The sequence below is a fragment of the Klebsiella sp. GL120222-02 genome (assembly GCF_003097195.1).
GTDB classification, from domain to species: Bacteria; Pseudomonadota; Gammaproteobacteria; order Enterobacterales; family Enterobacteriaceae; genus Klebsiella; species Klebsiella variicola.
This window is the reverse complement of record NZ_QEQO01000002.1, coordinates 49,778-165,120: the sequence shown is the minus strand read 5'-3', so window position 1 is coordinate 165,120 and position 115,343 is coordinate 49,778. Positions and strand designations below refer to the sequence as shown.

Annotated in this window: 103 protein-coding genes, 7 tRNA genes and 1 pseudogene (1 of these 111 cut by a window edge); 82 read left to right on the top strand and 29 right to left on the bottom strand. The window is 58.6% G+C overall.

The features are described from left to right. Window positions 1–999, top strand: partial view of an MFS transporter gene (locus tag N438_RS06025; RefSeq protein WP_116696180.1) — the 3' portion only. The gene continues 480 nt to the left of window position 1, outside the view; 999 of the gene's 1,479 nt are visible here — the last part of the coding sequence; its start codon lies off the left edge, out of view; its stop codon occupies window positions 997–999. Here the strand turns inward: N438_RS06025 and phrB are convergent. Further along, a complete protein-coding gene (gene phrB / locus N438_RS06020) occupies window positions 971–2,413 on the bottom strand; it encodes a deoxyribodipyrimidine photo-lyase (RefSeq protein ID WP_012968688.1) in 1,443 nt (480 codons plus the stop codon). The two genes, N438_RS06025 and phrB, sit on opposite strands and share 29 nt — an antisense overlap. Before the next feature lie 184 nt (window positions 2,414–2,597). Then, on the bottom strand, window positions 2,598–2,807 hold the full coding sequence (locus tag N438_RS06015; protein WP_004142243.1) for a DUF2517 family protein: 210 nt from the start codon (window positions 2,805–2,807) through the stop codon (window positions 2,598–2,600). A 307-nt stretch (window positions 2,808–3,114) separates the two neighbouring features. Here N438_RS06015 and kdpF point away from each other — a divergent pair, with 307 nt between their 5' ends. Genes kdpF through kdpE form a run of 6 tightly spaced genes read left to right on the top strand, consistent with a single transcriptional unit; the run spans window position 3,115 to window position 10,900 of the window. Further along, window positions 3,115–3,204, top strand: a complete 90-nt coding sequence (kdpF, locus tag N438_RS06010) for a K(+)-transporting ATPase subunit F (RefSeq protein ID WP_020323459.1) — start codon at window positions 3,115–3,117, stop codon at window positions 3,202–3,204. Then, the gene (gene kdpA, locus N438_RS06005; RefSeq protein ID WP_023322238.1) at window positions 3,204–4,883 is read left to right on the top strand and encodes a potassium-transporting ATPase subunit KdpA; all 1,680 of its coding nucleotides are present in this window, start codon (window positions 3,204–3,206) and stop codon (window positions 4,881–4,883) included. The genes kdpF and kdpA overlap by 1 nt, the downstream gene beginning before the upstream one ends. Before the next feature lie 20 nt (window positions 4,884–4,903). Then, on the top strand, window positions 4,904–6,952 hold the full coding sequence (kdpB, locus tag N438_RS06000; RefSeq protein WP_008805672.1) for a potassium-transporting ATPase subunit KdpB: 2,049 nt from the start codon (window positions 4,904–4,906) through the stop codon (window positions 6,950–6,952). Window positions 6,953–6,962: 10 nt separating this feature from the next. Continuing rightward, on the top strand, window positions 6,963–7,538 hold the full coding sequence (kdpC, locus tag N438_RS05995) for a potassium-transporting ATPase subunit KdpC (protein ID WP_116696179.1): 576 nt from the start codon (window positions 6,963–6,965) through the stop codon (window positions 7,536–7,538). Next, window positions 7,539–10,226, top strand: a complete 2,688-nt coding sequence (kdpD, locus tag N438_RS05990) for a two-component system sensor histidine kinase KdpD (RefSeq protein ID WP_023297232.1) — start codon at window positions 7,539–7,541, stop codon at window positions 10,224–10,226. It begins immediately after the preceding gene. After that, window positions 10,223–10,900 carry a two-component system response regulator KdpE gene (gene kdpE / locus N438_RS05985; protein WP_002894776.1) on the top strand — a complete coding sequence of 226 codons (678 nt, stop codon included), beginning with the start codon at window positions 10,223–10,225 and terminating at the stop codon, window positions 10,898–10,900. Before kdpD ends, kdpE begins: the two co-directional genes overlap by 4 nt. Here kdpE and N438_RS05980 read toward each other — a convergent pair. The 3 genes from N438_RS05980 to seqA are packed head-to-tail and all read right to left on the bottom strand — an operon-like array spanning window position 10,882 to window position 13,595. Then, on the bottom strand, window positions 10,882–11,319 hold the full coding sequence (locus N438_RS05980) for an arginine:ornithine antiporter (RefSeq protein WP_116696178.1): 438 nt from the start codon (window positions 11,317–11,319) through the stop codon (window positions 10,882–10,884). The genes kdpE and N438_RS05980 overlap by 19 nt on opposite strands. A 54-nt stretch (window positions 11,320–11,373) precedes the next feature. Beyond that, window positions 11,374–13,014, bottom strand: a complete 1,641-nt coding sequence (gene pgm / locus N438_RS05975; protein WP_002894773.1) for a phosphoglucomutase (alpha-D-glucose-1,6-bisphosphate-dependent) — start codon at window positions 13,012–13,014, stop codon at window positions 11,374–11,376. A 32-nt stretch (window positions 13,015–13,046) separates the two neighbouring features. Next, window positions 13,047–13,595: a replication initiation negative regulator SeqA gene (gene seqA / locus N438_RS05970; RefSeq protein ID WP_012542439.1), complete on the bottom strand. Its 549-nt coding sequence runs from the start codon at window positions 13,593–13,595 to the stop codon at window positions 13,047–13,049. Window positions 13,596–13,778: 183 nt separating this feature from the next. Between seqA and ybfF the strand changes: the two genes are divergently transcribed. The 8 genes from ybfF (at window position 13,779) to N438_RS05930 (ending at window position 21,437) form a co-directional block, all read left to right on the top strand. Beyond that, entirely contained in the window at window positions 13,779–14,552 is a 774-nt protein-coding gene (gene ybfF / locus N438_RS05965) for an esterase (protein ID WP_023297230.1), read from the top strand. Between the two features lie 133 nt (window positions 14,553–14,685). Further along, entirely contained in the window at window positions 14,686–14,979 is a 294-nt protein-coding gene (gene ybfE / locus N438_RS05960; RefSeq protein ID WP_012542441.1) for a LexA regulated protein, read from the top strand. Between the two features lie 151 nt (window positions 14,980–15,130). After that, window positions 15,131–15,661, top strand: a complete 531-nt coding sequence (gene fldA / locus N438_RS05955) for a flavodoxin FldA (RefSeq protein ID WP_002894765.1) — start codon at window positions 15,131–15,133, stop codon at window positions 15,659–15,661. 291 nt (window positions 15,662–15,952) lie between these two features. Further along, window positions 15,953–16,405 (top strand): ferric iron uptake transcriptional regulator, encoded by a 453-nt coding sequence (gene fur / locus N438_RS05950; RefSeq protein ID WP_002894761.1) that lies wholly within the window; start codon window positions 15,953–15,955, stop codon window positions 16,403–16,405. Between the two features lie 127 nt (window positions 16,406–16,532). Next, window positions 16,533–17,459 (top strand): tricarballylate utilization LysR family transcriptional regulator TcuR, encoded by a 927-nt coding sequence (gene tcuR / locus N438_RS05945; RefSeq protein WP_008805663.1) that lies wholly within the window; start codon window positions 16,533–16,535, stop codon window positions 17,457–17,459. Window positions 17,460–17,556: 97 nt separating this feature from the next. Then, entirely contained in the window at window positions 17,557–18,960 is a 1,404-nt protein-coding gene (gene tcuA, locus N438_RS05940; RefSeq protein ID WP_008805662.1) for an FAD-dependent tricarballylate dehydrogenase TcuA, read from the top strand. Then, on the top strand, window positions 18,947–20,086 hold the full coding sequence (tcuB, locus tag N438_RS05935) for a tricarballylate utilization 4Fe-4S protein TcuB (RefSeq protein ID WP_023322236.1): 1,140 nt from the start codon (window positions 18,947–18,949) through the stop codon (window positions 20,084–20,086). The genes tcuA and tcuB overlap by 14 nt, the downstream gene beginning before the upstream one ends. A gap of 55 nt (window positions 20,087–20,141) precedes the next feature. Continuing rightward, window positions 20,142–21,437, top strand: coding sequence for an MFS transporter (locus N438_RS05930; protein ID WP_023339796.1), 1,296 nt, complete (start codon window positions 20,142–20,144; stop codon window positions 21,435–21,437). Window positions 21,438–21,488: 51 nt separating this feature from the next. On the opposite strand, the gene chiQ is transcribed toward N438_RS05930, so the two are convergent. Together chiQ and chiP are read right to left on the bottom strand one after the other, a co-directional pair. After that, window positions 21,489–21,821 (bottom strand): ChiQ/YbfN family lipoprotein, encoded by a 333-nt coding sequence (gene chiQ / locus N438_RS05925; protein ID WP_008805659.1) that lies wholly within the window; start codon window positions 21,819–21,821, stop codon window positions 21,489–21,491. 47 nt (window positions 21,822–21,868) lie between these two features. Next, a complete protein-coding gene (gene chiP / locus N438_RS05920) occupies window positions 21,869–23,272 on the bottom strand; it encodes a chitoporin (RefSeq protein ID WP_008805658.1) in 1,404 nt (467 codons plus the stop codon). Window positions 23,273–23,346: 74 nt separating this feature from the next. Between chiP and N438_RS05915 the strand changes: the two are divergent. Next, window positions 23,347–23,655, top strand: a pseudogene (locus N438_RS05915) (methionine synthase). Window positions 23,656–23,708: 53 nt separating this feature from the next. On the opposite strand, the gene glnS reads toward N438_RS05915, so the two are convergent. Continuing rightward, complete coding sequence (gene glnS / locus N438_RS05910; protein WP_012542445.1) at window positions 23,709–25,376, bottom strand: glutamine--tRNA ligase; 1,668 nt, start codon at window positions 25,374–25,376, stop codon at window positions 23,709–23,711. Window positions 25,377–25,554: 178 nt separating this feature from the next. Next, window positions 25,555–27,510, bottom strand: a complete 1,956-nt coding sequence (gene nagE / locus N438_RS05905; RefSeq protein ID WP_004147599.1) for a PTS N-acetyl glucosamine transporter subunit IIABC — start codon at window positions 27,508–27,510, stop codon at window positions 25,555–25,557. 315 nt (window positions 27,511–27,825) lie between these two features. Here nagE and nagB point away from each other — a divergent pair, with 315 nt between their 5' ends. The 12 genes from nagB to N438_RS05835 all read left to right on the top strand — a co-directional run bounded on the left by nagB (window position 27,826) and on the right by N438_RS05835 (window position 34,928). Next, complete coding sequence (gene nagB / locus N438_RS05895; RefSeq protein ID WP_012542446.1) at window positions 27,826–28,626, top strand: glucosamine-6-phosphate deaminase; 801 nt, start codon at window positions 27,826–27,828, stop codon at window positions 28,624–28,626. A 113-nt stretch (window positions 28,627–28,739) separates the two neighbouring features. Then, the gene (nagA, locus tag N438_RS05890; protein ID WP_012542447.1) at window positions 28,740–29,888 is read left to right on the top strand and encodes an N-acetylglucosamine-6-phosphate deacetylase; all 1,149 of its coding nucleotides are present in this window, start codon (window positions 28,740–28,742) and stop codon (window positions 29,886–29,888) included. 8 nt (window positions 29,889–29,896) lie between these two features. Further along, the gene (locus N438_RS05885) at window positions 29,897–31,117 is read left to right on the top strand and encodes an N-acetylglucosamine repressor (RefSeq protein WP_008805654.1); all 1,221 of its coding nucleotides are present in this window, start codon (window positions 29,897–29,899) and stop codon (window positions 31,115–31,117) included. A gap of 128 nt (window positions 31,118–31,245) precedes the next feature. Further along, window positions 31,246–31,998, top strand: a complete 753-nt coding sequence (locus N438_RS05880) for an HAD-IIA family hydrolase (RefSeq protein ID WP_022065694.1) — start codon at window positions 31,246–31,248, stop codon at window positions 31,996–31,998. 278 nt (window positions 31,999–32,276) lie between these two features. Beyond that, a complete protein-coding gene (gene asnB / locus N438_RS05875) occupies window positions 32,277–33,941 on the top strand; it encodes an asparagine synthase B (protein WP_008805652.1) in 1,665 nt (554 codons plus the stop codon). A gap of 237 nt (window positions 33,942–34,178) precedes the next feature. Beyond that, window positions 34,179–34,255 (top strand) — tRNA-Met (locus N438_RS05865). 8 nt (window positions 34,256–34,263) lie between these two features. Then, a tRNA-Leu gene (locus N438_RS05860) sits at window positions 34,264–34,348 on the top strand. Window positions 34,349–34,371: 23 nt separating this feature from the next. Continuing rightward, window positions 34,372–34,446: transfer RNA gene (locus tag N438_RS05855), tRNA-Gln, on the top strand. Between the two features lie 36 nt (window positions 34,447–34,482). Continuing rightward, window positions 34,483–34,557: transfer RNA gene (locus N438_RS05850), tRNA-Gln, on the top strand. A gap of 23 nt (window positions 34,558–34,580) precedes the next feature. Continuing rightward, window positions 34,581–34,657, top strand: a tRNA-Met gene (locus tag N438_RS05845). Window positions 34,658–34,703: 46 nt separating this feature from the next. Further along, window positions 34,704–34,778: transfer RNA gene (locus N438_RS05840), tRNA-Gln, on the top strand. A 75-nt stretch (window positions 34,779–34,853) separates the two neighbouring features. Then, window positions 34,854–34,928: transfer RNA gene (locus N438_RS05835), tRNA-Gln, on the top strand. A gap of 119 nt (window positions 34,929–35,047) precedes the next feature. On the opposite strand, the gene ubiF is transcribed toward N438_RS05835, so the two are convergent. Continuing rightward, a complete protein-coding gene (gene ubiF, locus N438_RS05830; protein WP_116696176.1) occupies window positions 35,048–36,223 on the bottom strand; it encodes a 3-demethoxyubiquinol 3-hydroxylase in 1,176 nt (391 codons plus the stop codon). Window positions 36,224–36,402: 179 nt separating this feature from the next. Here ubiF and miaB point away from each other — a divergent pair, with 179 nt between their 5' ends. The 11 genes from miaB (at window position 36,403) to N438_RS05775 (ending at window position 49,662) form a co-directional block, all read left to right on the top strand. Continuing rightward, window positions 36,403–37,827 carry a tRNA (N6-isopentenyl adenosine(37)-C2)-methylthiotransferase MiaB gene (gene miaB, locus N438_RS05825; RefSeq protein WP_012542448.1) on the top strand — a complete coding sequence of 475 codons (1,425 nt, stop codon included), beginning with the start codon at window positions 36,403–36,405 and terminating at the stop codon, window positions 37,825–37,827. A 153-nt stretch (window positions 37,828–37,980) separates the two neighbouring features. Next, a complete protein-coding gene (locus tag N438_RS05820; RefSeq protein ID WP_008805649.1) occupies window positions 37,981–39,027 on the top strand; it encodes a PhoH family protein in 1,047 nt (348 codons plus the stop codon). Beyond that, window positions 39,024–39,497, top strand: coding sequence for an rRNA maturation RNase YbeY (ybeY, locus tag N438_RS05815; protein ID WP_116696175.1), 474 nt, complete (start codon window positions 39,024–39,026; stop codon window positions 39,495–39,497). Before N438_RS05820 ends, ybeY begins: the two co-directional genes overlap by 4 nt. Before the next feature lie 147 nt (window positions 39,498–39,644). Then, entirely contained in the window at window positions 39,645–40,523 is an 879-nt protein-coding gene (gene corC, locus N438_RS05810) for a CNNM family magnesium/cobalt transport protein CorC (RefSeq protein WP_004197606.1), read from the top strand. Between the two features lie 128 nt (window positions 40,524–40,651). Continuing rightward, window positions 40,652–42,190: an apolipoprotein N-acyltransferase gene (gene lnt / locus N438_RS05805; RefSeq protein ID WP_022065697.1), complete on the top strand. Its 1,539-nt coding sequence runs from the start codon at window positions 40,652–40,654 to the stop codon at window positions 42,188–42,190. Between the two features lie 355 nt (window positions 42,191–42,545). Beyond that, window positions 42,546–43,457 (top strand): amino acid ABC transporter substrate-binding protein, encoded by a 912-nt coding sequence (locus N438_RS05800; RefSeq protein ID WP_012542450.1) that lies wholly within the window; start codon window positions 42,546–42,548, stop codon window positions 43,455–43,457. Between the two features lie 164 nt (window positions 43,458–43,621). After that, on the top strand, window positions 43,622–44,362 hold the full coding sequence (locus tag N438_RS05795) for an amino acid ABC transporter permease (RefSeq protein WP_002894709.1): 741 nt from the start codon (window positions 43,622–43,624) through the stop codon (window positions 44,360–44,362). Then, complete coding sequence (gltK, locus tag N438_RS05790; RefSeq protein ID WP_012542451.1) at window positions 44,362–45,036, top strand: glutamate/aspartate ABC transporter permease GltK; 675 nt, start codon at window positions 44,362–44,364, stop codon at window positions 45,034–45,036. The genes N438_RS05795 and gltK overlap by 1 nt, the downstream gene beginning before the upstream one ends. Beyond that, window positions 45,036–45,761, top strand: a complete 726-nt coding sequence (locus N438_RS05785; RefSeq protein ID WP_008805645.1) for an amino acid ABC transporter ATP-binding protein — start codon at window positions 45,036–45,038, stop codon at window positions 45,759–45,761. Before gltK ends, N438_RS05785 begins: the two co-directional genes overlap by 1 nt. A 372-nt stretch (window positions 45,762–46,133) precedes the next feature. After that, window positions 46,134–47,804, top strand: a complete 1,671-nt coding sequence (locus tag N438_RS05780) for a ShlB/FhaC/HecB family hemolysin secretion/activation protein (RefSeq protein WP_110193294.1) — start codon at window positions 46,134–46,136, stop codon at window positions 47,802–47,804. A 64-nt stretch (window positions 47,805–47,868) separates the two neighbouring features. Then, window positions 47,869–49,662 carry a filamentous hemagglutinin N-terminal domain-containing protein gene (locus N438_RS05775; RefSeq protein ID WP_110196026.1) on the top strand — a complete coding sequence of 598 codons (1,794 nt, stop codon included), beginning with the start codon at window positions 47,869–47,871 and terminating at the stop codon, window positions 49,660–49,662. A 46-nt stretch (window positions 49,663–49,708) separates the two neighbouring features. Here N438_RS05775 and N438_RS05770 read toward each other — a convergent pair whose 3' ends face one another. Beyond that, the gene (locus N438_RS05770; RefSeq protein ID WP_032691348.1) at window positions 49,709–50,191 is read right to left on the bottom strand and encodes a zinc ribbon-containing protein; all 483 of its coding nucleotides are present in this window, start codon (window positions 50,189–50,191) and stop codon (window positions 49,709–49,711) included. 226 nt (window positions 50,192–50,417) lie between these two features. On the opposite strand from N438_RS05770, the gene leuS reads away from it, so the two are divergent. The 15 genes from leuS (at window position 50,418) to lipA (ending at window position 65,901) form a co-directional block, all read left to right on the top strand. Further along, complete coding sequence (gene leuS / locus N438_RS05765; RefSeq protein WP_012542455.1) at window positions 50,418–53,000, top strand: leucine--tRNA ligase; 2,583 nt, start codon at window positions 50,418–50,420, stop codon at window positions 52,998–53,000. Between the two features lie 14 nt (window positions 53,001–53,014). Continuing rightward, window positions 53,015–53,605: an LPS assembly lipoprotein LptE gene (gene lptE, locus N438_RS05760; RefSeq protein WP_008805640.1), complete on the top strand. Its 591-nt coding sequence runs from the start codon at window positions 53,015–53,017 to the stop codon at window positions 53,603–53,605. Next, complete coding sequence (gene holA / locus N438_RS05755; RefSeq protein ID WP_110200124.1) at window positions 53,605–54,636, top strand: DNA polymerase III subunit delta; 1,032 nt, start codon at window positions 53,605–53,607, stop codon at window positions 54,634–54,636. Before lptE ends, holA begins: the two co-directional genes overlap by 1 nt. Next, window positions 54,629–55,279 carry a nicotinate-nucleotide adenylyltransferase gene (nadD, locus tag N438_RS05750; protein WP_008805638.1) on the top strand — a complete coding sequence of 217 codons (651 nt, stop codon included), beginning with the start codon at window positions 54,629–54,631 and terminating at the stop codon, window positions 55,277–55,279. Before holA ends, nadD begins: the two co-directional genes overlap by 8 nt. 72 nt (window positions 55,280–55,351) lie before the next feature. Next, entirely contained in the window at window positions 55,352–55,981 is a 630-nt protein-coding gene (locus tag N438_RS05745; RefSeq protein ID WP_110200122.1) for an adenosylcobalamin/alpha-ribazole phosphatase, read from the top strand. Window positions 55,982–56,203: 222 nt separating this feature from the next. After that, entirely contained in the window at window positions 56,204–56,521 is a 318-nt protein-coding gene (gene rsfS, locus N438_RS05735) for a ribosome silencing factor (protein ID WP_002894623.1), read from the top strand. A gap of 3 nt (window positions 56,522–56,524) precedes the next feature. Then, a complete protein-coding gene (gene rlmH / locus N438_RS05730; protein WP_002894620.1) occupies window positions 56,525–56,992 on the top strand; it encodes a 23S rRNA (pseudouridine(1915)-N(3))-methyltransferase RlmH in 468 nt (155 codons plus the stop codon). 27 nt (window positions 56,993–57,019) lie between these two features. Continuing rightward, on the top strand, window positions 57,020–58,921 hold the full coding sequence (gene mrdA, locus N438_RS05725) for a peptidoglycan DD-transpeptidase MrdA (protein ID WP_008805636.1): 1,902 nt from the start codon (window positions 57,020–57,022) through the stop codon (window positions 58,919–58,921). Next, window positions 58,921–60,033 carry a peptidoglycan glycosyltransferase MrdB gene (mrdB, locus tag N438_RS05720; RefSeq protein WP_008805635.1) on the top strand — a complete coding sequence of 371 codons (1,113 nt, stop codon included), beginning with the start codon at window positions 58,921–58,923 and terminating at the stop codon, window positions 60,031–60,033. Before mrdA ends, mrdB begins: the two co-directional genes overlap by 1 nt. Before the next feature lie 11 nt (window positions 60,034–60,044). Beyond that, the gene (gene rlpA / locus N438_RS05715) at window positions 60,045–61,202 is read left to right on the top strand and encodes an endolytic peptidoglycan transglycosylase RlpA (RefSeq protein WP_063106222.1); all 1,158 of its coding nucleotides are present in this window, start codon (window positions 60,045–60,047) and stop codon (window positions 61,200–61,202) included. A 139-nt stretch (window positions 61,203–61,341) separates the two neighbouring features. Continuing rightward, window positions 61,342–62,541, top strand: coding sequence for a D-alanyl-D-alanine carboxypeptidase DacA (dacA, locus tag N438_RS05710; protein WP_008805633.1), 1,200 nt, complete (start codon window positions 61,342–61,344; stop codon window positions 62,539–62,541). 112 nt (window positions 62,542–62,653) lie between these two features. Further along, the gene (ybeD, locus tag N438_RS05705; protein ID WP_002894474.1) at window positions 62,654–62,917 is read left to right on the top strand and encodes a DUF493 family protein YbeD; all 264 of its coding nucleotides are present in this window, start codon (window positions 62,654–62,656) and stop codon (window positions 62,915–62,917) included. 104 nt (window positions 62,918–63,021) lie between these two features. Beyond that, entirely contained in the window at window positions 63,022–63,666 is a 645-nt protein-coding gene (gene lipB / locus N438_RS05700) for a lipoyl(octanoyl) transferase LipB (RefSeq protein ID WP_012542459.1), read from the top strand. Between the two features lie 129 nt (window positions 63,667–63,795). After that, a complete protein-coding gene (locus tag N438_RS05695) occupies window positions 63,796–64,755 on the top strand; it encodes a YbeF family transcriptional regulator (protein WP_012968702.1) in 960 nt (319 codons plus the stop codon). A 180-nt stretch (window positions 64,756–64,935) separates the two neighbouring features. Continuing rightward, a complete protein-coding gene (gene lipA, locus N438_RS05690; RefSeq protein WP_002894467.1) occupies window positions 64,936–65,901 on the top strand; it encodes a lipoyl synthase in 966 nt (321 codons plus the stop codon). A 200-nt stretch (window positions 65,902–66,101) separates the two neighbouring features. Here the strand turns inward: lipA and tatE are convergent, their stop codons facing one another. Then, entirely contained in the window at window positions 66,102–66,308 is a 207-nt protein-coding gene (gene tatE / locus N438_RS05685; RefSeq protein WP_008805630.1) for a twin-arginine translocase subunit TatE, read from the bottom strand. A 244-nt stretch (window positions 66,309–66,552) separates the two neighbouring features. Continuing rightward, a complete protein-coding gene (locus N438_RS05680) occupies window positions 66,553–67,341 on the bottom strand; it encodes a deaminated glutathione amidase (RefSeq protein ID WP_008805629.1) in 789 nt (262 codons plus the stop codon). Between the two features lie 89 nt (window positions 67,342–67,430). On the opposite strand from N438_RS05680, the gene crcB reads away from it, so the two are divergent. Further along, entirely contained in the window at window positions 67,431–67,814 is a 384-nt protein-coding gene (gene crcB / locus N438_RS05675; protein ID WP_008805628.1) for a fluoride efflux transporter CrcB, read from the top strand. Window positions 67,815–67,880: 66 nt separating this feature from the next. Here crcB and cspE read toward each other — a convergent pair whose 3' ends face one another. Both cspE and pagP read right to left on the bottom strand, forming a co-directional pair. Next, window positions 67,881–68,090 carry a transcription antiterminator/RNA stability regulator CspE gene (gene cspE / locus N438_RS05670; protein WP_012542460.1) on the bottom strand — a complete coding sequence of 70 codons (210 nt, stop codon included), beginning with the start codon at window positions 68,088–68,090 and terminating at the stop codon, window positions 67,881–67,883. Window positions 68,091–68,284: 194 nt separating this feature from the next. Beyond that, window positions 68,285–68,806, bottom strand: a complete 522-nt coding sequence (gene pagP, locus N438_RS05665) for a lipid IV(A) palmitoyltransferase PagP (protein WP_306047527.1) — start codon at window positions 68,804–68,806, stop codon at window positions 68,285–68,287. 335 nt (window positions 68,807–69,141) lie between these two features. On the opposite strand from pagP, the gene dcuC reads away from it, so the two are divergent. The 4 genes from dcuC (at window position 69,142) to uspG (ending at window position 72,610) form a co-directional block, all read left to right on the top strand. Then, the gene (dcuC, locus tag N438_RS05655; protein ID WP_008805625.1) at window positions 69,142–70,515 is read left to right on the top strand and encodes an anaerobic C4-dicarboxylate transporter DcuC; all 1,374 of its coding nucleotides are present in this window, start codon (window positions 69,142–69,144) and stop codon (window positions 70,513–70,515) included. A gap of 92 nt (window positions 70,516–70,607) precedes the next feature. After that, a complete protein-coding gene (gene rna / locus N438_RS05650) occupies window positions 70,608–71,405 on the top strand; it encodes a ribonuclease I (RefSeq protein WP_008805624.1) in 798 nt (265 codons plus the stop codon). 178 nt (window positions 71,406–71,583) lie between these two features. Beyond that, on the top strand, window positions 71,584–71,994 hold the full coding sequence (rnk, locus tag N438_RS05645) for a nucleoside diphosphate kinase regulator (protein WP_008805623.1): 411 nt from the start codon (window positions 71,584–71,586) through the stop codon (window positions 71,992–71,994). A gap of 187 nt (window positions 71,995–72,181) precedes the next feature. Continuing rightward, complete coding sequence (gene uspG / locus N438_RS05640; RefSeq protein WP_002894401.1) at window positions 72,182–72,610, top strand: universal stress protein UspG; 429 nt, start codon at window positions 72,182–72,184, stop codon at window positions 72,608–72,610. Between the two features lie 72 nt (window positions 72,611–72,682). Here the strand turns inward: uspG and ahpF are convergent, their stop codons facing one another. Continuing rightward, window positions 72,683–74,248 carry an alkyl hydroperoxide reductase subunit F gene (gene ahpF, locus N438_RS05635; protein WP_008805622.1) on the bottom strand — a complete coding sequence of 522 codons (1,566 nt, stop codon included), beginning with the start codon at window positions 74,246–74,248 and terminating at the stop codon, window positions 72,683–72,685. Between the two features lie 188 nt (window positions 74,249–74,436). After that, on the bottom strand, window positions 74,437–75,000 hold the full coding sequence (gene ahpC / locus N438_RS05630; protein WP_002894394.1) for an alkyl hydroperoxide reductase subunit C: 564 nt from the start codon (window positions 74,998–75,000) through the stop codon (window positions 74,437–74,439). 411 nt (window positions 75,001–75,411) lie between these two features. Here ahpC and dsbG point away from each other — a divergent pair, with 411 nt between their 5' ends. The 4 genes from dsbG to N438_RS05610 all read left to right on the top strand — a co-directional run bounded on the left by dsbG (window position 75,412) and on the right by N438_RS05610 (window position 79,220). Next, window positions 75,412–76,161: a thiol:disulfide interchange protein DsbG gene (gene dsbG / locus N438_RS05625; protein WP_008805621.1), complete on the top strand. Its 750-nt coding sequence runs from the start codon at window positions 75,412–75,414 to the stop codon at window positions 76,159–76,161. A 180-nt stretch (window positions 76,162–76,341) separates the two neighbouring features. Continuing rightward, the gene (locus N438_RS05620) at window positions 76,342–77,274 is read left to right on the top strand and encodes a LysR family transcriptional regulator (RefSeq protein WP_008805620.1); all 933 of its coding nucleotides are present in this window, start codon (window positions 76,342–76,344) and stop codon (window positions 77,272–77,274) included. Window positions 77,275–77,385: 111 nt separating this feature from the next. Continuing rightward, window positions 77,386–78,609, top strand: coding sequence for a DUF3440 domain-containing protein (locus N438_RS05615; protein ID WP_012542463.1), 1,224 nt, complete (start codon window positions 77,386–77,388; stop codon window positions 78,607–78,609). After that, window positions 78,594–79,220: a ParB/RepB/Spo0J family partition protein gene (locus tag N438_RS05610; protein WP_012542464.1), complete on the top strand. Its 627-nt coding sequence runs from the start codon at window positions 78,594–78,596 to the stop codon at window positions 79,218–79,220. Before N438_RS05615 ends, N438_RS05610 begins: the two co-directional genes overlap by 16 nt. Here the strand turns inward: N438_RS05610 and N438_RS05605 are convergent, their stop codons facing one another. Next, a complete protein-coding gene (locus N438_RS05605) occupies window positions 79,221–80,366 on the bottom strand; it encodes a pyridoxal phosphate-dependent aminotransferase (RefSeq protein WP_165818795.1) in 1,146 nt (381 codons plus the stop codon). Window positions 80,367–80,506: 140 nt separating this feature from the next. Between N438_RS05605 and mtnC the strand changes: the two genes are divergently transcribed. Together mtnC and N438_RS05595 are read left to right on the top strand one after the other, a co-directional pair. Further along, the gene (gene mtnC / locus N438_RS05600) at window positions 80,507–81,196 is read left to right on the top strand and encodes an acireductone synthase (RefSeq protein WP_008805616.1); all 690 of its coding nucleotides are present in this window, start codon (window positions 80,507–80,509) and stop codon (window positions 81,194–81,196) included. Beyond that, on the top strand, window positions 81,193–81,735 hold the full coding sequence (locus N438_RS05595) for an acireductone dioxygenase (protein WP_008805615.1): 543 nt from the start codon (window positions 81,193–81,195) through the stop codon (window positions 81,733–81,735). The genes mtnC and N438_RS05595 overlap by 4 nt, the downstream gene beginning before the upstream one ends. A 107-nt stretch (window positions 81,736–81,842) precedes the next feature. Here N438_RS05595 and N438_RS05590 read toward each other — a convergent pair whose 3' ends face one another. Next, complete coding sequence (locus N438_RS05590) at window positions 81,843–84,152, bottom strand: molybdopterin-dependent oxidoreductase (RefSeq protein WP_008805614.1); 2,310 nt, start codon at window positions 84,150–84,152, stop codon at window positions 81,843–81,845. Between the two features lie 411 nt (window positions 84,153–84,563). Between N438_RS05590 and N438_RS05585 the strand changes: the two genes are divergently transcribed. The 5 genes from N438_RS05585 to N438_RS05565 are packed head-to-tail and all read left to right on the top strand — an operon-like array spanning window position 84,564 to window position 90,031. After that, on the top strand, window positions 84,564–85,544 hold the full coding sequence (locus N438_RS05585) for a sugar ABC transporter substrate-binding protein (protein WP_116696173.1): 981 nt from the start codon (window positions 84,564–84,566) through the stop codon (window positions 85,542–85,544). A 44-nt stretch (window positions 85,545–85,588) separates the two neighbouring features. Continuing rightward, window positions 85,589–87,091: a sugar ABC transporter ATP-binding protein gene (locus tag N438_RS05580; RefSeq protein ID WP_073984431.1), complete on the top strand. Its 1,503-nt coding sequence runs from the start codon at window positions 85,589–85,591 to the stop codon at window positions 87,089–87,091. Then, a complete protein-coding gene (locus tag N438_RS05575) occupies window positions 87,088–88,077 on the top strand; it encodes an ABC transporter permease (RefSeq protein ID WP_008805611.1) in 990 nt (329 codons plus the stop codon). The genes N438_RS05580 and N438_RS05575 overlap by 4 nt, the downstream gene beginning before the upstream one ends. Then, complete coding sequence (locus tag N438_RS05570; RefSeq protein ID WP_022065711.1) at window positions 88,074–89,078, top strand: ABC transporter permease; 1,005 nt, start codon at window positions 88,074–88,076, stop codon at window positions 89,076–89,078. Before N438_RS05575 ends, N438_RS05570 begins: the two co-directional genes overlap by 4 nt. A gap of 11 nt (window positions 89,079–89,089) precedes the next feature. Further along, the gene (locus N438_RS05565) at window positions 89,090–90,031 is read left to right on the top strand and encodes a sugar kinase (protein ID WP_008805609.1); all 942 of its coding nucleotides are present in this window, start codon (window positions 89,090–89,092) and stop codon (window positions 90,029–90,031) included. A 35-nt stretch (window positions 90,032–90,066) separates the two neighbouring features. Here N438_RS05565 and N438_RS05560 read toward each other — a convergent pair whose 3' ends face one another. Genes N438_RS05560 through N438_RS05550 form a run of 3 tightly spaced genes read right to left on the bottom strand, consistent with a single transcriptional unit; the run spans window position 90,067 to window position 93,209 of the window. Beyond that, complete coding sequence (locus tag N438_RS05560) at window positions 90,067–91,095, bottom strand: 2-hydroxyacid dehydrogenase (protein WP_002894255.1); 1,029 nt, start codon at window positions 91,093–91,095, stop codon at window positions 90,067–90,069. Continuing rightward, a complete protein-coding gene (locus N438_RS05555) occupies window positions 91,092–92,588 on the bottom strand; it encodes an FGGY-family carbohydrate kinase (protein WP_087848245.1) in 1,497 nt (498 codons plus the stop codon). The genes N438_RS05560 and N438_RS05555 overlap by 4 nt, the downstream gene beginning before the upstream one ends. 12 nt (window positions 92,589–92,600) lie before the next feature. Beyond that, window positions 92,601–93,209, bottom strand: coding sequence for a methylthioribulose 1-phosphate dehydratase (locus tag N438_RS05550; RefSeq protein ID WP_008805607.1), 609 nt, complete (start codon window positions 93,207–93,209; stop codon window positions 92,601–92,603). A gap of 451 nt (window positions 93,210–93,660) precedes the next feature. Between N438_RS05550 and codB the strand changes: the two genes are divergently transcribed. The 7 genes from codB (at window position 93,661) to N438_RS05515 (ending at window position 102,181) form a co-directional block, all read left to right on the top strand. After that, window positions 93,661–94,923: a cytosine permease gene (gene codB, locus N438_RS05545; RefSeq protein ID WP_046882350.1), complete on the top strand. Its 1,263-nt coding sequence runs from the start codon at window positions 93,661–93,663 to the stop codon at window positions 94,921–94,923. Continuing rightward, window positions 94,920–96,155, top strand: a complete 1,236-nt coding sequence (locus N438_RS05540; RefSeq protein ID WP_012542475.1) for a PucR family transcriptional regulator ligand-binding domain-containing protein — start codon at window positions 94,920–94,922, stop codon at window positions 96,153–96,155. The genes codB and N438_RS05540 overlap by 4 nt, the downstream gene beginning before the upstream one ends. Beyond that, a complete protein-coding gene (gene codA / locus N438_RS05535) occupies window positions 96,152–97,390 on the top strand; it encodes a cytosine deaminase (RefSeq protein WP_012968712.1) in 1,239 nt (412 codons plus the stop codon). Before N438_RS05540 ends, codA begins: the two co-directional genes overlap by 4 nt. Before the next feature lie 145 nt (window positions 97,391–97,535). Then, window positions 97,536–98,486, top strand: coding sequence for a LacI family DNA-binding transcriptional regulator (locus N438_RS05530; protein WP_162494476.1), 951 nt, complete (start codon window positions 97,536–97,538; stop codon window positions 98,484–98,486). A gap of 121 nt (window positions 98,487–98,607) precedes the next feature. Next, window positions 98,608–99,417, top strand: coding sequence for an inositol monophosphatase (locus N438_RS05525; RefSeq protein WP_012968714.1), 810 nt, complete (start codon window positions 98,608–98,610; stop codon window positions 99,415–99,417). 110 nt (window positions 99,418–99,527) lie between these two features. Then, window positions 99,528–100,886 carry an MFS transporter gene (locus tag N438_RS05520; RefSeq protein ID WP_008805601.1) on the top strand — a complete coding sequence of 453 codons (1,359 nt, stop codon included), beginning with the start codon at window positions 99,528–99,530 and terminating at the stop codon, window positions 100,884–100,886. A gap of 26 nt (window positions 100,887–100,912) precedes the next feature. Continuing rightward, window positions 100,913–102,181, top strand: a complete 1,269-nt coding sequence (locus N438_RS05515; protein WP_008805600.1) for a histidine phosphatase family protein — start codon at window positions 100,913–100,915, stop codon at window positions 102,179–102,181. 60 nt (window positions 102,182–102,241) lie between these two features. On the opposite strand, the gene mtnA is transcribed toward N438_RS05515, so the two are convergent. Further along, window positions 102,242–103,270 carry an S-methyl-5-thioribose-1-phosphate isomerase gene (gene mtnA / locus N438_RS05510; RefSeq protein ID WP_116696172.1) on the bottom strand — a complete coding sequence of 343 codons (1,029 nt, stop codon included), beginning with the start codon at window positions 103,268–103,270 and terminating at the stop codon, window positions 102,242–102,244. A 101-nt stretch (window positions 103,271–103,371) separates the two neighbouring features. Here mtnA and mtnK point away from each other — a divergent pair, with 101 nt between their 5' ends. Further along, the gene (mtnK, locus tag N438_RS05505) at window positions 103,372–104,571 is read left to right on the top strand and encodes an S-methyl-5-thioribose kinase (RefSeq protein ID WP_016160472.1); all 1,200 of its coding nucleotides are present in this window, start codon (window positions 103,372–103,374) and stop codon (window positions 104,569–104,571) included. Window positions 104,572–104,868: 297 nt separating this feature from the next. Here mtnK and N438_RS05500 read toward each other — a convergent pair whose 3' ends face one another. From N438_RS05500 to N438_RS05485, 4 genes are all read right to left on the bottom strand, one after another. Next, window positions 104,869–106,110: an LVIVD repeat-containing protein gene (locus N438_RS05500; RefSeq protein WP_022065143.1), complete on the bottom strand. Its 1,242-nt coding sequence runs from the start codon at window positions 106,108–106,110 to the stop codon at window positions 104,869–104,871. 102 nt (window positions 106,111–106,212) lie between these two features. Next, window positions 106,213–107,277 (bottom strand): sugar ABC transporter substrate-binding protein, encoded by a 1,065-nt coding sequence (locus N438_RS05495; protein WP_008805596.1) that lies wholly within the window; start codon window positions 107,275–107,277, stop codon window positions 106,213–106,215. A gap of 20 nt (window positions 107,278–107,297) precedes the next feature. Further along, complete coding sequence (locus N438_RS05490) at window positions 107,298–108,296, bottom strand: ABC transporter permease (protein ID WP_002894035.1); 999 nt, start codon at window positions 108,294–108,296, stop codon at window positions 107,298–107,300. Continuing rightward, window positions 108,293–109,795: a sugar ABC transporter ATP-binding protein gene (locus tag N438_RS05485; protein ID WP_023339773.1), complete on the bottom strand. Its 1,503-nt coding sequence runs from the start codon at window positions 109,793–109,795 to the stop codon at window positions 108,293–108,295. Before N438_RS05485 ends, N438_RS05490 begins: the two co-directional genes overlap by 4 nt. Before the next feature lie 163 nt (window positions 109,796–109,958). On the opposite strand from N438_RS05485, the gene N438_RS05480 reads away from it, so the two are divergent. From N438_RS05480 to N438_RS05465, 4 genes are all read left to right on the top strand, one after another. Beyond that, window positions 109,959–111,047, top strand: coding sequence for an oxidoreductase (locus N438_RS05480; RefSeq protein WP_008805594.1), 1,089 nt, complete (start codon window positions 109,959–109,961; stop codon window positions 111,045–111,047). Window positions 111,048–111,104: 57 nt separating this feature from the next. Further along, window positions 111,105–111,848, top strand: a complete 744-nt coding sequence (locus tag N438_RS05475) for a 3-oxoacyl-ACP reductase family protein (RefSeq protein ID WP_116696171.1) — start codon at window positions 111,105–111,107, stop codon at window positions 111,846–111,848. Window positions 111,849–112,031: 183 nt separating this feature from the next. Further along, the gene (locus N438_RS05470; protein ID WP_012068431.1) at window positions 112,032–112,334 is read left to right on the top strand and encodes a type II toxin-antitoxin system RelE/ParE family toxin; all 303 of its coding nucleotides are present in this window, start codon (window positions 112,032–112,034) and stop codon (window positions 112,332–112,334) included. Further along, window positions 112,309–112,713 carry a helix-turn-helix transcriptional regulator gene (locus tag N438_RS05465; protein WP_008805591.1) on the top strand — a complete coding sequence of 135 codons (405 nt, stop codon included), beginning with the start codon at window positions 112,309–112,311 and terminating at the stop codon, window positions 112,711–112,713. Before N438_RS05470 ends, N438_RS05465 begins: the two co-directional genes overlap by 26 nt. On the opposite strand, the gene N438_RS05460 is transcribed toward N438_RS05465, so the two are convergent. Continuing rightward, the gene (locus tag N438_RS05460) at window positions 112,710–112,907 is read right to left on the bottom strand and encodes a YbdD/YjiX family protein (RefSeq protein WP_002893903.1); all 198 of its coding nucleotides are present in this window, start codon (window positions 112,905–112,907) and stop codon (window positions 112,710–112,712) included. The two genes, N438_RS05465 and N438_RS05460, sit on opposite strands and share 4 nt — an antisense overlap. Before the next feature lie 92 nt (window positions 112,908–112,999). Further along, entirely contained in the window at window positions 113,000–115,105 is a 2,106-nt protein-coding gene (gene cstA, locus N438_RS05455; RefSeq protein WP_116696170.1) for a pyruvate/proton symporter CstA, read from the bottom strand. Window positions 115,106–115,343 lie beyond the last annotated feature (238 nt).

Sequence of the window (115,343 nt, the reverse complement as noted above, 5' to 3'; positions counted from 1 at the left end):
GTACAGGAGGAGTATAGCTGGGCGATGGGCTTTGCCCTGGCGGCCATCGGCATGGTGGCGGGACTGGTGATTTTTCTCTGCGGCAACCGTCACTTCCAGCATACTGCCGACGTCAACCGCCAGGCGCTGTGCGCGCGCCGCTTCCTGCTGCCGAACTGGGGCTGGCTGCTGGTGCTGCTGGTTACCGCCCCGCTGCTGATCGCCGTGCTGTTCTGGCAGGAGTGGTCGGTGTATGCCCTGATCGTGGCCACCGTTATCGGCCTGGCGGTGCTGGCGCGGATCTACCTGCGCGCTGAAACCGATAAACAGCGTAAGGATCTGCGCCTGATCGTCGTCCTCACCGCGTTTAGCCTGCTGTTCTGGGCCTTCGCCCAGCAGGGCGGGAGCTCCATCAGCCTGTATATTGACCGCTTCGTTAATCGCCATATCATGAGCTACGAAGTCCCTACCGCCATGTTCCAGTCGGTCAACGCCTTCGCGGTGATGCTCTGCGGGATGGTGCTGGCGTGGCTGGTGAAAGAGAGCGTCGGTGGCAATCGCACCGTGCGCATCTGGGGGAAATTTGCCCTCGGTCTGGGCCTGATGAGCGCCGGGTTCTGCATCCTGACCCTCAGCGCCCGCTGGTCCGCGGCCTATGGCCAGTCGTCCATGCCGCTGATGGTGCTGGGGCTGGCGGTGATGGGTTTTGCCGAACTGTTTATCGACCCGGTCGCCATGTCGCAAATCACCCGCATTGAGATCCCGGGGGTCACCGGGGTGCTGACCGGTATCTATATGCTGCTCTCCGGGGCCATCGCCAACTATCTGGCCGGCGTCATCGCCGACCAGACCTCGCAGGCGTCCTTCGACGCCGCCGGGGCAGTGAACTACTCCATTGACGCCTACATCAAGGTCTTCAGCCAGATCACCTGGGGCGCGCTGGCCTGTGTCGGCGTGGTGCTGGTCATCTGGCTGTATCACTCGCTGAAGGTCAGGACCCGCCGTCTGGCGGTGGAGTAATTCCTTTTCTGGCGGCCTCCCAGGCCGCCAGCGTCTCCTGCCGCGCCTGTTTGTGATCGACTATCGGGCGCGGATAATCCAGTTTGATCCCCTGTTTATCCGCCCACGCCCACGGCTGATGCAGCGCCTTCTCCGGCACCTTTGCCAGCTCAGGCAGCCAGCGACGCATAAACACCCCCTGCTTATCAAACTTCTCGCCCTGGGTGGTGGGGTTAAATATGCGGAAATAGGGCGCGGCGTCGGTGCCTGTCGAGGCCGCCCACTGCCAGCCGCCGTTGTTCGCCGCCAGGTCGCCATCAATCAGTTGACTCATGAAGTAGCGCTCCCCTGCCCGCCAGTCGAGGCGCAAATCTTTCGTCAGGAAGCTGGCGACAATCATGCGCAACCGGTTATGCATCCAGCCGGTGGCGTTAAGCTGGCGCATCGCGGCATCGACTATCGGAAAGCCGGTCTCCCCGCGCTGCCAGGCCTGCAGGGCGGCGTCATCTTCACGCCAGGCGACCTTATCAGTCCATGCGATAAACGGGCGTCCTTTACAGAGTTTCGGATAGTAGACCATCAGATGGCGGTAAAACTCGCGCCAGATCAGCTCATTAAGCCAGGTGGCACCTGCCCCACCGTCCAGCGCGGCGGGGTGTTCCGTCAGCAGACGATGCAGGCACTGGCGCGGTGACAACACCCCGGTGGCCAGGCAGGGCGACAGGCGACTGGTCCCTTCCACGGCGGGGAAGTCACGCTGCCCCTCATACTCCGCCGCCGGTTGCTGACAAAACGCGCGCAGCCGCGCCAGCGCCGTTTTTTCATCCGCGGCAAACAGCAGCCCATCGAACGGCGTTTGCGGGTAGTTGAGCTCAGGCAGCGGCGGCGCCTGGCGGGCAGGCGCCTGGCGCGGCTTCGGCGCCGCCACGCACGCCGGGAGCCCGTCCCGCAGACGGCGAATAAACGCATTCTTAAACGGCGTGAAAACTTTATACATTTCGCCGCTGCCGGTCATGACGCTGCCGGGCGGTAACAGGACGCTGTCGTCAAAGCCCTGGCAAATGACATCGCGCAAGGTGTTCTCAACGGCGGCATCGCGCTGACGTTCATTGAATTCGTACTGATAGTTGTAGAACAGGTGACTGACCTGGTGCTGCTGGCAGAAATGGGCCAGCCGTTCGACGCTGGCGGTAAAATCACCCGCCTCTTCGACCCACAGCGGTATGCCCCGTTCCGCCAGGGCGGTGTGCAGACTGTGCAAATGGCTGACGATAAACGCGGCCTGCCGCGGCGCCAGGTGATGCTCACGCCACTGCCCCGGGGTGGCGATATACAGCGCCAGCACCTGCGCCTGCGGATCCCGGCAGGCGGCGGCCAGCGCCAGGTTATCGTGAATGCGTAAATCCGTGCGTAACCAGACCAGATGGGTGGCCATATAACTCCTCGATATCCGTCAGCAAAACTCATCTCATGATATAAGCCGGAAAAAATAGCGCGCTCCGGCAAAATAAGCACCTGCCAATTCCACTGCGGTGCATGAAAACGAGTGTAGACAAGCGACGAAAAAAAACCGCCGGGGGCAACCGGCGGTTTTCTTGTCTTCGTCGCAGCAGGACGGATTAATAGAAATCGTGAGCGGCTTTTTCCGCCTGCGCCATCCACACCGGCTGCTCGCTGGTTTTCGACCACACCCGGTGCAGCCAGCTGTAATAGCGGGCGCGATCTTTCCAGAACAGCATCACCGGCAGCGCCGCGACGCCAGCCACGACGGCGAAAGCACGACGCAGTAAAATAATATGAGCAGGATAAGCTTTGTACAACGCCATCATTTCTCTCCCCTTTGTCAGGCCGGCAAGCAGCGCCGGTAAAATTAATCATGTTTGTCTGAGCAAAATAATACCGCTCTGGTTGTAATTTTACTACTCATCCGACCACTAAAAAGCACGTATTTATACTTAATTTACATTCACCACGTAAATTAGTTACAAAAAAGTTAAATTAATACTAACCATCAGTTAAATTGTGCCTTTGTCATTTTTATACTTTTTTTACACCGCGCCCGCCGATTTTTGCGAAATCTTTGCGCCGTAATTTCTATTCTCCCGGTAAATCAAAAAAGACACCCGGAGGTGGATTGTGACTGCAGGCGTACTCACTGGCGTTGGGCTGGTGTTCCTGTTACTGGCTTATCTGGTTTATGCCTTGATACACGCGGAGGCATTCTGATGGCTGCCCAGGGATTTTTATTATTAGCCAGCTACCTGCTGGTGCTGCTGGTGCTGGCGCGCCCGCTGGGGACGTGTCTGGCGAGGATGGTGAACGATATCCCGCTTCCCGGCCTGGCCGGCGTCGAGCGCGTCCTGTGGCGCGTGGCCGGGATCCGCGCCGAGGAGATGGGCTGGCTGCAGTATTTGCTGGCGATCCTGCTGTTTAACGCCCTCGGCGGCCTGGCCCTGTTTGCCCTGCTGATGCTCCAGGGCGTGTTGCCGTTTAACCCGCAGCATCTACCGGGATTGTCATGGGATCTGGCGCTCAATACCGCGGTCAGCTTTGTCAGCAATACCAACTGGCAGGCTTACGCCGGCGAAAGCACCATGAGCTATCTCAGCCAGATGGTCGGCCTGACGGTGCAGAATTTTCTCTCTGCCGCCACCGGGATCGCCGTGGTATTCGCCCTGACCCGCGCCTTCGCCCGGCAGAAAATGTCCACCCTTGGCAATGCCTGGGTCGACCTGACGCGCATTACCCTGTGGCTGCTGCTGCCGCTCTCCCTGCTGGTGGCCCTGTTCTTTATTCAGCAGGGTGTGCCGCAGAATCTGCTGGCCTACCAGCCCTTTACCACCCTCGAAGGGGCGCACCAGCTGTTGCCGATGGGGCCTGTCGCCTCGCAGGAAGCGATTAAGCTGCTGGGCACCAACGGCGGCGGTTTCTTTAACGCCAACTCCGCTCACCCGTTTGAAAACCCGACCGCGCTGACCAATCTCGTGCAGATGCTGGCAATCTTCCTGATCCCGGCGGCACTGTGCTTCGCCTTCGGCGAGGTGGTGAGCGATCGACGTCAGGGACGCGCCATCCTGTGGGCAATGACGTTGATCTTTATCCTCTGCGTCGCCGTGGTGATGTGGGCGGAAACTCGCGGCAACCCCCACCTGCTGACGCTGGGCGCTGACAGTAGCCTGAATATGGAAGGTAAAGAGAGTCGCTTCGGTATTCTCGCCAGCAGTCTGTTCGCGGTGATCACCACTGCCGCCTCCTGCGGCGCGGTCAATGCCATGCATGACTCCTTCACCGCGCTGGGCGGCATGGTGCCGATGTGGCTGATGCAGATTGGCGAAGTGGTGTTCGGCGGCGTCGGTTCGGGCCTGTACGGCATGCTGCTGTTCGTTATGCTGGCGGTATTTATCGCCGGGCTGATGGTCGGCCGCACTCCGGAGTATCTCGGGAAGAAAATCGATGTCCGGGAAATGAAAATGATCGCCCTCGCCATTCTGGTCACCCCGACGCTGGTGCTGCTTGGCACGGCGCTGGCGATGATGACCGACGCCGGCCGCGCCGGGATGTTCAACCCTGGACCGCACGGCTTTAGCGAAGTGCTGTACGCCGTCACCTCGGCGGCTAATAACAACGGCAGCGCCTTCGCTGGCCTGGGTGCGGCGACGCCGTTCTGGAACCTGCTGCTGGCGTTCTGCATGCTGGTCGGCCGCTTCGCCGTCATCATTCCGGTGATGGCCATCGCCGGCTCGCTGGTGGCGAAGAAAATTCAACCGGCCAGCCCCGGTACCCTCGCCACCCACGACGCCCTGTTTATCGGTTTACTGATCGGCACCGTGCTGCTGGTGGGCGCCCTGACCTTTATTCCTGCGCTGGCGCTTGGCCCGCTGGCTGAACACTTTTCCTTACTTTGAGCGATGCGGAGCACCCTGTTATGAGTCGCAAACAATTAGCCCTGCTGGAGCCGACGCTGGTGCGCCAGGCGCTGCTGGATGCCGTGAAAAAACTCAGCCCGATGGTGCAATGGCGCAATCCGGTGATGTTTATCGTCTGGGTGGGCAGCCTGTTAACTACCCTGCTGGCGATCGCCATGGCTGGCGGCGCCCTGACCGGTAGCGCCACCTTTACCGCCGCCGTCAGCATCTGGCTGTGGTTTACCGTGCTGTTCGCTAACTTTGCCGAAGCGATGGCGGAAGGCCGCAGCAAAGCCCAGGCCAACAGCCTGAAAGGGGTGAAAAAAACGGCCTTCGCCCGCAAACTGCGCGCCCCGCAGCATGACGCGACGGTCGACCACGTGCCAGCGGAAGACCTGCGCAAAGGCGACGTGGTGCTGGTGGAAGCCGGGGATATTATCCCCTGCGATGGCGAAGTCATCGAAGGCGGCGCCTCGGTGGACGAAAGCGCCATTACCGGCGAGTCTGCCCCGGTGATCCGTGAATCCGGTGGCGATTTTGCCTCGGTGACCGGCGGGACACGCATTCTCTCCGACTGGCTGGTGATCCGCTGCAGCGTGAACCCGGGAGAAACCTTCCTCGACCGGATGATCGCCATGGTGGAAGGCGCCCAGCGCCGTAAAACGCCGAACGAGATCGCCCTGACGATCCTGCTGATCGCCCTGACGCTGGTGTTCCTGCTGGCCACCGCCACCATCTGGCCCTTCTCGGCGTGGAGCGGCAATGCGGTCAGCGTTACCGTGCTGGTCGCCCTGCTGGTGTGCCTGATCCCGACCACCATCGGCGGGCTGCTGTCGGCCATCGGCGTCGCCGGGATGAGTCGTATGCTCGGCGCCAACGTCATCGCCACCAGTGGCCGCGCGGTGGAGGCCGCTGGCGACGTCGATGTCCTGCTGCTGGATAAAACCGGGACCATTACCCTCGGCAACCGTCAGGCTTCCGCCTTCCTGCCGGCGCGCGGCGTGGAAGAGCGAACCCTCGCCGACGCCGCCCAGCTCTCCTCGCTGGCGGATGAAACCCCTGAGGGGCGCAGCATCGTGGTGCTGGCGAAACAGCGCTTTAACCTGCGCGAACGCGATCTGCAGTCGCTGCACGCCACCTTTGTCCCTTTTACCGCGCAAACGCGGATGAGCGGCATCAATATCGATCAACGCATGATCCGCAAAGGGTCGGTGGACGCCATTCGCCGCCACGTGGAGGCCAATGGAGGCCACTTCCCTGCCGATGTCGATAAGCAGGTCGAAGAGGTCGCCCGCCAGGGGGCCACACCGCTGGTGGTCGCCGAAGGGGAAAAGGTGCTGGGAATTATTTCGCTCAAAGATATCGTTAAAGGCGGTATCAAAGAACGTTTCGCCCAGCTGCGCAAAATGGGCATTAAAACGGTGATGATCACCGGCGATAACCGCCTGACCGCCGCGGCGATCGCCGCCGAGGCCGGGGTCGATGATTTCCTCGCCGAAGCGACGCCGGAAGCCAAGCTGGCCTTGATCCGCCAGTATCAGTCGGAAGGTCGGCTGGTGGCGATGACCGGCGACGGCACCAACGACGCGCCCGCGCTGGCTCAGGCCGACGTGGCGGTGGCCATGAACTCCGGCACCCAGGCGGCGAAGGAAGCGGGCAACATGGTCGACCTGGATTCCAACCCCACCAAGCTGATTGAGGTGGTCCATATCGGCAAACAGATGTTAATGACGCGCGGCTCGCTGACCACCTTCAGTATTGCCAACGACGTGGCGAAATATTTCGCCATTATTCCGGCAGCGTTTGCCGCGGTCTATCCCCAGCTGGCCATGCTGAACGTGATGGGCCTGCATTCACCGTCGTCAGCGATCCTCAGCGCCGTTATCTTTAACGCGCTGATCATCGTCTTCCTGATCCCGCTGGCCCTGAAAGGCGTGAGCTATCGCCCACTCTCCGCCTCGGCGATGCTGCGCCGCAACCTGTGGATCTACGGCCTCGGCGGTCTGCTGGTGCCCTTTATCGGTATTAAAGCCATCGACCTGCTGCTGACCCTGAGCGGTCTGGTGTGAGGAAAAAACTATGTCATTGATTCGTCCAGCACTTGTGCTATTTATTCTGTTAACGCTGCTCACCGGCGGCGTCTATCCTCTGCTGACCACCAGCCTGGGACAATGGTGGTTTAACTCACAGGCCAACGGCTCGCTGATCCGCCTGAACGGTGAGGTGCGCGGCTCCGGACTGATTGGCCAGAACTATACTGCCGCAGGCTATTTCCAGGGCCGCCCGTCGGCCACCGCTGAGACGGCGGATAATCCCATGGCGTCAGGCGGCAGCAACCTTGCCGCCAGCAACCCGGCGCTGGATAAAGCGGTGAGCGAGCGCGTACAGGCCCTGCGCGCCGCGAACCCGGACGCCGAGCCGCGGGTACCGGTCGAGCTGGTCACCACCTCGGCGAGCGGTCTCGATAACAACCTGACCCCGGCCGCCGCGCTGTGGCAGGTCCCCCGGGTGGCTAAAGCGCGCCAGCTGAGCGTTGAGCAGGTAAGCCAGCTGGTGAACCAGGCCACACAAACCCCGCTGCTGAGCTTCCTTGGTCAGCCGGTGGTCAATATACTGCAACTCAATATGGCGCTGGATGCCCTGAAGGATAAGTAAATGAGTGACGAGCCGCTGCGCCCGGACCCTGACCGCCTGCTGCAGCACACCGCCGCCCCGCATCGCGGCAAACTGAAAGTGTTCTTCGGCGCCTGCGCCGGGGTGGGGAAAACCTGGGCGATGCTGGCGGAAGCGCAGCGGCTGCGCGCCCAGGGGCTGGATATTCTGATTGGCGTGGCGGAGACCCACGGCCGAAAAGAGACCGCTGCGATGCTGGAGGGCCTGAGCACCCTGCCGCCGCGGCGGCTCGCTCATCGCGGGCGGTACGTGTATGAGTTCGATCTCGACGCCGCCCTCGCCCGCCGTCCGGCGCTGATTCTGGTGGATGAGCTGGCGCACAGCAATGCGCCCGGCTCCCGCCATCCGAAGCGCTGGCAGGATGTGGATGAACTGCTGGAGGCCGGAATTGATGTCTTTACCACCGTCAACGTCCAGCATCTGGAAAGCCTGAACGACGTCGTCAGCGGGATCACCGGCGTGCAGGTGCGGGAGACCGTTCCCGACCCCTTCTTTGACGCCGCGGACGACGTGGTGCTGGTGGACCTCCCCCCTGACGATCTGCGCCAGCGGCTCAATGAGGGCAAAGTCTATATCGGCGGCCAGGCCGAGCGCGCCATCGAAAACTTTTTCCGCAAGGGAAACCTGATTGCGCTGCGCGAGCTGGCTCTGCGCCGCACCGCCGACCGCGTCGATGAACAGATGCGTGCCTGGCGCGACCGCCAGGGCCAGGAGAAAGTCTGGCACACCCGCGATGCGATCCTGCTCTGTATCGGGCACAACACCGGCAGCGAAAAGCTGGTGCGCGCCGCCGCCCGGCTCGCCGCCCGCCTGGGCAGCGTCTGGCATGCAGTGTATGTCGAGACCCCTTCCCTGCACCGGCTGCCGGAAGCCCGGCGGCGGGCTATTCTCGCCGCGCTGCGTCTGGCCCAGGAGCTGGGCGCCGAAACCGCGACCCTCTCCGACCCGTCGGAAGAGAAAGCGGTCCTCCATTACGCCCGCGAACATAACCTCGGCAAAATCGTCATCGGCCGCCAGCGCAAACGCCGCTGGTGGGATCGCAGCGGCTTCGCCGACCGTCTGGCTCGCCATGCGCCGGACCTCGATCTGGTGGTGATCGCCCTCGATGAAAAACCGTCCCCTCTCCCTGCGCGGGCCAACGACAGCCGTACGGCGCTGGAAAAGTGGCGTCTGCAGCTGCAGGGCTGCGCGGTGGCGGTAGCGCTGTGCGCCATCATCACCCTGGTGGCCATGCAGTGGTTGATGGCTTTCGAAGCCGCCAACCTGGTGATGCTTTATCTGCTGGGGGTGGTGATCATCGCCCTGGTCTATGGCCGCTGGCCGTCGGTGCTGGCGACGGTGATCAACGTTATCAGCTTCGATCTCTTTTTTGTCGCCCCGCGCGGGACGCTGGCGGTGTCGGATGTCCAGTATCTGCTCACCTTCGGCGTGATGCTCACCGTGGGTCTGCTTATCGGTAACCTCACCGCCGGCGTGCGCTACCAGGCGCGGGTGGCGCGCTACCGTGAACGCCGTACCCGCCACCTGTATGAGATGTCTAAAGCGCTGGCGGTGGGTCGTAGCCAGCAGGATATCGCCATCACCAGCGAGCGCTTCATCGCCTCCACCTTTCAGGCCCGCAGCCAGTTGCTGCTGCCGGACGCCCAGGGAAAACTGCTGCCCTTAACCCACCAGTCAGGGCTGACCCCATGGGATGACGCCATCGCCCGCTGGAGCTTTGATAAGGGGCAGCCTGCCGGCGCCGGCACCGATACCCTGCCCGGCGTGCCGTACCAAATTTTACCGCTGAAGAGCGCCGCCCGCACCTGGGGGCTATTGGTGGTGGAGCCGGAGAATCTGCGCCAGCTGATGATCCCGGAGCAGCAGCGGCTGCTGGAGACCTTTACCCTGCTGGTGGCCAGCGCCCTGGAGCGTCTCGCCCTGACCGCCAGCGAAGAGCAGGCCCGGCTGACCAGCGAGCGGGAAAGCCTGCGTAACTCGCTGCTCGCCGCCCTGTCGCACGATCTGCGTACTCCGCTGACCGTGCTGTTTGGCCAGGCGGAAATTCTGACCCTCGATCTGGCCAGCGAAGGTTCAAAGCATGCTCCGCAGGCCAATGAAATTCGCCAGCATGTGCTCAACACCACCCGTCTGGTGAACAATCTGCTGGATATGGCGCGGATCCAGTCCGGCGGCTTTAATCTGCATAAGGAGTGGCTGACGCTGGAGGAAGTGGTCGGCAGCGCGCTGCGCATGCTCGAACCGAGCCTCGGCGGCCAGCACATTCAGTTGGATCTCCCCGATCCCCTCCAGCTGGTGCATGTCGACGGGCCGCTGTTCGAGCGGGTGCTGATCAACCTGCTGGAAAATGCCCATAAGTATGCCGGCGCCCGGGCGAACATCGGCATCCGCGCCGAGGCGGACGCCCGGCAGCTGTCGCTGGAGGTATGGGATAACGGTCCGGGGATCCCGGCGGGCCAGGAACAGGCTATCTTTGATAAATTCGCCCGCGGCAACAAAGAGTCGGCGATCCCTGGCGTCGGGCTGGGCCTTGCCATCTGTCAGGCCATCGTCGACGTTCACGGCGGGACCATCTCCGCCAGCAACCGGCCCGAGGGCGGTGCCTCATTCCGTGTTACACTGCCGGGAGAAACGCCCCCTGAACTGGAAGAGCTACCTGAGGAATTGTGATTAACGTTCTGATTATCGAAGACGAACACGCTATCCGACGCTTTCTGCGCACCGCGCTGGAAGCCGACGGCATGCGCGTATTTGAAGCGGAAACCCTGCAGCGTGGGCTGATTGAAGCCGCCACCCGCAAGCCCGACCTCGCGATCCTCGATCTGGGCCTGCCGGATGGTGACGGCATTGATTTTATTCGCGACCTGCGTCAGTGGAGCCAGATGCCGATTATCGTCCTGTCAGCGCGCAGCGAAGAGCATGACAAAATTGCCGCCCTGGATGCCGGCGCCGATGACTACTTAAGTAAACCCTTTGGCATCGGCGAGCTACAGGCCCGCCTGCGCGTCGCGCTGCGTCGCCACGGCGCGGCGCAGGCCGATGAGCCAGTGGTGCGCTTCGCTGACCTGGAGGTCAATATCCCCGCCCGCCGCATCCTGCGCGGCAGCGAAGAGATCCACCTGACGCCTATCGAGTTTCGCCTGCTGGCGGCGCTGTTGAATAATCCCGGCAAAGTGCTTACCCAGCGCCAGTTGCTGAATCAGGTGTGGGGGCCTAACGCCGTAGAGCACAGCCACTATCTGCGGATCTATATGGGTCATCTGCGACAAAAGCTGGAGGCCGATCCGGCACGGCCGCAGCATTTGCTGACTGAAACCGGCATTGGCTATCGCTTTATGCCCTGAGCCCCGCCTCTGCAGTACCAGAGGCTGGCGATTTTCAGCCCTTCAGAGAGCAGCAGAAAACCGGCCAGGATCGCTACATGCCTGATGCCGGCAGCCTGAATCAGCCACAGACCCAGCGACAGCGAAGGCTGCATAAACACCAGCCTGAGCGGCGTCTGCCCCCAGGCCAGCCACAGCGCATAGCGGCTCTGACGGAAAAAGAGGATCATCGATAGCGGGATGCTGATAATCAGCAGAACATTCAGCGGATACAGCCAGACCGCCCCAGCGCCGTAAGTATGCAGCAGCTGGAGATAAGCCAGCAGGTCGTCGTAAAAAGGGAGGCGGCGGTGGGCAATATTCCACCATAAGAATTGCAGGACGAAAAAGAGATCCATCCACGCCCAGAATAAAAACAGGGACTTCCGTTGTATTTTCATCGCTATCCTTGCGAAAAAAATCAGGCCCACAAGGGGCCTGATGTTTGGCTGCGGTTACGCGTTCTTCAGCACTTCGCTGACAATCTCTACCGCTTCTTTTTCAATCAGCTTGCGATGCTCTTCGCCGAGGAAGCTTTCGCAGTAGATCTTGTAGGCGTCTTCGGTGCCTGACGGACGCGCCGCGAACCAGCCGTTGTCGGTCATCACCTTCAGGCCGCCAATCGCCGCCCCGTTGCCCGGCGCCGCGGTCAGACGGGCAGTGATCGGATCGCCCGCCAGGGTGTCAGCGCTGACCATTTCCGGAGAGAGCTTGGACAGCGCCGCTTTCTGCGCGGAAGTTGCGGAAGCCTGCAGACGGTTGTAGCTCGGCGCACCGAAGCGTTCGGCCAGTTCGTTATAATGCTCCTGTGGGTTTTTCCCGGTCACCGCGGTGATTTCCGCCGCCAGCAGGCACATGATGATGCCGTCTTTATCGGTGGACCATGGCGTGCCGTCAAAGCGCAGGAAGGAGGCCCCGGCGCTCTCTTCGCCGCCGAAACCGAAGCTGCCGTCGAACAGGCCGTCGACAAACCATTTAAAGCCCACCGGCACTTCCACCAGCTTGCGGCCCAGATCGTTCACCACCCGGTCAATCATCGCGGAGGAGACCAGCGTTTTCCCCACCGCCACCTCTTTGCCCCACTGCGGACGATGCTGGAACAGGTAGTTGATCGCTACCGCCAGGTAGTGGTTCGGGTTCATCAGCCCGGCTGGGGTGACAATCCCGTGGCGGTCGTAATCCGGATCGTTAGCAAACGCCAGATCGAACTTATCGCGCAGCGCCAGCAGGCCCGCCATCGCACACTCTGAGGAGCAGTCCATACGGATGGCGCCGTCTTTATCGAGGTGCATAAAGCGGAAAGTCTGGTCAACCTGATCGTTCACAATGGTCAGATTGAGCTTGTAGTGTTCGCCAATGCGTTTCCAGTATTCGATACCGGACCCGCCCAGCGGATCGACGCCCAGCGTCAGGCCCGCTTTCTGGATCGCCGCCATGTCGACGATGTCCGCCAGCCCTTCAATGAACGGCTGCACCAGATCCTGTTCTTTAACGTGACCAGAAGCCAGCGCCGCGTCCAGAGAAATGCGTTTCACGCCCTGCAGGCCGGCGGCCAGCAGTTCGTTGGCGCGGTTCTCCACCACTTTGGTGACGTTGGTATCAGCCGGGCCGCCGTTTGGCGGGTTGTACTTGATACCACCATCTTCCGGCGGGTTGTGTGACGGGGTGATCACAATGCCGTCTGCCAGCGGACCGCCTTTTTTGTTATGCACCAGAATCGCATTGGAGACCGCCGGCGTCGGAGTGAAGCCGTTGTTTTCCTGCACGATCACGTCAACGCCGTTGGCGGTTAACACTTCCAGCACCGAAATAAACGCCGGCTCGGAGAGAGCGTGGGTATCTTTGCCGACATAGCACGGACCGGTGATCCCGTTCTTCGCACGATCTTCCGCAATGGCCTGGGCGATGGCCAGGATATGCGGTTCGTTGAAGTTGTGGCGCGCCGCGCTACCGCGATGGCCAGAGGTGCCGAATTTTACCGCATGCTCCGCATTACCGACTTCAGGCTTCAGCACGTAGTACTGAGCAGTCAGTTGGGCGACGTTAATCAAATCACTCTGTTGCGCAGGCTGCCCCGCACGTTTATCGATTGCCATTGCCTGATCCTTCTGGTGCAAATGTTAAAAAGCTAGATCGTGCCGCAAACCTTTTCAATCAGCTCCGCAGGGAACTGCATCGACTGCATGATGTGCTCAATCATGCTGCATTTACGGCCGGTATTGGTATTAGTGATAACCCACCACGGTGTACCAGGAACCTGTTTTGGTTTGGTCTGATTACCGCTTTTCAGCAGCGTACGCGCATCTTCTGCAAAGTAGACGCGCGTGCGGCCATGCAGAGACTCAGTCGCCTCGGCAAATGCTTTATTGTCCAGAGAATAGAGGGTCGTCAACACCAGCATGAAACGGTTCACCGCGCGCTTCTGCTCGGCGTATTCATCAGATAACAACAGCTCGCGCATGGCGCGGACTTTATCTTTCGCCGGGTTAGCGGGTTTCACCTCCACGGCAGGCGCTGGCGCCAGTGCCGGCGCGGCTTTGCTGACCGGTGTAGCCGGTTGGGAAACGGCGGAAAATTTCAGCATGCGCCGTAAAATGTCGGATGCGCTCTCGCCGATATGCAGAGTGTGGCTGGCAATATAGCGATAGAGTTCATCATCAACTTCAATTGTTTTCATCTTAATCCAGTGCGATATCTTTTCTGAATACAAATCGTTGGGATTATAAGTACAAATCCCAACCGCGGATAGCGTCAAACCAGGATGGCGGTAAAACTCAGAAAACTTCTGGGTCTTGCAGCCGGATGGCAGAATGTCCAACATAATACCCTAACCCGACGGAGCGAAAAAAAGAACTTTGCCATGAAATTAAATAGCCGAGCGCAATCTGCACAGAATCCGCACAACCACTCCCCGATCGTGCTGGTCCACGGTCTGTTTGGCAGCCTGGACAACCTGGGCATCCTCGCCCGCGACCTGATCGCCGACCACGATATTGTGCAGGTCGATATGCGCAACCACGGTTTGTCGCCGCGATCGCCAGAGATGACCTACCCCGCCATGGCGCAGGATCTGCTTGATACGCTCGACGCGCACCAGATCGAGCGCGCCACCTTTATCGGCCATTCGATGGGCGGGAAAGCGGTGATGGCGTTGACCGCCCTGGCGCCGCAACGCATCAGCGGACTGGTGGCGATCGATATCGCGCCGGTGGATTATCATGTGCGCCGCCATGATGAGATCTTCGCCGCTATCCGCGCCGTCAGCGAATCCTCCGCCAGCAGCCGCCAGCAGGCGGCGCAGGTGATGCGTGAGCATCTGCGGGAAGAGGGCGTGATTCAGTTCCTGCTGAAATCTTTTGTCGACGGCGAATGGCGCTTTAACGTGCCGGTGCTGTGGGACCAGTACCCGCATATCGTCGGCTGGGAAACCATTCCGGCCTGGCCGCACCCGACGCAGTTTATTCCCGGCGGCAACTCGCCCTATGTGACCGACGCCTACCGCGACGCGCTGCTGGCGCAGTTCCCGCAGGCCCGGGCGCACGTCATCGCTGGCGCCGGACACTGGGTGCATGCCGAGAAACCCGAGGCGGTGTTACGCGCCATCCGCCGCTATCTGACGAGCATCGCCGCCTGATTGGCTAAAATATGCCCGACCGCGCCGCAGAATGCCCGCGGTCGTTGGCGCAGCCGTTCGCCTGATGTATGATGGCGCGCTATCTGCGCCGGCTAGAGCCCGGCAGCTTGTTTCCCCGAAGTCACTCAGAATCATGGCAAAAGAACAAACGGACCGTACGACATTAGATTTGTTCGCAAACGAGCGTCGCCCGGGAAGACCGAAAACCAATCCGCTGTCGCGCGATGAACAACTGCGCATCAACAAACGTAACCAGCTGAAACGCGATAAGGTTCGCGGGCTGAAGCGCGTCGAGTTAAAACTCAACGCCGACGCGGTCGATGCGCTCAATGAACTGGCGGAAGCGCGTAATATGAGCCGCAGCGATCTCATTGAAGAGATGCTGATGACACAATTGCGCGCCCTGCACAGCCAGGGAAAAGTCTAACTTTCCGCGAAAAATCCGCATTCGTGTAGCAGAGTGTGCAGTCGGGCGTGATTGCTGTTTCCGCGCCCTTGCCTGTTCTGCTATGATTGCCGTTATCTATGGGCATCGCGTCCCTACCACATCATTTAAGTTTCAAGAGGTTATTTTACTCATGGCAATCATCGGCATCTTTTTTGGCAGCGACACCGGCAACACCGAAAATATTGCAAAAATGATTCAAAAGCAGCTTGGTAAAGATGTTGCTGATGTTCACGACATTGCCAAAAGCAGCAAAGAAGACCTGGAAGCCCACGACATTCTGCTGCTCGGTATCCCGACCTGGTACTACGGCGAAGCGCAGTGTGACTGGGACGACTTCTTCCCGACGCTGGAAGAGATCGACTTCAATGGTAAACTGGTGGCGCTGTTCGGCTGTGGCGACCAGGAAGACTACGCAGAATACTTCTGCGACGCGCTGGGCACCATCCGCGACATCATTGAGCCGCGCGGCGCGACCATCGTCGGTCACTGGCCGACAGCCGGGTATCATTTTGAGGCCTCCAAAGGCCTGGCGGATGACGACCACTTCGTCGGCCTCGCCATTGATGAAGACCGCCAGCCGGAGCTGACCAACGAGCGCGTTGAGAAATGGGTGAAGCAGGTTGCCGAAGAGCTGCACCTCGAAGAAATCAAAAACGCCTGATGATTAAGCGGCGCAATCATTGAGTTGCGTCGCATTAATAGACAAAAGCAATCAAACTAATAGCTACAAGTTTTTAACTTTTAATCACATATCTGTACAATGTCCTCTGATTCTACGAGGCACGTGACGCAGTTTGTAGCTGGTGCCTCGTTTTTGACAGCAAACCAGGCCTGATGCTTGCAGTTTTCATTTACCAGTGGCAGTTCTATAATGAGACGCATTACGTCGGGTTAATTTCTGTATGACTTCCGTTGAAGGAAGTAGATCGTTTAGCAACAGGACAGATTCCGCATGACTGACAACAATACCGCATTAAAGAAGGCTGGCCTGAAAGTCACACTTCCTCGACTGAAAATCCTTGAAGTGCTGCAGGAACCGGATAACCATCATGTCAGTGCGGAAGACTTATATAAACGCCTGATCGACATGGGCGAAGAGATCGGTCTGGCGACCGTTTACCGCGTACTCAACCAGTTTGATGATGCCGGTATCGTGACTCGTCATAATTTTGAAGGCGGTAAATCCGTTTTCGAACTGACCCAGCAGCATCACCACGATCACCTGATTTGCCTCGACTGCGGCAAAGTGATCGAATTCAGCGATGACTCGATCGAATTACGCCAGCGTGAAATTGCCTCCCGCCACGGCATCCGCCTGACCAACCACAGTCTGTATCTGTACGGTCATTGTGCGGAAGGTGATTGCCGCGAGGACGAACACGCCCACGACGCGGTGGAAAAATAATTCCCCGCTTCGCTGAGACTGAAAAGCCAACCTGCCGGTTGGCTTTTTTATGGGCGCCTCTGCTGCCCTTACCGCTCTCGTCCCACAGGTGACCTTCCCGCGTCCCCGTTTTGTCCGGAGAGTTGATATGGAACTTCGCCAGCTACGCTATTTTGTGCGCATTGTTGAAACCGGCAGCATGGGGCGCGCCGCGCTTGATCTTAATATCGGCGTCTCGGCGCTCAGCCAGCAGATCGCACGCCTGGAAAACGAACTGGCCATTCGCCTGCTGCAGCGGACCTCCCGCGGGGTCACGCCCACCAGCGCGGGTCTCGCTTTCTACTCGCAGGCACAGCTGGCGCTGCGCCATGCCGATGATGCCATCCTCGCCGCCCGCGAGGCGCGCCTGTCAGGCCACGTTAGCGTCGGCATGGCCCCCAGCACCGCCTCCGTTCTCGGCGTCCCGTTCATCAATGCGATGCGCGAAAGCTATCCCGACGTGCGCCTGCATTTGGTGGAAAGCCTCTCCGGTAATCTGGAGCGGATGATCAACACCCGCCAGCTCGATTTAGCTATCGTTTTCCAGCAGGAAAAGATCCTGCGCTGGAGCGCCAGACCGGTGCTGGAAGAACGCCTGTTCCTGATTGGCACCCATGCGCTGTTGGCCCCCCTGCAGGAGGACCACATCTCCCCTGACCAGCTCACCTCCCTGCCGTTGATTATGCCAAGCCAGGGCCATGGCCTGCGCGGCAGGCTGGAGGCAGTTTGCCAGCAGCATCATCTCAGCGTTGAGGTGGTGGCGGACATTGACGGTCTGGCCCTGCTGATGCAGGCCGTGCGCAGCGGACTGGGGGCCACCCTGCAGCCCGGGGCCGCCATCTCCCACCTCGACCATCAGGCGCTGAGGGTGATCGACGTCGTCAACCCGATACTCAGTCGCCCCAACTTTCTGGTCAGTCTGTCTGATGATGAACTCACTCCGGCAGGCCTTGCGGCTCGAGTGATACTCAGCAAAGTCATGCGCCAGCTGGTGGAGTCTGACCGCTGGCCGGGTGCTACCCTTTACGCTCACTAAACCCCTCTTTAGCATTACACCATAGCGCCTCACCGCTGTTACCACCTACATTCCCATTACAAATTTAACAATTAATTAAATTGTAAGGGAGCCGATAATGGTGGATGTACTGGTGATTGGCGGCGGCAATGCCGCGCTATGCGCCGCCTTAACCGCCCGGGAAGCTGGCGCCTCGGTGCTGCTGCTGGAGGCGGCGCCGCGGGAGTGGCGCGGCGGCAACTCGCAGCACACGCGTAACCTGCGCTGTATGCACGATGCGCCGCAGGACGTGCTGGTCGACAGCTACCCGGAAGAAGAGTACTGGCAGGATCTGCTGCGCGTCACCGAGGGGAATACCAACGAAGCGCTGGCCCGACTGGTGATCCGCACCTCGTCACAATGCCGGGACTGGATGCGCCAGCACGGAGTTAACTTTCAGCCGCCGCTCTCCGGCGCCCTGCACGTAGCCCGCACCAACGCCTTTTTTATGGGCGGCGGCAAAGCGCTGGTCAATGCCTATTACCGCAGCGCGGAGCAGATGGGGGTGCAGATCCGCTACAACACGCCGGTGCAGGCTCTCGAGCTGCGCAACGGCGAATTTGTCGCCGCGCTGGCGGGCGAGGAACGGATTGTTGCGAAAAGCTGCGTCCTCGCCGCCGGCGGATTTGAATCCAACCGCGAATGGCTGCGCGAGGCCTGGGGGCAAAATGACCGCGGTGAATGGCCCGCCGATAACTTTCTCATCCGCGGCACCCGCTTCAACCAGGGAGTGCTGCTCAAGTTTATGATCGACGCCGGGGCCGATATTATCGGCGATCCCTCGCAGTCCCACTGCGTCGCCATTGACGCCCGGGCGCCGCTCTACGATGGCGGGATCTGTACCCGCGTCGACTGCGTGTCGCTGGGGGTAGTGGTCAACCGCGATGCCGACCGTTTTTACGATGAAGGAGAAGATTTCTGGCCCAAACGCTATGCCATCTGGGGCCGGCTGGTCGCCCACCAGCCCGGGCAAATCGGCTACTCGATCATCGACAGCAAAGCCATCGGCCACTTTATGCCGCCCGTCTTTCCCGGCGCTCAGGCCAACACCCTTCCCGAGCTGGCCCGCCAGCTCGGCCTGGACAGCGAACGCTTTACGCAAACCATCGCCGACTATAATGCCGCCTGCGCGCCAGGCCAGTTCGATCATACCCGCCTGGATAACTGCGCCACCGCCGGCCTGACGCCGCCAAAGACCCACTGGGCGCGGCCTATCGATACGCCGCCTTACTACGGCTATGCCTTACGTCCGGGGATCACCTTCACCTACCTCGGGCTCTACGTCGACGACACCGCCGCCGTCCACTTCGCCGGTAAACCCAGCCGCAACCTGTTTGTCGCCGGGGAAATGATGGCTGGCAACGTGCTGGGCAAAGGCTATACCGCCGGCGTCGGGATGTCGATCGGCACCACCTTCGGCCGCATTGCCGGCCAGCAAGCCGCCCGGGCGGCACAGCAGGAGAAACACCATGAAGTCGCTTGAGAAGCTGATCATTGAGGCGCAGATCATCACCGAGCCGGAGGCGGAAGTGGAAAGGGTGATGCAGGTATGTAACGCCTGCCGCTACTGCGAAGGGTTTTGCGCCGTATTCCCGGCGATGACCCAGCGCCTGGCCTTTGGCAAAGCAGATATTAACTATCTGGCTAACCTGTGTCATAACTGCGGCGCCTGCCTGCACGCCTGTCAGTACGCGCCGCCGCACGAATTCGCGATTAACGTGCCGAAGGCGATGGCCGAAGTTCGGCTGGAAACTTATCAGCATTACGCCCAGCCCGCCGCCTTTGGCAGCCTGTACCGCCGGGCTGGTGTGACCACCGTACTGGCGCTGGTCGGCGGACTGATTTTCTTTCTGCTGCTGGCGATGGGGCTCAAAGGCTCGCTGCTTCATCCGCCGCTGGCGGGCGATTTCTATCAGATATTCCCGCATAACCTGCTGGCGTGGATGTTTGGCTCGGTCTTCGTGCTGGCCTTTGGCTTGCTGATGACCGGGGTGATCCGCTTCTGGCGCGAGATCTCCCCGGGCCAGCCGCACGCGGTTGATATCGCAAAGGCCTCACAGGATGCGTTGACGCTGAAATATCTCGATGGCGGGCATGGCAAAGGCTGCAACGAAGCCGATGACGCCTTCACGCTGATGCGCCGCCGTTTCCACCACTTCACCTTCTACGGCTTTATGCTCTGCTTCGCCGCCACCGTGGTGGCCACGGGCTATCACTATTTCGCCGACCGGGAAGCTCCCTACCCGTTCTTCAGCGTCCCGGTGCTGCTGGGGACCCTTGGCGGCATCGGCCTGCTGGTGGGGCCGGCTGGCCTGCTGTGGCTAAACCTGCGCCGGTCGCCGTTGCACGGCGATGCACGACAAAAACCGATGGACCGCGGCTTTATCCTGCTACTGCTGCTGACCAGCTTCACCGGCCTGGCGCTGCTGGCGGGACGGGATACCTCATGGATGGGTATTTTGCTCGCTGTTCACCTCGGGGTGGTAATGGCCCTGTTCTTAACCCTTCCCTACGGAAAATTTGCCCACGGATTTTATCGCTGTGCGGCGCTACTCAAGTGGGCAATTGAGAAGCGGCGCGGAAAACAGGCGGCAGTCGCAGGCGACTAATCCGCTCCCTCTTACCTCTATAAAAACAAGATAAAGACAATGGAGAGCACACCCTATGACGCAACAATCCACGCGCGCCGGCACCGTCGGCGCTATCCTCCGCGTGACCAGCGGTAATTTTCTCGAACAGTTCGACTTTTTCCTGTTTGGCTTTTATGCCACCTATATCGCCCGCACCTTCTTTCCGGCGGAGAGCGAGTTCGCAGCGCTGATGCTGACCTTTGCGGTGTTTGGTTCGGGCTTCCTGATGCGCCCCATCGGCGCGGTGGTCCTCGGCGCCTATATCGACAGAATCGGGCGCCGCAAAGGGCTGATGGTCACCCTGGCGATCATGGGCTGCGGGACGCTACTCATCGCCCTGGTACCTGGCTATCAGACCATCGGCGTGCTGGCGCCGATCCTCGTGTTAGTGGGCCGCTTGCTGCAGGGGTTTTCCGCGGGCGTCGAGCTTGGCGGGGTGTCGGTCTATCTGTCGGAAATCGCCACGCCGGGCAATAAAGGCTTCTATACCAGCTGGCAGTCCGCCAGCCAGCAGGTGGCTATCGTCATGGCGGCGTTGATTGGCTATGCGCTGAACGCCACGCTTGAGCATGAGGAGATCGCCGACTGGGGCTGGCGCATCCCTTTCTTCATTGGCTGCCTGATTATTCCGCTGATTTTCGTGCTGCGCCGCTCGCTGCAGGAAACAGAGGAATTCCTGCAGCGTAAACACCGCCCGGATACCAAGGAGATCCTGACCACCATCGTCAGGAACTGGCGCATTATTAGCGCGGGGACATTACTGGTGGCGATGACCACCACCACCTTTTATTTTATCACCGTCTATACGCCGACCTACGGCAGAGCGGTGCTGCACCTCAGCGCTCGCGACAGCCTGCTGGTGACCATGCTGGTGGGCATCTCCAACTTTATCTGGTTACCGATTGGCGGGGCGATCTCTGATCGGATCGGTCGTCGTCCGGTGCTGATGGGCATTACCCTGCTGGCGCTGCTCACCACCTGGCCGGTGATGCACTGGCTCACCGCCGCGCCCGATTTCACCCGTATGACACTGGTCCTGCTGTGGTTCTCGTTCTTCTTTGGCATGTATAACGGCGCGATGGTGGCGGCGCTCACCGAAGTGATGCCGGTGTACGTCCGCACTGTGGGATTCTCTCTGGCCTTTAGTCTCGCTACTGCCATTTTCGGCGGCCTGACGCCGGCTATCTCTACCGCCCTGGTCGAGCTCACCGGCGATAAAAGCGCGCCGGGCTGGTGGCTAATGTGCGCCGCGCTGTGCGGGTTCATTGCCACCGCGCTGCTGTTCGTGCGGTTGAGCCGAGGCTATCAGCCGGCGGAGAGTCAGCGCTAAAAAAACAAACGGGCGGAGGTATGCTCCGCCCGTTTGCCGCTAACGTCTGATTTAATGGGTCGTATTATTGCTGCGGATCTCCTTCCAGATCTGGTCGCAGCGCGCTTTCACCGCCTGATCGTTGCCGGTGCGGGTGGCCTGAATACACTGTTGGTAATCCAGGACGCGAACGCTCTCCTGATTGGCAAATTGCTGGTGCTGTTTATCCTCTTTCAGTACATTCAGTACGCTCTGACAGGCTTCAATCTTGTCCGGATTCCCCTCCGCCGTATTAATACAGGCGCTATAGGCATCTTTGAGTTTAGTGTCTTCTTTCGGTGCCGGCGACGTGGCGCAGGCCACCAGACCCGAGGCCATCATGGCAATAAGCAGCATTTTTTTCATTGTCGTTCTCCCAGAGGTGCGGCAGGCTCACGCCCGCCGCGCAGGCATCAGAAAATAGTGAATGGGGCGATAACCATGAACTTCACGTCGCGCTCATCCTGGAAGATGTTGCCGTAGCCGCCGCTCCAGCTCGGAATATCGGAATGGTTGTCGTACTGGGTAAAGTGCAGTTTGAACAGGGTGCCCTTCGCCCGACCTTCCTGCACGGTATACAACGCATCCAGGCTGTAAGCCGATTCTTTCAGGCGATAGTCAGGGTCATAGTACGCATCCGGAGAGGACATTCTTCCCGGCTTCGCATCCCAGGCGTAGACATAAGACGCGCCAAACGCCCAGCCAGGCATATCCCAGTTTTTCATGTCATACATCGCGCCGAAGAAGACCGCTTTTTCGCCGTTGGCGTTAAAGTCGGAGCGGTTATCCCACCAGATATCGAGCCGACCGTTGGAAGAGGCATAGGTCGGCGTCATACGCTGCAGGAAGTAGCCCTGCTGGCCATCGGCCTTCACCCAGGTGCCTTCCAGACGCAGATCCAGCACATCCGCCACTTTATAGCCGAAGGTTAACGCCTGCAGCCATGCGGTGCCGTCATAGATGTCATTGACCCCGCCGTTGCTGACCTTATCGCGGGTGCCGTAGAACTGGTAGCTGGTGCTCAGCGGCGCGCCGGCGACGTCAAACTTGTAGCTGGCTTTAGCAAAGTACTGATCGATATAGCCCTGAGCCTGACCAAATGCCGCCTCCAGCACCAGGTCGTTTTTGAAATCATATTTGGCGCCGACGGAGTGGAGATAATCAACTTTGGTTTTCTTGTCGTTCTGATAGAAATCGTCCATCTCGATATGCCATGGCGCTTTATACTCGTTCGTCCACATATAGGAAAAACTTAACGCGCCCGCCGTGCCATAGTCGAAGTTAGCCCCGGCCTCCGCCCCCTGATAGGTACCTGGCATAAAGCTCCAGTGCGGGGCCAGCAGAGTCTGGCCGGTTGGCTGGATATAGCCCGCGCGCGCCCACGCCGGACCGTATTTGAATTTCGCGGCGGCTTTATACAGGCTGATACCGCTCTTATCGCCGGAGTAGTCTTCGTCATAGGCTTTGTTGCGCGATGAGAAGGCAATTTCGTTCGGGTGGCCGCTATCGCCGTTCTCGGCCATTTCAATCGCGGTAAATGCAGCAATATCAAGGCCAAACATATCGGCAGCATAGCCGGACTGGAAGTCCAGGTTAGCGTTCCAGGTGGAGTGGGAAAGGTTGGTTTTATATTTGTCGCCGTCGGTGACATCTTTACGGTCACGCTCACGCTGCCAGTAATAGATACCGCCGGTTAAGGTTGAATCATCGATAAAGCCTGCTGCGCTGGCCTGCGGAACCACAACCCAGCCCGACATCGCGGTGACGGCGGCAATAGCCAGCGCCAGCGTACTACGTTTGCCACTAAACGTACGCATGTGCATATCCTCTTTGACGTTTTAAAAGGCGAAGACCAACGGTCATTCGCTAAAAAAATAAATAAAACTGCAAAATGTGGGGCGGTGAAAAAGGCCGCGAAACCACTGTAGATAGACTATTTTTCGTGACGCGAATTATCAATGTTTTTCGTGAGGCAAAGCTTAAGATTATGACAAAGCGCACATAATTTATGTCTTTTTGTTACAGTCTTATCCCTGATAATTTTGTCATGGAAGTCATTGCAAAATCAGGGAAAAATAGAAGAACTGAAAGCGATTACATTGGTTTTTTGTATATGACAGGAAACATCAGAAGCGCTATTTATTACCGCGCAGTAACAGGATTAATTCGCATCGCGAAAATGAAAAGTTTAATTGGCTGATTCTGAAACAAAAAAAAGCGCCGCAAGGTGCGACGCTTTTACGGGAGGGAAATTTATTCGCCGACTTTCGCCCAGGTATCACGCAGCCCGACGGTGCGGTTGAACACCAGACTGGAGGCGTTTGCATAGCGACTGTCGAGGCAGAAGTAACCTTCACGCTCAAACTGGTAAGCTTTGCCTGCTTCGGCCTGCGCCAGGCTCGGCTCCGCATATCCCTGCTTAATCACCAGCGAATCCGGGTTGATTACCGCGAGGAAATCTTCCTCCGCCCCCGGGTTTGGTACGCTGAACAGGCGATCGTAGAGACGGATCTCCACCGGCAGCGCATGCGCCGCACTCACCCAGTGGATCACGCCTTTGACCTTGCGACCGTCGGCCGGATCTTTACTCAGGGTATCGGCATCGTAGGTGCAGAAAATAGTGGTGATATTGCCTTCGGCATCTTTCTCCACGCGTTCCGCTTTGATCACGTAGGCGTTGCGCAGACGCACTTCTTTACCCAGCACCAGACGCTTGTACTGTTTGTTGGCTTCTTCACGGAAGTCCGCGCGATCGATCCAGATTTCGGCGCTGAACGGCACTTCACGACTGCCCATTTCCGGCTTGTTCGGATGGTTCGGCATCGCCACCATTTCGCTTTCGCCCTGCGGATAGTTCTCGATAACCAGTTTCACCGGATCGATCACCGCCATCGCGCGCGGGGCGTTTTCATTCAGATCTTCACGAATGCAGGACTCCAGCGATGCCATCTCGATGGTGTTGTCCTGCTTGGTCACGCCGATGCGCTTGCAGAACTCGCGGATGGATTCAGCGGTGTAGCCACGGCGACGCAGACCAGAGATGGTCGGCATACGCGGATCGTCCCAGCCTTCCACGTGCTTCTCGGTCACCAGTTGGTTCAGCTTACGCTTGGACATCACGGTGTATTCGAGATTCAGGCGCGAGAATTCGTACTGACGTGGATGCACCGGAATGCTGATGTTGTCCAGCACCCAGTCGTACAGGCGGCGGTTGTCCTGGAACTCCAGGGTACACAGCGAGTGGGTGATGCCTTCCAGCGCATCGCTGATGCAGTGGGTGAAGTCATACATCGGGTAGATGCACCACTTGTTGCCGGTCTGATGATGCTCAGCGAACTTAATGCGGTACAGCACCGGATCGCGCATCACGATGAACGGCGATGCCATATCGATCTTCGCGCGCAGGCAGGCTTTACCCTCTTCGAAGCCGCCGCTGCGCATTTTTTCAAACAGCGCCAGGTTTTCTTCCACGCTGCGGTCGCGATACGGGCTGTTTTTACCCGGCGCTTTCAGGGTGCCGCGGTATTCGCGAATTTCATCTGGAGAGAGTTCATCAACATAGGCCAGACCTTTGTTGATCAGCTCAACCGCATACTGATGCAGCTGATCAAAGTAATCAGACGAGTAGCAAACGTCCCCGGACCAGTGGAAACCTAACCACTGCACGTCGTTTTTAATCGACTCCACGTATTCGATATCTTCTTTCACCGGGTTGGTGTCATCGAAACGCAGGTTGCATTGACCCTGATAATCCTGCGCGATGCCGAAGTTCAGGCAGATGGATTTCGCATGGCCAATGTGCAGATAACCGTTCGGCTCCGGCGGGAAGCGTGTGTGAACGGTGGTATGTTTACCGGTAGCCAGATCTTCATCAATGATCTGACGGATAAAGTTAGTCGGGCGGGCTTCTGCCTCACTCATCACGGGTTCCTCAAAGCGTAAACAACGTATAACGGCACATGATCTTACAAGCAGGACGTAGTGACAACTATTAGTTACGTAAAATAGGTATCAGAAGAGGATTATGGGGCCGATTGCTGGAAAAAAAAGCGGCGAAGGTTTCCCTTCGCCGCTGAGGCATAAACTCGACTCAGGAGCCTTACTTGCCTTTAATCTCATACAGCGGCGTCTGGCCGGCAACGACCTTACCGCTCGCCAGTATCACCAGCGCGCTGTAGTCATCGCTATTGCTGCAGACGACCGGGCTAATCATTGAGCGCGCGTTGGCGTTGAGGAAGTCCAGATCCATTTCCAGGATCGGCTCACCGGCCTTCACGTCCGTGCCCTCTTCAACCAAACGTTTGAAGCCCTTGCCTTCCAGCGCCACGGTGTCGATCCCCATGTGGACGACGATTTCCGCGCCGTTGTTGGTTTCGAGGCAGAACGCGTGGTTAGTGTTGAAAATTTTCACCACAGTACCCGCCGCTGGCGCGACAACGATGTTGCTGGTCGGTTTCACCGCGATACCGTCGCCGACGGCTTTGCTGGCGAAGGCTTCGTCCGGCACCTGTTCGAGCGCCACCACGTCACCGGTAATCGGCGAAACCAGCGACTCAACGGTCTTCGCATTCGCTACCGCCTGCGGTTTAGCCGCTGGCGCTGCGGTGGCGACATTGCCAGCCGGTGCAGCTGCTGCTGCCGCTACCGGGCCGCGGGTAACCACTTTTTTCATCTCATCGCCGATAGATTCTGCTTTCGCACCGACGATAACCTGGATGGTTTGCTTATTCAGTTTCACCACCCCGGACGCGCCGAGACGTTTACAGGCCGCGTCGTTCACTTTCGCCGAATCGCCCACGGTCAGACGCAGACGGGTGATACAGGCGTCAATGGCTTTCAGGTTGTCGGTTCCGCCCACCGCGGCGATATAGCTGGTCGCCAGCTGGGTCAGGCCCTCTTCAGTGTTGCTGTTGGCTTCTTCCGTTACCACGTCAGCGGCTTTGTCTTCACGACCCGGCGTTTTCAGGTTGAACATGCGGATCACCGCGCTGAACAGCAGGAAGTAGACGAAGAAGAACACCACGCCCATCACCAGCAGCATCCAGACGTTTTTGCTGGCCGCAGGCAGGCTGTACATCAGCACATAGTCAATTGCACCTGCGGAGAAGGAGAAGCCCGCATGGATACCCAGCGCCGTTGCGATGAACAGGCTGATACCGGTCAGCACTGCATGCAGGAGGTACAGCAGCGGAGCCAGGAACATGAACAGGAATTCCAGCGGCTCGGTTACCCCTGTCAGGAACGCGGTGATGGCTACGGACAGCAGCATACCGCCGACCATCGGACGACGCGCTTTCGGCGCCGCCAGATACATCGCCAGCGCCGCACCCGGCAGACCAAACATCATGATCGGGAAGAAGCCGGACATGAACATCCCCGCGGTGCCGTCGCCGGCGTAGAAGCGGTTGATGTCGCCGTGGAACACAGCGCCAGCAGCGTTAGTGAACTCACCAATCTGGAACCAGGCGATGGTGTTCAGCACCTGATGCAGACCGGTTGGGATCAGCAGACGGTTGATGAAACCAAAGATACCGGAACCGAGCGCCCCTGCGGAGACGATCCATTCGCCACCAGAGTGGATAGCGTGCTGCACCGGCGGCCAGACGTAGCCGAAGATCGCGGCGAGGATCAGACAGAAGAAGCCGGTGGCGATCGGCACGAAGCGTTTGCCGCCGAAGAAACTCAGGAAGTCCGGCAGCTTGATGCCGGCCCAGCGGTTGTACACCGCCCCTGCCACCAGACCGGTAATGATACCGGCCAGCACGCCCATGTTAATTTCCGGGTTGATGGTGACCATCGCTTTGGTCATCACGAAATACCCTACTGCGCCGGCCAGCGCCGCAGAACCCGCGTTATCCTTGGACCAGCTTGATGCCACACCAATTGCGAAGATCAGCGCCAGATTATCGAAGATCGCCCCACCCGCTTGCGCGATGAAGGGTACATTCAACAGGTCTGGTTGCCCGAAACGCAGCAGCAATGCCGCGACCGGCAGCACTGCGATAGGGAGCTGCAACGCCCTACCCAGTCGCTGAAAGAAACCTAAAATATTCATCTTATTCCCCCTATGAGACCCCGATGAGGCTCATTTTCAAAGCCACTTTTTTATTGTGTAACAAGGTCGGTTTTATCACTTACCGGCAAAGTGTGTGAAAAATTAATTCGTATCGCAAATTAAACGGGTATTTTTTGTGATAATTATCACCAAATATCGTATTCCCTCCTCCCTTTCACTGGCTAACATCGAAAACTTATTTTATCATTCAAAAAATCAACACGGATTGACCCCGGTCGGCGCAGTTGCTGCAATACTCTCCTCAGAGTGCTGGCGCCAATCCGCCAGAATCTACTTTAACTATAGAGGTGAAGAATGAGACTGATCCCCCTGGTAACCGCTGAGCAGGTCGGTAAATGGGCTGCCCGCCACATCGTTAACCGTATTAATGCATTCAAACCGACCGCGGACCGCCCGTTCGTGCTGGGTCTGCCTACCGGTGGCACTCCGCTGACCGCCTACAAAGCGCTGGTTGAAATGCATAAAGCAGGCCAGGTTAGCTTCAAACACGTCGTCACCTTTAATATGGATGAATATGTCGGCCTGCCAAAAGAGCATCCGGAAAGCTATCATAGCTTCATGCACCGTAATTTCTTTGACCACGTTGATATTCCGGCAGAAAATATCAACCTGCTGAATGGTAACGCGCCGGACATCGATGCGGAATGCCGTCGCTATGAAGAAAAAATTCGTTCCTACGGTAAAATCCACCTGTTCATGGGCGGTGTAGGCAACGATGGTCACATCGCGTTCAACGAACCGGCCTCTTCTCTGGCGTCCCGCACCCGTATTAAGACCCTGACCCATGACACCCGTGTGGCGAACTCCCGCTTCTTCGATGGTGATGTGGATCTGGTGCCGAAATACGCGTTGACCGTGGGCGTAGGCACCCTGCTGGATGCAGAAGAAGTGATGATTCTGGTGCTGGGTCATCAGAAAGCGCTGGCGCTGCAGGCGGCGGTAGAAGGTAACGTCAACCATATGTGGACCATTACCTGCCTGCAGCTGCATCCGAAGGCGGTGATTGTCTGCGACGAGCCGTCCACCATGGAGCTGAAAGTGAAAACCCTGAAATATTTCAACGAATTAGAAGCTGAAAATATTAAAGGTCTGTAATGTAGTCGTGTCCCGCCACTTGCGCGGGACCCTCTTTTTCTTTGTATGCATCATCATGCCGGCGGCAAACGAACGATCGCTGACCTGATGGGGCGTATATACCGGGGGTCGTAATGTATGCATTAACCCAGGGCCGGGTTTATACCGGTCATGAAATTCTCGATGACCATGCGGTTGTTATCGCCGATGGCCTAATCGAACGTCTCTGTCCGCTGGCGGATTTGCCGTCTGACATGGAGCAGCGCTCGGTCAACGGCGCAATAATTGCCCCCGGTTTTATCGACGTTCAGCTCAATGGCTGCGGCGGCGTGCAGTTTAACGACAGCCCAGAGGCGGTCACCGTTGAAACGCTGGAGATCATGCAGAAGGCGAACGAACGTTCAGGCTGCACCAGCTTCCTGCCGACGCTGATTACCTCCAGTGACGATCTGATGAAGCAAGGTATCCGCGTCATGCGCGAATACCTGCAAAAACACCCGAATCAGGCGCTGGGTCTGCATCTTGAAGGGCCGTGGCTGAATATCGTCAAGAAAGGCACCCACAACCCGGACTACGTGCGTAAACCGGACGCCGCGCTGGTCGATTTCCTCTGCGATAACGCCGATGTGATCACCAAGGTGACCCTCGCCCCTGAGCGCGTTGAGCCGGAAGTGATCCGCAAGCTGGTTGCCGCCGGGATCGTCGTCTCCGCCGGCCACTCCAACGCCACGCTGAAAGAGGCGAAAGTCGGCTTCCGCGCCGGCATTACCTTCGCCACTCACCTGTATAACGCGATGCCGTATATTACCGGACGCGAACCGGGTCTGGCCGGGGCGATTTTTGACGAGCCGGATGTCTACTGCGGTATTATTGTCGACGGGATGCATGTCGATTATGCCAACGTACGTAACGCCAAGCGCCTGAAAGGCGACAAACTGTGCCTGGTCACCGACGCCACCGCGCCGGCGGGGGCGAATATTGACCAGTTCATTTTTGCCGGGAAAACAATATACTACCGCAATGGACTGTGCGTAGATGAAAACGGCACGCTCAGCGGCTCCTCCCTGACCATGATTGAAGGGGTGCGTAATCTGGTGGAGCATTGCGGCGTGGCACTGGACGAAGTATTGCGGATGGCGACGCTCTATCCCGCGCGCGCTATCGGTGTGGACAAGCAGCTCGGCAGCATTGCGCCGGGCATGGTCGCTAACCTGACCGCCTTTACACGCGATTATAAAATCACCAAGACCATCGTTAATGGTAACGAGGTCGTCACTGAGTAAGTAAAAGTATGACAGCAGGCGGACAAGCTCAAATTGGTAACGTTGACCTCGTAAAACAACTGAACAGCGCGGCCGTGTACCGCCTGATTGACCAGCATGGGCCTATCTCGCGCATTCAGATAGCCGAACAAAGCCAGCTTGCCCCTGCCAGCGTGACCAAAATCACGCGTCAGCTTATTGAGCGCGGCCTGATCAAAGAAGTCGATCAGCAGGCCTCCACCGGAGGCCGCCGCGCTATCTCTATCATCGCAGAAACCCGCAACTTCAACGCCATCGGCGTGCGGCTTGGCCGCTATGACGCCACTCTGACCCTGTATGATTTAAGCAGCAAGACCCTGGAAGAGGAACATTTTCCCCTGCCCGAGCGCACCCAGGAAACGCTGGAACACGCCCTGCTGAATATCATCGCCACCTTTATCGAAAACTGTCAGCGCAAAATTCGCGAGCTGATCGCCATCTCGGTGATCCTGCCAGGCCTCGTCGACCCGGAAAGCGGCGTGATCCGCTATATGCCGCATATTGCGGTGGAAAACTGGGGCCTGGTCGGGGCGCTGGAAAAACGCTTCAACGTCACCTGCTATGTCGGGCACGACATCCGCAGCCTGGCGCTGGCCGAGCACTATTTCGGTGCAAGTCAGGACTGCGAAGACTCCATCCTGGTGCGCGTGCACCGCGGTACCGGCGCGGGCATCATCTCTAACGGGCGCATTTTTATTGGCCGGAACGGCAACGTCGGCGAAATTGGCCACATTCAGGTCGATCCGCTGGGCGAGCGCTGCCACTGCGGCAACTTCGGCTGTCTGGAGACCGTCGCGGCCAATGCCGCCATCGAACAGCGGGTTCGCCACCTGCTTGAGCAGGGCTACCAGAGCCGTCTGACGCCGGATGACTGCACGATCAAAACTATCTGCAAAGCGGCCAACAAGGGCGATGCCCTGGCCTGCGAGGTGATTGAGTACGTGGGGCGTCACCTCGGGAAAACGATCGCCATCGCGATTAACCTGTTCAACCCACAAAAAATCGTTGTCGCCGGCGAAATAGTGGAAGCTGAAAAGGTCCTTCTTCCGGCCATCGAAGGCTGCATTAACGCCCAGGCGCTGAAAGCGTTTCGCAAGAACCTGCCGGTGGTGCGTTCTACCCTCGACCATCGCTCAGCGATTGGCGCCTTCGCGCTGGTCAAACGCGCTATGCTCAATGGCACGCTGCTGCAGCGCTTGCTTGAGAGCTAATCGCCCCTTTATTGATAGCGCGAAACGATCCGCATCACCCTGTCGCTGGTGGGTATGGTCCACCAGCGATGTGAAACCTCATCGATGACGAGTATAGTTTCGTCTTTGTTAATGATTCTGGACCCACCATGACCATTCAAAACATAATTTGTGATATTGACGGCGTGCTGATGCACGATAACGTCGCCGTTCCCGGCGCTGCCGAGTTTATCAAACGCATCCTCGATAAAGGCATGCCGCTGGTAATGCTGACCAACTACCCGTCGCAAACCGGCCAGGATTTGGCCAACCGTTTCGCCACCGCCGGCATCGACGTGCCAGATACCGCGTTTTACACCTCGGCGATGGCCACCGCCGATTTCCTGCGCCGCCAGGAAGGCAAGAAAGCCTATGTGGTGGGTGAAGGGGCGCTGATCCACGAACTATACAAAGCCGGCTTTACCATCACCGATGTGAACCCGGATTTTGTCATCGTCGGGGAAACCCGTTCATTCAACTGGGAGATGATGCATAAGGCCGCCTTCTTCGTTGCCAACGGCGCCCGCTTCATTGCTACCAACCCGGATACGCACGGTCGCGGCTTCTACCCGGCCTGTGGCGCGCTGTGCGCCGGGATCGAGAAGATCTCCGGCCGTAAGCCGTTTTACGTCGGTAAACCCAGCCCGTGGATCATCCGTTCAGCGCTGAACAAAATGCAGGCTCACTCCGAGCAGACAGTGATCGTCGGCGATAACCTGCGCACTGACATTCTGGCTGGCTTCCAGGCGGGGCTGGAGACTATTCTGGTGCTCTCCGGCGTCTCCACCCTCGATGACATCGACAGCATGCCGTTTCGCCCGTCGTGGATTTACCCTTCCGTCGCGGAAATCGATATTTTCTGATGCCAACCACGTCGCAGGACGTGGTTTTTCATTTATAGCGCCTGCCAAAAGTCATCCATCTAATAAAAACGGCCTATAAATGCGTATTCCTCAATAAAGTCGCTCAAAAGATACTCTTTTTTTACTGTTCAACAATCACAGTTGCGTTTTTTCTTTTTCAGGCCGCAAAACCCTTGCGCCAGCGCCCCCTTTACGGCATTTTCTTAAGCACGCACTCAGGCTTCGCCACGAGACGAAGCCAGCACAACATCAAACACGACAGGGTAATGGAGAAGGCTATGTGTTCTATTTTTGGCGTACTGGATATTAAAACTGACGCAGGCGAGCTGCGTAAAAAGGCGCTGGAGCTTTCCCGCCTGATGCGCCATCGCGGTCCGGACTGGTCTGGCGTGTATGCCAGCGACAAAGCGATTCTGGCGCACGAGCGCCTGTCTATTGTCGACGTCAACGCCGGTGCCCAGCCGCTGTACAACGCCGAAAAAACCCATGCGCTGGCCGTTAACGGCGAGATCTACAACCATCAGGCGCTGCGCGCGGAGTATGGCGATCGCTATCAGTTCCAGACCGGCTCTGACTGCGAAGTGATCCTCGCGCTGTATCAGGAAAAAGGCCCTGAGTTCCTCGACGACCTGCAGGGGATGTTCGCCTTCGCCCTGTACGACAGCGAGAAAGACGCGTACTTAATTGGTCGCGACCATATCGGTATTATTCCGCTGTATATGGGCCATGACGAACACGGCAACTTCTATGTCGCCTCCGAAATGAAAGCGCTGGTGCCGGTATGCCGCACCATTAAAGAGTTCCCGGCGGGCAGCTACCTGTGGAGCAAAGACGGCGAAATTCGCCAGTACTATCAGCGTGACTGGTTCGATTACGACGCGGTGAAAGACAACGTTACCGATAAGAACGAGCTGCGCCAGGCGCTGGAAGAGTCGGTGAAAAGCCACCTGATGTCCGACGTGCCTTACGGCGTGCTGCTCTCCGGCGGTCTTGATTCATCGGTCATCTCGGCTATCACCAAGAAATTCGCCGCCCGTCGCGTCGAAGATCAGGAGCGTAGCGAAGCCTGGTGGCCGCAGTTGCACTCTTTCGCGGTCGGTCTGGAAGGCTCTCCTGACCTGAAAGCGGCGCAGGAAGTGGCCAACCACCTCGGCACCGTACACCACGAAATTCACTTTACGGTCCAGGAAGGGCTGGATGCGATCCGCGACGTTATCTATCACATCGAAACGTATGACGTGACCACCATTCGCGCCTCGACGCCGATGTACCTGATGTCGCGTAAAATTAAAGCCATGGGCATCAAAATGGTGCTTTCCGGCGAAGGTTCGGACGAAGTGTTCGGCGGCTACCTCTATTTCCATAAGGCGCCGAACGCCAAAGAACTGCACGAAGAGACGGTGCGCAAGCTGCAGGCGCTGCATATGTTTGACTGCGCCCGCGCCAACAAAGCGATGTCCGCCTGGGGCGTGGAAGCCCGCGTGCCGTTCCTCGACAAGAAGTTCCTCGACGTGGCGATGCGCATCAACCCGCAGGATAAGATGTGCGGCAACGGCAAAATGGAAAAACACGTGCTGCGTGAATGCTTTGAATCCTACCTGCCGGCCAGCGTTGCCTGGCGGCAGAAAGAGCAGTTCTCTGACGGTGTCGGCTACAGCTGGATCGATACGCTGAAAGAAGTGGCCGCGAAGCAGATCAGCGATCAGCAGCTGGAAACGGCGAGCTTCCGTTTCCCGTACAACACGCCGACCTCCAAAGAAGGCTATCTGTACCGCGAGATCTTCGAAGAGCTGTTCCCGCTGCCGAGCGCGGCGGAGTGTGTCCCTGGCGGTCCGTCGGTGGCCTGCTCTTCAGCGAAAGCCATTGAGTGGGATGAAGCGTTCAAGACCATGAACGATCCATCAGGCCGTGCGGTGGGCGTCCACCAGTCTGCCTACAAATAAGCCCTGACGGGCGGTGAAACGCGAAACGGACCCTCCGGGGTCCGTTTTCTTTTTGCAGGATTTATGCCGCTGAAAAACGATAAATAACCAATAATTGCCGAATATTGCAGCGAGCTGTTCGCAACCTAACCAAACAGTCACATTACAACGATTTTCCTTGAAAAAGAGGTTGACGCTCGCAGGCCCAATACGCATAATGCGCCCCGCAACGCCGATAAGGTTACGCGAAAAAAAGATGGCTACGTAGCTCAGCTGGTTAGAGCACATCACTCATAATGATGGGGTCACAGGTTCGAATCCCGTCGTAGCCACCATCTTTTTTGCGGGAGTGGCGAAATTGGTAGACGCACCAGATTTAGGTTCTGGCGCCGCAAGGTGTGCGAGTTCAAGTCTCGCCTCCCGCACCATTCACCAGTTAGCGTTGTACGGATGGGGTATCGCCAAGCGGTAAGGCACCGGTTTTTGATACCGGCATTCCCTGGTTCGAATCCAGGTACCCCAGCCATATTTCTTCGATATTTGCGGTTCACCGCGACGGTATTGGGGTATCGCCAAGCGGTAAGGCACCGGTTTTTGATACCGGCATTCCCTGGTTCGAATCCAGGTACCCCAGCCATCGAAGAAACAGTAAGACAATTTGGCTACGTAGCTCAGCTGGTTAGAGCACATCACTCATAATGATGGGGTCACAGGTTCGAATCCCGTCGTAGCCACCATATTCAGGACGTATCGATACGCATCGATAATTCCGAAACAATTTGTTGGGGTATCGCCAAGCGGTAAGGCACCGGATTCTGATTCCGGCATTCCGAGGTTCGAATCCTCGTACCCCAGCCAAATTAAAAAGTCGTTCAGCAGTGAACGCACTGTTGCCCTCAACCGGGGTAGTTACGGTAAAGCGCAACAGACAATTGGGGTATCGCCAAGCGGTAAGGCACCGGATTCTGATTCCGGCATTCCGAGGTTCGAATCCTCGTACCCCAGCCACTTAAATGCAAAAAAGCTCACTTCGGTGAGCTTTTTTGCTATTGGCGTCCTGACACGCTTACGCAGTACTGACTGCCGGGCAGGCGCTCTCCACTACGCCCCTGCCCGGGAAGCCGGTTTTACAAGCCTAAGGCATACTTCAGCGCCTGACGCTTCAACACCCCGGCGCGTTCAGCCGCCATCAGGCCAATATTACGCAGCATCCGCACCGGCGCCAGGTCATTGCTGAAACCGGCATAAAACAGATCCATCCCCGACTGCATGATAAAATTATCCGCTCGCCGCCGCGCCTGGTAGCGCTTCAGCACCGGCAGGCTGGCCCAGTCTTCGCCCCGGCCGCGCGCTTGCGCCAGGATCTCCAGCAGGGCATCCACATCGCGGTAGCCAAGGTTAACCCCCTGCCCCGCCAGCGGATGAATGGTATGCGCCGCATCGCCCACCAGCGCCAGGCCGGGCTGGACATACTGCAGTGCATGACGCCGGGTGAGCGGAAAAGCGCCGGCCGCCTGCGGCGTCACACGACCCAGCCGCGCCGGAAAGTGACTGGCGATCTCCTGCTGGAGTTGCGCCATAGTCATGCCCTGCAGCTGACGGATCCGCGCCGGCGTGTCGTACCAGACCAGCGAGGCCCAGTGGTCGAACAGCGGCAGGAAGGCGCGCGGCCCGCTGGGGGTAAACTGCTGCCAGGTGCTGTCGCCGGGATCGTCGGCGCATTCGACGCTGATCAGCATACAAGACTGATGATACTGCCAGGCGTGTACGCCGATGCCGGCCATCTCCCGCACCTGAGAATTGGCGCCGTCGGCGCCGATCACCAGCCGGGCGTGGATCGCCTCTCCCTCGCGTAAATGCAGCACGGTATGCGCCTCGCCGCGCTGCATCGCCTCCAGTTCGCTACCAACGCGCAGGGTGACCCCTTCATGCGCCGCCAGCGCTTGCCAGAGGCCCCATTGCAGGACCTTGTTCTCGACCATGTAGCCCAGCTCCGGCAGTTTGAGCTCAGCGGCGTCAAAGGCGACGTGCGCGCTCTCCCACTCCCAGGTCTCCAGACGACGATAAGCGTGGACGCGCATCGCCCGTACGGCATCCCAGACGCCGAGGCTCTTCAGCAGGCCGACCGAAGCTGCGCTGATAGCCGAGATCCGCACATCCGGGGCGGATGCCGGATCGAAAGCCGGAGGCGCCGTTTTCTCAAGCACCGTCACGGTAAATCCCTGTTGCGCCAGCCCCAACGCCAGGGCGCCGCCGACCATGCCGCCGCCCACGATGGCGACATCTGTTGCGTGAATTGTCATGGCTATTATCCTTAAAGCAGAATCCGTTAAGTTTACCGGATTTTTTGTTCCCTTGCGGTGATAACGCTCGCACTGGTCAGGGGGCGACCAAAGCATTACAATACGCGCCCTGGAAAGCGAAATTCACCCTGTATATATCCCCGCGTTTTGGATATCTATTACTGAGCATGAGCAAGTCAATGACAAAAAAACTCCATATTAAAACCTGGGGCTGTCAGATGAACGAGTATGATTCATCAAAGATGGCCGATCTGCTGGATGCGACACATGGGTATCAACTGACCGAAGTGGCGGAAGAAGCAGATGTGCTGTTGCTCAATACCTGCTCAATTCGTGAGAAGGCCCAGGAAAAAGTTTTCCATCAGCTCGGACGCTGGAAGCTGCTGAAAGAGAAAAACCCGGACCTGATTATTGGCGTTGGCGGCTGCGTGGCCTCCCAGGAAGGCGACCATATTCGTCAGCGCGCACACTATGTCGATATTATTTTCGGGCCGCAAACCCTGCACCGCCTGCCGGAGATGATTAACGCCGTGCGCGGCAACCGCAGCCCGGTGGTGGATATCAGCTTCCCGGAAATTGAAAAATTCGATCGCCTGCCAGAGCCGCGCGCCGACGGCCCGACCGCCTTTGTTTCGATTATGGAAGGCTGCAACAAATACTGTACCTACTGCGTGGTGCCGTACACCCGCGGAGAAGAGGTCAGCCGTCCGTGCGACGATATCCTGTTTGAAATCGCCCAGCTGGCGGCGCAGGGCGTGCGTGAGGTCAATCTGCTGGGCCAGAACGTTAACGCCTGGCGCGGTGAGAATTACGACGGCACCACCGGTAGCTTTGCCGATCTGCTGCGTCTGGTCGCCGCCATCGACGGCATCGATCGTATTCGCTTCACCACCAGCCACCCGATCGAATTTACCGACGATATCATCGAGGTCTATCGCGATACGCCGGAACTGGTGAGCTTCCTGCACCTGCCGGTGCAGAGCGGTTCTGACCGGGTTCTGAATCTGATGGGACGCACCCATACCGCGCTGGAGTACAAAGCGATTATTCGCAAGCTGCGTGAGGCGCGCCCGGATATTCAGATAAGCTCTGACTTTATTGTCGGCTTCCCCGGCGAAACCACAGACGATTTCGAAAAGACGATGAAGCTTATCGCCGACGTCAATTTCGATATGAGCTACAGCTTTATCTTCTCCGCTCGTCCGGGCACCCCGGCGGCCGATATGGTCGATGACGTGCCGGAGGAGGATAAAAAGCAGCGTCTGTATATTCTGCAGGAGCGAATCAACCAGCAGGCGATGGCCTGGAGTCGTCGCATGCTCGGCACGGTACAGCGCATTCTGGTGGAAGGCACGTCGCGTAAGAGCCTGATGGAGCTTTCCGGGCGCACCGAGAACAACCGCGTGGTCAACTTCGAAGGTACGCCGGATATGGTCGGTAAATTCGTCGATGTTGAAATCGTCGATGTTTACACCAACTCGCTGCGCGGCAAAATCGTGCGTACCGAGGCGGAGATGGGTCTGCGTATCGCTGAATCACCTGAATCAGTGATTGCCCGCACCCGTAAAGAGAACGATCTTGGCGTGGGTATCTATCAGCCGTGATCCCTTCAGGCCTGTCGGTTCCGGCAGGCCTTGTAATTCCTCTCTCCGTCCCTATATCTACAGCAATGCTTGCGCCATTTTCCTGTGACGTAAATAATTTCCTGATTAGCCGGCCACGCGCCGCGTCCGGCCACCTGCGTAAAGAGGAACAGTTTGAACATAGACACTCGTGAAATTACCCTGGAGCCAGCGGATAACGCACGCCTGTTAGCCTTGTGCGGCCCGTTTGACGACAATATCAAACAGCTGGAGCGTCGGTTAGGCATTGAGATCAACCGCCGTGACAATCACTTTAAACTGACCGGACGCGCTATTTGCGTACACGCCGCCGCCGATATTCTGCGCAGCCTGTATGTCGATACGGCGCCGATGCGCGGTCAGATTCAGGATATTGAGCCGGAGCAGATCCATCTGGCGATCAAAGAGGCGCGCGTGCTGGAGCAGAGCGCCGAGAGCGTGCCGGAGTACGGGAAAGCCGTCAATATCAAGACCAAGCGCGGGGTGATCAAACCGCGTACGCCGAACCAGGCGCAGTACATCGCCAATATCCTCGATCATGACATCACTTTCGGCGTGGGTCCGGCGGGGACGGGTAAAACCTATCTGGCGGTGGCGGCGGCGGTCGATGCGCTGGAGCGTCAGGAGATCCGCCGTATTCTGCTGACCCGTCCGGCAGTCGAGGCTGGCGAAAAGCTCGGCTTCCTGCCCGGCGATCTGAGCCAGAAAGTCGACCCATATCTGCGCCCGCTGTATGACGCGCTGTTTGAGATGCTCGGCTTTGAGAAAGTGGAGAAGCTGATTGAGCGTAACGTCATCGAAGTGGCCCCGCTGGCCTATATGCGCGGACGAACGCTGAATGACGCCTTTATCATTCTTGATGAAAGCCAGAACACCACCATCGAACAGATGAAGATGTTCCTGACCCGCATCGGCTTTAACTCCAAGGCGGTGATCACCGGCGACATCACGCAGATTGACCTGCCGCGCAGCACCAAATCCGGTCTGCGCCACGCCATCGAAGTGCTGGCCGAAGTCGATGAGATCAGCTTTAACTTCTTCCATAGCGAAGACGTGGTGCGCCATCCGGTGGTTGCCCGCATCGTTAACGCCTATGAGGCGTGGGAAGCCGCAGACCAGAAACGTAAAGCAGAACTGGCCGCCGAGCGCAAACGCGAAGCCCAGGAACAGGAGCAAAAATGAGTCAGGTGATCCTCGATTTACAGCTGGCCTGCGAAGAGACCAGCGGCCTGCCGGACGAAGCCCTTTTTCAGCGCTGGGTCGATGCCGTCATTCCGCCATTTCAGGAGGAGTCAGAGTTAACGATTCGTCTGGTCGATGTTGCAGAAAGCCACGAGCTGAACCTGACCTACCGCGGCAAGGATAAGCCGACCAACGTCCTCTCCTTCCCGTTTGAAGCGCCGCCGGGGATTGAAATGCCGCTGCTCGGCGATCTGATCATCTGCCATCAGGTGGTGGAGCAGGAAGCCAGCGAGCAAGGTAAACCGCTGGAGGCGCACTGGGCGCATATGGTGGTGCACGGCAGCCTGCATCTGCTGGGCTACGATCATATCGAAGACGACGAAGCGGAAGAGATGGAAGGCCTTGAAACAGAGATAATGCTTGCTCTGGGCTATGAGGACCCGTACATTTCCGAGAAGATTGCTGAATAGCCCCCTGCCGGATGGCGGCGCTTGCGCCGCATCCGGCCGCTGTTCCTGCATTTTGCCAGCCTGAACGTCAGGCACCCCATGCCGTCCGGCGCTGAGTTTACGCGCGACGAGCGACAGTTAAATCAACATGAGAACCCAAACGACGCCATGAGCGACGACAATTCACACAGTAGTGACACAGTAAACAGCAAAAAGGGATTTTTCTCCCTGTTACTCAGCCAGCTTTTTCACGGGGAACCGAAAAACCGTGATGAACTGCTGGCGCTGATCCGTGATTCCGGGCAGAACGATCTTATCGATGAAGATACGCGTGACATGCTCGAAGGGGTAATGGATATCGCCGACCAGCGGGTCCGCGACATTATGATCCCCCGTTCACAAATGATAACCCTGAAACGTAACCAGACGCTGGACGAGTGCCTGGATGTCATTATCGAATCCGCCCACTCGCGTTTCCCGGTCATCAGTGAAGATAAAGATCACATCGAAGGGATTCTGATGGCCAAGGATCTGCTGCCGTTTATGCGCAGCGACGCCGAAGCCTTCAGCATGGAAAAAGTGTTACGGCCGGCGGTTGTCGTCCCGGAAAGCAAGCGGGTCGACCGCATGCTGAAAGAGTTTCGCTCACAGCGCTACCATATGGCGATCGTTATTGACGAATTCGGCGGCGTCTCCGGCCTGGTGACCATCGAGGATATCCTTGAGCTCATCGTCGGGGAAATTGAAGACGAATACGACGAAGAAGAAGATATCGATTTCCGCCAGCTGAGCCGCCACACCTGGACGGTGCGCGCTCTGGCCTCCATCGAAGACTTCAACGACGCCTTCGACACGCACTTTAGCGATGAAGAAGTGGATACCATTGGCGGGCTGGTGATGCAGGCCTTCGGCCATCTGCCGGCCCGCGGCGAATCTATCGACATTGATGGTTACCAATTCAAGGTGGCAATGGCAGATAGCCGTCGTATCATTCAGGTGCATGTAAAGCTGCCCGATGACGCTCCCCAGCCGAAGCTGGAAGAGTAAGCCGCGGCGCTGAAGGTCACGGCCAGCCGGGAGACAGACCGTGGGCGATCCCCGGCTGTCCCCTCCCCCTGCTGGCAAACAGCATAGCCTGTGGCAACAGGCGTTAATTTACGGGACGATTAGCCTAAATGGTATTTGCCTCTCTTCTTGAACGCCAGCGCGTACGTCTGCTGCTGGCGCTGCTATTCGGAGCCAGCGGAACGCTGGCTTTTTCACCTTATGACTTCTGGCCGGCAGCTATCGTTTCGCTGATCGGTCTGCAGGCGTTGACCCTCAACCGACGCCCGCTGCAAAGCGCCGGGATCGGCTATTTCTGGGGATTCGGGCTGTTTGGCACCGGTATCAACTGGGTCTATGTCAGCATCGCGCAATTCGGCGGTATGCCAGGTCCGGTTAACGTCTTCCTCGTCGTTCTGCTGGCGGCCTATCTCTCGCTCTATACCGGCCTGTTTGCCGGCCTGCTCTCCCGGCTGTGGCCCAAAACCAGCTGGCTGCGGGTGGCTATCGCCGCCCCCGTCGTCTGGCAAATCACCGAGTTCCTGCGCGGCTGGGTGCTGACCGGCTTCCCGTGGCTGCAGTTCGGCTACAGCCAGATCGACGGCCCGCTGAAAGGTCTCGCGCCGGTGATGGGCGTCGAGGCGATCAACTTCCTGCTGATGATGGTTAGCGGCCTGCTGGCCCTGGCCCTCGTCCAGCGCAACTGGAAGCCGCTGGCTATTGCCGCGCTGCTGTTCGCCCTGCCGTTCCCGCTGCGCTATATCCAGTGGTATCAGCTGCTGCCGGAGCGCGCGACCCAGGTCTCGCTGGTGCAAGGCGATATCCCACAGGCCATGAAGTGGGACGAGAAGCAGCTGGTCAACACCCTGAAAACCTACCTGGCGCTGACCCAGCCGCATATCGGCCACTCGCAGCTGATTATCTGGCCCGAGTCGGCGATCCCGGATCTGGAGATCAACCAGCAGCAGTTCCTCAGCATGATGGACGATCTGCTGCGCGCAAAAGACAGTTCGCTGATCACCGGCATTGTCGATGCGCGTCTCAATAAGCAGAACCGCTACGATACCTACAACACCATCATTACCCTCGGTAAAGATAACCCGTACCGCTACGACTCGACCAACCGTTACAACAAGAACCATCTGGTGCCGTTCGGTGAGTTTGTGCCGCTGGAATCGATTCTGCGTCCGCTGGCGCCGTTCTTTGACCTGCCGATGTCCTCCTTCAGCCGCGGCCCCTACGTGCAGCCGCAGCTGATGGCGCATAACCTGAAGCTGACCGCCGCCATCTGCTACGAGATCATCCTCGGGGAACAGGTACGCGATAACTTCCGGCCGGATACCGACTTCCTGCTGACCATCTCCAACGACGCCTGGTTCGGTAAGTCCATCGGTCCGTGGCAACACTTCCAGATGGCGCGGATGCGCGCCCTGGAGCTGGCCCGCCCACTCCTGCGCAGCACCAACAACGGCATTACTGCGGTGATCGGCCCGCGCGGCGAGATCCAGAAGATGATCCCGCAGTTTACCCGCGAGGTGTTGACCACCACCGTGACGCCCACCAGCGGCTTAACCCCTTACGCCCGCACCGGCAACTGGCCGCTATGGGCGCTGACGGCGCTGTTAGGCTTCGCTGCGCTACTGATGAGCCTGCGTCAGCGTCGCCGATAAGTTTCTCCGCCGGCGACGCCCGTCGCCGGCATTTTTTCTCCCCGCGCCAGCCATCCTGGCACAGTCATTGCTTTATTCTCCCTGGTAGCGCCATCGTCCGACCCAGTGCAACCGGGTTGCACCATAAACGTTCGGCGGTCGCGCTATTTTGGTGCAATGAAAGATCTTTGCCTCCCATTGGTGCGGAGCACTTCGCAAAAATAAACAATAAAACAGCAAAATCTTTACATTAAGCCAAACTAAATGCTAACAAACACATACAAATGCGGCACGTGGACGCGTGCCTCGAATAACAACACACACAATCACAATGGGTATCAATAGCGCCGCTGACGCTACGGATAAGGAGTTGGATATGCAATTACGTAAACTGGCCGCCGCAATGCTGGTCATGGGTGTGACCGCCGGTCTGGCACACGCAGAAGATGCCGCCCCGGCGGCAGGCCAGAGCACCCTGGATAAGATCGCCAAAAATGGGGTTATCGTTGTCGGCCATCGTGAATCTTCAGTCCCGTTCTCTTACTACGATAACCAGCAGAAGGTTGTGGGCTACTCTCAGGACTACTCCAACGCCATCGTTGATGCCATCAAGAAAAAGCTGAACAAGCCGGACCTGCAGGTCAAACTGATCCCGGTCACCTCGCAGAACCGTATCCCGCTGCTGCAGAATGGCACCTTTGATTTCGAGTGCGGCTCAACCACCAACAACCTTGAGCGCCAGAAACAGGCGGCCTTCTCCGATACCATCTTCGTGGTCGGCACCCGTCTGCTGGTGAAGAAAGGCGGTCCGATCAAAGATTTCCCGGACCTGAAGGATAAAGCGGTCGTTGTCACCTCCGGAACCACCTCAGAGATCCTGCTGCATAAGCTGAACGATGAGAAAAAAATGAATATGCGCATCATCAGCGCTAAAGATCATGGCGACTCTTTCCGCACCCTGGAAAGCGGACGCGCGGTGGCCTTTATGATGGATGACGCTCTGCTGGCCGGCGAACGCGCCAAGGCGAAGAAACCGGATAACTGGGAAATCGTCGGCACCGCGCAGTCGAAAGAAGCCTATGGCTGCATGCTGCGTAAAGACGATCCGTCATTCAAAGCGCTGGTCGATGAAACCGTTGCCCAGGCCCAGACCTCTGGCGAAGCGGCGAAATGGTTTGATAAATGGTTCAAAAATCCAATTCCGCCGAAAAACCTTAACCTGAACTTCGAACTGTCTGACGACATGAAAGCGCTGTTCAAATCACCTAATGACAAAGCACTGAACTAATTATAACAACCAGGGGCGGGATATCCTGCCCTCCCGATGATTGTCACAGCACGGACAGACTATACGGTGGCTGGTCGTTCCCCAGCCGCCGCGAATACCGAAACAAGCTGGACAACCGTCTTCGAGGGTAGCAATGGCTACCCTTTTTTTTCCAGGAGTCATGTATGTCAATAGACTGGAACTGGGGGATATTCCTGCAACAGGCCCCCTTCGGCAACACTACCTACCTGGGCTGGCTGTGGAGCGGTTTTCAGATAACCGTCGCCCTCTCCATCTCGGCCTGGATCATCGCTTTTCTCGTCGGCTCACTGTTCGGCATTTTACGCACGGTCCCCAATCGCTTCCTCTCGGGCATTGGCACCTGCTATGTCGAACTGTTTCGCAACGTGCCGCTGATCGTGCAGTTCTTTACCTGGTACCTGGTGGTGCCGGAATTCCTGCCGGAAAATATCGGCATGTGGTTTAAATCGGAGCTGGACCCAAACATTCAGTTCTTTGTCTCCTCCATGCTGTGCCTGGGGCTGTTTACCGCCGCCCGCGTCTGCGAGCAGGTACGCGCCGCCATTCAGTCGCTGCCGCGCGGGCAGAAGAACGCCGGTCTGGCGATGGGCCTGACCCTGCCGCAAACCTACCGCTACGTGCTGCTGCCGAACGCCTACCGCGTTATCGTACCGCCGATGACCTCAGAAATGATGAACCTGGTGAAAAACTCGGCCATCGCCTCCACCATCGGTCTTGCCGATATGGCTGCGCAGGCGGGCAAGCTGCTGGACTACTCCGCTCATGCCTGGGAGTCTTTTACGGCCATCACCCTGGCCTACGTCTTCATCAACGCGGTGATTATGCTGATTATGTATGTGGTCGAGCGTAAGGTTCGCCTGCCTGGCAATATGGGAGGCAAATAATGTACGATTTTGACTGGAGTTCGATCGTTCCGTCTATGCCCTATCTGCTGGCAGGGCTGGTGATCACCCTGAAGATTACGGTGATTGCCATCGTGGTCGGTATCGTCTGGGGCACCCTGCTGGCGGTGATGCGCCTGTCCAGCTTTCTGCCGCTGGCCTGGTTTGCTAAAACCTACGTTAACGTATTCCGTTCTATCCCGCTGGTGATGGTCCTGCTGTGGTTCTATCTGATTGTCCCGGGCTTCCTGCAGAACGTGCTGGGGCTGTCGCCGAAAACGGATATTCGCCTGATCTCGGCGATGGTGGCCTTTTCGATGTTCGAAGCCGCCTACTACTCAGAGATTATCCGCGCCGGCATCCAGAGCATCTCCCGCGGCCAGTCCGGCGCCGCGTTGGCGCTGGGGATGACCCACTGGCAGTCAATGCGGCTGGTGATCCTGCCGCAGGCCTTCCGCGCCATGGTGCCGCTGCTGCTTACCCAGGGGATCGTCCTGTTCCAGGATACCTCGCTGGTGTATGTATTGAGCCTCGCCGACTTCTTCCGTACCGCCTCCACCATTGGTGAGCGCGACGGAACCCAGGTCGAAATGATCCTGTTCGCGGGCGGCGTCTATTTTGTGATTAGCCTCAGCGCCTCGCTGTTGGTCAGCTGGTTGAAGAAAAGGACTGTGTAATGATTACCCTGAAAAACGTTTCAAAATGGTATGGTCACTTTCAGGTGCTGACCGATTGCTCCACGGAAGTGAAAAAAGGTGAAGTCGTGGTGGTCTGCGGGCCGTCAGGCTCCGGTAAATCCACGCTGATTAAAACCGTAAACGGCCTTGAGCCTGTGCAACAGGGGCAGATTATCGTCGACGGCACCGTGGTTAACGATAAAAAGACCAACCTGGCTAAACTGCGCTCGCACGTCGGAATGGTCTTTCAGCATTTTGAACTGTTCCCTCATCTGTCGATTATCGACAACCTGACGCTGGCGCAGGTCAAAGTGCTTAACCGCGATAAAGCATCAGCGCGCAAGAAAGGCCTCAAATTGCTGGAGCGCGTTGGCCTGGCGGCGCATGCGGAAAAATATCCGGCGCAGCTCTCCGGTGGTCAGCAGCAGCGCGTGGCCATTGCCCGTGCCCTGTGTATGGACCCGATCGCTATGCTGTTTGATGAGCCCACCTCAGCGCTTGACCCGGAGATGATTAACGAGGTGCTGGACGTCATGGTCGAACTGGCCAACGAGGGGATGACCATGATGGTCGTGACCCATGAAATGGGTTTTGCCCGCAAGGTGGCGAACCGGGTGATCTTTATGGATGAAGGAAAGATTGTCGAAGATGCCGATAAAGAAGCCTTCTTTGCCAATCCGCAATCCGATCGCGCCAAAGATTTCCTCGCCAAAATTCTGCATTAATCGTTATTCGCTGCGCATACCGCCCGGTATGCGCAGCTTATCTTTCCCGCCATATTATTCTTCAATATTATTTATGCGGCCGGTTATCGCTACTATCATTTACGTACCAAATAAACCTCAGTGATAAAAGCTGAACTTATTTATTAAATTGATCAATTCATAAAGAATTCACTAATGAATTCGTGGATCTGCTTCACTACCGCCGCTAGCATATAACGCCTCGTAACAGGTTCGTCGCACGATTATTTTATTAATTGAATATAATATTCATGCCTGACCTCGCCTGCGCGAAATAAAGGCCATCAATGTTCTCTGCCGCACGCAGAATAACGGATGCACCACCGAACCAATGAAACAAATGGATATTGCTTCATGTTAATTCGATCTCGCACGCTCACCGGGCTGCTGTTTATCACGCTGGCGGGCACCTCAGCCGCCGGGGCCGCACAGTTGACCACCTCGGCTCACCAGACGGAACAGGATAAAGCCCGCCAGGAGGCGCTGGCTCCGCAGCAACAGGACTTTCAGTCTTCACAACAGCACGTGGCGCCGCAGGGTATCCCTTTCCCTGAGGAAACGCATTGTAAATTGATCAACCGGGTCGATATCGACTCCGATAACCAGGCGCTCACCCGGAAATTACTGGCGAAAACCGCGCAGCAGGCGCAGGGCCGCTGCCTCGGCAGCGAAGGTATTCGCCTGCTGGCCTATACCTTGCAAAACGAGCTGATTGCGCAAGGCTACATCACCTCCCTGATTGATGTGCCCTCCCAGTCGCTGGAGCAGGGCATGCTCAGGTTGACGCTGCACTATGGCAAAGTGGGCGCTATCGGCTATGCCGACGGCTCGGACACCACCCGCCTGTGGAATTCACTGCCAACCTCTTCCGGCACAATCCTGCGCTTAAGCGATCTTGAGCAGGGGATGGCCAATCTGCAGCGTCTGCCCGGCGCCACGGCGCACATGAAACTGCTGCCAGGCCAGCACGAGGGAGAAAGCGATATCCAGATTGCCCGCAGCCTGGCGAAAAAATGGCAGCTTGGCGCCTGGCTTGACGACGCCGGCAGCAAAGCCAGCGGCCGCTACCAGGCCGGCGGCGCCCTCTATCTCTATGACCTGACCACCCTCAACGATATCCTGTACCTTTCCGGCGGGGGCGATATTGAATTCAATCAGCATAACGACGGCAACCACAACGGCAGCCTGTATTACTCCATCCCCTTCGGCTACTGGACACTAAGCGCCTACGGGGCATACAGCCAGTATCGCCAGCAGTTTAACGGCAACTGGTCGACGATGGATTATAAGAGTAAAAATCGCTACTACAGCGCCACGCTGAGTCGTCTGCTCTCCCACACCCGGCAGCAAAAAACCACCGCCGACCTGCGGATCGCCAAGAGTACCTCGCATTATTACTTTGGCGGCAGTGAGCTACTGGTGATGCGCAAGCAGAACCCCTCATGGGAATTCACCCTCAACCACCAGCACTACTTTAACAAAAAGATTGTTGATGCCAGCATCGGCATCCAGCGCAGCCTGCCGTGGCTCAGCTCAACGCCAACGCCGGAGGAAAAGGCCGGGTTATACAGCCCGCTGTCACGGATCGTGCATGGTAATCTGCAGGCGCTAATGAAATTTGACGCCACCGGCGACAAATTTACCTGGGCTCCCCGCTTGAGCGCCCAGTTCAGCCCGGACAAACTCGCTTCCGATAATAAATTCAATATTGGTAGTCGCTGGAGCGTGCGCGGTTTTGACGGTGAAAACAGCCTGTCCGGCAATCAGGGATGGTACTGGCGCAACGATTTTATCTGGGATCTACCCACCCACGAGCGGCAATTCTATCTGGGCGCGGATGTGGGTCGCCTTATTGGCGCCGATCTGTATCAAAAAGGCAAAGTCCTTTCCGGCGCCGTCAGCGGCCTGCGCGGACAATTATGGTCAACGCAATACGATCTGTTTATTAGCACCCCGCTCAGTAAACCGGATACGTTTCATAGCGACGCCCTGAATATGGGCTTTTCATTACAGTGGAGGTATTAATTCAATCATTATCGACCCTTTCAGCTACGTTGTTTATTAATCTTAATTTAAAGGAATAAATAAAATGTTTAAGTTTAAAGCTTCTTATGTCGCGCTGGCGGCAGTATTAACCTCGTCGGTGGTTTATGCCGACCCGACCAGCTATACGCATTCGTCCGGCGCCACGGTTATTGATATTGAAAAGCCGAACGCCGCCGGCGTCTCCCATAACCTGTACCGCGACTTCAACGTCGGTACTAATGGCACCGTCCTTAATAACAGCGGCGAGGATGTCAGCCACGGTACGTTGGGCAATATTGCCCGCAACAACAACCTGACCGCCGGCAGCGCCTCGGTGATTTTGAACGAGGTGACCTCCAAAAACGCCAGTAGCCTGAAGGGCTTTATCGAAGTTAACGGTCAGAAAGCGGACGTGGTGATCGCCAACCCGAACGGCATCACCTGCTCCGGCTGTAGCTTTGTCAATACCAACAAGGCCATCCTGACCACCGGTAAAGTCAACATGACCAGCGACGGCGCCATCGGCAGCTATACCGTAACGGGCGGCACCCTCACCATCGGCGAAAATGGCATGAACGCCGCTAACGGCTACGCGGTTCTGCTCGCCGACGCGATTAAGATTAACGGTAAAGTACAGGCCAATAATGCCCTGGCCAGCGCAGGTCGCTTCACCATGGATAACAGCTCTGGCGCGATAACCTCTGCAGGTAAACAAGCGACGCTTATCGAAATGACGATCAACCCGCAGTACAGCATCGACGTCAGCAGCCTTGGCGGCATCACCGCCAACAGCATCAGCATGGTCGGCAATAACATCGGCTTTGGCGTACGTAACCAGGGCTCCATTGTCGCTAACAGCACGCTGCAGCTCACCAGCAACGGTAACCTGCTAAATAAAGGGACGATAAAAGGCAACGGTCTGCTGAGCCAGGTTTCCACCGCCACGGGTATCACCAATAACGGCAGCATCGCTGGTGCCTATTATTTAATGCTTTCCAGCGGCGATTATATCGTCAACACCGGCTCCCTCACCGGCGGCCAGCTGATTGCCTCCGCCAACGGCAATATCACTAACGGCGACTCAGGCACAATGACCGGCACCAGCGGACTTAGCCTGACCAGCGGCGGGAAAATCCGCAATGAGGCCAAAGCGTCCCTGCTGTCGAATAACCAGATTGCCGCCACGGCAATCGGTGATTTCCTCAATGAAGGCAAAATCAGCGCCAAAAACACCAGCCTGACGTTTGTTGGCAGCAGCTTTAAGAATACCGGCAACATTAATTCTACCGGCCAAACCACCGTTCAGTCCCTTAAGCAGGATGGCAGCACCAATACGGGCGAGATCTATAACCTCGGCAATATCACCGGCGAAAATATCAATCTGCAGACCAACGGCACGCTGGCGCAAAGCACCAGCGGTCGCATGGAGGCCACCAATGCCATTACCGCCCACAGCTACTGGCTGAATCAAAATGGTTATATGAAAGCGACCGATATCACCACCCATCATGCTGTGGTGAATAACACCGGTACTATCACAGCGGGTAATATTGCCCTGACTTCCACTGGAAACATCGTTAATGAGGGCACCTTCTCCAGCACAGGCGACATGCTGCTGGATGCCCGAAATAATAGCACTATCAGCAATTACTCGTTGATTAAAGCGGGTGGTACGCTGACGATGAACGCGAAAAAGGTCATCAACAGCGGTCGCGGCTGCGGCTGGTTAGGGTTTAACACTTGTGACGTCGGCACCCTGAGCGCGAACAAGTTGATTCTCAACTCCTCGCACAGCTATGCCAGCAACATGGGTGGCTATCAGTATTTCAAGAGTACCGAAATCAACACCGTGAAATAAGACAAACCACGATGCGCGAAGCCTCGCGCATCGTTTTTCGCACCGCTTAGGGTTCGAAGGGCCGACGCTGGAACTGATCGTGGCCACACTTCGGACAGCGCGGCAGCACGTCCGGGGTATACACTGCCAGGTGATAGTGGCACTTCTCGCAGACCAGATTGCCCAGGCCGACCACCTCACCGCTGTGGTACACGCCGTGGTGATTCAGATCCTGAAAGACTTCGCGCCACTCGAGCTGCGTTTTGTCGGTGATATCAGCCAGTTCCTGCCACAGGCTCTCTTTGATCACCCGCATAAACACGCTGTCGCTCTCGTCTTCATGACTCTCTTCGTAGCTGCGGGCAAACTCCTCGAGATCGCGTTTTACTGCCGCAATCACCGACTCGATCTCGCTCTGCGTGAGATCGCCGGCGCGGGCGATTTTTTCCCGCGCCTGTGTCACCAGCGCGTCGATATCGCGCTCTCCATGGCGGAGCCGTTCGCTGAGCGAGGAGACCAGTTCACGGTAATATTGAGCAACCTTGTTCATCATTTCGCCTCCGGTGTGGTTAACGTCTTCTGATAATAGACCTTATTCCTCTCCCGCTGTGTCTGACAAGCCACAGAGTCGCGAAATAATCAGCGCGGCTTTTGCCGATGTTAATGTGCGAAAGGCTGTTTTGACGGGGGCGTTTGGGCTATGCTATGCCGATCTGAAATAACACATCCATTGGCTACATTTTGTAGCTGTATTGAAAACAGGACCACTGGCTGCCATGCAAGAGCAATACCGCCCGGAAGAGATAGAATCGAAAGTCCAGCTTCACTGGGACGAAAATCGTACATTTGAAGTAACTGAAGACGAGAGCAAAGAGAAGTATTACTGCCTGTCGATGCTTCCTTATCCTTCTGGTCGACTACACATGGGTCACGTGCGTAACTACACCATCGGCGACGTGATTGCCCGCTACCAGCGTATGCTGGGCAAAAACGTCCTGCAGCCGATTGGCTGGGATGCGTTTGGTCTGCCGGCGGAAGGCGCGGCAGTGAAAAACAACACCGCGCCAGCACCGTGGACCTACGACAACATCGCCTACATGAAAAACCAGCTCAAAATGCTGGGTTTTGGCTATGACTGGAGCCGCGAGCTGGCGACCTGCACCCCGGAATACTACCGCTGGGAGCAGAAGTTCTTCACCGAGCTGTACAAAAAAGGGCTGGTATACAAGAAAACCTCCGCGGTGAACTGGTGCCCGAACGACCAGACCGTACTGGCCAACGAACAGGTTATCGACGGCTGCTGCTGGCGCTGCGATACCAAAGTCGAGCGTAAAGAGATCCCGCAGTGGTTTATTAAAATCACCGCCTACGCCGATGAACTGCTGAACGATCTGGATAAACTGGATCACTGGCCAGACACCGTAAAGACCATGCAGCGCAACTGGATCGGCCGTTCCGAAGGGGTGGAAATCTCCTTTGACGTCAACAACTACGCCGATAAGCTGACCGTCTACACCACCCGTCCGGACACCTTTATGGGCTGCACCTACCTGGCTGTCGCGGCGGGTCACCCGCTGGCGCAGCAGGCTGCAGCGAACAATCCGGCGCTGGCTGCCTTTATCGACGAATGCCGTAATACCAAAGTAGCCGAAGCCGACATGGCGACGATGGAGAAAAAAGGCGTCGATACCGGGTTTAAAGCCATTCACCCGCTGACCGGCGAAGAAATTCCTGTCTGGGCGGCAAACTTCGTGCTGATGGAATATGGCACCGGCGCGGTCATGGCCGTTCCGGGTCACGACCAGCGTGACTATGAGTTCGCCAGCAAGTACGGTCTGAACATCAAGCCGGTTATCCTCGCCGCTGACGGCAGCGAGCCGGATCTCTCCGCGCAGGCGCTGACCGAGAAAGGCGTCCTGTTTAACTCCGGCGAGTTCAGCGGTCTCGATTATGAAGCCGGCTTCAACGCCATTGCCGACAAACTGGCTGCCATGGGCGTAGGCGAGCGTAAAATTAACTACCGTCTGCGTGACTGGGGTGTGTCCCGTCAACGCTACTGGGGTGCGCCGATCCCGATGGTGACCCTGGAAGATGGCACCGTGCTGCCGACCCCGGAAGACCAACTGCCGGTGATCCTGCCGGAAGATGTGGTCATGGACGGCATCACCAGCCCGATCAAAGCCGATCCTGAATGGGCGAAGACCACCGTTAACGGTCAGCCGGCGCTGCGTGAAACCGACACCTTTGACACCTTTATGGAATCCTCCTGGTACTATGCGCGCTACACCTGCCCGCAGTATCAGGAAGGGATGCTGGATTCGAAAGCGGCCAACTACTGGCTGCCGGTAGATATCTACATCGGCGGTATCGAACACGCCATCATGCACCTGCTCTACTTCCGCTTCTTCCACAAGCTGATGCGCGACGCGGGCATGGTCAACTCCGATGAGCCGGCGAAGCAGCTGCTGTGCCAGGGTATGGTGCTGGCTGACGCCTTCTACTATGTAGGCGAAAACGGCGAACGTAACTGGGTTTCCCCGGTTGACGCCATCGTTGAGCGCGACGAAAAAGGCCGCATCGTGAAAGCGAAAGACGCGGCAGGCCATGAGCTGGTGTACACCGGCATGAGCAAGATGTCCAAGTCGAAAAACAACGGCATCGACCCGCAGGTGATGGTTGAGCGTTATGGCGCGGATACCGTGCGTCTGTTCATGATGTTTGCGTCCCCGGCGGATATGACCCTCGAGTGGCAGGAATCTGGCGTTGAAGGGGCTAACCGCTTCCTGAAACGCGTCTGGAAACTGGTCTACGAGCACACCACCAAAGGGGACGTTGCGGCACTGAACGTGGCGGCGCTGAGTGAAGATCAGAAAGCGCTGCGTCGCGATATTCACAAAACGATCGCCAAAGTGACCGATGACATCGGCCGTCGTCAGACCTTCAACACCGCCATCGCGGCGATCATGGAGCTGATGAACAAGCTGGCGAAAGCGCCGCAGGAAGACGAACAGGATCGTGCCCTGATGCAGGAAGCGCTGCTGGCGGTGGTGCGTATGCTGAACCCGTTCACCCCGCACGCCAGCTTCACACTGTGGCGCGAGCTGAACGGCGAAGGCGATATCGACAACGCGCCGTGGCCGGTGGCGGATGAAAGCGCGATGGTGGAAGACAGCACCCTCGTCGTCGTCCAGGTCAATGGCAAAGTTCGTGGTAAAATTACCGTTGCGGTAGATGCAACTGAAGAGCAGGTCCGCGAGCGCGCCGGCCAGGAGCATCTGGTCGCGAAATATCTCGACGGTAAAACCGTGCGTAAAGTGATTTACGTTCCGGGTAAACTGCTCAATCTGGTCGTTGGCTAAGCGCGGGAGGAAGCGTGCGATATCTGGTAACAATGTTGTTATCCCTGGCGGTGCTTGTCACCGCCGGCTGTGGCTGGCATCTGCGTAGCACTACGAAGGTGCCCACCACCATGAAAACCATGATTCTTCAGTCGAGCGATCCGAACGGACCGTTAAGTCGCGCGGTACGTAATCAGCTGCGTCTTAATGGCGTGGACCTGATCGACGCCAGCACGCTGCGTAAAGATGTTCCTTCTCTGCGCCTCGATGGTTCGTCGATTCAGAAAGATACCGCCTCGGTGTTCCAGGATGGTCGTACCGCGGAATATCAGATGGTCATGACCGTTCATGCCAGCGTCCTGATCCCGGGTCACGATATCTATCCGATTACCACCAAGGTCTATCGTTCGTTCTTCGATAACCCGCAGGCGGCGTTAGCGAAAGACGCCGAGCAGGATATGATTATCCAGGAAATGTACGACAAAGCGGCGGAACAGCTGATTCGTAAGCTGCCGAGCGTGCAGGTTGCAGATGTTGAAGCAACCCAGCAGGAAGAGAAACCGGTCGCCGGCAGCACGGCACCGGCTTCCTCGGGTAACCGCGTCTCCACCACTCTGGGTCAATGATGATTCGGTTGTACCCGGAACAGCTCCACGCGCAGCTCACTGAAGGGCTGCGCGCGGCCTATCTGCTGCTTGGCAACGATCCCCTGCTGTTGCAGGAAAGCCAGGACGCCATTCGCGAAGCCGCTGCCGCCCAGGGCTTTACCGAGCACCACACCTTCACCATCGATAACAGCACCGACTGGCAGGCGATTTTCGCGTTAAGCCAGGCGTTGAGTCTGTTCTCCAGCCGGCAAACGCTGCTGCTAATCCTGCCGGAAAACGGCCCTAACGCGGCGATCAACGAACAGCTGGCGACCCTGATCGGCCTGCTGCACGACGACCTGCTGCTGATAGTTCGCGGGAATAAGCTGACCAAAGCCCAGGAGAATGCCGCGTGGCTTACCGCCCTGGCGCAGCGGGCCGTCCAGGTCAGTTGCCAGACGCCGGAATACGCACAGCTGCCGCGCTGGCTGGCCGCCCGGGCCAAACAGCATCAGCTGCAGCTCGACGACGCGGCCAGTCAGCTGCTGTGCTACTGTTACGAAGGTAATCTGCTGGCGCTGGCGCAGGCGCTGGAGCGTCTGGCGCTGCTCTGGCCGGACGGTAAGCTGACCCTGCCCCGGGTTGAGCAGGCGGTAAACGATGCCGCCCACTTTACCCCTTACCATTGGGTCGATGCGCTACTGGCAGGCAAAAGCAAGCGCGTGCTGCATGTTCTGCAACAGCTCCGCCTTGAAGGCTGCGAGCCGGCGATCCTGCTGCGTACGCTACAGCGGGAGCTGCTGCTGCTGGTCACGCTCAAACGCCAGTCGACGCACACGCCGCTGCGCTCGCTGTTTGATAAACATCGGGTCTGGCAAAACCGCCGTCAGCTGCTCAGCGATGCCCTCGCCCGACTGAGCGGGGAACAGTTGCGCCAGGCGGTGACCCTCCTGACCCGCGCGGAACTGACCTTTAAACAGGATTACGGGCACGACGTCTGGCCCGAACTGGAAAGTCTTTCGTTGTTGCTCTGCCACAAAGCCCTGGCGGACGTTTTTATTGATGGTTGATATGACTCAGTTACAGGCAATCTATGGCGGCACCTTCGATCCGGTGCATTATGGTCACCTCAAGCCGGTCGAGATCCTGGCGAATCAGATTGGCCTGAGCAAGGTCATCATCATGCCTAACAACGTCCCGCCGCACCGTCCCCAGCCGGAAGCCACCAGCGCCCAGCGTGTGCATATGCTTAAGCTGGCGATTGCCGATAAACCGCTGTTCACGCTCGACGAACGCGAGTTGCAGCGTGACACCCCCTCCTGGACAGCAGACACGCTGCAGGCATGGCGGCAGGAGCAGGGGTCAGAAAAACCGCTGGCGTTTATCATCGGCCAGGATTCGTTGCTCACCTTCCCCACCTGGCACCGCTATGAAACCATCCTTGATAACGTTCATCTGATCGTCTGCCGCCGCCCGGGTTACCCGCTGACCATGGCGCACGACGCGGATCAGCAGTGGCTGGACCGTCACTTAACCCACGACGTAGAGCGCCTGCATAACCGCCCCGCCGGGGCCATCTACCTGGCGGAAACGCCGTGGTTCGATATCTCGGCGACGATTATCCGCCAGCGCCTCGAGCGCGGGGAATCCTGCGCCGAGATGCTGCCGGCCACCGTGCTGGACTACATCCGCGAGCAGGGACTCTATTGCTGACCCCGGACTGGGCCTGATGCTAAAAAAGCGCTATCGTAGCGCCACGTCTCCACCGCCTGTCTGAGCATCATCATGAAATTATGGTTAGTTCGCCACGGCGAAACCGAAGCCAACGTTGCCGGGTTATACAGCGGCCACGCCCCCACTCCTCTGACGCCGCGCGGCGTCGCCCAGGCGCGAGCGCTCGGCGAACGGCTGCGGGCAGTACCTTTCGACAAAGTCATCTGTAGCGAGCTGGCGCGTACCGCGAGGACGGCCGATCTGCTGCTTGGCGATCGCCATATCCCGCGTGAGTGCCATGCCGCGCTCAATGAAATGTTTTTCGGCGACTGGGAGATGCGTCATCATCGCGATCTCCAGCGGGAGGATGCGGAAAACTATGCTGCGTGGTGTGCTGACTGGCAGCACGCGGCCCCCACCAATGGCGAAAGCTTTCAGAATTTTGCCCGCCGCGTCAGCGAATTCACCACAACGCTGGCCGACTGCCGCCATCTTGGCCACCTGCTGATTGTCGGCCATCAGGGCGTCCTGAGCCTGCTGACGGCCCTGCTGTTGCAGATGCCCGCGGCGGCGATGTGGCATTTCCCGATTGCCCATGGCGCCTGGAGCCTCCTCGATATGCGCGACGATTTCACCACCCTGCGCGTATTAAATAGCCAGGCCGTCTGGCAGCCGCAAGAAGAATTCCCGCCAGACCATTGACAGGCCACAGCAGGCTGCTATTCTCCGCTGCCGGGCAGCATCCGCCACAGCATGTTTGCAGAAATTGTTTTACAAAAATGGCGATGCAATCCGCGGCGAGGGATGGGATGATACCCCGCCACGAACGCCTGCCGACAGACATTTCACCCGACTTTTTCATCAGTTCAGGTATACTGTCAGGCTCTTTATCATTATCAATCTTCATGCACCCAGGGGGAACACTTGCAGGGTAAAGCACTCCAGGATTTTGTTATCGACAAAATTGATGACCTGAAAGGTCAGGACATCGTCGCCATTGATGTACATGGCAAATCCAGCATCACCGATTGCATGATTATCTGCACCGGCACCTCTACCCGTCACGTGATGTCCATCGCCGACCACGTGGTTCAGGAATCCCGCGCCGCCGGCATGCTGCCGCTGGGCGTTGAAGGGGAAGCCGCCGCCGACTGGATCGTCGTCGACCTCGGCGACGTGATGGTTCACGTCATGCAGGAAGAGAGCCGTCGTCTGTACGAGCTGGAAAAACTCTGGAGTTAATGCGTGAAGTTGCAGCTGGTGGCCGTTGGCACCAAAATGCCGGACTGGGTACAGACCGGCTTTAGCGAGTATCTGCGCCGTTTTCCCAAAGATATGCCGTTTGAACTGGTGGAGATCCCCGCCGGTAAACGCGGCAAGAACGCCGATATCAAGCGCATCCTCGAAAAAGAGGGCGAGATGATGTTGGCCGCTGCCGGTAAGAACCGTATCGTGACCCTGGATATTCCGGGAAAACCATGGGATACGCCGCAGCTGGCGCGCGAACTGGAACGCTGGAAACAGGACGGGCGCGACGTCAGTTTGCTGGTAGGCGGCCCGGAAGGCCTCTCTCCAGCCTGTAAAGCAGCGGCGGAACAGAGTTGGTCGCTCTCCACCCTCACCTTACCTCACCCGCTGGTGCGCGTACTGGTGGCCGAGAGTCTGTATCGGGCGTGGAGCATTACCACCAACCACCCGTACCACCGTGAGTAATGATGATCAGGGTAGACTAAGCAGCGAATGAAATTACAGAATTCTTTCCGCGACTATACGGCTGAATCCTCGCTGTTCGTGCGCCGGGCGCTGGTCGCTTTTTTGGGGATTTTGCTGCTTACCGGCGTTCTGGTCGCCAACCTGTACAATGTGCAAATCGTTCGCTTCAATGACTATCAGACGCGTTCGAACGAAAACCGCATCAAGCTGGTACCGATCCCGCCGAGCCGCGGCATTATTTACGATCGCAACGGCACCCCGCTGGCGCTTAACCGCACCATTTATCAGCTGGAGATGATGCCGGAGAAAGTCGATAACGTGCAGCAGACGCTGGATGCGCTGCGTGACGTCGTCGATTTAACCGACGATGATATCGCCGGCTTCAAAAAGGAGCGCGCACGCTCCCATCGCTTTACCTCGATTCCGGTAAAGGTCAACCTCAGTGAAGTGCAGGTTGCCCGCTTTGCCGTCAACCAGTACCGCTTTCCCGGCGTGGAAGTCAAAGGCTACAAGCGTCGTTATTATCCCTATAACTCGGCGCTGACGCACGTCATTGGCTACGTCTCAAAAATTAACGATAAAGACGTCGACCGCCTCGACAAAGAAGGCAAGCTGGCTAACTACGCCTCGACCCACGACATCGGTAAGCTGGGTATTGAGCGTTATTATGAGGATGTCCTGCACGGTCAGACCGGCTACGAAGAGGTTGAAGTGAACAACCGCGGCCGCGTCATTCGACAACTGAAAGAGGTGCCGCCGCAGGCCGGACGCGATATCTACCTCACTCTCGATCTCAAGCTGCAGCAGTATATCGAAACCCTGCTGGCCGGTAGCCGTGCCGCCGTGGTGGTCACCGATCCGCGTACCGGCGCCGTTCTGGCGCTGGTATCTACGCCAAGCTATGACCCGAACCTGTTCGTCGACGGCATCTCCAGTAAAGATTACTCCGGCCTGCTCAACGATCCGAACACGCCGCTGGTCAACCGCGCGACGCAGGGGGTCTACCCGCCGGCGTCAACGGTAAAACCGTACGTCGCCGTCTCGGCGCTGAGCGCCGGGGTGATCACCCGCAATACCAGCCTGTTCGACCCAGGCTGGTGGCAGCTGCCTGGCTCCGATAAACGCTATCGTGACTGGAAAAAATGGGGCCACGGCCACCTGAACGTCACCAAAGCGCTGGAGGAGTCTGCGGATACCTATTTCTATCAGGTCGCCTATGACATGGGCATCGATCGCCTCTCTGAGTGGATGAGCAAGTTTGGCTACGGCCACTACACCGGTATCGACCTTTCTGAAGAGCGCTCGGGCAACATGCCAACCCGCGAATGGAAGCTCAAGCGCTTCAAGAAACCCTGGTACCAGGGGGACACCATTCCGGTGGGCATCGGTCAGGGGTACTGGACTGCCACCCCCATCCAGATGAACAAGGCGCTGATGATCCTGATTAACGACGGGGTGGTGAAAGTGCCGCACCTGCTGCAAAGCACCGTGGAAGACGGCAAGCCCGTTCCGTGGGTTCAGCCGCATGAGCCGCCGGTGGGCGACATCCATTCCGGCTACTGGGAAATCGCCAAAGACGGCATGTTCGGCGTGGCCAACCGCGGCAACGGCACCGCGCACAAATATTTCGCCAGCGCGCCGTATAAGATCGCGGCCAAGTCCGGTACCGCCCAGGTGTTCGGCCTGAAGGCCAACGAAACCTATAACGCGCACCGCATCTCTGAACGTCTGCGCGACCATAAACTGATGACGGCGTTTGCGCCTTATAACAACCCTCAGGTTGCCGTGGCGATGATCCTGGAAAACGGCGGCGCCGGCCCGGCGGTCGGCACCATTATGCGACAAATCCTTGATCACATTATGCTGGGCGATAACAACACCACGCTGCCAAGCGAAAACCCGGCGGTCACCGCAGGGGAGGATCAATAATGACGGATAATCCGAACAAAAAATCGCTGTGGGATAAAATCCATCTTGACCCCACCATGCTGCTGATCCTGCTGGCGCTACTGACCTACAGCGCGCTGGTTATCTGGAGCGCCAGCGGTCAGGACGTCGGCATGATGGAACGTAAAATCGGCCAGATCGCCATGGGCGTGGTGATCATGATCGTCATGGCGCAGATCCCACCGCGGGTCTATGAAGGCTGGGCGCCCTATCTTTATATTTTCTGTATTATTCTGCTGGTGGCCGTTGATGCTTTCGGCGCTATCTCCAAAGGGGCGCAGCGCTGGCTGGATCTCGGTATCGTCCGCTTTCAGCCGTCGGAGATAGCGAAAATCGCCGTGCCGCTGATGGTCGCGCGCTTTATTAACCGCGACGTCTGTCCGCCGTCGCTGAAGAACACCGCGATTGCGCTGGTGCTGATTTTCCTGCCGACCCTGCTGGTGGCAGCGCAGCCCGACCTCGGCACCTCGATTCTGATCGCCCTCTCCGGGCTGTTTGTGCTGTTCCTTTCCGGTCTAAGCTGGCGTCTTATCGGGATCGCCGTGGTGCTGGTCGCCGCCTTTATTCCGATCCTGTGGTTCTTCCTGATGCATGACTATCAGCGCCAGCGCGTGATGATGCTCCTCGACCCGGAAACCGACCCGCTGGGCGCCGGCTATCACATTATTCAGTCTAAAATTGCCATTGGCTCCGGCGGTCTGCGCGGCAAAGGCTGGCTGCACGGCACGCAGTCGCAGCTGGAGTTCCTGCCGGAACGCCACACCGACTTTATCTTCGCCGTGCTGGCCGAAGAGCTGGGGCTGATTGGTGTGCTGATCCTGCTGGCGCTCTATATTCTGCTGATCATGCGCGGGCTGTGGATCGCCGCCCAGGCGCAAACCACCTTTGGCCGGGTCATGGCCGGTGGTTTAATGTTGATTTTATTCGTTTATGTCTTCGTAAATATTGGTATGGTGAGTGGTATTTTACCGGTGGTGGGCGTACCGTTGCCGCTGGTGAGCTACGGGGGCTCCGCCCTGATCGTATTGATGGCCGGGTTTGGTATCGTGATGTCGATCCATACCCACAGAAAAATGTTGTCGAAAAGCGTTTAAAGGGGTTTGCAATGCGTAAGCAATGGCTGGGGATCTGCATAGCAGCGGGGCTGCTGGCGGCATGTTCGAGTGATGACGTGCAACAAAAAACGGTCAGTACTCCACAGCCGGCCGTCTGTAATGGCCCGACGGTTGAGATCAGCGGCGCCGATCCGCAGTATGAAACGCCGAACGCCACGGCGAATCAGGATTATGAGCGCGACGGTAAAAGCTATAAAATCGTTCAGGATCCGGCCAACTTTACGCAGGCTGGTTTTGCGGCGATCTATGACGCGGAACCTAACAGTAACCTGACCGCCAGCGGCGAAACCTTCGATCCGACCCAGTTGACCGCGGCGCACCCCACGCTGCCAATCCCGAGCTATGCGCGGATCACCAACCTCGCTAACGGCCGCATGATCGTCGTGCGGATTAACGATCGCGGCCCGTATGGTAACGATCGCGTTATCTCGCTCTCCCGTGCGTCTGCTGACCGTCTGAACACCTCGAACAACACCAAGGTGCGTATCGACCCCATCATCGTTGCGCCTGACGGTTCGCTTTCCGGTCCGGGAATGGCCTGCACCACCGTCGCCAAACAGACGTACGCCCTGCCCGCCCGACCGAATCTGGACGGCGGTGACGCCACAGGTATGAACCAGCCTGCGCCTGCCGACGTTCGCCCGATCAGCAACAGCACGCTGAAGCCGGAAGACAGCGTCGGCGCGCCGGTGAACAGCGGCGGTTTCCTCGGCGCCCCGACGCCGCTGAACAGCGGCGTGCTGGAGAGTAGCGAGCCGGCAGCCACGACCGCCGCCACTGCGGCCCCTGCTGCTGCCGTCGCGACGCAAACGGCTCCCGTCACCGCGCCAGGCTCCATCCAGGGTAGCGTAGCGGCGACAGCGGCCACTGCCGCGACCGCCAGCGCCGTTGCCGCCTCCTCTACCGCCACCTCCAGCGCCAGCGGTAATTTTGTCGTCCAGGTTGGCGCAGTGAGCGACCAGGCGCGGGCGCAGCAGTATCAGCAGCGCCTGAGCCAGCAGTTCTCGGTGCCAGGCCGGGTCACGCAAAACGGCGCGGTATGGCGTATTCAGCTGGGCCCGTTTGCTGATAAGGCGCAGGCCAGCTCCGTTCAGCAGCGCCTGCAAAGCGAAGCGCAGCTGCAGTCCTTTATTACTCGCGCCAACTAAACGCCGCGGGCAGCCCGTTCACCTTGCGCATGTAAAAGTCATTAACAAACTCATGCGCAATGTCGGATGCTGGCCCGCAGAGCATTTGCTATAGTAAGGCACTTTTTTTAACTCCATCACGGATGCCGTTGTTCTGACCATGAAGACCTCTTTCACCGCTCGTTTACTCATCACGGCGCTCTCCGTTGCAGCGCTCTCCTCCGCTGCCCGCGCCGATGACCTGAATATCAAAACGATGATCCCAGGCGCCCCGCAGATTGACGCCGAATCCTGGGTGCTTATTGATTACAACTCCGGCAAAGTGCTGGCGGAAAATAACGCCGACTCCCGTCGCGACCCGGCCAGTCTGACCAAAATGATGACCAGCTATGTCATCGGTCAGGCGATGAAAGCGGGTAAATTCAAAGAGTCCGATCTGGTCACTGTCGGCAACGATGCCTGGGCCACCGGCAACCCGGTTTTCAAAGGCTCTTCTCTGATGTTCCTCAAGCCGGGGATGCAGGTTCCGGTTTCGCAGCTGATCCGGGGTATCAACCTGCAGTCGGGTAACGATGCCTGCGTGGCCATGGCCGACTATGTTGCCGGTAGCCAGGACGCCTTCGTCAGCCTGATGAACAACTATGTTAACGCCCTGGGCCTGAAAAACACCCATTTCCAGACCGTTCACGGCCTCGATGCTGACGGACAGTACAGTTCCGCGCGCGACATGGCGCTGATTGGCCAGGCGCTGATCCGCGATGTGCCGAACGAGTACTCTATCTATCGTGAGAAAGAGTTCACTTTCAACGGCATCCGCCAGCTGAACCGTAACGGCCTGCTGTGGGATAACAGCCTGAACGTCGACGGCATCAAAACGGGTCATACCGACAAAGCGGGCTACAACCTCGTCGCCTCTGCCACCGAAGGCCAGATGCGTCTTATCTCGGCGGTGATGGGCGGACGTACTTTCAAAGGTCGTGAGTCGGAAAGCAAAAAACTGCTGACCTGGGGCTTCCGCTTCTTTGAAACCGTCAACCCGATCAAAGCCGGCAAAGAGTTTGCTTCCGAACCGGCCTGGTTCGGTGACAGCGATCGCGCCTCGCTGGGGGTGGATAAAGATGTCTACCTGACCATCCCGCGTGGCCGGATGAAAGATCTGAAAGCCAGCTATGTGCTGAATAACACTGAACTGCACGCCCCGCTGCAGAAAAACCAGGTGGTCGGCACCATCAACTTCCAGTTGGATGGTAAAACTATCGATCAGCGCCCGCTGGTGGTGCTGCAGGAAATCCCGGAAGGGAATTTCTTTGGCAAAATTATTGATTACATTAAGTTAATGTTCCACCACTGGTTTGGTTAAAAATCGAACACTTGAAAGTGTGATTTCCATCCCCATATACTATTTATCCAAGTAACCTGATAACTCCCGCCCTTGGTGGGAGTTATTATTTTGTCGTAACACCGGAGCTGACATGAAAACCAAACTTAACGAACTGCTGGAATTCCCTACCCCCTTTACTTACAAAGTAATGGGACAGGCGTTGCCGGAGCTGGTTGATCAGGTGGTGGAAGTGGTACAGCGCCATGCGCCTGGTGATTACTCGCCGTCAGTAAAACCGAGCAGCAAAGGTAACTACCACTCGGTCTCCATCACCATCAACGCCACCCACATTGAGCAGGTGGAAACGCTGTACGAAGAGTTAGGCAATATCGATATCGTACGGATGGTGCTGTAACCTTTTCCCCGACCCGGCCGCCGTGCCGGGTCCTTTCATCCCCTTCCGCCCTGCTGTGATATACTCCCCGCCCTGAGTCCTCTCTTCCCGGCGGAGATGTTGTTTTGCAGCACAATAAAATTCTTATCCGGCAGCTTGGCCTGCAACCATACGAACCCATCTCGCAGGCGATGCATGAATTCACCGACGCCCGCGATGAAGACACCCTCGACGAGATCTGGCTGGTGGAACATCACCCGGTCTTCACTCAGGGCCAGGCAGGCAAAGCGGAACACGTGCTGGTGCCCGGCGATATTCCGGTGATCCAGAGCGATCGCGGCGGCCAGGTGACCTATCACGGTCCAGGACAGCAGGTAATGTATGTTCTGTTGAACCTTAAACGCCGCAAGCTGGGTGTGCGCGAGCTGGTGACGCTGCTGGAGCAAACGGTCGTTAATACCCTGGCCGAGTATGGCATCGAATCGCATCCCCGCGCCGATGCCCCAGGGGTCTACGTCGGCGATCGCAAAATCTGCTCACTGGGACTGCGGATCCGCAAAGGGTGCTCTTTCCACGGTCTGGCGCTCAATATCGCGATGGATCTCGCGCCATTTCTGCGCATCAATCCCTGCGGCTATGCCGGCATGGAGATGACGCAAATGCGCCAGTGGCAGCCAGAGGTGACTCCAGAGACGGTCGCCCCGCGGCTGGTCGCCAATCTGCTGGCGCTGCTGAACCATCCCCCGCACGAATATCTCCCCCAGCAGTAAACGGTAGATCAGCGCCCCGCAGGCAGCGGGGCGCTAAACGATTAACACATTATTTTTGCAATCAATTGTCACGTACGGGAGGCGGTGGGCCGCTATACTTGCCCTATCATTCCCAACCGGACTCATCGCGTGCCAGAGAATACGTCTCCGTCAGAATCCCCTGAACGACAGGATGAACGTTATGACCGCCAGATGTTTCGCATCCTGCGCAATATTGACCTCAACCTGTTAACCATCTTCGAAGCCGTTTACGTCCATAAAGGCATCGTCAACGCCGCTAAGATACTGAATATCACGCCATCGGCTATTAGCCAGTCGATTAACAAACTGCGGGCGCTTTTTCCTGACCCGCTGTTTATCCGCAAGGGGCAAGGTGTGATGCCCACCGCGTATGCTACCCATCTTCATCAGTACATCAGCCGGGGTATGGAGGCTTTCCTCAGTGCGCTGGATATCGCCGGTAGCCCCCACCAGCAGCGGGTGATCACTATCGCCACCACGCCAGGCATGGGGGCGCTACTGATACCCATCGTGGCCAGTGCGCTAAAACCGGCCTTTCCGCAGATCCTGTTGCACAACATCGCCATCACCGACGCCGCGCGGCAGCTCGACCAGCGCCAGGTGGATCTGTTAATTGACACTCATCTGCACAGCGGCCAGGCGATAAGCCATCATGTGCTGTACCAGGATCGGGTACGGATGTACTGCCGTGCTGAGCACCCTGCGCTGCACGGCCCACAGGATGAAGCCCATCTCGCTCAGTATGAATTTGCGCTGCTGCTTCCGGAAGGCCAGCGCTACCCCACCCTTCACCGCCGCCTGCAGGAAGAGATGGGCGAACGACGCTGCGGATTCAGCACCTTTAACCTGCTGACCCAGGCAGCCATGATCGCCGAGAGCGACATGCTGGGGCTGACCACCGAGCGCCTGTTCGCCATGGTATCCCGGCTCTGGCCACTGCAAACCCTGGATTTTCACTCCCTGCAGGACGAAAAAATTAATGTTGCGCTGCACTACAATAAGCAAAGCGGGAAGGAGCCATTGCTGAAAGAAATTATCGAGACGGTAATCCAGGCGTTTAAGGCGTAGCGCACGGAAAGGAAAAGGATAAAACAACAACTATTTTACAATTTGCGAGGCAGGCAGGCTGCTTTCTGCCCCTTTTCAATGGTATACTGCCTGCTCTTGATTCAAAAATAGTTGATAATTGCAACATTTTATTGAATTAATTCGCTTTCCTTCGTGACTCGCAACTGGAACACGCACGCTATGAGTAAACCCATTGTGATGGAACGCGGTGTTAAGTACCGCGACGCCGATAAAATGGCCCTTATCCCGGTGAAAAACGTGGCAACTGAGCGTGAAGCTCTGCTCAGAAAACCGGAATGGATGAAAATCAAACTTCCGGCAGATTCGTCCCGTATCCAGGGTATCAAAGCAGCGATGCGTAAGAACGGCCTGCACTCCGTGTGTGAAGAAGCCTCCTGCCCGAACCTTGCAGAATGCTTCAACCACGGTACCGCGACCTTTATGATCCTCGGCGCGATCTGTACTCGTCGCTGCCCGTTCTGCGATGTCGCGCACGGGCGCCCGGTTGCACCAGATGCGAACGAACCACAGAAGCTGGCGCAAACCATCGCTGATATGGGTCTGCGCTACGTCGTGGTCACTTCAGTGGACCGTGACGACCTGCGTGATGGCGGCGCACAGCATTTTGCCGACTGCATCAGCGCCATTCGCGAGAAAAACCCGTCGATTAAGATCGAAACGCTGGTTCCGGATTTCCGCGGCCGCATGGATCGCGCGCTTGATATTCTGACGGTAACCCCGCCGGATGTCTTCAACCATAACCTCGAAAACGTACCTCGTCTCTATCGTCAGGTGCGTCCGGGCGCGGATTACAACTGGTCGCTGAAGCTGCTGGAGCGTTTTAAAGAAGCGCATCCGGAGATCCCGACGAAATCTGGCCTGATGGTCGGTCTGGGCGAAACCAACGACGAGATCATTGAAGTGATGCGCGACCTGCGCCGCCATGGCGTCACCATGCTGACGTTAGGCCAGTATCTGCAGCCGAGCCGTCACCACCTGCCAGTACAGCGCTACGTCAGCCCGGAAGAGTTCGAAGAGATGAAAGCGGAAGCGATGGCGATGGGCTTCACCCACGCCGCCTGCGGTCCCTTCGTTCGCTCTTCCTATCATGCCGACCTGCAGGCTAAAGGAATGGAAGTGAAGTAACTGCCGCTTTTGCCGCTGCGCGCCTTTTCGCCGCAGCGGCCCCTCTCCGCTTCCTCTGCTTCCTCTGCTTCGCGTTTTCGTAACAGTTCGTTGCATCTTTTCTGCGCGGCATCGCCAAAAACGACAAAGGCCGCAACGATATTCGTCGCGGCCTCTTCGCCGTTCCGCCAGCATCCCTCCGGGGGGACGCATCGGATCAATTACTCTTTATGAGAGATCTTCTGCGCCGGCGCTTCTTCTTCCACGGTGGCTTTCTTCGCGCTATCGTCATCCTCGTTCATGGCCTTTTTAAAGCCCTTGATAGCCGAACCCAGGTCGCCGCCCAGCGTACGTAATTTCTTGGTACCAAACACTAAGATAATCAGTGCTGCGACTACCAGCAGTTTGGTAATACTAATCTCACCCATAGCTAACCTTCTTCTCTATACAAGCTGCGAATACGCCATCATACACGCATTTATCCGTCATATTGTAATCCACCTGTGCGTGGGCTGCGTGATTCGGCCCAGAGCCTTCCCCCTGAAGGAGTTAGCGCAGGGGTGTCCGTCCTGACGTGCACAGCGAATTATTAGGATAAACAATACGGGTATTTGACGCGCGGACACAATAGCAATCTGTAACAAGGTGAATCAAGCCCTGTTTAAAAAAACATCACAATAATTGCGGTGGCGCAAATCGTCGGTTCTGCAGTACCGGCAAACGCTCGCGAACCCGCGCAAGGTGCTCTGCGGAGACATCGGCAAAGATCAGCTGCGGTTCGCTCCCGGCCCCCGCCAGCGTCGTTCCCAGCGGGTCTACAATGCGGCTCTGACCAATATTCCGCGTCCCGCATTCGCCTGCCGCCACGATATAGCAGGTCGTATCGAGCGCGCGCGCCGCCAACAGCGTCGCCCAGTGGTGCTCTTTCTGTGGCCCTCTCACCCATGCGGTGGGCAGTACCAGCAGCTCAGCTCCGTTCAGCGCCAGCGATAGGGCCAGTTCCGGAAAGCGAAGATCGTAGCAGGTCATCAGGCCAACGCGTAACCCCGCCACTTCAATTACCGGCGGGATCTGCTGGCCAGGATCCACCCGCCGCGACTCCTGCATTGCGAAGGCGTCGTATAAATGCAGTTTGTGATAATGGGCTATTACTTCGCCATCCCGCAAGACCACCAGCGTATTGGTCGCACGGCCTTCTGCCGACGGCACATGCAGCGTCAGGACCGTGGTCAAACGGTTACGCCCGCTCTCAGCCAGCAGCAGCTGCAAAAACGCCCCATCCAGCGGCTGAGCCGATTTCACTGACATATCCGGGTCGTTGTCATCTCGCGCCAGTAACGCCTCTGGCAGCACCAGCAGCGCCGCCCCTTCACGCGCAGCCTGTTGCATCATCGTCACACAGGTCTGCGCATTCGTCCGCCATACTGGCGTGACGGCAAATTGTCCTGCCGCTACCCGCATGTTTTTCTCCGGTCAGGTTATGAATAGCCAATCGCGCCCGTCGCGCGCTACACTTGAGGTTCTCTTATATCAAATAGCAGGAAACAACCGTGTTTCAACTTCTTTGCGCCGTTTTTATTGGCGGTGGCACCGGCAGCGTATTGCGCTGGTGGCTCGGCATGAAGCTCAACCCTGTGCATCATGCTATCCCGATTGGGACATTGACGGCCAACCTGGTAGGCGCCTTTGTGATTGGTGCCGGGCTGGCGTGGTTTAACCGTCTGACGGATATTGACCCGATGTGGAAGCTCCTGATCACCACCGGGTTCTGCGGCGGGTTGACCACCTTCTCCACCTTCTCGGCGGAAGTGGTCTTTCTCCTGCAGCAGGGGCGGGTGAGCTGGGCACTCCTCAACGTGATGGTGAATTTGCTGGGTTCGTTTGCCATGACGGCCGTCGCCTTCTGGCTTTTCTCGCAGGCCGCCAGCCGTTAACGATCTGAAAAACAGGCAAAAAAAAACCCGCGTTAAGCGGGTTTTTATATTCTACTGACGTGTTGGTTAGATAGCCATTACGTTTGCAGCAGAAGGGCCTTTGGCACCGTTAGTGATTTCGAACTCTACACGCTGACCTTCAGCCAGAGTTTTGAAACCGTTGGACTGGATTGCAGAGAAGTGTACGAATACATCTTTGCTGCCATCTTCCGGAGTAATGAAACCGAATCCTTTGGACTCATTAAACCACTTAACGTTACCTTTAATCTTAGACATCAAAATTACCTTTATATGAAAAATCGACACTAATGCTGTGTCGAGTATCAGTACACCAATTGTGGTACCTTTTGTCCAGTGCAACTTTGCTAAAAAGTGATAAAAGTCGCTATCTTTTTTAGTGGGTAACGCTTTAGTCCTTGTTTTTCCACAAGACACACCGCTTATCTCATTTATTGCTAAGACTTAGCGAATTAAAACTGTATACGAGCCCAGGCGAAGTAAACGTTACCGTTATTGTAGGTGCCGGGAATATAGGTCATCTGGAAAGTCGCCGGACCGTAACCTATTGACGCCAATGGTAAGATCACCGGAATGGGGATGTAGTCCCAGTTATCGCGCGCCGTCACGCCAAGGGTATAGCCGAGTCCAAGGTGGAAGTTCTGGTCGGTCAGCGGGCGCCAGGTTTTCTCCCAGCCGTAGCCGCCGATAGGCTCCCATTTATTGAAAGAATCTTTAAACGCCATCAGGTACAGACCGTGCCAGTTTCCCTTCTCATCCCAGCGCGAGACGCCAAAACCCGCGCCCCAGGGGCGTTCGTTATACTTATCCGTCTTTTCCTTATCATAGGCAAACCGCGCGTGCCAGGTAATGGCTGGAACGTACAAGTCATAGTGCTCCGGCTCATTCCAGGTCTGCGCGACGTTATTACTTAAGGTCTGGTAACCTTCGCTGAGGGTCGATGAAAACGACGCGCTGGCGTTTACGGATACCAACAACCATCCAAAAAAACCAAGAGAAAACAGAGAAAAACGACGTAACATCAACACTTTTCCATTACCACTTTCATTTAAAAGCCGCCTAAAATAGCAAAGATAGTCTCAATACAGGTTGAACGAAATAAGGCAAACTCCTGATTTTTGCCCGGTGACCATCAGAACCTTTTAACTATCCATCTGGTGATTATATCCAGGCGAGACGGGTGACGCGTAGTTCTTATCGCTTTATTGATTTGCATCAGCGAGTTTTGTCCGTTTTTTCGGCACATTCGCACATTAAAATTTGGCATGACGCTTTTTATCTACATATTCTTTGGGCTTAGGGGTAATAAATGCTGACGTTTGTTGAGATCCTGATCGGGATTGTGGTCATTGTGGGCGTCGCCCGCTATATCATTAAGGGCTACTCGGCCACCGGGGTGCTGTTCGTCGGGGGCTTAATCTTATTGATCGTCAGCGCCCTGCTGGGGCATAAAGTCTTGCCGGGCAATACCGACAGCACCGGTTATTCTGCCACCGATATTATTGAATACATTAAGATTCTACTCATGAGCCGCGGTGGCGATCTGGGTATGATGATTATGATGCTGTGCGGCTTCGCCACCTACATGACCCATATTGGCGCCAATGATATGGTGGTGAAATTAGCATCAAAGCCGCTGCGCTATATTAATTCGCCCTATCTGCTGATGATTGCCGCCTACTTTGTCGCCTGCCTGATGTCGCTGGCGGTCTCCTCTGCGACCGGCCTTGGCGTGCTGCTGATGGCGACGCTGTTCCCGGTGATGGTGAACGTCGGTATCAGTCGCGGGGCGGCGGCAGCCATCTGCGCTTCACCGGCGGCCATTATCCTCTCGCCTACCTCTGGCGATGTTGTACTGGCGGCTAAAGCCGCAGAAATGCCGCTGATCGACTTTGCCTTCAAGACCACGCTGCCCATCTCCATCGCGGCCATTATCTGCATGGCAATCGCCCATTTCTTCTGGCAGCGTTACCTGGATAAAAAAGAGAACATTTCCCACGAAATGCTGGATGTCAACGACATCACCACCACCGCCCCGGCGCTGTACGCCATTCTGCCGTTTACCCCGATCATCGGCGTGCTGATCTTTGATGGTAAATGGGGACCGGAACTGCACATTATCACCATCCTCGTCGGCTGCATGCTGCTGGCGGCGATCCTTGAGTTCCTGCGCGGGTTTAACACCAAAAACGTCTTCAGCGGGCTGGAAGTCGCCTACCGCGGGATGGCTGACGCCTTCGCCGGCGTAGTGATGCTGCTGGTCGCCGCCGGCGTCTTCGCCCAGGGGCTAAGCACCATCGGCTTTATCAATGGGCTGATCTCCATCGCCACCTCCTTCGGCTCGGCCAGTATTATTCTGATGCTGGTGCTGGTGATCCTGACCATGCTGGCGGCAATGACCACCGGTTCCGGTAATGCCCCGTTCTACGCCTTCGTTGAGATGATCCCCAAGCTGGCGCACTCTTCCGGCATCAATCCGGCTTATCTGTCGATTCCGATGCTGCAGGCCTCTAACCTCGGCCGCACGATATCGCCGGTCTCCGGGGTGGTGGTCGCCGTTGCCGGGATGGCAAAAATTTCGCCGTTCGAAGTGGTCAAACGTACCTCCGTGCCGGTGATGGTTGGCCTGCTGGTGGTGATTATCGCCACTGAGATTCTGGTGCCCGGCAGCGCAGTCCACTAATGGTCTAACCACGCGAAAAGGCGCCAGCGGGCGCCTTTTTTATGCTTTAATAACTCCCCGTTATCTTTTGCCATCCACAATCAGGAATAAACATGTTCAGGAAGGATTTCGCCGCGCTTGCCCTTGTGCTCACCGCCACTCAGGCCGGCGCTGAACCGCTCACCGCGACGCGATACGCTGATTTTGACCGCTACGTTCTTGCCCTCTCCTGGCAAACCGGATTCTGTCAGAGCATGCTTGACCGCAACCGTAGCGAACCGGAAGAGTGTCGCCTGCAGCAGGACACCGCGAACAAAGCCGACTTTCTGACCGTGCACGGCCTGTGGCCCGGGCTGCCAAAGTCGATTGCCGCGCGCGGGGTGGATGAACGACGCTGGATGCGCTACGGCTGCGCCACGCGCCCGGTGCCCAACATGCCGGAAGTGAAAGCGAACCGCAAATGCCAGGCGGCGGAAACCGGGCTGTCGCTGGAGATGGCCAATAAACTCAATAACGTGATGCCGGGTTCGGGCGGCACCTCCTGCCTGGAGCGCTACGAATACGCCAAACATGGCGTCTGCTTCGGCTTTGATCCCGATAGCTATTTTGGCACCATGGTGCGCCTGAATGGGGAAATTAAGCATAGCCCGGTAGGCGATTTCCTCGCGAAGCATTATGGTCAAACCGTCAGCCGCGCCGACTTCGATGCCGCGGTGGCCCGCGCCTGGGGTCCGCAAAGCGTGAAGGCGTTTAAATTAACCTGTAACGGTAATCCGGCCTATCTGACCGAGATGCAAATCTCCCTCAACGCCGCCACCATCAACGCCCCGCTGGCCACTTCCGCCTTTCTGCCACAACCCCATCCGGGCAACTGTGGAACCCAGTTTATCCTGGACAAGGTCGGTCAGTAGCGCAAAGCGACGTGCTGAGCAGAAAACGCCGCCCGCCGGGGGGCGTTGCACGCTGAATGTGCGTTTCATCACTTCAAACTACCGGCAACTCTCAGTATGATGGTAGGACCTTAACCCTTGCCCTTTTCGGCGAGGGTTTTCTTTTACGGACAGGTTCCTGGATAACATGGAGTATGCAATGACCAGACCCGCAATCATCATTAACGAACTGGATGCCGAACGTATCGACAGGCTGCTGGAGCAGCCGGCTTTCGCCAACTTACCGGTTGCCGATGCCCTGAATGACGAGCTCGACCGCGCGCAAATGCTGGCGCCGGAAGCGATGCCGCATGACGTCGTCACCATGAACAGTAAGGTAAAATTCCGCGATTTAACCAGCGGCGAAGAGCGCGTGCGGACGCTGGTGTTTCCGTCTCAGGTGACTGACAGCGCCAGCCAGCTCTCCGTCCTCGCGCCGGTGGGCGCCGCGCTGCTGGGTCTGAAAGTCGGCAGCACCATTCACTGGGAGCTGCCGGGCGGTGCATCGACACACCTGGAAGTGCTGGAGCTCTTGTACCAGCCGGAAGCCGCTGGCGAATTCCACCGCTAATCCCTGCTGCCTGAGGCGTTTCGCGCTTTATTCAGAGGATGTCCATACATCCTCTTTCTGCTGTTCCTTCCTCGCTAACCTTTTTTTACGCTTTGCACCTGCCTGACTGACAGTTTTGCGACCTGAATGACACTATATCCTCATATAATATGTTGATATAGACGCAAATGAACAAGGAGGATTGCATATGTATAAGACTATCATTATGCCCGTTGATGTCTTTGAGATGGCGCTGAGCGATAAAGCCGTCCGGCATGCGGAGTTTCTGGCCCAGCAGGACGGGGTGATCCATCTGCTCCACGTATTACCCGGCTCTGCGAGCTTCACCATGAGCCGCTTTACCGCCGATCTGCGGCGGTTTGAAGAACACCTGCAGCATGAGGCGGAAACTCGTCTGCAGACGATGGTCAGCCATTTCAGCATTGACCCCTCACGTATCAAGCTGCATGTCCGTTTCGGCAGCGTGCGCGATATGGTCAACGAGCTGGCCAGCGAAATTAACGCCGATGTCGTGGTGATTGGCTCGCGCAACCCGTCCATCAGTACCCACCTGCTCGGATCCAATGCCTCAAGCGTGATCCGCCATGCCCATATCCCGGTGATGGTCGTCAGGTAAATATGACGAAATAGAAAAAAAGAGGCTACCCCAGGGTAGCCTCTTTGTTATGCAGGTTTATTGTCTGACTTGTTATGCGGTTTTCGTGCGGATCAGGTAGTCGAAGGCGCTCAGCGACGCTTTTGCCCCTTCCCCTGCCGCGATAATAATCTGCTTGTACGGCACGGTGGTGCAGTCGCCAGCGGCGAATACGCCTTTGACATTAGTTTCGCACTTCGCATCGATGATGATCTCACCCATGCGGTTGCGCTCAACGGCGCCTTCCAGCCAGGTGGTGTTAGGCAGCAGGCCAATCTGGACGAAGATCCCCGCCAGCGCGACATGATGCTCATCACCGCTCACCCGGTCACGATATTGCAGGCCGGTGACTTTGCTGCCATCGCCTTTCACTTCCGTGGTCTGCGCATTAAGAATGATGTCGACATTCTTCAGGCTGCGGACTTTATCCTGCAACACCTGGTCGGCTTTCATCTCTGGAGCAAACTCCAGCAGGGTCACATGCTCTACGACGCCCGCCAGGTCGATAGCGGCTTCTACCCCGGAGTTCCCGCCGCCAATTACCGCTACGCGTTTGCCCTTAAACAGCGGACCGTCGCAGTGCGGGCAGTAGGTCACGCCTTTGGTGCGATACTGATCTTCGCCCGGTACGTTCATATTGCGCCATTTCGCCCCGGTGGCAATGATGACGCTACGCGCCTTCAGCACCGCGCCAGAGGCGGTTTCAATCTGATGCAGGCCGCCCTCTGTCGCCGCTGGCGTCAGTTTGGTCGCGCTCTGGGAGTCGATCACATCGACGTTATAGTCGCTGACGTGCGCTTTCAGCGCGCCGGCCAGTTTCTGGCCTTCGGTTTTCGGCACCGAAATATAGTTTTCGATATCCACGGTATCCAGCACCTGACCGCCGAAGCGCTCGCCCATCAGGCCGGTACGAATACCTTTACGCGCAGAATATACCGCCGCGGCCGCACCGGACGGGCCGGAGCCGACAATCAGCACATCGTAAGCATCACGTTGGTTCAGCTCTTCCGCTGCGCGTTTTTCCGCACCGGTATCCACTTTGGCGACAATTTCCGTCAGCGTCATTCGCCCCTGACCAAACTCCTGACCATTCAGATACACCGCAGGAACGCCCATGACGTTGCGATCGGTAATTTCATTCTGGAAGGTCCCACCGTCAATCGCCGTGTGCTTGATGCGCGGGTTGAGCACCGACATCAGGTTCAGGGCCTGCACCACATCCGGGCAGTTATGACAGGAGAGTGAATAATAAGTCTCGAACTCGAAATCGCCATCAATATCGCGGATCTGCTCCAGCAGCGACTGGGCCTCTTTCGACGGATGACCGCCGGTCCACAGCAGCGCCAGCACCAGCGAGGTAAACTCGTGGCCCAGCGGAGAGCCTGCAAAGCGTGGGCCCTGGTCGGAACCTGGGTTAGTAATCAGGAATGATGGCTTACGTACCGCGAGCGTGTTGTCTTCTTTAAAGGTGACTTTGTCTGACAGTTCAGCGATTTCAGCCAACAGTTCCTTGATTTCTGCCGATTTAGCGCTGTCATCCAGCGTGGCAATCAGCTCAACAGGCTTGGTCAGCTTCTCAAGGTAGGCCTTGAGCTGGGTTTTCATGTTGGTGTCGAGCATTGTTATCTCCTGGGCTTAAAACATCATCATGCAAGCGGCCTCGTCCAGGCGACCTGAATGCGCTTGCATCATGGTGTTGGAATAAGATGGGCGCGAAAGCGCCCATTGATTGCCGGGTGGCACGCCGTTTACCCGGCCTACAATCTTGTAGGCCCGTGCAAGCGTAGCGCCGCCGGGCACAAACAGACTTAAATCTTACCGACCAGGTCCAGAGACGGAGCCAGTGTCGCTTCGCCTTCTTTCCATTTAGCCGGGCAGACTTCGCCTGGGTGAGAAGCAACGTACTGCGCCGCTTTGATTTTACGCAGCAGGTCAGACGCATCACGGCCGATACCTTCAGCGGTAACTTCGATCGCCTGGATGATACCCTGCGGGTCAACCACGAAGGTGGCACGGTCAGCCAAACCTTCATCTTCACGCATGTTGTCGAAGTTACGGGTCAGGGCGCCAGTCGGGTCGCCGATCATCGCGTATTTGATTTTCGCGATGGTTTCAGAGCTGCTGTGCCACGCTTTGTGGGTGAAGTGGGTATCGGTAGACACAGAGTAAACGTCTACGCCCAGCTTCTGCAGTTCTTCGTAATGGTCAGCCACGTCGCCCAGTTCGGTCGGGCAGACGAAAGTGAAGTCAGCCGGATAGAAGAAGAAGACGCTCCAGCGGCCTTCGGTGTCTTTCTCGGTGACTTCGATGAATTCACCATTTTTGAATGCCTGGTTTTTGAACGGTTTGATTTTGGTGTTAATTAAGGACATCTATACTTCCTCCGTGTTTTCGTTGAGGTCTAAGTTAACGAATTTTTCCTGACCCGACCAATGCGTTTACATTATCGAATCAATAAGCGTTATCTAACAACCGGAACAAGACAACTCTGTGAACCTGTCGACGCGTTCAGCGCTGATCGCTGTTTTTCGCATCATTTGCCGCGACAAAAGTAAAAAGGCCACCCTTTCAGGCGGCCCCGTTACCTGAAATACCCGAAGGTAGGTTCAGCGCCAGTCAGACTGGCTATGTGTTGCGCTCTACATTACCTTAATGTAACAGCATCCAGGATTACATCACCCACGCCAGCAAAGGGCAATCCGTCATTCTGCTGATCTTGCCTATGACTGTGATAGGTTCGACAATCGTTTTGCCCTTTCCTGCTGATTTTACAAGGAATATTCATGTTAAAGCGTCTTCTCTTGCTCAGCCTTTTTCCGTTATGCAGCCAGGCGGAGGAGCTCCCCGCTCCGGTAAAAGCGATTGAAAAACAGGGCATTACTATTATAAAACCCTTTGAGGCGCCGGGGGGAATGAAAGGCTGGCTGGGCAAATACCAGGACATGGGGGTCGCCATCTACCTCACGCCGGACGGCAAACATGCCATTTCCGGCTATATGTATGACGAGAACGGCAACAACCTCAGCGAGCAGTTGTTTCAAAAAGAGCTCTACACGCCGGCAGGACAGGAGATGTGGAAGAAGATGGCCAGCGCCCACTGGCTGCAGGATGGCAATAAGGACGCCCCCATCGTGTTGTATGTCTTTGCCGATCCCTTCTGCCCCTACTGTAAACAGTTCTGGCAGCAGTCCCGCCCCTGGGTGGAAGCCGGTAAAGTGCAGATCCGCACCCTGCTGGTGGGGGTGATCAAGCCCGAAAGCCCGGCCACCGCCGCCGCGATTCTGGCCACCAAGGATCCGGCGAAGACCTGGCATGATTATGAGCAATCGAATGGAAAAATGGCCCTGACGATCCCGCAGGCTATTCCGCCGGAGAAAATGAAAGTGCTCAACGTTAATCAGCAACTGATGGACGAACTGGGGGCCAACGTCACGCCAGCCATTTACTATATGAATAAGGATAATATGCTGCAGCAGGTGGTCGGCCTGCCGGATAAAGAAAAACTGCAGATCATGATGGGCGAACAAGAATAATCCCATTGCATAATGGCGCCAGATAACAACGACCGCTGGCGCCCCTGACGACGATAAGATATATTAAGCAGAACTTAACGTTATAGTCCGGTAATTAAATTCACACCGCAAATATTAAGCCAATCAACATTCTCACTAAGAATATTTCCACCCGCGCTGATAATACACAGGACTGCATTAATGGCAAATCTTTACGATCTGAAAAAGTTCGATTTGAATTTATTGGTTATTTTTGAATGTATCTATCAACATTTGAGCATTAGCAAAGCAGCCGCCATGTTATTTATCACCCCGTCAGCGGTGAGCCAGTCGTTGCAGCGTTTGCGCCAGCAGTTAAACGATCCGTTATTTGTTCGCGTTGGGAAAGGGATGACGCCCACTACCGCCTGTGTCAATCTTCATTATCATTTGCAACAAAATCTCGAACAGCTGGAAAAAACCATCAATCTCAATAATCGCTCCGAACTGCGTAAACGTATCGTGATATATGGCCCTCCGCTGTTCTGTTCAGTGAATAGCCATTTTATGATTAATGAGCTCTGTCATCAGGCCAATTTGCAGATTGAACACCATAACCTGACCACCACGGAATCGGCTGAGGAGCTGCTGGCGTATCGCCAGGCGGACCTGGTGTTCACCCGAATGCCTATTACCAACCGCGCCACGATCTGTCAGCCCTATCAGACGGTGCAGACGCTGGCGGTTTGCCGGGCGGACCATCCGCGGCGAGATCAACTAACGTCGATTGAAGCGCTGGCACAGGAATTTTTCACCCACTATATCACCAACGATCCTGTCATTCAGCGCGTCCAGCAAAGCAGCACGCCATGGTTAAATCCGGGTAATATTGCCTTTCGCAGCGACTCTTTTATGACCATTCTTAACATGATCAATAAAACCGACTTAATTGGCTTCATCCCCTCCTATTTATATGATTTTATTTCCCCGGCCATGCCACTTCACGCTCTCGATATAGAGGCACTTTTTCCAGAGATCACGATATACATTAACTACCATCAATCATCTACACAAAATCATTTTCTATCTGAATTAATCTCCATTCTAATGAATGACAGAGATATATCACGCCCACAACTTAATAATAGTGAGTAACTGCCCACCTGTTTTCACACTCTGTTTGAATGCAGATCGACCATTAATTTCGCAGCGCTCATCGTTTATACTGAACAAACGGGAAGCTCTACTATTAAAGGATTAATGGTCATGTCGTTTATTAAATATCCCTTACCGGAATCGGTGCTGCAGGCAACTGAGCAGCGCATCCAGTGGGTGCTGGATAATTTTTCACGCGTTTGCGTCTCTTTCTCGGGTGGAAAAGACTCCACCGTCATGCTGCATTTAACCGCCCAGGCGGCGCGGTTACAGGGTAAAAAAATCAGTGTGTTGTTTATTGACTGGGAAGCGCAGTTCTCCTGCACCATCGCCCACTGCGAAAAACTGCGTGCGCTGTATGCGGATGTTGTCGAAACCTTTTACTGGGTCGCCCTGCCGCTCACCACCCAAAACGCGCTGACGCAGTATAAACCGCAATGGCAATGCTGGGAGCCCGGGGCCGACTGGGTCCGTCAGCCGCCGCCCTGGGCGATTACCCACCCGGGCTATTTTTCATTTTATCAACCGGGGATGAGCTTTGAGTCCTTTGTCAGCCACTTCGCCGAGTGGTTTTCACAGCGGCGCCCCGCCGCCGTGCTGGTGGGCATTCGCGCCGACGAGTCACTGAATCGCTTTATGGCCATCTCTTCGCAGCGTAAACAGCGCTTCGCCGATGATAAACCCTGGACCACCTCGGCGCCGGGCGGCCACGCCTGGTACATCTACCCGCTCTATGACTGGAAAACGGCCGACATCTGGACCTGGTTTGCCAAAAGCGGGCAGTCTTATAACCCTCTGTACGATCTGATGTATCAGGCCGGGGTGCCGCTGCGCTATATGCGCATCTGCGAACCGTTCGGTCCGGAGCAGCGCCAGGGGCTGTGGCTCTACCATGTGCTGGAGCCTGAGCGCTGGGCCGCAATGTGTCAGCGGGTGAGCGGCGCGCACAGCGGCGGGGTCTATGCCGGGCATGATAATCAATTTTACGGCCACCGAAAAATCGACAAGCCCGACCACCTGACATGGAAAAGCTATGCGCTGTTCCTGCTCGACAGCATGCCGGAAACCACTGCCGAGCACTACCGCAACAAAATCGCCGTCTACCTGCGTTGGTATCAGAAAAAAGGCATGGAAGATATTCCGGACACCCAGCCTGCGGACATTGGCACCAAAGACATCCCGTCCTGGCGGCGGGTCTGCAAAGTGCTGCTCAATAACGACTACTGGTGCCGTCAGCTTTCGTTTAGCCCGACCAAAAGCAGCCACTATCAGCGCTACCGTAAACGCATGGAAAAACATCGCCAACAATGGGGGATATTATGCAACAACAACTGACGCAGGCGCTGGACGCTTATCTGCAAACGCTGGATGACGAGGCGCGCATCGAGGCAATCAATGCGTTTCGTCAGGTGCTCCACCAGCGCAGTCCCTTCCGCTCCCAGCCCGTTGACTGCGTGCTGTGGGTAAAACAGGAGCAGGTCATCCCCAACGACTACAATCCGAATAACGTGGCGCCACCGGAAAAACGCCTGCTGCAAACGTCGCTGGAAGCCGACGGCTTTACCCAGCCGGTCGTCGTCATCCAGCAAAGCCCGCAGGCGTATACGATTGTCGACGGTTTTCACCGTCATGAGCTGGCCTGCAGCAAAGCGGTGCTGAAAAAAACGCTGAAAGGTTATCTGCCAGTGACCTGCCTGACGAGTGAAGCCGCCTCGCGTGACGGGCTGATGGCAGCGACCATACGCCATAACCGGGCGCGCGGGCGCCACCAAATCCACGCCATGTCAGAGATTGTCCGCGAACTGACCCAGCTTGGCTGGACGCCACAGAAAATCGGCAAAGAGCTGGGGATGGATGCCGATGAGGTATTGCGCCTGAAGCAAATTAGCGGCCTCACGGAGATGTTCGCTGGCCGCCAGTTCTCCCAGGCGTGGACGATTAAGTGACTACAGCTGGCACAAACGCGTCGCCGCAGCCAACAGAGTCGCCGGCTGTTTGGCAAAGCATAAGCGGATCAGCTTGTGCGGGAACGGATCGGCGCAGAAGACGGAGAGCGGGATCGCCGCCACCCCGACTTCGGTCGTCAGCCAGCGGCAGAAGCTGACGTCGTCAAGATCGGAAATGGCGCTGTAGTCCGCCAGCAGGAAATAGGTCCCTTCACAGGGCAGAAGTTCCAGTCGGCTTGGGCGCAGCGCTTCAATAAACAGATCGCGGCGTTCCCGATAAAACGCCGGCAGCTCACGATAGTGCTCAGGCGCTTCGCGCAGCATGTCGGCGATCGCCAGCTGCGCCGGGGTATTCACCGAGAAGGTCAGATACTGATGCACCTTGCGCAGTTCGGCGCTGATGGCCGCCGGGGCTACGCAGTAGCCGACCTTCCAGCCGGTCATATGAAACGTTTTGCCAAACGAGGAGACCGCCACCGCCCGCTCGCGAAGCTGGGGATGCGCCAGCACGCTGGCGTGGCCGCCCTCGGCAAAGCAGATGTGCTCATAGACCTCATCGCTGAGGACATAGATCTCGCGTTCGGCAATCGCCTGCCACAGGGCAGCGAAATCTTCACGCTGCCAGACGGTGGCTGATGGATTGTGCGGGGTATTGAGGATCACCAGACGGGTTTTATCGCTCAGCGCCGCAGCAAACTGCTGCCAGTCGACGCGAAAATGCGGCGGCTGCAGCGCAATACGGCGTAATTCGCCGCCGGCCAGCGCCACCGCGGGGGCATAGCTGTCATAGCTGGGATCGAAACAGACCACCTCGTCGCCGCGGCGCACCAGGGCGGTGATCGCCGCGTACAGGGCCTCCGTCGCGCCGGCGGTGACCGTAATATCGCTATTGACGTCGGGCAGGTAACCATACAGCTCCGCTGTCTTCCCGGCGATCGCCTCGCGCAGCGCCGGCACGCCGGTCATCGGGGAGTACTGATTCGCCCCCTGCGCCACATGGTACGCCAGACGCTCCTGAAGATAGCGCGGGCCGTCGAAATCGGGAAAGCCCTGTGACAGGTTGATGGCCTGATGCTGCTGGGCCAGGGCACTCATCTGGGTAAAAATCGTGGTGCCGAGCGCAGGAAGTTTACTCTCTGGAATCAAAGGGTTATTGCTCATTCTTTTTATACCGATTGTAATGCTGTTGTTGAAGCCACTATAACACGATGTTAATATTTGGCAATCAAGACGCTTAGACGTCTAAATGCTAATGTTATTCCGCGCCACGCCACTCTGGAGAAACCATGATCCGCGCCATCGTGACCGACATAGAAGGCACCACCAGCGATATCCGCTTCGTGCATAACGTGCTGTTCCCCTACGCCCGCGAACGACTGGCCGGCTTTGTGACCGCTCAGCAGTACGCTGAGCCCGTCAAAACCATTCTCGACAACCTGCGCCGCGAGACAGACGCCCCGGCCGCCAGCACCGCCGACCTTATCACTACCCTCTTCGCCTTTATGGACGAAGACCGTAAATCCACGGCGCTAAAGGCGCTGCAGGGGATCATCTGGCGTGACGGCTATCTCAACGGCGACTTTACCGGCCATCTCTATCCGGACGTACTGCCGGCGCTGGAGAAATGGAAAGCGCAGGGCATTGATCTGTATGTATATTCCTCAGGCTCCGTTGCCGCGCAGAAATTGTTATTTGGCTACAGCGATGAAGGTGATATTACTCATCTGTTCACGGGCTATTTCGATACCCTGGTAGGCGCCAAACGCGAGGTGCAGTCCTACCGTAACATTGCTGAACACCTGGGCCATGCCCCTGGCACCATCCTGTTCCTGTCGGATATCCATCAGGAGCTCGACGCCGCCGAGGCTGCAGGTTTGCGAACGATCCAGCTGGTACGCGGCGACCGCGACCCGGCGAGCCACCATCCTCAGGTTCAGCGTTTTGACGACATTCATCCGGAGCAGATCCCAGCATGAGCGCATTAACTCTTTTTTCCGTGACCGATCCGCAAACACCGCTCTGGCACAGCACCGACGCCAAAGCGATTCAGGATCAACTGAACGCCAAAGGCGTCCGCTTCGAGCGCTGGCAGGCCGACCGCGACCTCGGCGCAAATCCCAGCCCGGAAACGGTGATTGCCGCCTATCAGCATGCGATTGATAAACTGGTCGCCGAAAAGGGCTACCAGAGCTGGGACGTCATCAGCCTGCGCGCCGATAACCCGCAAAAAGAGGCGCTGCGGGAAAAATTCCTCAACGAGCACACCCATGGCGAAGACGAGGTGCGGTTTTTTGTCGAGGGCGCCGGCCTGTTCTGCCTGCATATTGGCGACGAGGTGTTCCAGGTACTGTGCGAAAAGAACGATCTGATTTCGGTTCCCGCCCACACCCCGCACTGGTTTGATATGGGTTCAGAACCGAACTTCACCGCCATTCGCATTTTTGATAACCCGGAAGGCTGGATCGCCCAGTTTACCGGTGACGATATCGCCAGCGCCTACCCGCGGCTGGCGTAACGTCAAACTGTCGTCAGTCTTAAACCGCCAGGCGCGGGCTTTGCCGGAGGCGGCGCATACCGCGCCTCCTCCGGACTACCCGCCCCGCCGCCGGCGAGCGCCAACGCCTAAACCTCAATAAACCTCGGCGGATCAAAGGCGGTGATCGGCGGCAGTGCCTCACGCCACGGGGCGATCTCCACCCAACAGCTCTGGGCGCTACAGCCCTGCCCCAGGCGCGAACTGCCGCGATCCTCGGTTAACACGTTGGGATTACCGTGCTTATCGAGCGTTCCTTTTTCATTGGGATCCAGCGGGTCATACCAGGCGCCGGTGGACATCTGTACCACGCCGGGCAAAATCTGCTCGCTCAGGTGCACGCCCGCCAGAATCGCCCCGCGGTCGTTATAGACCTTCACCACGCTGCCTTCGCGGATGTCTCTTGCCTGCGCATCGCTCGGATGCATCCACAGCGGCTCGCGTCCCTGAATTTTCGTCGCCCGGCTGACGCTGCCGTGGTCGTACTGACTGTGCAGGCGGGCGCGCGGCTGACTGGAGAGCAGATGAAGCGGCCACCGCGCCGCCTCCTGTCGCTGCCGGGCGGCCTCTTCCTCATCCCACCATGGATGGCCCGGGCATTCACGATAGCCAAACCCGGCGACGGTAGCGGAAAAGAGTTCAATCTTGCCGGAGGGCGTGGAGAGCGGATAGCGCTGCGGATCGGCGCGAAAATCGGCGAGAAAGATCTGCGGCCGCTCCGGCGCACTGTACTCCAGTACCCCTTGCTGCCAGAAGTCCTCGAACGAGGGCAGCGCAATACCCTCCTCCTGCGCCCGCGGTCTTGACTCCTCATAGAGATGACGCAGCCACTGCCCGGCGTCCCGCCCCTCGCTGAACTGTTCTCCGAAGCCCAGCCGATCGGCCAGATCGTGGAAAATGGCGTAATCGTCACGCGCTTCGCCCACCGGCGGGATCTGCGCGCTCATGGCGATCATAAACCCGTCGTGACCGCCGCTGCCGATATCCTCTCGCTCCAGCGAGGTGGTGGCTGGCAGGACGATATCGGAGAATTTAGCCTGCGCGGTCCAGTACTGCTCATGCACCACCACCGTCTCCGGACGGCGCCAGGCCTCGCACAGTCGGTTGATATCCTGATGATGATGAAACGCATTGCCTCCCGCCCAGTAAACCAGACGGATGTCGGGATAGCGCAGCTGCTGACCGTCGAACTCATAGGCTTCTCCCGGGTGCAGCAGCATATCGGACAGCCGCGCCACCGGGATAACGCTATCCACCGCATTCTCCCCGGCGGGTAAGCGTGGGCCGGAAAACGCTTTTCGCACCGCGCCCGCCAGGTTAGTGCAGGCGTAGCCAAACCCGAGGCCGCCGCCCGGCGTGCCGATCTGTCCCAGCAGCGCGGTCAGGGCCACCGTCGCCCAGTAGGCTTGCTCTCCCTGACGGGCGCGCTGGATAGACCAGGAGATATTCACCATCGTCCGGTGGCGGGCCATCTCCCGCGCCAGGTCGGCGATGCGCTGGGCATCCAGGCCGGTAATCGCCGCCGCCCACGCCGGGGTTTTCGCTACGCCGTCGTGCTCGCCCAACAGATAAGCGCGATAGGGGGCAAACCCGACGGTATGGCTGGCAACAAACGCCTGGTCGTAGAGAGACTCAGCGATCAGTACATAGCTCAGCGCCAGCAGCAGTGCGGTATCGGTGCCCGGACGAATGGCCAGCCACTCGGCGTCGGGCACCGCGCTGAGGTCATTGCGTACCGGGCTGATATTGATAAATCGGGTGCCGTTGGCCTGCATCTTATCCAGCCAGTACGGCAGCATATGGTCATTGGCGCCGCCGCCGTTGACCTGGGCATTGCGCAGCGGCAGACCGCCAATCGCGACAAACAGCTGACACTCCCGCGCCAGCTCGGAAAAATGGGTATGCTGACGGTGCAGCGGGCTCAACGGCCCGAGAATATGCGGCAGAATGCGCTCGCCCGCGGCGCTGCTATAGGTATTGGTGCTGGCGGTGTACCCGCCAAATCCCTTGAGAAACCGGTGCAGCTGGCTCTGCGCATGGTGAAAGCGTCCAGCGCTGGCCCAGCCGTAGGAGCCGCCGTAGATCGCCTCATTGCCGCAGCGCGCCTTGACCGAGCGCAGCTCGCGAGCCAGCAGGTCCAGCGCCACCTCCCAACTGACTTCAACAAAGGGCTCCTTGCCTCGCCCTTCTCGTGACGCCGGCCCCTGCTGAAGATAGCCGGCGCGCACCGCCGGACGGCGAATGCGCGTTTGGCTGGTCACCGCGTCGGGGAGCGACTGACCAATGCGTGACGGATTTTTATCCCAGGGCACCGGATTAACCGCCACGATATCGCCCTCGCGGCTCTCCACCTGCCACGTTCCCCAGTGCATCACCGTATAATTATGCTGTTTCTTCATAGCACTCGCGTTCTTCTCAGCCAAAAAACTCGTTAAAATAAATCGAGGAAATGACGGAAATATCCCCGTCCCAGCCAGACATTACTCTGCTAAAAAAAGTATTAGCCCGCGCAATCACCTGCATTTCCCTGCAAGGGCCGTATTTCTCCACGCCATCACAATAAACAGAAAGCCGTCTTTATCCGTTAAATAAACACGGAAAACGTCAAAAATAAAACCACAAAATAAAAAGGTATATTTTGCATCATGAAATATTTTCAGGTTCCCGATGGCAAAATAACATTTTTCTCTGGCGTTTCTGCGATATAACATTCCCGGCATAACTTAGACTTATTTTGTATTTGAGGTGGCGAGGTGCTTCTTGTCATGCTACCGGTCCGCAACCACCTTCATCACAGGATCATAATAACAATGTCGCAGAAAAGAAAATTATTGCCTGCCGCGCTGGGACTGCTTTCCCTTGCCTCGCTGAGCGTCGCTGCCGCAGACGCCCTCTCCTTACAGGGAAAAACCATTGGCGTTGCCGTTGTCGGCACTCAGCATTTCTGGGATCGCGAGGCCTTTAAGGGTGCGACAGAGGAAGTGGAGAAACTGGGGGGCAAAGTCATTGGCGTCGATGGCGGTCGCGATAATCAGGTGCATGCCAATAATCACGATATTTTACTGTCACGCAAGGTGGACGCGGTAATTAGTATTCTCGGCGACAGCGCCGTCGAACCAAAATTTAAAGCATTGCGTGATGCTAGTATCCCGGTATTTACCGTGGATCACGTTTCTCAATATTCGGTCAACAATACCACCTCCGATAACTACACCTTAGGCTCGACCATCGGCCGCTACATGGCGGATGAATTAGGCGGCAAAGGCAACGTCGCCGTATTTAACGCGTTCTCCAGCGCGCTGCGTATTTGCGGAATTCGCTACGATCAGTGGAAATATGTCCTTAAGGATTATCCGGATATTCATATTATCCAGCCTGAGCTCGCGGAACAGTTCGCCAACTCGCCGGAAGACGCGCGGAAGAAAACCCTCGAATTACTCAGCCAGTATCCGAAAGGCAAACTGGACGCCATCCATGTCGCCTGCTGGGATCAACCGGCCATCGGTATCGTCCAGGCACTGGAAGAGACCGGCCGTGATAAGGATGTGAAAGTGACGGCCATCGACGCCGGTCCGGAGACGCTGGAGATCATGGCAGAGCCCGGCAGTCCGTTTGTGGCTAACGTCGCGCAGCAGCCGCATCTGATTGGCCAGACCTCCGCCGACAACGTGGCCCGCTACTTTGCCGGTCAGAAACTGCCGGTGCAAACCTTTATCCCGGTGATACCGGTGAAAGGTCCGCAGGAGGCGAAAGCGGTGTATAAACAGTTGGGATACGGCGAACTGCAGTGATAAATCAACACCCTGGCGGGGAGCGCCCCGCCGCGGGTCTGGTCATGGACCAGATCGGCAAACGTTTTGCCAGCGTTACGGCGCTTAATTCAGTCACCCTGCGCCTCAATCCGGGGGAAATTCATGGCCTGATTGGCGAGAACGGCGCCGGTAAATCGACGCTGATTAAAATCCTCGCCGGCGTCTATCAGGCTGACAGCGGCAGCGCGACCCTCGACGGTCACCCGCTGCCCCTCGGCAATCCGGCAGCCATTGAAGCCGCCGGCATTCGCGTCATTCACCAGGAGCTTAACCTGATCCCGCACTTTACCGTCGCGGAATCGGTGTTTCTCGGCCAGGAGTATCGCACCCGCTGGGGGGCGCTGGATCGCCGACGGATGAAGGCCGCCACGGCGCAATTTTTCCAGCAAAACTGGCAGCTGGCGATCGACCCCGAACGGCTGGTGCGCGACCTGAGCCTTGCCGAGCGCAAGCTGGTGCAGATTGCCCGCGCGCTGATCGACGGCGCGGCGCGGCTGGTGGTGTTCGACGAGCCCACCGCCCCCCTGGAGGCGCAGGAGGCCAGTCTGGTCTCCTCCGCCATCCTTCGCCTGCGCGACCAGGGCATTGCCATTCTGTATATTTCCCACTACCTCAATGAGATAGCCACCCTCTGCGACCGCGGCACCGTGCTGCGTAACGGGGAAGTGGTCGGTTACCCGGACCGCGACCTGCTGCAGAATACCGAGGCGCTGATCGCCATGATGGTCGGCCGGGAAATCGACCAGCTGTATACCCCGCGCCAGCGCCCGGCGGCAGACAACGGGGCGACCCCGCTGCTCTCGGTGCGCCAGCTGAGCGACGGGCGGCAACTGCAGGATCTCTCTTTTGATATTCAGCCGGGCGAAATCGTCGGCGTCGCCGGCCTGCTGGGCGCCGGACGCGATGTGCTGGTCGACTTACTCTACGGCTTACGCCCGGCAGAACGCGGTACGATCCATCTCGACGGCCAGCCGCGGCGCATTCGTACACCGAAGCAGGCGATCCGCGCCGGCATGGCGCTGGTGCCACGCGACCGCCGCCATCAGGGGCTGATCCTGCCCTTCACCACCGCCGACAATATTAATCTCGCCTCACTGCCGGAGACCGCTACCTTTGGCTGGGAGCGGCGGGGTATCGCCGAGCAGAAAGCGCGCGACTGGATAGAACAGCTGGCGATCCGCCCGGGACGCCCGGCGCTGCCGGTACGCTACATGAGCGGCGGCAACCAGCAAAAAGCGATCCTCGCCCGCTGGCTCGGCACCGATGCCCGGCTGTTTATTCTCGATGAACCCACCCTTGGGGTCGATATCGGCGCCCGTCGCGATATTTATCAACGGACGCGCCAGCTGGCCGATAAAGGACGGGCGGTGCTGGTCTCCTCCAGCGACGCCCCCGAACTGCTCGGACTATGCGACCGGATCCTGGTCCTCTGGCGCGGCGCGCTGGCGGCCAATCTGCCCACCCGCGGGCTAACGCTGGACGCCCTGCTGGTGGCGATCAACGGCGGACAGGAGCCTTCACTATGAGTACCGCTATCCAGCGTCGCGGCCGTCCAGGCCTGGCGACGCTGATTGAAAAATTTCCCCTGATCCTGTTTCTGGCGCTGCTGGTATGGCTGAGCGTACAGTCTCCCTACTTTCTCAGCTGGCAAAATATCAGCCTGATGCTGGTCCAGAGCGTTCCGCTGGCGATCCTCTGTTTCGGCCTGGTCTGCGTTATCGCCGTGGGCGGGGATGACGTGGTCTCCGGCGGCATCGACCTCTCCCTGCCGGCGACGGCGGTGCTCGGCGTCGCGCTGCTCAGCCTCGGTCTGGCCGAATGGCACACGCCGTACCTCCTGCTGCTGGCGCTGCTGGCGGCGGTTTGCCTGCTCTGCGGGGCGATCAACGGCTTCCTGGTGCTGGCGGCCGGCCTGCCGCCGCTGCTAGCCACCCTCTCGACCTCCGTGGCGTTTACCGGCCTGACAGATCTGTTGACCGGCCAGCGGCGCATCGCGGTCAGCGATCCGCTGATGGTCGCCTTTCGCGATAACAGTGTGCTGGGCCTGCCCTGGCCGCTGATCTATCTGCTGGGGGTATTTATCCTGTTCCAGTTCCTGCTCCACCACTCCCGCTTCGGCCAGCATGTGCAGGCGGTGGGCGGCAATCGCGATATGGCGCAGATGAGCGGCCTGAACGTGCGCCGCTTGACCCTGCTGGTCTGGCTGTTAGCGGGCATTGCCGCCGGGCTGGCTATTCTGCCGCTGCTCAGCCAGGGCTCCGGCAGTTCCAGCGGGACGGCCACGCCGCTGCTGCTGGAAACCGTGCTCGCGACCTTTATCGGCGCCGCCTTCTCGCGCCGTCGGGTGGTCACCATCTGGGGGGCGCTGCTGGGGGCGATCCTGGTTAACGCCCTCTCTAACGGGCTCGGCCTGCTGGGGGTCAATATCTTCTGGATGGGCGCCATTAAAGGCGGCCTGATCCTGGTGGTGCTGGCGGCATCGGCGGTCAGACACAAAGGAGGCGAGGCATGAGCCAAATCACCCTGAAAACCCCTGCCCCGGCAGAACCGACGGCCAGCAGCCCGCTGGCCTGGCTATCGCGGGCCGGATTTGGCGTCATCACCCTGCTGGCCATCGCCCTGTTTGGCTGGGCGAATCCGGTATTTTTAACCGTGGATAACTGGGCCAACCTGCTGCAGGGCAGCGCGATCCTGCTGATTGTGGCGATGGCGATGACCTTGATTGTCAGCGCCGGGGCGATTGATCTGTCGGTGGGCGTTGCGCTCGATTTCGGCGCCGCCTTCGCCCTCGTCGCCCTGAAAACCTGGCATCTGCCGTGGCAGGCCGCGGTAGGCTGCGCCCTGCTTGGCGGCGTGCTGATTGGCCTGCTCAATGCCTTTCTGATCCTCATCTGCCGGATCCGCCCCTTCCTCGCCACGCTCGGCACCTGGTTTATCGCCAGCAGCGCCGAGCGCATCTATACCGACGGCGGCGGCGCGATAGCTTATCGGCGGATGGCGCCGGAATATCACGATCTGGCAGTGGGCAACCTTGGTGGGATCCCCACGCCGGTGGTGATTGTGCTGGCGCTGTGGCTGGTGGCATGGCTGGTCACCGAGCGCACGCTGTGGGGCAAATATGTCCGCGCCATCGGCCAGAACAGCGAAGCGGCGCGTATCGCCGGGATCCGCGATCGCCTGACCATGCTCGGCGTGCTGGTGGCCGCCTCGGCGCTCTGCGCCATCGGCGGGGTGATCCTCTCCGCCAACCTGCGGCAGTTTACTCCCCTGGCCGGGCAGTCTTACCTGATGGACGCCATTGCGGCGGTATTTATCGGCACCGCCTTTAACCGTCTGGGCCGGGTCAGCATCCTCGGCACCCTCGGCGGCGTGCTGTTCCTTGCCATTATTGATAATGGCCTGAACCTGATGGGGCTCAATTATCTGGTGAAGGACGCGCTGGTCGGCGTGATTCTGGTGGTGGCCCTCGCCCTTTCTTTCTGGCAGGCGCGCCTGCGCCAAACGCATCGCTAAACGGGAGAACGATGGCAACCTTTGACGCCGTGTTTGTCGGCCTGACTATTCTGGATATCGCCGGGCGCCCGGTGGTGGCGATACCGCCGCGCGGCGGCGTCGCCTTTATTGAGCAAATTCGCCTCAACCCCGCCGGCACCGCCGCCGGGGCCAATATTAACGCCGCGAAGCTGGGGATCCGCACCGCAGCGGTGGCCTGCCTGGGTGAAGATGAAAAGGCCGACTTTATCCTCGCCAGCTATGCCCGGCTGGGCATCGACTGCTCGCTTATCCAGCGCACCGCGCTGAAAGAGACCTCGGCGACGATCCTGCCGATTCGCCCCAACGGCGAGCGTCCGGCCCTGCATTGCCGGGGCGCATCCGACGCCCTGTTCGTCAGTGAAACGGAATTTGACGCCGTCCTCGACTGTCGTTTCCTGCATCACGGCGGGACCGGACTGCTGGCTGCAATGGACCAGGGACAGAGCGCGCGGCTGTTGCAGGCGGCTAAAGCGCGCGGAGTCACCACCAGCTTTGACCTTATCGCCCCGAATGAAGACACCCTCGAACTACTGCGGCCCCTGTTGCCGTCGGTGGATTATTTCATGCCTTCGCTGGAGGAAGCCGCCTTTCTCTCCGGCGAGACGCAGCCGGAGGCCATCGGCCGCTTCTTCCTGGCACTCGGTGTGGGCACCTGCATTCTGAAAGACGGCGAGAACGGTTCCTGGCTTATCCGTCGAGATGGCGCGCTGGAGCATATTGCGCCGTGGCCGGTCGAGGCAGTGGATACCACCGGCTGCGGCGACAGCTACTGCGGCGGGTTTATTGCCGCGCTGGCGCGCGGACTCAGCGTGAAAGCAGCGTGTGACGTCGCCTCGGCGGTGGCCGCGCTGGTGGCGACCGGGATGGGATCGGATGCCGGGGTAGTGGACTGGGAACAGACCCAGGCTTTTATGGCGGCCCATCGCCCCTGACGATGGACCCGCGCCGCCGCAGCGGCGCAAGCGGCTTAACGCCACTGGTACAGCAGCGGCTCCCCGGCGACATAGCGCTGAAGATCGGCGGCAATCATCGCCGTGTGTTTGGCGATACTCTCCCGGGTGGCTCCGGCGATATGCGGCGTGATAATCACGTTATCGAACTCGATAACAAAAGGATGATCTCGCCACAGCGGTTCGCGGTGATAGACATCCAGCGCCGCGCCGCCCAGCGGGCCGTGGCGCAGGGCATCAATTAGTGCCGCCTCGTCGACCACCGCCGCGCGAGAGGTATTGATCAGCAGCGCGCCGGGCTTCATGCTGTTTAACAGCGCCGCATTCACCAGCCCGTCACTGTGCGGCCCGCTGCTCAGGTGCAGGCTGACGATATCCGCCTCGCGGAACAGCGCCTCCAGGGTCGTTTTCTGTAGCCCTGGCTCATTGATATCCTCTGCGGCGACGAACGGATCCACCACCAACACCGCCATGCCGAACGCCCGGGCGATACGCGCCACCCGGCGGCCAATGTTGCCATACCCCACCAGCCCCAGCGTTTTATTGCGCAGTTCACTGCCTTTAAACACTTCATAGGGGCTTTCCGGGCTCACGTCCCAGACCACATCCCGCCGCAGACCCTGCTGGGTGGCGGCGGCGGCATTATCAGCCTGCGTGAATTCCCCCCGCTTCAGCGCCGCATGGGATTGCGGAATATGGCGCGCCAGGCTGAGCATCAGGCCAAGCGTCAGCTCCGCGGCGGCATCGGCATTGCGCCCCGGGGTGTAGAGCACCCGGATGCCGCGCGCCTGGGCGGCCTGGGTATCAATATTCACCGGATTCGCGCGAGTACAGGCGATCACCTGCAGGCGCGGACAGGCGGCCATTACCGCGTCTGTCACCTCATCATAGCTGGTCACCAGCACCTCGGCGTCATGGGCCAGCTCAATCAGCTGACCGGCGCTAAGTTTCGGTTTGCCCAGCGCCCATCCCTCCACCAGCAGCTCGCCCAGCTGGTGGAAGGCGCTAAGGTCGCCAGCATGCTCGGCGGTAAAAACGATTTTCATGGTTGTACGTCCTGAGAAAGAGGTTGAAGGGCGGCCTGTCTGGCCTGCCATACCGGCAGCATCTGCTCACGCAGCAGGCGGTAAACGGGATACAGCGCCGCGTAGCGGGCATGCGCCTGAGGGCGCGGCTGATAGCGGGTCTGCGCCAGCGGAGGCGTCTCGGCCAGCGCCGCGACGCTGCGGGCCGCCAGAATCGCCGCGCCGCGCGCGCTCAGTTCGTTAAAGGCGCTGGAGACCACCGTACGCCCGGTACAGTCGGCGATAATCTGCAGCCAGGTCGCCGAGGCTGCGCCGCCGCCGGTCAGATACAGCTCGCCGCCCTGCGGATAACCCTGTAGCGCATCGACAATGGCGAAGGCCAGGCCTTCAAACACCGCGCGCTGCAGTTCGGCGCGGGTGGTGTGCGGGCTAATGCCGAAAAAGCCGGCCCGCGCGTCCGGGCTGTAAAACGGCGCGCGTTCGCCATTGAGGTACGGCTGCCAGAAGACGCCGCCGCTGCCTGGCTCCACCTCCGCGATCGCCTGCTCCAGCCGATCCAGATCGGCGTCCAGCGAAATATGCTGCTGCAGCCAGTCAATGTTTGGCGTACCGGCCTGCATCGGAAACAGCGAGATCACCTGCCCGGCTTCGGTATGGGTGACAAAGCGCGTCGCCTCGTTCACCGTCTGCGGGCCGCGGCAGACGATCCCGGTGCAGCAGGTAGTGCCGAGGATCGTGTAGATATCCCCTTCGTTGACCGCGCCGCAGCCCAGCGCGGCGCTACAGACATCCAGCGCCCCGGCGGCCACCGGCGTCGCGGCGGGCAGCCCGGTCAGCGCCGCCACCGCATCGCTCAGCGTGCCAGCCGGAGCATCCGGGGCCAGCAGCGGGGGAAACAGCGGCAGCAGTTCGTTCAGCCCCATCTCATTCATCACCACCGAGGACCAGCTGCCGGTCTGCTGATTGAGTAACGAGCTGCTGGCGTCCGTCAACTCCAGCGCCGCCACGCCGGTCAGGCGAAAGCGGATCCAGTCCTTGGCGAAAAACAGATAGCGCGCGGCCGCCAGCCGCGCCGGCTGATACTGTTTCAGCCAGTACAGCTGCAGGCTGGTATTGCAGGGCTGCAGGTGGGTGCCGGTATCGGCGAAATAGCGGCGGTCGAAGCCGGGTCGGCGCAGCAGGTCGCTCATCAGCTCGTGGCTGCGGGTATCGCTCCACAGGATCCCCGGGCCCACCGGTTCGCCCTGCTCATCGCTGAGCCAGACCCCCTCCCCTTGCCCGGCGAGGCCGATGGCCCGCAGCCGCCCCGCCTGCAGCGCCGGGTGGCGGGCAATCTGGCGCAGAATAGCCAGCACCGAATGCCACAGCTGGGTCATATCCTGTTCCGCGTAGCCATTGGCCGACAGGCGGGGTAAAGTGTTTTCCGCGGCGCTGGCGCAGGCGGTGAAATGCTGATCAAACAGCACCGCTTTCACCCGCGAGGTGCCGATATCGATCCCAAGATAAAAATCCATACCTGCTCCGGCTCAGGGCTCGTAGCGGCGGCGCATCAGCTCGCACTCGAACAGGAACTCCAGCCCCTCCAGTTGACGGCGGGCCTCCTGAATATCTTTCCCCCAGCAGGTCAGGCCGTGGCCGCGCAGCAGAAAGCCGTAGCGCAGCGGGCGCGTTTGCGCATAATCGGCAATCCGCGCCGCCAGGGCGTCAATATCCTGGTCATTATCAAAGATGGCGACCGGAACAGTATCGAGATGGCTGTGCTGCCCGCTAAGGGTTTTCTGCATTTCATACCCCTGCAGCGCCAGCGTGTCGCTTTTTTCGATGCGCGACAGCACGGTGGCGTTGACGGTATGCACATGCAGCACCACGTTGGCTTCCGGGAACAGGCGATACACCAGGGTGTGCAGGCCGGTCTCGGCCGACGGCTTCCGTCCGGAAGGCGCCTGGTTGGTGGCGATCTCAACCTGCAGAAAATCCTCGGTCGTCAGGCTGCCTTTGTCGCGGCCCGACTCGCTTAGCCAGCACCAGGTGTCATCCTGACGCACCGACATATTGCCGCCGGTCGCCGGCGCCCAGCCTTTCGCGCCGATCCAATGACAGGTGGTGACCAGTTGCGCGAGTCTTTCTTGCCACATAGCAGTTCCTTAGGTTAGCGATGATTTATTTAGCCGTCTAAATGGCTATTTATCCGATACTAACACCGCTAACCGGAGGGGACAATATTTCAGGAAACACACACAAGACAAATGGTTATATCATAAATGCATATTAAATAACCCTTATTCACAGTGATTTAACCAACCGTTTTCAGTACACCGCTATTCTCTACTACTCGCTGGCAAAAAACTGGCGGATCGCCCTGGCTGAAATTCTCCTCCTGCGCCAGGGATGCGCTCGCCGCCCTCCTCTGCCCTGGACTGGTGCAAAACATGGCAGGATGCCCACTAAAATGGCATCTCATCGTCTTTACCCCATCATTACTGTGCACTGTGCACATCCTGTGATATTCCCCGTGCCCGGTTTTTCCTGGCACATCTCTTGCTACTTCCGGCTATCACCGCCCATCTACCAGCCAGAGGTTCCAGGATGTCAAACAGCAATGATTTTCCCCTCGTCGAAGCGCCCGCCGCCGGACGCAAAGGCGTATTTTCCATCGCCATGGTGTTGTTCAGCTTTACCTTTTTCACCGGCACGATGTTTGCCGGCGGCAAAATCGGCGTCTCCTTTTCCATCGTCAATCTGCTGTGGATAGCCGTCATCGGCAACGCCTTGCTGGCCCTCTATGCCGCGTCGCTGGGCTGGATCGCCGCGCGCAGCGGCCTGAATACGGTGCTGATGGGCCGGTTCTGCTTCGGGGAGATCGGCAGCAAGCTGGCCGATTTTATTCTTGGTTTTGCCGAGCTGGGCTGGTACGCCTGGGGGACCGCCACGGTCGCTATCTCGCTGGTGAAGATCCTCGCCCTGCCCGAGGCGCTGACCCAGCCGCTGATGGTGCTGTTTGGCATTTTGTTCTGCGTCACCGCGCTGGTGGGCTACAAGGGACTGGACGCGCTGTCGCGCCTGTCGGTGCCATTGATGTTTGTGCTGCTGATGGTCTCCATGTATCTGGCGCTGCACCACGCCGGCGGCTGGCAGGCGATGACCCGCATTGCCCCGAGCGACACCATGACCTGGTCGGCGGCCATCACCATGGTCTTCGGGACCTTCGCCAGCGGCGCCACCCAGGCGACGAACTGGACCCGGCTGGCTAACTCCAGCCGGACCGCCATTCTCGCCAGCATGGGCAGCTTCCTCATCGGCAACGGGCTGATGATCGTCGCCGGCGCCTGGTGCGCCATCGTTTATCAACAGGCCGATATTGTGGAAGTCCTGATCCTGCAGGGGCTGTCGGTCGCCGCGGTGATCATGCTGTGTCTCAACCTGCTGACCATTCAGGGACCCACCATCTATAACGTCTCCGCCGCCGCCTGCCATCTGCTGCGCAGCGAACGTCGCCGGACGCTGACCCTCGCCGCCGCCGGGGTGGGCATTGTGCTCGCTATTGGCGGTATGTATGAAATGCTGATCCCCTTCCTTGTGCTGCTGGGCAGTATTATTCCGCCCATTGGCGGGGTGATCCTCGCCGACTACTGGTTCGCCCGCGGCGGGCGCTATCCCCTGCTGCAGAACGCCCGCCTGCCGCGTTTTAACTGGCTGGGACTCGGCGCCTACGCCGCCGGCGCGGTGGTGGCCTATCTGTCACCGTGGATCGCGCCGCTGGTGGGGATCACCGTCTCCGCGCTGGTCTATATCGTCCTGAGCCTGCTAAGCAAACGCCAGCCTGCCGCCGTCGCGGAGCAGGAGCCATGAGCCTGACGGTCAGCGAACTGCTGGCCCTTGAGGGACTCTCCGCCCTGCGTCTGCGGGCGGGAAAGCAAGGGCTGCAGCGGGCCGTACGCTGGTACTACGTGGCGGAAAATGAACATATCGCCGAGTGGATCATGGGCGGCGAGCTGGTCTTTATTACCGGCATCAACCATCCCCGTGATGAAGCCAACCTGATCCAGTTGCTGATGGAGGGAAAACAGCGCGGCATCGCCGGGATGGTGATCCTCACCGGCGAGGCCTATATCCACGCCATTCCCGCCACGCTGATCGCCCTTGCCGACGAGCTGGGCATTCCGCTGATTGAGCAGCCCTACCTGCTGAAGATGGTAATTGTCACCGAGCGCATCGGCACCGCGCTGGTCCGCAGTGAAAACGCCCTGCAGTCACAGCGCGACATTCTGATGCAGCTGGTCACCGGCGACTATCCGGATCTGCAGATGCTCCATCAGCGCGCCCTCCATCAGCAGCTCGATTTTACCCGTCCGCTGCGGCTGGCGGCGCTGCGTCTGGAGGGGCTGTCCCGCCTGTTTCGCCAGTTCCCGCCCGAGCAGGCCGAAGCCTGGCTGCTGCAGGCCCACCGCAGCGTGCGTCAGCAGCTGCAGCAGCAGCTCAACCAGCAGGGCAACCCCTTCCCGCTGCTGGAGCGCAGCAATATGTTTCTTTTCCTGCTGCCGGATGAGGAGGGGGAAGGCTTTCAGCAGAAAAAATGGCTGCAGCAGTGGCTGCAGGCGCTGGCGGACGGAGAGGAGGGTTTGTCGCTGCTCTGCGGCCTCTCCGCACCGGTCAGGCAGCTGCAGGGTTATCCGCGGGCGCTGTCGCAGGCGCGCCAGGCGCTGGATCTGTGCGATACCCTGCGGCCGACCCAGCGTATCAGCGACTATCAGCAGTTGGGGTTTATCAAACTGTTGTCCGCGGTCAGCGACCCGGCGCTGCTCAACGATTTTATGCACGACACCCTGGGCTGCCTGATCGAGCCGGGCCGCAAAGCGCCATGGCTGCTGCTGGAGACCCTCGAGACGCTGCTGCAGGAGAACGGCAACGTGGTGCGGGCCGCCGACCGGCTGGGCCTGCATCGCAACACATTGCATCAGCGCATCCAGCGTATTGAAAAACTGACCGGCTACCCGGTCAGCCACCCCCAGTTTCATCTCAACGCCTCGGTCGCGCTGGTGATCTGGCGTTTATCGCAAAACCATTTACAGGACCCACCATGAAAATTATTAACGCTCGCCTGCGCCGCCAGGAGGCGCTGTTTACTCTTGACCTGCAGGACGGGATGATTCACCGCATCACCGCCCAGGCCGCGATGCAGAGTGCCGACGCCGGGGATATCGACGCCCAGGGCCGGCTGGCGATCCCGCCCTTCGTCGAGCCGCATATCCATCTTGACGCCACCCTCACCGCGGGCGAGCCGGAGTGGAACCGCAGCGGTACCCTGTTTGAAGGCATCACCCGCTGGAGCCAGCGCAAAGCGAGTATTACCCCGGAGGACACCCGCCAGCGGGCGCTGAAAACCATCGGCATGCTGCGCGACTTCGGCGTCCAGCACGTCCGGACCCATGTGGATGTCACCGATCCGTCGCTGGCGGCCCTGAAGGCGCTGCTGGCGGTGAAACAAGAGGCCGCCGATCTTATCGATCTGCAGATTGTCGCCTTCCCGCAGGAGGGAATCGAATCGTACCCCGACGGCCGCGGACTCATGACCCGCGCCATCGAGATGGGCGCCGACGTGGTGGGCGGCATTCCGCACTATGAGAACACCCGCGACAAAGGGGTCAGCTCGGTGATGTTTTTGATGGACCTCGCCCAGCGTTACGGCCGCCTGGTGGATGTCCACTGCGATGAAATCGACGATCCGCAATCGCGTTTCCTTGAAGTACTGGCGGAGGAGGCGCGGGTGCGCGGCATGGGGGCGCAGGTCACCGCCAGCCACACCTGCGCGATGGGCTCTTATGATAACGCCTACTGCTCAAAGCTGTTTCGCCTGCTGAAAGCCTCGGGCATCAACTTCATCTCCTGCCCGACCGAAAGCATTCATCTGCAGGGCCGGTTTGACAGCTGGCCGAAACGGCGCGGCGTCACCCGGGTGGCGGAGCTGGATCGCGCCGGCATCAACGTCTGCTTTGCCCAGGACTCGATTCAGGATCCGTGGTACCCGCTGGGGAACGGCAATATCCTGCGCATTCTGGATGCCGGGCTGCACATCTGCCATATGCTCGGCTATGACGATCTGCAGCGCTGCCTCGACTTCGTCACCGACAACAGCGCCCGGGCGCTGTGTCTGGGCGATAACTACGGCCTCGCCGAAGGCCGCCCGGCGAACCTGCTGATCCTCGATGCGGAAAACGACTACGAGGCCGTCCGTCGTCAGGCACGGGTGCTGACCTCCATTCGCCACGGCAAGGTGATTTTGCAGCGTGAGGTGGAGCACATCCGCTACCCGGCATAAGGCGCAAGGCGCTGCGCGTCGGCGCCTTTCTGTGATACCTTTTCAGGCAGTGTGCGTGACCGACGCCCGCCCGGGCGTCGGCTTCCTGGAAAACAGACGGCGCGAAACGACGATGAGCGATAAAAAATGGATTAAGGCCGAGGACGTGGCCAGACTGGCCGGCGTCTCGCGCTCGGCGGTCTCCCGCACCTTCACCCCCGGCGCCTCGGTGTCGGAGAAGACCCGGCAGAAGGTGCTGAGCGCCGCGGAAGCCCTGGGCTATCAGGTGAATATCATCGCCCGGACGATGATCACTGGCAGCAGTAATTTTATCGGCATCGTCACCGCCGGTTTCGACAACCCGTTTCGCAGCAAACTGCTGGCGCCGCTGGTCCATCAGCTGGCGCTCAATGGCTTTATGCCGCTGCTGATGAACGCTGACGATCCGCAGCAGCTCGCCCCCTCGCTTAAACAACTGCTGAGCTATCACGTCGCCGGGGTGATCATCACCTCCGGCGCGCCGCCGCTGTCGCTGGCGGAAGAGTATCTGGCGCGCAAGATCCCCGTCACCCTGATCAACCGCCATGCGGACCTCGCCGGCTGCGACCGGGTGTGCAGCGATAATGCCCAGGGGGCGAAGCTGGTGGCGGATCTATTCAGTCGTCGAGGCTGGCAGCAGGTTGGCTTTATTGGCGAAAATCGCGAGAACTTCAGCACCCGCCAGCGCTATGAGGCTTTCATCGCCCGGACGTCGGGTATGGCGGTGAGCAGCCGCTTCTGCGACGGCGGCGGCTATCAGGCCGGCTACCAGGCCGCCAGAGAATTGGTTGCTGAAAACCCCGGAGTGCAGGCGCTGTTCTGCGCCACCGATATGCTGGCGTTGGGCGCCCTGGATGGCCTGCGGGACGCCCCCGCCCCGCTGCCGGCCATCGTCGGTTTTGACGATATCCCGCAGGCGGACTGGCAGCCCTATCAGCTCACCACCGTCCAGCAGAATACCGCCCTGCTGGCGCACCACGCGGTGGATCTGTTGATGACGCGGATCGCCCGCTTCAGCCTGCCCTCACGCCATCGCGAAGTGCCGGTGAAACTAATTATTCGTCATAGTGCGAAATGAAAAAATCATTTTATGCTGGAGCGATCACAGAATCTTCTGCGAAACCCGGCCACACTCATTCGGCCCTTCGGGGCTGTTTTTTTCACGCAAAATGCACACGTGTGCAAAATAGGGAGTCACTATGCAATCTCAGGAATCAGAAGCGCTACAGGCCCGCTACCGTCTGGCCTGCGAGCTGGCGAAAGCGGGGGCTGAGCTGGCGTTTGAATACTATCAACAGCGCGAGGCGCTGACCGTCGACTATAAAGGCGATGACCTGCAGGATGTGGTCAGCGTGGCCGACAAACGGGTGGAGGCCTTTGTCAAACAGCGCATTCAGAGCGCGTTTCCGCAAGATGGCTTTCTCGGCGAAGAGAGCGGCGCTCGCCTGCCCGACGCGCGAGTGCTGTGGGTGGTCGACCCCATCGATGGCACCAGCTGTTTCCTCAACGGCCTGCACACCTGGTGCCTGTCGCTGGCGATCGTCGCCGACGGCGAACCGGTCATCGGCGTGGTCTACGACCCCAACCATCGCGAGCTGTTTCACGCCCTGCGGGGCCATGGCGCCTGGCTCAACGACGCCCCGATCCGTCCACACCCCGCGACGACGGTCAAAGAGGGCGTGATGGGCGTCGGCACCTCGCATCGCGTCACCCCGGCGGACTTTCTGCCGTTTCTGCAGGCGCTGCTCAGCGACGGCGGCATGTTTATCCGCAACGGTTCCGGGGCGTTGATGAGCGCCTGGGCGGCGGCGGGCCGGTTGATTGGCTACTACGAGCCGCACATGAACCCGTGGGACGCTCTGCCGGGGCTGGTGCTGATGCGCGAAGCGGGCGGCGCCAGCAACGATTTTCTGGCGCAGGAGGGGATCCAGCGCGGCAATCCGCTGCTGCTGGCCAGCCAGACGCTCTACCCGCAGCTGAAAAAGATGATCCCACAACCCTTACATTAACCCTTACGGGTCAGGCTATCTCTGATTATGTACTCTACACAGTAACGATAACTTCATTCACGGACGAACCACATCAATCAGTCAGGCCTCCGACCTGCGGAGAACCACCTATGTCTGGAATTATCGCTTTTTTCCGGGCGTCGCCGCCGAAAGCGGGCGCCGCGTTTGATGAACAGCGTTTTCGCCGGGTGCGCTGGCAAACCTTTATCGCCATGACTCTGGCCTACGTCACCTTTTACGTCTGCCGGTTATCCTTCACCGTCGCCAAAAGCGCGCTGGTGGATCTGGGGATCACCCCGACGGAGCTGGGCATGATCGGCTCAACCCTGTTCTTCAGCTACGCCATCGGCAAGCTGGTCAACGGCTTTATCGCCGATCACGCCAACGTGGTGCGCTATATGAGCCTCGGTTTATTGCTCAGCGCCGGGATGAACCTGATGATGGGGATGACCACCAACGCCCTGCTGCTGGCCATCTTCTGGGGGATCAACGGCTGGGCCCAGTCGATGGGCGTCGGCCCCTGCGCGGTCTCGCTGGCGCGCTGGTACGGCGTTAAGGAGCGCGGCACCTTCTATGGCATCTGGTCGACGGCGCATAATATCGGCGAGGCGGTGACCTATATGGTGATCGCCGCAGTGATCGCCGGATTTGGCTGGCAGATGGGCTACCTGTCCACCGCCGCGCTCGGCGCCGCCGGGGTGGTGCTGCTGGTGCTGTTCATGCACGATTCGCCGCAGAGCAGTGGCTTCCCGTCCATCAACGTCATCCGCGATGAACCGCAGGAGGAGGCCGAAGCCCGCGGCTCAGTGTTTAAAAACCAGCTGCTGGCGCTGCGCAACCCGGCGCTGTGGACCCTCGCCCTCGCCTCCGCCTTTATGTACATCGACCGCTACGCCGTCAACTCGTGGGGGATCTTCTTTCTCGAGCAGGATAAAGCTTATTCCACGCTGGAGGCGTCCGGGATTATCGGCGTCAACGCCATCGCCGGCATCGCCGGGACCATCATCGCCGGCATGCTCTCCGACCGCTTTTTCCCACGCAACCGCAGCGTGATGGCCGGGTTTATCAGCCTGTTGAACACCGCCGGCTTCGCCCTGATGCTCTGGTCGCCGCACAATTATTACACTGATATTCTGGCGATGATTATCTTCGGGGCCACCATTGGCGCCCTGACCTGCTTCCTCGGCGGGCTGATCGCCGTCGATATCTCCTCGCGCAAAGCCGCCGGGGCCGCGCTCGGCACCATCGGCATCGCCAGCTACGCCGGCGCCGGCCTGGGCGAGTTTCTCACCGGGATCATTATTGATAAAACGGCTATCCTTGAGAACGGCAAAACGCTGTATGATTTCAGCACGTTGGCGCTGTTCTGGGTGGGTACCGGTCTGGGTTCCGCGCTACTCTGTTTTACCACTGCCGCCATCGTCGCCCGGCGCCATGCCGTCGAACGGCAGACCTCGTTCTCCTCATAACCGATTAACGAATTAAGGAAGAAGATATGATGCCTGCAAGACATCAGGGGCTGTTACGCCTGTTTATCGCCTGCGCGCTGCCGCTGCTGGCGCTGCAATCTGCCGCCGCCGCGGACTGGCAGCTGGAGAAAGTGGTCGAGCTCAGCCGCCACGGTATCCGCCCGCCGACGGCCGGCAACCGGGAAGCCATCGAGGCCGCCACCGGCCGACCGTGGACCGAGTGGACCACCCATGACGGCGAGCTCACCGGCCATGGCTATGCCGCCGTGGTTAACAAAGGACGTGAGGAAGGCCAGCACTATCGCCAGCTCGGCCTGCTGCAGGCGGGATGCCCGACGGCGGAGTCGATTTACGTGCGCGCCAGCCCGCTGCAGCGGACGCGGGCGACCGCCCAGGCGCTGGTGGATGGCGCCTTCCCCGGCTGCGGCGTCGCTATCCATTATGTCAGCGGGGATGCCGATCCCCTGTTTCAGACCGACAAGTTCGCCGCCACGCAAACCGACCCCGCCCGCCAGCTGGCGGCGGTGAAAGAGAAGGCCGGGGATCTGGCGCAGCGTCGGCAGGCGCTGGCGCCGGCCATCCAGCTATTGCAACAGGCGGTTTGTCAGGCCGATAAACCCTGCCCGATCTTCGACACCCCCTGGCAGGTGGAGCAGAGCAAAAGCGGGAAAACCACTATTAGCGGACTGAGCGTGATGGCCAATATGGTGGAGACGCTGCGTCTCGGCTGGAGTGAAAACCTGCCTCTCAGCCAGCTGGCGTGGGGCAAGATCACCCAGGCCAGGCAGATCACCGCCCTGCTTCCGCTGTTAACGGAAAACTACGATCTGAGTAACGACGTGCTGTATACCGCGCAAAAACGCGGGTCGGTGCTGCTCAACGCCATGCTCGACGGCGTCAAACCGGAGGCGAATCCGAACGTACGCTGGCTGCTGCTGGTGGCGCATGACACCAATATCGCCATGGTGCGCACGCTGATGAACTTTAGCTGGCAGTTGCCGGGCTACAGCCGGGGAAATATCCCGCCGGGCAGTAGCCTGGTGCTGGAGCGCTGGCGCAACGCGAAGAGCGGGGAACGCTATCTGCGGGTCTATTTCCAGGCGCAAGGCCTCGACGACCTGCGTCGTCTGCAGACGCCGGACGCGCAGCACCCGATGCTGCGTCAGGAGTGGCGTCAGCCGGGCTGCCGTCAGACCGACGTCGGTACGCTGTGTCCCTTCCAGGCGGCTATTACCGCCCTCGGTCAGCGTATCGACCGGTCATCCGCCCCGGCGGTAGCCATGGTCCTGCCGTAGCAATGCAGCGCTTGCCCGGGCCCGGGAAAGCCATTTTTTCCAGGCCCGGCACGGTGTCGGCTATCCATTGTCCGGCGCAAACGCCCCGGCGGCGACCTGCGCCGGGGTGACCACCCCGCTGTCCAGCACCCAGCTGCTCACCAGCCCAGCAGGCGTGACGTCGAACGCCGGATTGTAAACGGCAGCCCCCGTCGGCGCCCACTGTACCGCGCCGAAGCTGCCCGCCACCCCGGTCACTTCCGCCGCCGCGCGCTGCTCAATGGGGATCGCCGCGCCGTTCGGGCAATGGCGGTCGAGGGTGGTCTGCGGGGCAGCGACGTAAAACGGGATCTGGTGATAATGGGCCAAAACCGCCAGGGAATAGGTGCCGATTTTATTCGCCACGTCGCCGTTGGCAGCGATACGGTCGGCGCCGACCCACACCGCATCCACCTGCCCCTGCGCCATCAGGCTGGCAGCCATTGAATCGGTGATCAACTGATACGGCACGCCCAGTTCGCCCAGCTCCCAGGCGGTTAAACGTCCGCCCTGCAGCAGTGGCCGGGTTTCATCGACCCACACGCTGGCCACCTTTCCCTGCCGGTGCGCCAGCGCGATAACCCCCAGGGCGGTCCCTACCCCGGCGGTCGCCAGGCCACCGGTGTTGCAATGGGTCAGCAGTCGACTGCCGGGCTTCACCAGCGCACTGCCCGCCTCAGCGATGCGGTCGCACAGCTGTTTATCTTCTTCGACCAGACGCAAAGCTTCCGCTTCCAGCGCCTGCGGGTAATCTTCCCGGGCCAGCGCCTGCTTCATGCGATCCAGATTATTCATCAGGTTGACCGCCGTCGGCCGCGCCGCGCGCAGCGTCTCCAGCGCCTGCTGGAGTGCATCCCGGTTCAGGCCGCGCTGGGCCAGCAGAGCCAGCAGCAGGCTGGCGGACAGGCCAATCAGCGGCGCGCCGCGCACCCGCAGGGCATGAATATGGTCCACCAGCAGCGCAACGTTATCCGCCGCCAGCCAGCGTTTTTCCTGCGGCAAGGCCTGCTGGTCGAGAATAAAAAGCTGATTTTCACTCACCCGCAGGCTGGTGGTCTGTAATGTCTGCATGTCGTTAAATCCCTGTTGCGTTGTTGTATCACATTGTGTCAGGATGGAATCCAGAAGTATAGACGTCTGAACGGCTTAATCAGAATTCGAGGATCGAGGCAATGTCGCAATACCATACCTTCACCGCCCACGATGCCGTGGCTTACGCGCAGCAGTTCGCCGGCATCGACAACCCATCTGAGCTGGTCAGCGCGCAGGAAGTGGGCGATGGCAACCTCAATCTGGTGTTTAAAGTGTTCGATCGCCAGGGCGTCAGCCGGGCGATCGTCAAACAGGCCCTGCCCTACGTGCGCTGTGTCGGCGAATCCTGGCCCCTGACCCTCGACCGCGCCCGTCTGGAAGCGCAGACCCTGGTCGCCCACTATCAGCACAGCCCGCAGCACACGGTAAAAATCCATCACTTTGATCCCGAGCTGGCGGTGATGGTGATGGAAGATCTTTCCGACCACCGCATCTGGCGCGGGGAGCTTATCGCTAACGTCTACTACCCGCAGGCGGCCCGCCAGCTTGGCGACTATCTGGCGCAGGTGCTGTTCCACACCAGCGATTTCTATCTCCATCCCCACGAGAAAAAAGCGCAGGTGGCGCAGTTTAGTAACCCGGCGATGTGCGAGATCACCGAGGATCTGTTCTTTAACGACCCGTATCAGATCCACGAGCGTAATAACTACCCGGCGGAGCTGGAGGCCGATGTTGCCGTCCTGCGCGACGACGCCCAGCTAAAGCTGGCGGTGGCGGCGCTGAAGCATCGTTTCTTTGCCCATGCGGAAGCGCTGCTGCACGGCGATATCCACAGCGGGTCGATCTTCGTTGCCGAAGGCAGCCTGAAGGCCATCGACGCCGAGTTCGGCTATTTCGGCCCCATTGGCTTCGATATCGGCACCGCTATCGGCAACCTGCTGCTTAACTACTGCGGCCTGCCGGGCCAGCTCGGCATTCGCGACGCCGCCGCCGCACGCGAGCAGCGACTGAACGATATCCACCAGCTGTGGACCACCTTCGCCGAACGCTTCCAGGCGCTGGCGGCGGAGAAAACCCGCGACGCGGCGCTGGCTTACCCCGGCTACGCTTCCGCCTTTCTGAAGAAAGTCTGGGCCGACGCGGTTGGCTTCTGCGGCAGCGAACTGATCCGCCGCAGCGTCGGACTGTCGCACGTCGCGGATATCGACACTATCCAGGACGACGCCATGCGCCATGAATGCCTGCGCCACGCCATTACCCTCGGCAAAGCGCTGATTGTGCTGGCCGAGCGTATCGACAGCGTCGACGAGCTGCTGGCGCGGGTACGCCAGTACAGCTGAGTGCGGCCTGTTTTCCCTCACCCCGGCCCTCTCCCATAGGGAGAGGGAGCACACCCTAAAAAAGGCCATTGTCATTGCCTTTTTGCGTTTACCTTGCCCTCACCCCAACCCTCTCCCACAGGGAGAGGGAGCAAGCCCTAAAAAGTGCAATCATCAGGGATTGCCCGGCGGCGCTGTGCTTGCGCGGGCCTACAGATAACCGCATAACGGTTTGATCTTGCAGTCTTTTGTAGGCCGGGTAAGGCGAAAGCCGCCACCCGGCAGACATGCGAGCACAATTTTGCGTTTACCTTGTCCTCATCCCAGATACTCAATCACCGACAGCCCGCCGTTGTAATCGGTGCTGTAGATAATGCCCTGCGCATCGACAAACACATCGCAGGACTGGATCACCTGCGGGCGGCCGGGACGGGTATCCATCATCGTCTTCGGCGCCGCCGGCACCAGCGCCCCGGTCTCCAGCGGACGATACGGGTTAGATATATCGTAAGCCCGCACGCCGGCATTCTGATAAGTGGCAAAAATCAGCGTTGAGCTGACAAAGCTGCCGGGACGATTCTCATGCAGGTTGTGCGGACCGAAATGCGCCCCTTTCGCCACATAGTCGATTTCATCCGGCTGTGGGAAAGTCGAGATGCTCACCGGGTTCGCCGGCTCGCGGATATCAAACAGCCAGATCAGCTTCTCACCGTCCTCCTGATTGTCGAGCACCGCTTCATCCAGCACCACCAGCAGGTCACGATCCGGTAGCGGCAGCGCGGTATGCGTCCCGCCGCCGAACGGCGGGCTCCAGTTGCGATGGCTAATCAGCGTCGGCTGGGTACGGTCTTTGACATCCAGCAGCGTCAGGCCGCCGTCGCGCCAGCTGCCGTAGGCGGTATCCCCGGCAATAATGGCGTGATGCAGCGCATAGCGTTTGCCCTGCGGCCAGTCCGGTGTTTCACCGCCCGCCTGGTGCATCCCCGGCAGCCACCAGCGCCCGGCCACTTCGGGCTTACGCGGATCGGCCAGATCGATGGTCAGGAAGATGTAGTCAGTAAAACCGTCGATCAACGCGGACACATACGCCCAGCGGCCGCCGACGTACCAGATGCGGTGAATACCGATGCCGTTAAGCGACAGGAAACTGATTTCCCGCGGCTGCGCGGGAGTGGAAATATCAAAGATGCGCAGCCCGGCGCTCCAGCCCTTGTCCTGCACATCGCTGACCGTGTCGCCCACCGAACGGGTGTAGTAGACCTTCTCATCAGCAAAACGGGCGTCGGCAAACAGATCCCGGGCGTTGATCACCAGCAGCAGATCGTCATGCGCCTGCAGATGCACGTTCCAGGTGCCCGGCGGCGCGGCAATATAGTTGACGGTGGTGGGCCGGGTCGGATCGCGAACATCGACCACGGAAAAGCCCTGCGACACCATATGGCCGATATAGGCGAATCCGCGGTGCACCATCAGCTGCACGCCGTCCGGACGACCGCCCTGATCGCTATGGCCAATCAGCCGCATATTGCGGCTGTATTCGGGGGAAGGTAATGCTGACATAGGGGATCCCTCTCGCCCGGTGGCATGGTTTTCCCCCTCTCCCTGCGGAAGAGGGCCGGGGTGAGGGCACCAGGCCGCCGCCCACCGCCACCCGGCTTGATTTTATTTGTTTTTCGCTTCCAGCGTCGCGAACCACGGCGCGATAAAGTCTTCGGTCTGGCCCCAGCCAGGGATAATTTTCCCCAGCGACGCCACGTTCACCGCCCCCGGCTGGGCCGCCAGCAGCGCCTGCGGGATCGCCGCCGCCTTGAAGTCGTAGGTGGCTGGCGTCGGCTCGCCGGCGATCTTATTGGCGATCAGCCGCACGTTGGTCGCGCCGATAAGCTTCGGATCCACCGCCACGCTCACCTTCCATGGGCTGCCGGCTTCGCGCATCAGTTGCAGATCCTGGTTGGAAATATCAATGCTGTAGAGTTTGATCTCGGTGCGGCCATTCTCTTTCAGCGCTTTATAGGCCCCCTGGCTAAAGGCATCCCAGGTGCCCCAGATCGCGTCGATTTTCCCTTTCGGATACTTGGCGAGGATCGCCCCCACCTTGTTGGCAGTGTCGCCCTGCACATCGGATGACACGGCGCCGATCGACTCCAGCTCTTTAATCCCCGGATTTTGCTTCAGCAGCGTCTGGTAAGCCGCCTGACGGCGCTCCATCGGCGGGAAGCCCGCCACCCACAACTTGACGATGTTGGCCTTGCCGTTGAAGTCTTTCACCAGCTGGCCAAAAGAGAGCTCGGTCAGCGACGCGTCATCCTGCTGACTGACCGTCACCCCGGGGATCTCACCGCTCACCGCGGTATCGAACACCGCCACTTTGATCCCGGCATCCACCGCCTTCTTCACCAGGGCGGTGGAATACGGGTCACGCCCCTGGGAGAGAATAATGCCATCGTATTTCTGGCTGATGGCCTGGTTGACGAAGTCCTGGAATTTGGCGTCATCGCCGTTGCTCAGGAAGGTGCTGATTTTGAAACCGAGCTTTTTGCCTTCCTGCAGCGCCCCGGAGACAAACTGGGTGGTGTTATCGTCAGACCCCAGGTTGCGGATCACCGCAATACGGATCGGGCCGCTGTGCTCGGCAATCGCCGCCGGCACCGGCGTCGGGGCAGTGGCCAGCGCCGCCGTCGACTGCAGCAGACCCAGCGTCATCAGAGAGAGTGCGATCTTTTTCATGCTGTTTACCCTGTAAAATGTTAAGTACGGCGCTGAAAATAGGTCAGTGCCAGCGCGCCAGCCAGGACCAACCCTTTAATAATGTCCATCGCGTAATACGGCACCGAGAGCATCACCAGCCCGTTGGAGAGCACGCCGAGGATCACCGCCCCCACCAGCGTCCCCAGGGCGTTCGGTTTACCGGAGCCCGCCAGCGAAAAGCCGATCCAGGCCGCCGCCACCGCGTCCATCAGATAGCCGCCGCCGGCGTTGACCTGCGAGGATCCGATACGCGAGGCCAGCAGAATGCCGCCCAGCCCGGCCAGCAGCGAGGCAATCACGTATGCTGCGACTTTGTAACGCGTGATCCGCAGGCCGGAGAGCCGCGCGGCCTCCGGGTTGCCACCGATGGCGTACATCCGCCGTCCGTGGGTGGTGAACGACAGTGCCAGCTGGGCGACCAGCGTCACCACCAGCATGATGATGACGATGGTCGGCACCTGCCCCAGCGCGCCAAAGGCCGCCGGGATAGTGCCTTCCGCCATCTCGCCGCTCGGCAGCACCATGTTTTCAGTAATCGAACCGCCGTAGCTGTAGGTCATCGCCACGCCCTGAATCACAAACAGGCTGGCCAGGGTGGCGAGCATGTCAGGAATGCGCAGCACCACGATCAGAAAGGCGTTAAACAGCCCCACCAGGGTGCAGAGCGCGAGGGTGATCAGAATCGCTTCGGTGGTCCCCAGGCCATGCCAGACAAACAGGGAAATCACCAGCGCGTTAGCCAGCGATGCCGTCGATCCCACTGACAGATCAAAGCCGCCAATGGTGAGAGAAATCGACACCCCGATGGCAATCACCGTGACAATCGCGATCGAGCGCAGAATGTTGATGATGTTGAACGGATCAAGGAAGTTGTCCGAGGCGAGGCCAAAGACCGCCACCAGCAGCACCACGGTCAGCAACATGCCCCACTTATAGAGAAAATCAAAAAATCGCTGACGGCCCGATACCGTCGCGTTTACTGCCAGGGCCTTGCTCACGCTGCCGCTCCTCCGGTTGAATAATAAAGCAACGTCTCTTCCCGGGCTTCCGCGCCGGGGATCTCCGCCACAATCCGTCCGTCCCATAGCACGCAGATGCGGTCGCATAAACCGACCAGCTCGGCGAATTCACCCGAGGCATAAATCACCCCTTTGCCTTCCCGCGCCAGACCATCGATCAGCATGAACAGATCGGTTTTCGCTTTCACATCGACCCCTTTGGTCGGTTCGTCAAAAATCAAAACATTGGCATGACTGCGCAGCCATTTGCCAATGGCCACCTTCTGCTGGTTGCCGCCGGAAAGACGGCGCAGCATCTGCCCCGGGCCAGTGGCGCGCACGCCGAGGCGGGCAATCACCTCCTCCGCCCAGCGCCAGGCCTGCCGATGGCCAAACAGGCTCCAGCGCGAAAAGCTGTTATCGGCGCTGACCGCCAGGTTCATCGCGATCGGCTCTTCGATGAAAATGCCCTCTTTGCGCCGCTCCTCCGGGACTAGCGCCAGGCCGCGCCCCACCGAGTCGGCAGGATCGCGCGGTCGCCACGGCTGGCCGTTCAGCTCGCCACGCTGCACCCGGCTTTTGCTGGCGCCGAACAGCGCTTTGCACAGCTCGGTTTTGCCCGCGCCGGCCAGCCCGGCGATACCCAGAATTTCCCCCTTCCGCAGACGCAGCGAAATATCCTGCAGCAGCGCCTCATCATGCAAACCGTCAATCTGCAACAGCACCTCTTCGCCGTGCGGCGGGCGCGGCGGTGGGAAGATATCGCTCAGCTCGTGGCCCAGCATCTTTTCGACGATCTGTTCGCCGCTCAGCGGCGCCATCGGGCCGCTCTCAATTAGCCGCCCGTCGCGCAGCACCGTCAGGGTGTCGCAGATCGCCTTCAGTTCATGGATACGATGCGAAATAAACACCACCCCGATCCCCTGCTGCTGCAGACGGCGTACTACCGCAAACAGGCGCTCACTTTCATGCTGATCCAGCGGCGCGGTGGGCTCATCGAGGATCAAAAAGCGGCAATGGTGCGACAGAGCGCGAGCCAGCAGGATTTGCTGTTTTTCGGCGAGCGTGCAGCTGTCAATGGAGCGCCTGACGTCCAGCGCCACGTCCAGCTGCGCCAGCGCCTCGCGCGCCAGCTGCCGAACCCGCGACCAGCGAAACGCCATGCCCGGCTCCGCCAGCCTGTCCAGCATGATGTTTTCCGCAATGCTCAGGCCCGGCACCAGCGCCACATCCACCTCCTGCTGCACCAGGTGGATCCCCAGCTGTTTAGCATCCCGCGGCGAACGAATGATGACCGGCTGGTTGTTGATCGTCACCTCGCCTTCATAATGAGCGTGGGTGCCGCACAGCACCGCCATCAGCGTCGACTTACCCGCGCCGTTGGCCCCGGTCAGGGCATGCACCGACCCGCCATGGAGGGTAAAGTCCACCTTGTTCAGTGCCTGAAAGCCGGAGAAGGCCAGGCTAATGTTATGCATCTCAAGGCGGTTCGCGCTCATCACTGTTCCCGTGCGGTAATTAATCTTCTGATTTAACGAATTTTTCATAGCCGCCGCTGGCTGACAACTGCGTAAAAAGCATAAGATACAACGAAATAATATTAGCCATCTGGATGTCCAGACATAACATCAGTTTAGCCCAACACCTATAAGGACAGCTTCCATGAGCAACAGCGATATCCGCGTCGTACCCGGCCCGGCCAACTATTTCTCCCACCCTGGCAGCCTTGAGCGGCTGAGCGATTTTTTCAGCGCCGACCAGCTCTCGCGGGCGGTGTGGGTCTATGGCGAGCGCGCCCTGGCCGGCGCCGAACCTTTTCTGCCGGCGGCCTTCCACCTGCCGGAGGCAAAAAAGATCCGCTTTACCGGCCACTGCAGCGAACGCGACGTGGCGGAGCTGGTGCAGGCCTCCGGTGACGATCGGGCGGTAGTGATTGGCGTCGGCGGCGGCGCGCTGCTCGACAGCGCGAAAGTGCTGGCCCGCCGCCTGGGGGTACCGCTGGTGGCCATCCCGACTATCGCCGCTACCTGCGCGGCGTGGACGCCGCTGTCGGTGTGGTACAGCGACGCCGGACAGGCCCTGAATTTTGAGATCTTCGATGACGCCAACTTCCTGGTGCTGGTCGAGCCGCGCATCATTCTCAACGCCCCGGCGGAGTACCTGCTGGCGGGCATTGGCGACACCTTAGCCAAATGGTATGAGGCCGTAGTGCTGGCGCCGCAGCCGGAGGCGCTGCCGCTCACCGTGCGGCTGGGGATTAACGGCGCGCTGGCGATCCGCGACGTGCTGCTGGCCAGCAGCGAAACGGCGCTGGCGGACCAGCGCCGCGGCGATCTGACCCAGGCGTTTCGCGATGTGGTGGAGGCGATTATCGCCGGCGGCGGGATGGTTGGCGGGCTGGGGGAACGTTACACCCGGGTCGCCGCCGCCCATGCGGTGCACAACGGACTGACGGTGCTGCCGCAGACGGATAAATTCCTCCACGGTACCAAAGTCGCCTACGGCATTCTGGTACAGAGCGCCCTGCTTGCTCAGGACGATGTGCTGGCGCAGTTAGTGCAGGCGTATCAGCGCTTTAACCTGCCGACCACCCTGGCGGCACTGGAGGTCGATATCAATAACCGCACAGAACTGGACCGGGTCATTGCCCATACCCTGCGCCCGGGCGAGTCGATTCACTATTTACCAGTGACGTTAACCCCTGAGGTTCTGCGCGCGGCGTTTGAGAAGGTGGAATACTTCAGCCGTTAATCGCCCCGACCGTCTATACCTAATGATGATGCTCACCACTCTCGCAACGAGGTCATCATGCAGATCGATTTAACAGGTAAAAAGGCGCTGGTTACCGGCGCCAGCCGTGGGTTGGGTCGCGCAATCGCGCTGTCGCTGGCACGCGCCGGTGCCGATGTGGTTATTACGTATGAAAAATCGGCCGAAAAAGCCCAGGCAGTCGCCGATGAAATAAAGGCCCTGGGTCGGCACGGCGAGGCGGTGCAGGCCGACAGCGCCAGCGCGCAGGCTATTCAGGATGCCGTCACCCATGCGGCCCGGTCCCTCGGCGGGCTGGATATTTTGGTCAACAACGCCGGGATCGCCCGCGGCGGTCCACTGGAATCCATGACGCTGGCGGACATTGACGCGCTTATCAACGTCAATATTCGTGGGGTGGTCATCGCCACCCAGGAAGCGCTGGTGCATATGGCCGATGGCGGACGGATCATCAACATCGGCAGCTGTCTGGCTAATCGCGTGGCCATGCCGGGCATCGCGGTTTACGCCATGACCAAGTCCGCCCTCAACGCCCTGACCCGTGGCCTGGCGCGTGATTTAGGCCCTCGCGGGATCACCGTTAACCTTGTCCATCCAGGGCCGACCAACAGCGATATGAACCCGGAAGACGGAGAACAGGCGGAAGCCCAGCGCCAGATGATTGCGGTCGGTCACTACGGCCAGCCGGAAGACATCGCCGCGGCGGTCACCTTCCTCGCCAGCCCGGCCGCCGGGCAGATCTCCGGTACGGGGCTGGACGTGGATGGCGGATTGAACGCCTGATCGCACATTTTCTGCAAGCCTCTGTCGCCCGACAGAGGCCTTCCCGCGCCGCCTCGACGGGTTGCGTTTTGCCTCTTACCTGCGTTTTTTCTCCGCTCTACAGTACCCCATAAGAAATTCGGAATTTATCTAATAGTCTTATTATTTCCTTATATTTTGTGTGGGCGTACAGTGGAGGTACGGATGAAGATTGTCTGGTCAAAAACGGCAGATAAGCCATTTTCTAAAATCGATAATCGGTATAAGAGCCGCATTAAATCCAGGCTGGAAAAGATGGATGATAAAGCTTCATCTATCTCGGATATCAAAAAATTGTCCTCTCCCGAAAACCACTACCGGCTGCGATTAGGTGATTACAGAGTCATCTACACCTTTGGGGATCCGCCGGGCGATACCTGCTACGTCGTGGCGGTTAAACGCCGAACCACCACCACCTACCTTCATGAGGAAGATACCGAATATGACTATTCAGTACATCAAGGATGAAGAAGGAAAAGACCAGTATGTCGTCATTCCTTACAGCGATTACTTTCGTATGCGCCTGGCTCTGCTGGAGTACGACGACGAGGATGAAAGCGACTGGGAAGATATTCCTTATGAATCAGACATCTATGATAATGTCATGCTACCAGGCGAAGTATGCGACGTGATGCATAAAGAAAACGTCAGTCTGCAGGCCGCGTGGCGCATCCTGCGCGGGCTATCCCAGCAGGAGGTCGCGGCTAAACTCGGCATCAGCCAGTCCGCCGTGTCGCAGCTGGAAGCGCTGGACTCCCGTCCGCAGAAGCGCACCCGCGAGAAGCTGGCGGCGATTTACGGCTGTACCCAGGAGCAGATCAGCCTCTATCTGCCGAAAGAGGGTTAACAGCACTTCGCCCCGCCCTTGCCGCCGTAGCGCGCGTCCTGGCGCTCGCGAAAGAATTCTTCATAGGTCATCGGCGTCTGATCCGGGTGGGTTATTCGCATGTGCTCGACGTAGTTATCGTAATCCGGCACGCCGATCATCATCTTCGCCGCCTGGCCTAAATATTTTCCCGCTTTGGAGAGGGTGTCGAACATAAGTCATTTCTCTTTTGTTTCCCTCTCCCAAAGGGAGAAGGAGGATCAGAAATGTAGGCCGGGTAAGGCGAAGCCGCCACCCGGCACACCGGTTAATGCGCGCGCTTCGCCTGCGCGGTTATAGTTTGCGCATCGGCGGGCATCGCCTGGTACGGCGTCTCTTTCGCCGTCGGTTTATCCTCTTTCAGCGCCGCCAGCGCGGTTTTAATCGAGAACAGCGCCAGCACCACCACCACAATCATAAAGAAGATGGTCAGCCCGGCATCGAGACGGTTGTTAAACACCAGCTGCGCCAGCTGTGATTCGGTATATTGCGGCGGAATGTTGCCGCTGTCGATCATCGCCTGGAATTTATTAGCGATGGCCAGGAAACCGACTTTGGTGTCCGGGCTGAACGACTTCTGCCAGCCGGCGGTCAGGGTACAGATCAGCAGCCAGCTGGTCGGCAGCAGCGCCACCCACGCGTAGCGCTGGCGTTTCATCTTGAACAGGACCACCGCGCACAGCATCAGCGCCATCCCCGCCAGCATCTGGTTGGCGATACCGAACAGCGGCCACAGGGTGTTAATCCCGCCCAGCGGATCCACTACCCCCTGATGCAGGAAGTAGCCCCACGCCAGGACGCACAGCGCGGTCGCCAGCAGGTTGGCCGGCAGCGAACTGGTTTTTTTCAGCCCCGGGCTAATCACGCCCAGCAGATCCTGCAGCATGAATCGCGCCGCACGGGTGCCGGCATCAACCGCCGTCAGGATAAACAGCGCCTCAAACAGAATGGCGAAGTGGTACCAGAACGAGACATCCATCAGCCCGCCCAGCGAGCCGTGCAGGATGTAGGCCATCCCCACCGCCAGGGTTGGCGCGCCGCCGGCGCGGGAGATAATCGACTGTTCGCCGACCTCACTGGCGATTTGATGCAGCGTATCAGGCGTAATGCTAAAGCCCCAGCCGCTCACCACCTGCGCCGCCGAGGCGACCACATCGGTGGTTCCCGCCGGCGCCAGCACCGCCATCGGGCTGTTCATCGCGAAGTAGACGCCCGGATCGATAATACAGGCCGCCACCAGCGCCATAATGGCGACGAAGGATTCCATCAACATGCCGCCGTAGCCGATAAAGCAGGCCTGCCCTTCGTTGGCCAACATTTTCGGCGTGGTGCCGGAGGAGATCAGCGCGTGGAAGCCGGAGACCGCGCCGCAGGCGATGGTGATAAACAGGAACGGGAACAGGTTGCCGCTCCACACCGGGCCAGTACCGTCGACGAATTTGGTCAGCGCCGGCATGGTCAGGGTCGGGCGCATAATCAGAATGCCAATCGCCAGCCCCACGATGGTGCCGATTTTCAGGAAGGTGGAGAGGTAGTCGCGCGGGGCCAGCAGCAGCCAGACCGGCAGTACCGCGGCGACAAAGCCGTAGCCCACCAGGATCCAGGTCAGCTGTACGCCGGTGTAATCAAACCACGGCGCCCAGGTCGGGCTTTCCGCCACCCAACCGCCGGAGATGATGGCGAACACCAGCATCACCAGGCCGATCACCGACACCTCGCCGATGCGCCCCGGGCGCAGGTAGCGAATATAGATACCCATAAAGATCGCCAGCGGGATGGTAAAGGCGACGGTGTATGTCCCCCACGGACTGTGGGTCAACGCTTTCACCACGATCATCGCCAGGACCGCGAGGATGATGACCATGATCATAAAGCAGGCCACCAGCGCCAGGACGCCAGCGGTTGGCCCCATCTCCTCTTTAACCAGTTCGCCAAGCGAGCGGCCATCGCGACGGGCCGAAACAAACAGCACCATAAAGTCCTGTACCGCCCCCGCCAGCACCACGCCGGCGAGGATCCAGATCATCCCCGGCAGGTAGCCCATCTGCGCGGCAAGCACCGGGCCCACCAGCGGCCCCGCGCCGGCAATGGCGGCAAAATGGTGACCGAACAGCACTTTTTTGTCGGTCGGAACATAATCGAGGCCGTCATTATGTCGTACCGCCGGCGTCATCCGCGTCGGGTCAACGCCGAGAACGGTTTTGGCGATATACAGACCGTAGAAACGATATGCGATCAGATAAACGCAGACCGCCGCGACGACAATCCACAGCGCATTTATCTGCTCACCCCGGTTTAAGGCGATATAGCCGAGGGCAAAGGCTCCGATCACGGAGAGCAGTGTCCAGATAAGGTATTTCCCTGAATTATTCATTGTTGTGGTCCACCGGTAGGGTAATCAGGATGTTACATTTTGTTTCTAGATCACAACGCAGAATTTAACAACATCGAAACAGCGCAGATGCCGTACACCCACAGAGATTTGTCTCACATTGCTAGCGAGATCACTTAAGGCAGGAAAATGAATGAAAGGATTACCGTGAACGGTGCCGTTTGTTTGTCGGGTGGCGGCTAACGCCTTACCCGACCTACAGATCCGTAGCCCGGCCAAG

Bases quoted from the DNA above. Each gene is read 5' to 3' on its own strand.
- phrB (WP_012968688.1), bottom strand. From the start codon at position 2,413: ATGGCCACCCATCTGGTCTGGTTACGCACGGATTTACGCATTCACGAT.
- N438_RS06015 (WP_004142243.1), bottom strand. From the start codon at position 2,807: ATGATGGCGTTGTACAAAGCTTATCCTGCTCATATTATTTTACTGCGT.
- kdpA (WP_023322238.1), top strand. From the start codon at position 3,204: ATGGCTGCCCAGGGATTTTTATTATTAGCCAGCTACCTGCTGGTGCTG.
- kdpB (WP_008805672.1), top strand. From the start codon at position 4,904: ATGAGTCGCAAACAATTAGCCCTGCTGGAGCCGACGCTGGTGCGCCAG.
- kdpC (WP_116696179.1), top strand. From the start codon at position 6,963: ATGTCATTGATTCGTCCAGCACTTGTGCTATTTATTCTGTTAACGCTG.
- kdpD (WP_023297232.1), top strand. From the start codon at position 7,539: ATGAGTGACGAGCCGCTGCGCCCGGACCCTGACCGCCTGCTGCAGCAC.
- N438_RS05980 (WP_116696178.1), bottom strand. From the start codon at position 11,319: ATGAAAATACAACGGAAGTCCCTGTTTTTATTCTGGGCGTGGATGGAT.
- pgm (WP_002894773.1), bottom strand. From the start codon at position 13,014: ATGGCAATCGATAAACGTGCGGGGCAGCCTGCGCAACAGAGTGATTTG.
- seqA (WP_012542439.1), bottom strand. From the start codon at position 13,595: ATGAAAACAATTGAAGTTGATGATGAACTCTATCGCTATATTGCCAGC.
- ybfF (WP_023297230.1), top strand. From the start codon at position 13,779: ATGAAATTAAATAGCCGAGCGCAATCTGCACAGAATCCGCACAACCAC.
- ybfE (WP_012542441.1), top strand. From the start codon at position 14,686: ATGGCAAAAGAACAAACGGACCGTACGACATTAGATTTGTTCGCAAAC.
- fldA (WP_002894765.1), top strand. From the start codon at position 15,131: ATGGCAATCATCGGCATCTTTTTTGGCAGCGACACCGGCAACACCGAA.
- fur (WP_002894761.1), top strand. From the start codon at position 15,953: ATGACTGACAACAATACCGCATTAAAGAAGGCTGGCCTGAAAGTCACA.
- tcuR (WP_008805663.1), top strand. From the start codon at position 16,533: ATGGAACTTCGCCAGCTACGCTATTTTGTGCGCATTGTTGAAACCGGC.
- tcuA (WP_008805662.1), top strand. From the start codon at position 17,557: ATGGTGGATGTACTGGTGATTGGCGGCGGCAATGCCGCGCTATGCGCC.
- tcuB (WP_023322236.1), top strand. From the start codon at position 18,947: ATGAAGTCGCTTGAGAAGCTGATCATTGAGGCGCAGATCATCACCGAG.
- N438_RS05930 (WP_023339796.1), top strand. From the start codon at position 20,142: ATGACGCAACAATCCACGCGCGCCGGCACCGTCGGCGCTATCCTCCGC.
- chiQ (WP_008805659.1), bottom strand. From the start codon at position 21,821: ATGAAAAAAATGCTGCTTATTGCCATGATGGCCTCGGGTCTGGTGGCC.
- chiP (WP_008805658.1), bottom strand. From the start codon at position 23,272: ATGCGTACGTTTAGTGGCAAACGTAGTACGCTGGCGCTGGCTATTGCC.
- glnS (WP_012542445.1), bottom strand. From the start codon at position 25,376: ATGAGTGAGGCAGAAGCCCGCCCGACTAACTTTATCCGTCAGATCATT.
- nagE (WP_004147599.1), bottom strand. From the start codon at position 27,510: ATGAATATTTTAGGTTTCTTTCAGCGACTGGGTAGGGCGTTGCAGCTC.
- nagB (WP_012542446.1), top strand. From the start codon at position 27,826: ATGAGACTGATCCCCCTGGTAACCGCTGAGCAGGTCGGTAAATGGGCT.
- nagA (WP_012542447.1), top strand. From the start codon at position 28,740: ATGTATGCATTAACCCAGGGCCGGGTTTATACCGGTCATGAAATTCTC.
- N438_RS05885 (WP_008805654.1), top strand. From the start codon at position 29,897: ATGACAGCAGGCGGACAAGCTCAAATTGGTAACGTTGACCTCGTAAAA.
- N438_RS05880 (WP_022065694.1), top strand. From the start codon at position 31,246: ATGACCATTCAAAACATAATTTGTGATATTGACGGCGTGCTGATGCAC.
- asnB (WP_008805652.1), top strand. From the start codon at position 32,277: ATGTGTTCTATTTTTGGCGTACTGGATATTAAAACTGACGCAGGCGAG.
- ubiF (WP_116696176.1), bottom strand. From the start codon at position 36,223: ATGACAATTCACGCAACAGATGTCGCCATCGTGGGCGGCGGCATGGTC.
- miaB (WP_012542448.1), top strand. From the start codon at position 36,403: ATGACAAAAAAACTCCATATTAAAACCTGGGGCTGTCAGATGAACGAG.
- ybeY (WP_116696175.1), top strand. From the start codon at position 39,024: ATGAGTCAGGTGATCCTCGATTTACAGCTGGCCTGCGAAGAGACCAGC.
- corC (WP_004197606.1), top strand. From the start codon at position 39,645: ATGAGCGACGACAATTCACACAGTAGTGACACAGTAAACAGCAAAAAG.
- lnt (WP_022065697.1), top strand. From the start codon at position 40,652: ATGGTATTTGCCTCTCTTCTTGAACGCCAGCGCGTACGTCTGCTGCTG.
- N438_RS05800 (WP_012542450.1), top strand. From the start codon at position 42,546: ATGCAATTACGTAAACTGGCCGCCGCAATGCTGGTCATGGGTGTGACC.
- N438_RS05795 (WP_002894709.1), top strand. From the start codon at position 43,622: ATGTCAATAGACTGGAACTGGGGGATATTCCTGCAACAGGCCCCCTTC.
- gltK (WP_012542451.1), top strand. From the start codon at position 44,362: ATGTACGATTTTGACTGGAGTTCGATCGTTCCGTCTATGCCCTATCTG.
- N438_RS05785 (WP_008805645.1), top strand. From the start codon at position 45,036: ATGATTACCCTGAAAAACGTTTCAAAATGGTATGGTCACTTTCAGGTG.
- N438_RS05780 (WP_110193294.1), top strand. From the start codon at position 46,134: ATGTTAATTCGATCTCGCACGCTCACCGGGCTGCTGTTTATCACGCTG.
- N438_RS05775 (WP_110196026.1), top strand. From the start codon at position 47,869: ATGTTTAAGTTTAAAGCTTCTTATGTCGCGCTGGCGGCAGTATTAACC.
- N438_RS05770 (WP_032691348.1), bottom strand. From the start codon at position 50,191: ATGAACAAGGTTGCTCAATATTACCGTGAACTGGTCTCCTCGCTCAGC.
- leuS (WP_012542455.1), top strand. From the start codon at position 50,418: ATGCAAGAGCAATACCGCCCGGAAGAGATAGAATCGAAAGTCCAGCTT.
- holA (WP_110200124.1), top strand. From the start codon at position 53,605: ATGATTCGGTTGTACCCGGAACAGCTCCACGCGCAGCTCACTGAAGGG.
- nadD (WP_008805638.1), top strand. From the start codon at position 54,629: ATGGTTGATATGACTCAGTTACAGGCAATCTATGGCGGCACCTTCGAT.
- N438_RS05745 (WP_110200122.1), top strand. From the start codon at position 55,352: ATGAAATTATGGTTAGTTCGCCACGGCGAAACCGAAGCCAACGTTGCC.
- mrdA (WP_008805636.1), top strand. From the start codon at position 57,020: ATGAAATTACAGAATTCTTTCCGCGACTATACGGCTGAATCCTCGCTG.
- mrdB (WP_008805635.1), top strand. From the start codon at position 58,921: ATGACGGATAATCCGAACAAAAAATCGCTGTGGGATAAAATCCATCTT.
- rlpA (WP_063106222.1), top strand. From the start codon at position 60,045: ATGCGTAAGCAATGGCTGGGGATCTGCATAGCAGCGGGGCTGCTGGCG.
- dacA (WP_008805633.1), top strand. From the start codon at position 61,342: ATGAAGACCTCTTTCACCGCTCGTTTACTCATCACGGCGCTCTCCGTT.
- ybeD (WP_002894474.1), top strand. From the start codon at position 62,654: ATGAAAACCAAACTTAACGAACTGCTGGAATTCCCTACCCCCTTTACT.
- lipA (WP_002894467.1), top strand. From the start codon at position 64,936: ATGAGTAAACCCATTGTGATGGAACGCGGTGTTAAGTACCGCGACGCC.
- tatE (WP_008805630.1), bottom strand. From the start codon at position 66,308: ATGGGTGAGATTAGTATTACCAAACTGCTGGTAGTCGCAGCACTGATT.
- N438_RS05680 (WP_008805629.1), bottom strand. From the start codon at position 67,341: ATGCGGGTAGCGGCAGGACAATTTGCCGTCACGCCAGTATGGCGGACG.
- cspE (WP_012542460.1), bottom strand. From the start codon at position 68,090: ATGTCTAAGATTAAAGGTAACGTTAAGTGGTTTAATGAGTCCAAAGGA.
- dcuC (WP_008805625.1), top strand. From the start codon at position 69,142: ATGCTGACGTTTGTTGAGATCCTGATCGGGATTGTGGTCATTGTGGGC.
- rna (WP_008805624.1), top strand. From the start codon at position 70,608: ATGTTCAGGAAGGATTTCGCCGCGCTTGCCCTTGTGCTCACCGCCACT.
- rnk (WP_008805623.1), top strand. From the start codon at position 71,584: ATGACCAGACCCGCAATCATCATTAACGAACTGGATGCCGAACGTATC.
- uspG (WP_002894401.1), top strand. From the start codon at position 72,182: ATGTATAAGACTATCATTATGCCCGTTGATGTCTTTGAGATGGCGCTG.
- ahpF (WP_008805622.1), bottom strand. From the start codon at position 74,248: ATGCTCGACACCAACATGAAAACCCAGCTCAAGGCCTACCTTGAGAAG.
- ahpC (WP_002894394.1), bottom strand. From the start codon at position 75,000: ATGTCCTTAATTAACACCAAAATCAAACCGTTCAAAAACCAGGCATTC.
- dsbG (WP_008805621.1), top strand. From the start codon at position 75,412: ATGTTAAAGCGTCTTCTCTTGCTCAGCCTTTTTCCGTTATGCAGCCAG.
- N438_RS05620 (WP_008805620.1), top strand. From the start codon at position 76,342: ATGGCAAATCTTTACGATCTGAAAAAGTTCGATTTGAATTTATTGGTT.
- N438_RS05615 (WP_012542463.1), top strand. From the start codon at position 77,386: ATGTCGTTTATTAAATATCCCTTACCGGAATCGGTGCTGCAGGCAACT.
- N438_RS05610 (WP_012542464.1), top strand. From the start codon at position 78,594: ATGCAACAACAACTGACGCAGGCGCTGGACGCTTATCTGCAAACGCTG.
- mtnC (WP_008805616.1), top strand. From the start codon at position 80,507: ATGATCCGCGCCATCGTGACCGACATAGAAGGCACCACCAGCGATATC.
- N438_RS05595 (WP_008805615.1), top strand. From the start codon at position 81,193: ATGAGCGCATTAACTCTTTTTTCCGTGACCGATCCGCAAACACCGCTC.
- N438_RS05590 (WP_008805614.1), bottom strand. From the start codon at position 84,152: ATGAAGAAACAGCATAATTATACGGTGATGCACTGGGGAACGTGGCAG.
- N438_RS05585 (WP_116696173.1), top strand. From the start codon at position 84,564: ATGTCGCAGAAAAGAAAATTATTGCCTGCCGCGCTGGGACTGCTTTCC.
- N438_RS05580 (WP_073984431.1), top strand. From the start codon at position 85,589: ATGGACCAGATCGGCAAACGTTTTGCCAGCGTTACGGCGCTTAATTCA.
- N438_RS05575 (WP_008805611.1), top strand. From the start codon at position 87,088: ATGAGTACCGCTATCCAGCGTCGCGGCCGTCCAGGCCTGGCGACGCTG.
- N438_RS05570 (WP_022065711.1), top strand. From the start codon at position 88,074: ATGAGCCAAATCACCCTGAAAACCCCTGCCCCGGCAGAACCGACGGCC.
- N438_RS05565 (WP_008805609.1), top strand. From the start codon at position 89,090: ATGGCAACCTTTGACGCCGTGTTTGTCGGCCTGACTATTCTGGATATC.
- N438_RS05560 (WP_002894255.1), bottom strand. From the start codon at position 91,095: ATGAAAATCGTTTTTACCGCCGAGCATGCTGGCGACCTTAGCGCCTTC.
- N438_RS05555 (WP_087848245.1), bottom strand. From the start codon at position 92,588: ATGGATTTTTATCTTGGGATCGATATCGGCACCTCGCGGGTGAAAGCG.
- N438_RS05550 (WP_008805607.1), bottom strand. From the start codon at position 93,209: ATGTGGCAAGAAAGACTCGCGCAACTGGTCACCACCTGTCATTGGATC.
- codB (WP_046882350.1), top strand. From the start codon at position 93,661: ATGTCAAACAGCAATGATTTTCCCCTCGTCGAAGCGCCCGCCGCCGGA.
- N438_RS05540 (WP_012542475.1), top strand. From the start codon at position 94,920: ATGAGCCTGACGGTCAGCGAACTGCTGGCCCTTGAGGGACTCTCCGCC.
- codA (WP_012968712.1), top strand. From the start codon at position 96,152: ATGAAAATTATTAACGCTCGCCTGCGCCGCCAGGAGGCGCTGTTTACT.
- N438_RS05525 (WP_012968714.1), top strand. From the start codon at position 98,608: ATGCAATCTCAGGAATCAGAAGCGCTACAGGCCCGCTACCGTCTGGCC.
- N438_RS05520 (WP_008805601.1), top strand. From the start codon at position 99,528: ATGTCTGGAATTATCGCTTTTTTCCGGGCGTCGCCGCCGAAAGCGGGC.
- N438_RS05515 (WP_008805600.1), top strand. From the start codon at position 100,913: ATGATGCCTGCAAGACATCAGGGGCTGTTACGCCTGTTTATCGCCTGC.
- mtnA (WP_116696172.1), bottom strand. From the start codon at position 103,270: ATGCAGACATTACAGACCACCAGCCTGCGGGTGAGTGAAAATCAGCTT.
- mtnK (WP_016160472.1), top strand. From the start codon at position 103,372: ATGTCGCAATACCATACCTTCACCGCCCACGATGCCGTGGCTTACGCG.
- N438_RS05500 (WP_022065143.1), bottom strand. From the start codon at position 106,110: ATGTCAGCATTACCTTCCCCCGAATACAGCCGCAATATGCGGCTGATT.
- N438_RS05495 (WP_008805596.1), bottom strand. From the start codon at position 107,277: ATGAAAAAGATCGCACTCTCTCTGATGACGCTGGGTCTGCTGCAGTCG.
- N438_RS05485 (WP_023339773.1), bottom strand. From the start codon at position 109,795: ATGAGCGCGAACCGCCTTGAGATGCATAACATTAGCCTGGCCTTCTCC.
- N438_RS05480 (WP_008805594.1), top strand. From the start codon at position 109,959: ATGAGCAACAGCGATATCCGCGTCGTACCCGGCCCGGCCAACTATTTC.
- N438_RS05475 (WP_116696171.1), top strand. From the start codon at position 111,105: ATGCAGATCGATTTAACAGGTAAAAAGGCGCTGGTTACCGGCGCCAGC.
- N438_RS05470 (WP_012068431.1), top strand. From the start codon at position 112,032: ATGAAGATTGTCTGGTCAAAAACGGCAGATAAGCCATTTTCTAAAATC.
- N438_RS05465 (WP_008805591.1), top strand. From the start codon at position 112,309: ATGACTATTCAGTACATCAAGGATGAAGAAGGAAAAGACCAGTATGTC.
- N438_RS05460 (WP_002893903.1), bottom strand. From the start codon at position 112,907: ATGTTCGACACCCTCTCCAAAGCGGGAAAATATTTAGGCCAGGCGGCG.
- cstA (WP_116696170.1), bottom strand. From the start codon at position 115,105: ATGAATAATTCAGGGAAATACCTTATCTGGACACTGCTCTCCGTGATC.